The organism is Paraglaciecola arctica (assembly GCF_018861065.1).
GTDB lineage: Bacteria > Pseudomonadota > Gammaproteobacteria > Enterobacterales > Alteromonadaceae > Paraglaciecola > Paraglaciecola arctica_B.
This window is the reverse complement of the sequence record NZ_JAHKQO010000028.1, coordinates 1-84,910: the sequence shown is the minus strand read 5'-3', so window position 1 is coordinate 84,910 and position 84,910 is coordinate 1. Positions and strand designations below refer to the sequence as shown.

Genomic DNA, 84,910 nt, shown 5'->3' with positions numbered 1-84,910 from the left:
ATTTAATGCAACATAAAATCAATATAGATAGGAAATTATATGGTCTCTCTAGATATTCAAAAATCCATTGACGCCTGTGCAGCACATTACGGTGAGCAGGCATCACAAATGAAACAGTACTTACTTGAAGGGCAAAAAAAAGCGCTTGAACTAGAAAACCGTGGACCCATCAAATTCGACAACCACGGAAATTTGCACAGCGATATTTTAGAAACCTATTCTAAATACGGCTTTTACATATTTGAAAATGTCATGGAGCAAGATGAAATAGACGATATCAAAGCTGATCTCGATGAGTTAAAAAGACGTTTTCCTGTGGCCAGTGATGCCAAATTAAATTCTTATAATGAGCCGGGCTTAGGTACAGATTGTAAAGCGCCAAATTTACTCTGGGCTAAACCTCTTGGAGATCCACTAGGTGGCACACCCATTGCCAATGGTAGACATCAGGTTAAACTTTTCGAGCCCAAAGCGGCCGACGATGCGCCTTCAGAGTCTCCTTTTGTATTGTTAGGGTCACTACAATTTTCAGAAGCTTGCTTGAGGGCTTATGGCCACCCGCAATTGTTAAAAATTGCCGAGCAAATTAATGGAGAAGATTTCGCGCCGTTTCATGAATGTTTATTTATAAAAGAGCCAGGGTTAGGTGCTGCTGTTTCTTGGCATCAAGACGGCGATACACATTGGGACGCCGCAAATTTTAATGAAACAATTCATGGATTTAATTTCATGGCACAAGTTTACGGAAGCACAGCCGTAAATGGCGTTTGGGTTATCCCTGGAACACATAAACTGGGCCGCATAGACATAAAGAAATTGGTGGCTGATGCCGGCAGTGAAAGGTTGCCCAATGCGGTACCACTGATTTGCAATCCCGGAGACGTCATAATTTGCAATCGCCAGATTGTCCATGGCTCATTTGCGAATACCGGATTCGAACCCAGAATAACGGTCAACTTCGGCTTCCATCGTCGCTCCTCAGTGCTCAATGTGAAAGGTGCCGGAATACATGCTGAACCGGCAGTATTCGACGAAAAATTTATAGAAAAAAGATCAATGGCAATTGGGTATGCAATAGACGCGCGGCATCAGCGCTATCCAAATGAAACTCCCTATACCTATAAACCACTAGCAAACAAAGATATTGTCTTAAAGTGGAACAATGAATCAATAGAACAAATGAAAGATTACAATCTAATGGATCTCAGCATCTAGCAGGTTAACTAAAGGCACTTGCCCATAACAAAAAATGCTCAAGTGCCTTCACCTACTCCTGCCCGCCTTTATCTGCTTCCACCTGCAACTATCTGTACCTATCTACTTCTATACGCACCTATCTGCTTCTACCTACCTTCCCCTTAGTCATAGGTTTTCTACGAAAACTTTTCTTACCTAACCCTGACAACCCTTTGGGTAACACACCTAAACTTTGAGAAACTAAACTATGCAGCTGTTGTTGCAGCGGGATCATCAATTTATTGTACTGGCTTTTACCTTCACTGATTGCAGATAGCTCGGCTTCCCAACGAGCAGTCATGTCTGGATAGGTTGCGACCTCTGGTAGTGCTTCAATCAAACTACGACCTGTTTGTGTAGCTGTGATTGTTTTACCTGTTCGAGTTAAAAACCCCCGAGAGAAAAGTAACTCAATAATACCTGCTCGCGTCGCCTCGGTCCCTAAACCGTCTGTTTCGCGGAGAACTTTACGCAATTGCAGGTCGTTTACATGGCTGCTGATCCCCGTCATGGCAGCCAATAAACTAGCATCTGTGTACGCTTTGGGTGCTGACGTAAATTTTTCAGAAACCTCTGCATCTAAAGACTTGAGCTCTTGGCCTTCCTCTAACTTAGGTAACAATTGCTGCGTATTACCGTTGTTATCATGGACGGTTGCTTTTACTGACCTTACAAAAATAGACTTCCAACCATCACAAATTAACTCTTTTGCTACCGCTGTAAATAAGCCTGAACCTATCTCGACCTCAACCCGCACCCCATAAAATTCATGGGCAGCTAAAAATTGTGCCAAGTAGTTTCTACAAATTAAAGCATAGATTTTGGCATGATTAGCGGACAAATTATTAGTGACTTTTTGGGTAGGAATGATTGCGTGATGGGCATCCACTTTTTTATCGTTCCACGCTTTAGATTGACGACCAAGATCCACTCGCGCATCACTTAACAGTTTACCTTGCTGGCCTAAATTTTGACTATTTGATAACACCGCAGCATGAACTTGTTTAGCCTGCTTAAAATGGCTCATAGGTAAATATCGGCAATCAGAACGGGGATAAGTGATTAACTTTTGGCGCTCATACAAATCTTGGCAAATATCTAGTACCTGCTTTGCACTCATTCCAAAAGCTTTGCTGGCATCTATTTGTAACGCCGACAAGTTATAGGGCAATGGTGCTGGCTGTTTTTTATGCTCACGTTTTACACTTACAACTTGCGCTGGTTGCCCGCTGATACGACTAGCGACATTTTGGGCTAACGCCTGAGACAAATTACGCCCTTGCTCATCTAAAAATTTTGCGCATTGTTCGCTGGGCTGCCATTTTGCCTTAAAACCTTGGCCTTGTTTGGTTTCTAGATTTGCCCACACTTCATAAAATGCCTTACTCACAAAATCAGCTATGGCCTGATCACGGCGCACCACTAACCCCAACAAAGGAGTTTGTACTCGCCCTACCGATAACACTCCATTGTATCCTGCTTTTTGACCTTGCAATGTATAAGCACGAGTGAGATTTATACCGTATAACCAATCTGCACGAGATCTCGCTAAGGCTGAAGTCGAAAGAGCAATGAAGTCTCGATTATTGCGTAAATTGTTCAGTGAGTTTTTTACTGCTGAGGGATTTAAATCACTAATCAAACAACGTTGCACGGTATTCTTTTTAGTGCCTGTGACACCCAAAAAATTAATCACTTCGTCTACTAACAGTTGACCTTCTCGATCGGGATCCCCAGCATGCACCAATTGCTCGGCTTGTTTTACTAACTTACGTAAAACCGCTAACTGTTTGGCAGTTTGTTTTTTAATTCCCAACTGCCATTGTTGTGGAATAATCGGCAAATGTTCATGAGTCCACTTTTTAAACGCGGGATCATAAGCCTCTGGTTGTTGTTGTTCGAGTAAGTGGCCAATACACCAACTGACGATATCGCCATTGGCGGCTGTGATAAACCCTTCCCCCTTTTTGTGAGGCTTGGGTAAAACTTCGGCAATCGCCCGACCTAAACTGGGTTTTTCGGCAATAAAGAGACGCATAATAAACTGAATGACATGTTTTTTTATACAGTAGTTTATATTAATGTTTGCAGCAAGCAAATTTGCTAATGAAAGCTTTGCGGGAACACAGTGTTCACGAGTCATAAACCATGACTAAGTGATAAGCACCTAGGGAGAACACCCGAATTTCACAATAGTTTTAATGTCCGTGGAAACTAGTAGTTTTGGTCTATTGTTGTCATCTTTTTTATAAATTGTTCGAAATGCTCTTCCTTAGCATATTCAAAATCGTATTGATTATGAAAACCAAAACGCAAATGCACTAAAGCATCTTCAATAAACAGCGTGTAACCATCAAAATCAGTAAAGGCCTTTAACCCACCTAAAACATAACTCTCTTGCTGTTTTTCACCGTGTTGACGCATTTTTTCAAATACCGACAACACAAACTTACTGTCTATGTCATTTTTCATATTTTCCCCTATGATCGCTGGTAACACGTGAGGTTACGCTGCACTCTAATATTTAGGTCTGCCCTACTACTTTGGGTTAATTACGAGACTAATTGAAGATCTGTATAAACATTTTTAACAAGACTTAAGAGAGCATTCAATCTTTCCTAGACGTTTTGTTCTCCTCTGTTGCTTTTTGCTAATAGCGATAGGCAGTCTAAAGCGTTAGCCAAGCTCCTAAATTAAATTCCTACGTCCTGCGAATGCATGAGTTAATGTATTGCCATCGATAAATTCCAATTCACCACCTACAGGCACGCCGTGAGCGATACGGCTAGCTTGGATATCTTTAGTTTTACACATTTGTGCTATGTAATGTGCCGTTGCTTCCCCTTCTACTGTAGGGTTGGTCGCAAGAATGACCTCTTTAATATCGTCATTTTCAAATATTAATGACAACTTATCTAACCCTATATCTGCAGGACCAATACCATCAATAGGAGACAAATGCCCCATCAAAACAAAATATCGGCCTTTAAACTCAGAGGTTTGTTCAATTGCCAACATATCTTGAGGGGACTCAACCACACATAATATTTGATTTTCTAAACGCTTAGGATTGGCACAAATTTCACATAATTTATTTTCGCAGAACGTGCGACACTGTTCACAATGTTTGACGTGTTCCATCGCATTATGCAATACGTGGCTTAACTGCAATGCCCCTTGACGATTACGTTCCAATAGATGAAATGCCATGCGCTGGGCACTTTTAGGTCCAACACCAGGCAAAATTTTAAAGGCATCAATCAATTCTTTAATTAAGGGGCTAAACTGCATTTTTCACCTGTTATAAACTTGGCTTAAGCGTGCGGTAAATTATTCTAGAAAGGCATCTTAAACCCAGGAGGTAAAGGCATTCCCCCTGTCACATCAGCCATTTTTTCTTTAGTGGTTTCTTGAACACGTCTTACACCATCATTGAATGCTGCCGCCACTAAATCTTCAATCATTTCTTTATCGTCTTCCATCAAGCTTTGGTCAATATCAACACGACGTACTGCATGATTACAAGTCATAGTCACTTTAACTAGACCCGCACCAGACTCTCCGGTGACTTCTGTTTTGGCTAGTTCTTCTTGATTTTTTTGCATGCGCTCTTGCATTTGTTGCGCTTGCTTCATCATGTTAGCCATTCCACCTTTCATCATAATCTGTCTCTCTTTTTCTGTGATAACTAACTACTGTTAGTTGCTTATCTAGCTTGAATACTTTGTTCATCAACCTTGGCTGCAAACTGTTGTTGTAACAATTGGATGCCAGGATCATTTTTTACCACTTCGCGAGCGTATTCGTTACGTACTTGATTAACCTTAAGTTGCAAAGCATAAGGAGTATTAATGGGTTGCCCTAGCTTAATTTCAAGTTCAATAGACTCATTAAGTGTTACGCACAGCGCTTGTTTAAGCTGTTGCTGGGCGGTCTCTGAAATTAGATGCGCTTTAGTGTCTAAAAGGGTTAATTTGACAATATTTCCTTGCTTATCAAAAGCAGAGTGCAAAGCCAACTGTTTGGTCAACGCAGTAACTTGCATATCTTCAATTAACTTACTCCACGCATCAACTTGCTGGGCCTTCAGGACTTTTTGTTTATCCGGTAAAAATGCCGATATTTCTATGGTTACATCACCAACATTCTCTTCATCTAGATGTGCGCTAGAGTCAAATACTTCGGCTTTCTCAATGACTTTTTCTGCAGCAAAGGGACTCTCTATTGGATAACCAGAAGTAGTCACTGCTGGGATGTTTTCTACTTCAGTCGCTGGCTCACCTTCTACAGCCCAAGGAGGCTTGCTACTCTCAGCTGGCTCTGCCTTAGTGTTGATTGCAGATACTTCAAGCTCTGTGGTAAGTGGAGAGGTTTGAGCTGCGACTTGTGGCTGAGCTTGAATTTCGTCAACTTGATTGCTGTTTTCTTGCAGGCCATTGACCTGATCATTCTGGTTGCGCGTCATCGCAAGGTTAGATACTGCGGGATTAGATGAGGCTAAGTTAGGTGAAACTAAATTAGGAATAGTCGAACTTTCAGACTTTTTTACCTGTGCAGCCCCTTCCTCCTCTTCACGTTGACTTTGTTTAAGTTTATTACGAAGCGCAATTAGATCAGCGGTCGAAGTGCTAGGTTTAGCATCAACAACCTGTTGGGATTCGTCTACAGGTGCCGGTTGCTGCAGGGTTGAGCTGTCAAAGTCAGGCCCTTGATATTCACCACTAAATGCTTCACTAGGCTGCTCGTCCATAGAAACGGCTTGGTATTGATCATAATCCATTGGTTGATGACCATAATCCTGCGCTTGCTGCATAATATCTTGCTGTTGTGCATCTAAATCATCGCTATCTGCAGTTTGATGGGAAGCTGAGTGATTGTCTGCCGTTTGCTGCTGTTGTAATTGCTCAGGTTCTACGGTTGTTTCTATAGAGCTACCTTGCGATTCTAACTCTGTATCAGCTTGTTGATGATGTTGCGGTTCACCGGAGTCTTTAGCAACAGGTTCATCAGATGCAAACGATTCTTTTACTTTAACGTTTTCGACAATGTCATCAGAGTGAATAGCTTGACTCGCCGGCAGTTGCGCAGCCATTTCAACTTCTGGGGTGCGCGTTGCAACATCTAACGCATCCAACTTTAGGTTATTTGGACAAAACGCCAACATACGTAACAAGGTCATTTCTAAACCGGTTCTAGGATCTGCTGCGTGGGGCAAGTCTTTTTTACCTGTTAGAGCAATTTGATAAAGCAATTGAATTTGTTCAGCCGGTACTGATTTCGCAAGTTGGAAAATAGCTCTGGCCGATATCGTTTCTAATTTGCACGCATCAGGTACAAACTGCGTTAATGCAATTTGATGCAACAGGCTCATCATTTCAGACAAAACCAACCCAAAATCAGGGGCTTGCTCAGACATGCTCTCGACTTGTTGCATCACACCTGGGCTGTCTTTTTTCACCACAGCATGCACTAGTTTGAGCACTAAGTTCTTATCCATTAACCCAAGCATATCTGTCACGATTTGCAAAGACACTACGCCATTGCCTTGCGCTATTGCTTGATCCGTCAAACTTAATGCATCGCGCATACTCCCTTGGGCCGCTCTAGCTAGTTGACTTAGCGCTTCTTTGTCACTGCTAATGCCCTCTTCAGAGAGCACAAAGTCCAATTGCTGACTGATTTGAGTGCGCGACAATGCTTTAAGGTTAAACTGCAAACAACGAGATAAAATCGTAACAGGGAGTTTTTGTGGATCAGTAGTCGCCAGTAAAAATTTTACATGGGGAGGTGGCTCTTCAAGGGTTTTTAACAAAGCATTAAAACTATGCTTTGACAACATATGGACTTCATCAATTAAATAGACTTTGTAACGCCCGCGACTAGGTTTGTATTGGACGTTGTCTAATAATTCGCGGGTGTCTTCAACTTTCGTACGTGACGCCGCATCGATCTCAAGTAAATCAATAAAGTTACCGTTCTCGATTTCTTTACAGGTACTGCACTGTCCACATGGCGTAGAGCTTAAACCTTGCTCACAATTTAAACTTTTTGAAAAAATTCGCGCAATGGTAGTTTTACCTACACCTCGTGTGCCAGTAAATAAATAGGCGTGGTGTAATCTATCGTTATCAAGTGCATTAGAAATAGCGGTGACAACATGTTCTTGCCCAACTAATTCGCCAAAACGATTAGGTCGCCATTTTCTTGCTAAAACTTGATAACCCATATTAATTGATCACTCGCCTTCGAACTCACAAATTGAAAAACTGGTGACACCACAATCGATGAGTTTTTGCTCTCCACCTAGATCCGGCAAAGAAATAACAAAACCGGCGTGTTCTACGACACCACCTAGACTTCTAATTAAATTAGCTGTGGCGATCATGGTGCCACCGGTTGCTAACAAATCGTCTAACATTAATACTTTTTCACCGGGTTTCACTGCATCTTTATGGATTTCTAAACAATCGGTACCGTACTCAAGCTCGTAACTTTCGCTTATCACTTCTCGTGGTAATTTGTTTGGCTTGCGCACTGGAATAAAGCCAATACCCAGTTCAATAGCTAAAGGCGCACCAAACAAAAAGCCACGGGCTTCGGTACCAGCAACTTTATCAAACCCCATTGGCGCGTAATGCTTCAACAAGAGTTCAATGGTCGCTGAATAAGCTTTATGGTCTTCTAACACAGAAGTCACATCTCGAAACATGATCCCTGGTTTTGGGTAATTAGGAACGGTTTTAATAACCGATTTTATATATTCGGCGGACACGAATTTCCCCGTAATTTAATAATAGGATAAGTAGATTAGTTGCGGATATTAGAGGTAAAAAACGAACCAACCCAATATGACATGCATCAGAGGTAACGCTAGTAAGGTACCTACGGCGGCAATCAAATAACCCCAGCTAAACGGGTCATTAGGACTGTTATCATCTTGCATTATTGCACTCCAAACGTGAAGGGGAACACCCCTTAATTAACAACAAAATTGAAGGCGAGATGTTAATCCAAAGTTCGATAAATTGATAGCCCTAAAAAGACAGGTGATTGACGTAGATTAGTTTTCGGGAAGCAAAATCTCTTGCTGAAGTAAGGTTTGTAGGACTTGTTTGACTGATTCTATTATTTGTTGAGTCTCAAGTTGCGGCATAGCCTCAATCATTATTTGGTTAAGATAATCAACAGTTGCCACTTCTTGTTGCGATATAGTGTTTAATAAATGCGCTGAAACAGCATTCACCAAAGTAAAATTGACTTCGTCCGAGCTATCTCTGTACACCACTAGATACACCACTTCGCCGGCCTCTTTTGGACAAAAATCTGGACCAATTTGATGAACTGGATATTGGTAACTCACTAATGTAGCTAATTCAGACATGCTAACGGCAGTAACCTCGGCGTGCCCATCCCATGCTTTCGCTGATTGTACCGATTGACGCACATTAAGATCTAACTCCAACCATTCATAATGAGCCAAATCTCGCATAAATATAGGATCAGACTCGTTGAGTTCATATTCACTACTTAGATATTCTACAAATTCCTTACTAATGTCGATAAAGTAAGGTGAACGGCATTGGTGTTCACTAAAAAATTTTCGCGCCAATTCTTTCCATTGTTGTGGTGAATACAAACTTTCAAGTACTGGAAATCCTGAACTTAAAAACCCCAATATATTATTAAAAAATAGCTCCCGATAAATCGCTAAACGTCGATCTTCAATATCACCTTCATAAGGGGATGCTTCAGGATCTTTAATATGCCGCATAAACGCATGTTGAGTCTCTATGAAAGAATTCACTAGGCAGACAATTTTTTAGTCGGTTTATTGGACATGGTGTGTTGTTGAACTTGTTGTTGAACTGTTCTAATTTTTTCCATTTCTAATAACAACTCGTTAATGGGGGGAATATTAAAATCTCGTTCTAATAAAGTGGGAAATACCCCATGTATTTCATAGGCTTTTTTTAATAACTGCCAAACAGGCTCAATGACGTCACTACCGTGAGTATCAATTTTTAAATCTTCGGCTTCATCATAGTGCCCTGCAATATGTCCATAAACAATTTTACCTGATGGCATGGCACACAAAAACTCTTCAGCATCGTAACCGTGATTAATTGAATTCACATAAATATTGTTTACGTCTAGTAACATTAAGCAACCAGACTCGTTTAAAACCGACAAGGTAAACTCTTGCTCGGTCATCTCTTGCCCTGGTGCGGCATAATAAGACACATTTTCTAACAACAATGGTCGTTCAATAATATCCTGTACTTGTTTAAGACGCTCAACCACATGTTTAACCGCTTCTTCTGTAAAGGGGATCGGCATCAAATCGTACATATGACCTTGACCAGAGCAGTAACTTAAATGTTCGCTGTAGTACAAAATATCATGTTGATCTAAGAAACTCTTAACACTTTTAACAAAGTTCACATCTAGCGGCGCAGGGCTTCCGATAGACAGAGATAAACCGTGGCAAACAAAATTACAACTGGAGGTAAATTGATTAAGGTTTTTCTGAAATTTGCCTCCAAGTGGGATCCAGTTTTCAGGAGCGACTTCCCAAAAATCTACTGAACTAGGGATATGAGGTAATAATTCTTCGAGCATTTCACGACGCAATCCCAATCCAACTCCTGTTAGGTGTTTATTGTTCATTAGATTGATTACCCCGATTGTTTTCTAAAATAAAGGCCGACATTCGCCGACCTTTTTGTTTTGATAATTTATTTGCTAATTGACTAGCAACTTAGGCTTGGCCGCCACACTTGCCTTCACCACATTTACCTTCTGTCATGGTTTTCGCGGCTTTTTTGGCTTTGTCTCCGCCACACTTACCTTCACCACATTTACCTTCTTTCATGGCTTTCGCGGCTTTTTCAGCTTTATCCGCTTTATCACCGCCGCATTTACCTTCACCACATTTGCCTTCTTTCATGGTTTTAGCGGCTTTTTCGGCTTTATCACCGCCACATTTGCCTTCACCACATTTACCTTCTTTCATGGTTTTCGCGGCTTTTTCAGCTTTGTCGCCACCGCATTTGCCTTCACCACATTTACCTTCTTTCATGGTTTTCGCGGCTTTTTCAGCTTTGTCACCGCCGCATTTACCTTCACCACATTTGCCTTCGTCGACGCTCTGCATAAAGCCAGATTCTAAAGACTGAACAGTAAATGGGTTAGTATTGGCTTGCACACTTACAGAAGCAAGAGAGCCGATAACCACTGCTCCAAGCGCTGTAGCGATAGATGTTTTTTTAATTTGTTGCATAATGAGTATCCTTTAAAATAAGTAGTCGATAAAAATTGTTGTTTTAATACTATTGTCTGGTTCCAAAACATCAGACCAAAGAGTGGTATTAATTATTTCAGTTTTTTTTTTAAACCAGATAATTATCGACAAACTACTGCATAACTGCGTTAAACAGCGTCTTCGTTTTCTTCGCCGGTTCGGATGCGTATCACGCGCTCTACATCACATACGAATATTTTTCCATCACCTATTTTTCCAGTTTTAGCGGTATTCATAATAGCTTCTATACACCGGTCTACTTGGTCATTTGCAACGATCAATTCGACTTTCACTTTAGGTAAAAAGTCTACATTATACTCAGCGCCGCGATACAACTCTGTATGCCCTTTTTGGCGCCCAAAACCTTTTACTTCAGTGACTGTCATGCCACTCACACCAATTTCTGACAAAGCTTCGCGAACATCATCCATTTTGAATGGTTTAATTACTGCTTCAATTTTTTTCATCTTAGATCTCAATTAATATGGCTTGTTAATACTCGGTTTCAATCATATATGGTAGGAATTGGAACTCGTTTATGCTGAGTCTTCTCAAATATAGCGAGCAACTTCTCAGCAATATCGAGGGAAACATCCTTGCCTTCTAAAAAATCATCTATTTGGTCATAAGTCATGCCCAGCGCCTGTTCATCTGATTTTTGAGGGGCTAATGATTCCAAATCTGCTGTTGGGGCTTTATGAATAATATGGTCTGGGGCGCCTAAAAACTCGGCAAGTTGTCTAACTTGACGTTTATTGAGGCCAAATAATGGCGCAAGATCGCAGGCGCCGTCGCCATATTTAGTATAAAAACCCGTAATATTCTCAGCGGAGTGGTCGGTACCTAATACTAATCCATCAAGCAGTCCGGCTACTTGGTATTGTGTAACCATGCGAGTTCGGGCTTTCACATTGCCTTTAACAAAATCGCACTTAGTTTCACTTTTAGGAAGCAAACCGTTAGCTTCAAGGGCTACACGAGTTTGTTGGTCAATTGCATCGGCGCCTGGCTGGACATTAATTGCGAGGTTTTGGCTTGGCTCAATAAATTGGATTACCGCTTGGGCATCTGCCTCATCAGCCTGTTCATTGTATGGCAATCTTACTGCCACAAATTGATAGCCTGTCGCTTGTTGTTGATTTAGCTCATTCACTGCAAGCTGCGCTAGGCGCCCTAATGTACAAGAATCTACCCCACCACTAATACCCAAGACTAAAGCTTTACAACCGCTGCTAATCAGTTGAGATTTAATAAAACTTACTCGACGCTCAACTTCATAATTAACATCAATTTCAGGTAATACCCGCATTTGTTCTATCACAGTACTCGTCTGCATTTTTTCCCTCATTAATGTCATACTAACCAAAAACTGCAATTGGGCCGTTAACTCCCATTAAAATTTTTGTTTAACTTTTAACTCAAAAATAGCTACGGCCTAATGTTAGCAACATGTGTATGTTAATCCTAACCTTTGGTAACTATTTCATACCCTAATTTTTCAAAAATAGTTTATCTTAAGTATCTCATTACTGGAGTATTTAAAGTGAAACAACAAAAAGGTGTGACTTTGGTCGAATTAATGGTCACTGTCTCCATTGTTGCCATAATACTTGCATTTGTTACCCCAAGTATTCAAAGCATCTTAATAAAAAACCGAATTGTGGCTGAGATCAATGAAATAAGCTCATTAATCCAGTATGCACGGCACCATGCAATAGACGAACAAGCCCAAGTTGTTGTTTGTCCATCGGACGATTATTCTGTTTGCACTGAAGATTGGAACAAGCCCAAAATTGTATTTATCGACAGTGACGATAACGAAATTCGCGGTGAGGATGAAGAATTATTAGTTTCAGTGAGTGCCACATCTGAAACGAGTTTGATGACCAACACCAACGATACCATTAAATTTTCCGAAACTGGGGAAGCCAATCTAGCCAATGAAATTTTGCTTTGTCACAAAGATAAAGAAGCAAAATATGCTCGTTCACTGTCTATTACCTTGCAAGGTAGAGTTAAAATGAGCACCGACAGCGACAAAGATGGCGTAAACGAAAATGCAGCTGGCACACCGTTGTCTTGTTAAAATTTGACTCTACAGTTAATTGCTTATTTTTACTTTACCGACTTTTGCCACTCAAATCTAGCAAGACGTTTAGCTTCTTTTTCAGACATCACACTCTTGGTTTAACATTATGTTTGGCGTCTTTAGGCTATTTCCGTCTGTTCTATTTGCTCAACCCTAGTACCCGCTTCTAATAAGAGTTACCACCAAAAACAAATTGAGCTTAGATGGCAATCCACGTCTAATTGTCATATTCATGGCTTATTATTGTATGCTTGCAGTTTAGTTATCAAGAATACGAGTTGTTAACCTAAAGACCTGCAAATTCATTCAAAAAGGAAACCTTATGCGTTTATTGCACACTATGTTACGGGTGGCAGATTTACAAGTTTCAATTGATTTCTACACCAAACTCATGGGTATGAAACTGCTTAGGAAAAGTGAAAACAAAGAGTATCAATATACCTTGGCCTTTGTCGGCTATGGTGAAGAAACAGATACAACCGTTCTGGAACTGACCTACAACTGGGGCAAAGGCAGTTATCAAATGGGTGATGCTTTTGGGCATATCGCTATTGCTGTTGATGATATTTACACCTTATGTGAGTTTATTGAGCAACATGGCGGCGATGTTTATCGTAAACCCGGTCCCGTAAAAGGGGGCAAATCTGTCATCGCTTTTGTACGTGATCCAGATGGTTATGCAATCGAATTAATTGAACGAAAATAAAGTGAGTATTATGAAATTATGTATTTTAGGACTGCTGATGATGATTCTTAGCAACCAAGTTGGTGCCGCGAAACCTTTAGTAATAGCACATAGGGGCGCACCAGGCTATTTACCCGAACATACCCTCGAATCCGTTACTTTAGCCTATGCGCAAGGTGCTGATTATATTGAACAAGATTTGGTAGCAACTAAAGACTCAAAATTAATAGTCTTGCATGACATTCATCTTGAAACTGTTACAAACGTTGAACAAATTTTCCCATCGAGAAAACGCAAAGATGGGAGATATTATGCATTAGATTTTACTTTAGCAGAACTAAAGACCCTTAAAGTACACGAGCGTCAAGATGCAGAGGGTAATCAGGTATTTCCGCTACGCTATCGAGGCGATGGGTCGTTTCAGATTGCATCCTTTGAAGACCAAATTGAATTGATTCAACAGCTCAATCGTCAGTTCGACAAAACTGTTGGTTTCTACCCCGAAATAAAATCCCCTGCTTGGCACTTAGAGCAAGGGATAGACATTAGCCAACTGGTAATGAATGTTCTACGAAAACATAAACTCGATGATGGGAGTAAAAACATTTACCTGCAATGTTTTGATTTTTCTGAAACTCAACGATTGCGCAACGAACTAGGAGCAAAGGTAAAACTCATACAGTTGATTGCAGAGAATGATTGGTCAGAGTCTCCTAGCGATTATGATGTGTTAAAAACACCACAAGGGTTAGCAGATATTGCCAAAGTCGCACAAGGAATTGGACCCTGGATACCACAATTGGTCGATCTTAAAACCATGCAATCGACAGGTTATGTTGCCCAAGCACATAGCGCTGGACTTAAGGTGCATCCCTACACTTTTCGTAAAGACGCACTACCAGATGATGTAACTAAACAGCAGGCATTACAAATGTTGTTTAAACAATTGAAAGTAGACGGTGTGTTTACCGATTTCACAGATACTGTAGTTGATTTTCTAGGGGAAAAATAACTCTTAGTGGTGTTAGGCACACCAAAGATAACCAATTAGCCTGATGTTAGAGTAACTATCGCATCAGGTTATCTCACTAATTCAAAACTGCCAATCCCATGATTTTGCCCGTTAATGATAGCTTCAACCTTGTGTGTTCCAGAATATAAAGTACGAGTGGTCATCACTTTTAGTGACACCTTTTTTGAAAACTTGTGAGACTTTTGGGGCGCAAGCTCAACGGCTTTTAACTTAAATACTTTTGGGTTGGCTTTACCATTAGCTTTGATAAAGTGGATCGAAAAATCAACCATCAAAGCAGTAATGAAATCCCCAAGATTGGCGACGTCAAAACTCACTTGAATGGCTTCGCCAATTTGGGCTTTAGCCGGTGATATAGCGACATTCTTAATTTTAACGTCTACTTTTTCATCATACCCTAAAGCCTGCAAAGCACCTTGTTCGCCACGTTTAATGGCGCTACGTAAGCTATGTTTTACTAACCATTCTCTGTCTTTCGAGGCTCCTTTGAGCCACCTTTTGGCGATGTCCGCTAAAAGCGCTGGGTGATCTTTACCTATGTCATTAAGGTTATTTGCTACCGAACGCCTTACATACAATTCGGGATCATTTTTGAGCAACTCTAGTAAACGAATAACCGCAGCAGGATCTTCAATATATTCGGGTAGGCGTGATGCCCAAGGTAATCGAGTACGTGTGCCCTCTGATACCAAGCGCCGCACATGTAAATTGGAGTCAGTAGCCCAAACAGCTAATAGCGCCATACTTTTTTCAGGGTAACGTTGAATAAAGGGTCGAATAGCAAATTCAGCAGTAAACCTTTGAGTCAATTGATACAAGGCCTGCATTGAAATATCAAAATATTCCAAGCCATTGTCGCTGATATAGATGGTATGGGGCATATATAAAAACGACGCAACACTATTGTTTTCATCCAGTTCTACTGGTGAATCCAAAGATGCCAATAAAATCTCTTGTGCTTGTTGAAAATCAGCAGGTAAAAATGCCGTTAACGCGAAAGCAATTTTACGGGCACGTGCCATTAACTCCAGTTGCTCATACCCTTGGCTTACTTGAGCAATAAAACCGACTGAATCAAAGGCTGGATGTACCTCACCAATCATTTTACTAATCTTCTCGGCGACCTCTACGGGGTATTTATCTTTTAGCAGTTCTGCCATTATTACATGTCGCTTTCTCGGGTCAGCGAGTTTAGTTTCGCCAAATAAAGTTGTTCATCACTTGGTTTAAACGCTAAGGACACAGCCTTTTTCATGGCGATTTTGGCTTGGTGTCTTTTACCCAGGCGAACATAGGTTTTTGCTTGACCATAGAAGCTCTCATGCAAATACGGGGCGGCTTGAATAGACTTTTCATAGTAATTAAGCGCTTGAGAAAAATTTTGTTGAGCATACGCTTGGATAGCTAAATCATACCAACGATAAGGGTTATCATCGCGAACATCCTTAAATTTAAGTTTCATCAAAGCCGCTTCTTCTGGTCGATTAGTTTGTTCTAACAGCAAAATATAATTGCTTAGCAAACTAACAGAACGGTTGCCATTTTGAATCTCATATAGATATAAGGATTCTGCAAGCGCAGTGTTGCCAGTTATTTTATGCAAAACAGCTAAGGTATTAAGTGTTTCAGAGTTGTTGGGGGACAACTTCATTGCTGCGTCCAATAGTGAATAGGCCAAGTCAAAATTCTTTTTGACTATCGCCTCAGCGGCTAAATTTTGGTAATACATAGCAGAAAAATCCGCATCAGAAATCAAATCACCAATAAAACTATTTGACGTAGGAAAATAATCAATAATGATTTTTGAGCGAAGAACACTTAGGGTGTATTTATCATTGTTGGCTATTTTAGGCGCATACAAATGGGATTGTACATGTGAGGAAATGGTCATTACACCAGCATTTCTCTGATAAATCGGTGCTGAGTTTACTTTTCTAAACTCAATATCTAAGCCAACAAGAGAAGCATACGCTTTTGTAAGGATAGCCAAAGATAAACAATTACCAGCGCGCTGCCTTGCGGCTAAATCTGCATTAAAGGTTTCACCTTTATAATCAAATCCATCTAAAAAATTATCGATATAATTGTATAAATGCTTATGCCCTGCCACGTCAACATTGTCTTGTGCATAATAATAATCTAAAAAGTGACTCTGACTCTTTTCGCTTAATTCAAATATTTCCTGTTGCGAAGGAACCCTAACTAATTCAAAAGAATCGCTTTGCCATTCAACTTCTTCTGTCGGTGTTACCAATAATGCTTGTTCTGGCTCGATATTTTTTGTGGCAACACAGCCATTGAGTAACAGCAATAAACACAGACACCATGATGTTCTTAACATCTATCTTATCCATTAGTACGCGAATAAATGAAAAGATAACCAATCTAACTCTAAGATACTATCTCAATTAGCAACGTTGCCTTATTTAAGTACGATTTTGATAAAAGGTTACTGATAATCTTGCTTAATTAAATCCGCACAACGTTCGGCAATCATGATAGTAGGAGCGTTGGTATTTCCCCCCACTAAAGTGGGCATCACCGAGGCATCAACCACTCTCAAGCCTTTCATTCCTTTAACTTTAAGTTCGGGATCTACCACTGTCATTGTGTCTTCAATTCGCCCCATTTTACAGGTACCTACGGGGTGATAGATGGTTTCGGCTTTTCTACGTATAAAAGCCAAAATTTCTTCATCTGTTTGTGCTTCTGGACCAGGCCCGATTTCCCAAGAATGGTATTTATCGAAGGCCGCAGCAGCGAGGATTTTTCTGGCCCGCCGAACGCCATCAATCATCACCTTTTGATCATCTGGGTGTTCTAAATAGTGAGGATCTATTAGCGCCAGATCCTTTGGGTTATTAGAACCTAGTCTGATTTCTCCTCGGCTTTTAGGGTAAAGGCCACAAACATGCACACCATATCCATAACCAAAGGCCGTCGTTCTTCCGTGGTTCAACAATATCGCTGGTAAAAAGTGATATTGGATATCAGGAATGTCACCGGCGTGTTGTGTTCTGTCAAAACCACCCGCTTCGGCAACATTACTGGTCATCAAACCTTTGCGATTAAACAAATAATTAAAGGCGGCTTTAACGTAACGTGGAATGAGTGCCAATGATATTGAATAACTCTCGCGACTTTTACAGCGATGCTGAACAATAGCGTCGAGGTGATCTTGCAGATTTTGCCCTACCCCCGGTAAATCGACTATGGTTTCAATCCCCTTTTCAGCCAAATGTTTTTTAGGTCCAATACCAGACAGCATTAAAACTTGTGGTGAGTTTATAGCGCCAGCTGACAGTAACACTTCTTTACTCGCTGTCAGGGCAACCGATTCCCCATTAATTTGCGCCTGCACCCCTGTAGCCACGCCATCACTAACGATAATTTTTTCAACTAGCGCTTTAGTAACAACAGTTAAATTGGAGCGCGATAAGGCTGGAGACAAATAACCTTTAGCCGCAGAGCAGCGCTGGCCGTTTTCTTGAGTCACTTGATAAAAACCCAAACCCTCACGTTTAGTACTATTAAAATCAGTGACCTTATCTAGGCCTGCGTCCTGAGCTGCAGCAACAAAAGAGTCTGAAAGAGGGTTGGTATGTCGTAGGTCACTAACACTTAAGTAACCATCAGCGCCATGTAGTTCGCTTTCCCCATGTTGTTGTTTTTCCGACTTTTTGAAATAGGGTAATACTGTTTGCCAATCCCACCCTTTGGCTCCCATTTCACTCCAAAGGTTATAATCTTCAGGCACGCCGCGAATGTAACACATTGCATTGAGGGAACTAGAGCCACCCATTACCTTGCCCCTTGGCCAAAAAAGCTTGCGGTTATTTAAATGAGTTTGTGGCTCGGTATCGTACTCCCACCCCAAATTTGTCATGCGGGATAAAAATGCCAGACCAAAAGGAATATGAATAAAAGGACTTTTATCCGCACCTCCAGCTTCAATCAAACACACCTTAAATTGGCTATTTTCAGTCAGACGAGCCGCTAAAGTGGCGCCTGCTGAACCAGCACCTATAACAATAAAATCGAATTGTGTTTGAGACATTTTTTGCATGGACCGACTACTTATTTGAAACTGAAAACTATATGAATGTTTGCGGTTAATTATATATTTAAGACAGAATTTTCTGTTGATTTAGCACTAACAAAACTCATCTGATGTCATACCAGTCAGTCTATCAAAAAAGCTATCTTAGTGTTACTTTCCTGTAAGCTGGAAAATCTCTTATCAGAATAACTTTATACAATAAAATTCAATTAGTTATAAAATGCATGTTAAGCATACCATTATCATTAATATTTATGGAGAAGCATTAGTTTGATCTCGAAATCTATCAAATCGTCATTTCGCTTGCTCCTGGCTAAATGTCTTATCCGACTTAAACGACTTAAACACGTGGATTATTCAGTAGAAGAGATAAGTCAGTTAATAGAGCCTCACTTGCCACTTTCCTTCCCAATATCCGTACCCAGAGGTGACGGACGTTTTACCCTTTCAAAAACCAAAGTGACTATGCCTTTTAACGGAAACTACATCCAAGGTGAATTATTGGGTGGCATTGAAGTCACCTATATTGGCAACCCAATCTACCGAGCCCATATTATTTTAGTGGTGCAAGCTAAACCCTACTACGACCTAACAACAAAAAACGTACTTTTAACGGATATTAAAATGACGGATATTCATATGTTAAACGATGAATATGCCATTTTGAAAGACACCTCTAGCCTTATAAACCTTTTCGTACCTAGTCCTGTTTTATCTATGGTCACCGGAACCATGAAAACCGCCTTTAACTTAATGACAGGGACCACGGCCGCAGAGGCTCAAGGCTATTTACAAATGTATTTAAGTGGCAGCAAACAGAAAGTATTGGATTATCACAAACCTCAAATAGAAAACATCATTGTTGAATTAGCCGCCAGCGAAGACATGCAATACACTTTAGACTCTAAGGATTTTGAAGAAGCCTTGTTTATCCAATACGGCAAAAAGGTGGTAGTGGAAGAAGGTAACCTACGCTTTAAATTTTGAGCTTTTACTGGAAAGTGAAAGCCTAATCAACGATTTGCGGCTAATGATTCTCTAGGTATAACCTTCCCCGCCGATATAACAGTTTGAATTGAGTCAAAAGCGTCGATGTTGATAAGAGGATTTTTTCCCAAAATTAACAAATCCGCTCGTTTTGAGACTTGAACGCTGCCTATTGAATTATCTAAATTAAACAATTTAGCATTGGTAATAGTCGCAGCCTCTAAAAACTGTTTTCCGGTCACTCCAGCTTGTTGCCACCTTTTCATTTCAAAACGCCCATTTAAACCTGGGGGATTAGCAAAAGTTAAATCGCTAGGTGTATCACTTCCAAATGACAACGTACCACCATTTTTCGTCAACCATTTTTCGTCATATAGGTAAGAATTGACATGGCTCGTTGTATCGGGGCTTTTCCAATATTAGCCCATTTATCGGATCGTAAAACATGTTTGACGTAATCTACTTTAGCCAGTCGATTACGGAAGCTCTGGCCTTCTGGAGTTTTATACCAATTAATCAACGATCTCGGTAATACTTTTACCAAATCGGCAGAATCTAAATAGGTTGGATCAAACAGGTCTCGCTCACCATACAGCACTTGAATTGTAGGTTGAAGCGCAATGTTTTTAGCTATTGCCGAATCGAGTATATTGCGAATATCTCCATGAATAGCGCTATTGGTTGAGTCGCTCCATGTCCACATACTGTGGGCAAATACGTCGACACCTGCATTAATGCCAAAGCGCTGCGCCTCTTGTGAGTTGGCGTGAAGCAAAAGCGGTAACTGCGCTGCATTGGCTGCAGTTTTTAAGTCACGAATTAGCTTTAAGCTGGGCGTAGGTAAGTTTCCTTTGCCACCAAAGCCACTTTCATAATGCGTCTTGACACAACTTGCGCCTGCGGCTCGCATTTTTTCCACGACAGCTTCGGGCGTATGTTGCAGCGGATCAACCCCTGGTGGCAGGTATTCCCCATCTAACAGAAAATAAGGAGTAACTTGATATCGAATCGGCTTTGGTATGAAGCTCATTGGATAACCGTCGACTACAGGTGCAGCTCCGCAAAAATAAGCTTGAGGCCGAATTTCACGCTGGTTCCAATTGGCAATATTACGTGGGTCAGAGTGTAAATCTATCACAGTGGTAAAACCGTGATAGAGATAACTTCTAGGGATCTGCTTAGTGGCTTCTTCAACAATATTTGGAAAGGCTTGTGAATGTTCATAACTCATTCCAGGCACGCCACTAAGATGAGTGTGGGCATCGATTAGGCCGGGTGTAAGAAACTGACCTGTTCCATTTATGACTTGGTTTGCTTTTACCTGCAAACCTTTGCCAATAGACACAATTTTATCATCTACGATGTACACATCATGATTATCAAAAGGCTCCGAGAGCTCTGGTGAAACAATACTAATATTTCTAATTAAAGTGCCTTTTCGCGTTTCTTTACTTGATGAAGTCTCTTGGTGCTTTCGACAAACTTCAACGCTTTCGTTTAATAACCTTTGGTTTTCACATAGGGCCTTTAACTTATTACGAGCATTATCTGAATTTGGAAAAAGTTGGCTATTTAGCAGCCATACTATTGCAGCTTTGTGGCTTGCAGAGGACCAAAAAAGCTGTTGTGCCAACGAGTCTATTTCGTGCTCCTTCACAACAAATTCTTCAGCATGAGTCAATAAATGCCTAACCTGCTGCTCAAGGGTTCCGTCTAATGCTGCCTTAGTCAGCATAAAAGTGATGGGTATTGGCGGCTTAACAGTATTTGAATTGTTATGCTGGCCCGCCAACACTGCGTATAAATCCAACGTAAGTTGCTGTTTAAGCCAATAATTTATGCCGTTATTACTAAGGATAATAATAGTGAAACGTTTAGTGGGGTTTAGGGTCTCAATTTGTGCGTCGCCTAGTACACTTAACATGCTGCTAAAACCCTGTAATTGACCATTATAAGATAACCAGTCCAAGGAATTATTGTCACTCAGAGCTAACTGATCCTTTTGCCATGCGAAGCTTTGCTTGGTGTTGAGCCAAAAATCCAAAGTGGGTTGTTTGAGTAACTTCCCTGAAAACAAGGCTTGCTCAAATTTAAACAGATCAACAGCCGTTGAATAAATATTCGCGCCAGCAAAAAACACCTGCATGTTCAGTGCTGATTGGACTTCGAATCCAACAGACTTACCGATTCTATATCCAACAGTTGCTATTTTAGAATCCATTGCGGCGTCTTCGACGCCGCTAGAGTGCATATTTGATGGCTGAAAAATACGTTTATGTAAGTTTGTTTGGTATGACATTCCGGTCAGTTTTTCGATTATACAACCAAGTAAAAAATAATTTAGGTTGCCATATTGGTATTGTTCTCCAGGTTCAGACAACAGAGCTAACTCACTGATAGTCTGCAACCACTGTGCTCTACTGAAATTGTTCTGGTATTTGCCTTCGTTCCAACCAGGCAACCGAAAGTGCCCTGGCAAACCCGAAGTATGAGCGAGTAAATGATGAATCGTAATTTTTTGACCTTCAGCCGAAGTATATTCTGGTAAAATCTCATGGACAAAATCAGATAGCTTAAGTTTTTTCTGCTCCATCAATTGCATAATCAGCAATGCCGTAAAGGTTTTACTTAGGGAGCCTATTCTAAAGGGAGTGTTGGGAGTATTAGCAAGGTTCTTATTAACATCAGCAAAACCAACCCCATTTTGATAGAGCACTTGATTGTCTTTCGCAATGAGAACAGAGCCGTTGAATACACCATACTGATGGTAAGACTGGAGCACCGCTTCAACATTTTTAGTGACGCTTTGTGATGCTTCAGCCACATTAACACCGACTGATATAAAGGCTAAATAAAATCCAGCAAGGCCAAACACTGTGTGAAAATCCATATTTTTCTCAATAAAAAATTCTATAGAAACGGCAGAACAATCAAACGACCGCGTATTTCTAAACCAAAGATTCATCTATGCTAAGATGCATCAAACTAAAAAGCCTTAGCGAATTCTAATTTTTTCCTAACAGAATAATAAACATAATAAAATCAAATGCATACCACTAAAAAAGACAACACAAGTCAACTCCAGATTGGCGAATGGACTATCATTCCATTAGAAAACTGTTTACTTAAAAATGATCAAAAAATAGTGGTTATTCCTAAAGTGATGGATTTGCTGCTGTATTTCTCCAAATATGCGAACCAAGTGATAAGTATTCAACAACTATCGGAAGCCCTCTGGCCAGACGAATTTGTAGGTGACAACGCCATTTACAATTTGATCGGGCAACTTCGCAAAGCACTCGGCGATAACACTGCTCAGCCAGTTTATATCGAAACCCTTTCCAAAAAAGGGTATCGACTAATCGCCGATGTCATTCATCCAACGTCTTTCAACACCACTAAGGAGCCGCTAAACGAAAATCATGAAGTGAAGTTAAAAATAAAGATAAAAAAATGGCTTGTAGTAGTTTTATTAATGTTAATCATTACCTATTTACTCAGTGTAACTTTGCCAACGTCAGAGACAAAGACGAAAAAACTGCCTTTGGCACAACAACACTACTCACTCGGTCAGTTTCACCTTAATAGAGGCCAGGCCCATAACATCCAAAAAGCAATCAGCTATTTTCAACTTAGCCTAAGCATTGAACCTGATTATATTGACTCAATGCTAGAGTTAGGGTTTGCGTATTGGCAGTTATCCCAAGTCGAAGGTAATTCTCGTTCTACCTACAGCAATAAAGCCAAAGAATTGGCAAAAAAAATGCAAAAAATGGCACCCACAGACGCAAATATTCTGGCTTTGGCCTATCTAACTAATTCTCAAGAAAAACGCAAACTTGCCCCTCATGAATGGTTAAAGGAATATGACAACGATCAATTAACTCATAGGACGTTTATTGCATTTTCAATGCTCTATTTTGATGAGGGAAAAATAGACGCTGCAATCGAGTTGCAAAACAGAGCCCTCCATTTGTGTGCTAATTGTGCGTATATTTATAATGCGTTATCTACTTCCCAACTTATCAAGGGGCAGTTAGAGAACGCGTTTTCAAACTTTCAGTTATATTTGGAACTTGATGAAGGGCAAGTTAATAATCCGCTAAAAGAGTTTGGTTACAGCAATTTAAAACTCAGTAAACTGAAAGCCACCATTAAATGGATTGAAAAGAATGAAATTGACCATGATGCCCTTGGTCCAAAACAGCGCAACTCACTAGCGCTTTTCTATCTATCAATGCGTCAACCTCAAAAGGCGCAGCAGTTAATGCAGACCGCTTCAAAAGGTCAAGACGATAGTTTTTTTACATTATATACCTTAGCTGCTTTACACGGTGCACAGCAAGATCAGCAACTAAGCCACGCTTTTTTCGAAAAGAGGGCGACACGTTATCCTGACAATAAACGGTTTGTCTTATCAGTCACTTACTCTTGGTGGATAGGGGGTGACCCAGACAAAGCGCTAGATTTACTGAAACGCAGCAACGTGCTAAATGACGACCTTAGTGTCCTCCAAAATAGTGCTGATATTGGCTTGATACAATTATATGGGGCCTTGTTACTGGCCAATGCACAATATGAAGATGGCCATAAGATCTTACAAGCGTTAGCCACACGTTTCGAGCTGGGATTACTTGCTTCATCAGAACAAGCTTACATGGCGTACGCTCAAACTCTTGCCCTATTAGGCAAAAACCATCTTGCCTTACAAGAAATTGAAACGACCCTAGCGAGCGGATGGGTAGAAGACTTCAACAATAATTGGTGGTACCTAGAAAACGATCCCTTTTTCAAAAATTTGTCAGGGATGCCACAATTTGGAGATCTGGTTGAAACCCATAAAAACAAGATCAGTTTATTAGCAGAGTAAGTGCCGTAGCCTTATTGACAGTAAAAACGCACGAGACCTAACCACTGCGATTCCATAAATTTTGATTACCTGCTACACAAAAATAATTATGCGGCTCCCAGTAATCAGGAACAAATGCTTTACTTTCCTCAGGCTTAAAGTCATAGGTTAACTTTTCCATGATTTCAATTAAGCGTTTAGGATCAATTTTCATCAATTTTTTACGAGCAACCGGATAATGCAGGTTGACAGATTTATCCACAACTAGAGTTTTACCAAAAGTTAAAAACATTAAGTTTTTTGTGACGGGTCGACATATAGGTTCATCCAAAACCTTAGGGTTTAACTCGGTCACTATAGCGTATTCGTATAAATCTAATTCATTTCCTCTCATATCTTTGGGAATATAAACAATGCCATAACCTAAGGGGAAATGACCGACTATGTCCACAAACACTTTGGCGATATGTTTGCTCACCACTTTTTTGATAGCCAGTTGTTCTATCAATATAGAGGCGGTGGGATAACTTTTTCGTTGGAAATCACGTTTAGTCGAAAAAATAATAGAAGCATAAATTTGCGGTATTTTTAGAATCTCACTGGTACCTTGTTTAGCGTTGTTGGCATCTAACACTAAACCGAGCTGAAACTTTAACCTTTGCTTTTCGGATTCATCAAACTCTACCTGCTGTTGCGCAGTGCTAGAACTCGCTTGCTGGCAACCTAAACCATTTTGTAAATAATCGATGGTATAGTCGTAATTCAAACGCAACATTTTCTCGCGCTCATGTTTTTCCAATAAACGGAATCGGTCTTTCTCCCCTTCTTCTCCCTCTAAAAGCTCGACTAAATCAGGATGTTGAAGTCCTACATCCTGAAAAATGGCTGCAAGCATAACTGGCAAAATTACCGACTGTGTATAACAAATGTAATCACTGGCTTCAGGTTCATATCGTTTTTTAGGATCATAGTGTTTCATCATGTAGGCATTCTTCACAACGCCATCTATAACCAGTTTGTCTAGCACTCGCAAACTTAAAACAGCCTTGTACGCAGGTTTTAATTTTTGATGCAGTTCCGCTAATTTTTTACCCTTACCCGGTGAAAACAGCACTAAGGTAGATAAAAATTTAGCGCTTTTTAGCTGCGTCTCGTCAAAGTCATTACCTTCACTCAAAGACAGTAGGTTAAGACACATGTCTACCGCATCATTTAGTCTGGCGAGCCTAGCGCTTTTTTGCACCAGCAGTTCGTGGTTGTACTTTCTTTTAAGCAACAACAATTGTTCGTCAAGTTTTGCTGCCTTTTGAGATGATTGCGCTTTTTTTGCTGATATAACTTGTTGCATCTCGGTTTTTATAAGCTGCAGTTTTTGTTTATTTAACGGTTCCTGTTTAAAGTACTGTGCAGCTTGTTGATACAAAGACGGGGTCTCGTCTTCGTTTCCACTGATACCGTTGACAATTCTATCTACCGAAATGGTAAAACTAGAATTAGAATTTTTATCTAGCACAATAATTCAACCTGAAAAATGATAAGGATTGTTGTAAGTAAGGTTTGTTGGAACTTCATATATCACCGAGGTTGAGTCTTTTTATTATGCGTATTTCGTTCAAGTCGAATCATTCTAAACCAAAGACTAACAACGAATAAAGGTAAATAACCTCCCCTGTTATCGATAGACTTTTCATACCTCCTTTGCGTTGATTGTTAAAACATCCTTTTTATCGTGCTCTCTACAATAAGGACACTAACCTGCGACCCTCAATTTCAAAGTTCACTATTTTAAAGCCCGGTATTTTTCCTCGTTTTCTTCTTCAATAAACGGTTGCTCTTCAACAATAGAAACATCTTCATCGACAACCTGTTCTCCCATATTTTCAATACTTTGGGTTGGATCATCTACGCAGTTCTCTAACAATTCAAATGCATCAAGGCAGTATTGTCTCAGAGGCTCTAAACTATCGATCTTATTGTTGCAACAAACCAATCCAACATTGGCCTGCCCGTTATAGGTAACCAATGTTATATTCACTCCACCACCAGGCGTGATAGTGGAAATAGGATAAGCAGCAAGGACTTCATTTTCTTTAAAGTACATTTTTTGTGAAGGCCCGGGCATATTCGACACTAAAGTGTTGGCAATAGGTTTAACCCAATTCGATAAGCCTAACATTTCAAATATGATGGCATAGGTTTGAATCAGTAAGGTGTAATAACTGAACGAAGCTGGGTGAGAGGCTTTAGCAGGTCGAGTTACTTTACGATGATTTTCAATTATTTCTCTAAGTCGAAGATAAGGGTCGGTATGTCCATGTGCGAGTTCAACTGGCACTATGGCAATTTGATTGCCATAGGTCGTTTCTCCCGGTCTACGCAAATTGATCGGCATATTAGTGTACAAGGCTTTATTAAAGGTATGCCCATAATCTCTAAGCTGACGGTGCACAGCAATATCAAATACGCACAACAACACCTCATTGGCTGACGCTCGCAGGCGTTTACTGAGGGCTTTTACTCTCGCAAAATCTATATCTAGCGTCGCTATTGCACGACCTTTTTTAACTTGCCCAGTGAGCACTGTTTTAGTGCCCGAAAAGGGTAAAGGCATATAGTTTGAATTTATTCTTAATAACTTCAACAACAATCTAACTATGATCCACAGCAGATCTTTGGTGGCGATAACCAATCCCCAAACACCACCAAATACTGCTTGAAACCAATGACGTTTGCTGCGTTTCTTGGGAGTTCTGTCTAGTGACCAAACCGGTACAAAACCATCAACAACCGGTTCTGGACTGTACCCTGCCTGAAACCAGCGGATAAGTGTGCTGCCGTCACCACACATATGATGAATTTTAATATAAAGTGCAAATAACTCAGTACTATTGTCTTTAATTAGGTGAAATTGCCACAAGGGTTGCTCTCTGTCTAACCAAGGTTCATGTAAACTGGCGACAAATTTATGTAACTCTGGCTTATCGTTTAAATCTGCAATGGTATGTATCTGAACATGGTATTCCATATCTAATTGTTTAACGGGGACAAACCTCAGTGGATATCCCAAAAATGTACTGACTTTGCAATTAAAAGGGGTACACGCTTGATCATTGGCGCGTAACTCTGCCACGAGATTATCAACATAGTCGGGGGAGGCGTTAACTGGCATTTTTAACAATTGTAAGCTGGCTACATGTTTAGGATTATCCTCAGACTCAGTAACCCAAAAAGTTTTGTCTAAAAAGGTAAGCTTTTTACTCATAAGGTAATCCTTGTATTCTCAAGCTAGGAAAACTATCCATTATTCTTCAATAGAGAACTCACGATTGGCGATAGCCTCTTGCAAATGATGCAACTCCCCCTGTTCAATTTTGATGTAAGGTAACAGGGCAAATAAAATAGCTGACAAACTCTTGTATAGATACTCGTCACCATTAATATCATGACCTTTTAAAGCGTAATAATTCCCAGCCTGACTGAACACCAACCCTATGATTTCGACCATTTGATTACACTGACCAGGTGAAGCGACAATTGACTTTTGTATTACGAACTTAGCTAAGAGCTCTGTCACACAACGCTCTTGAGCAGCCATTAGTTTGATAAACCCTTTGGCTACGCTGGGGTACTTATCGCTTAAGTCATTGGGGTTACGGTATAAAAAACGAAATAAGTGATTTTTTTCAATAATAAGATACAAGTAATAAAAAAAATCTTCGATACTAAGGAAAGTATCGGTTTGATTGCTGGGAGCATCTAAAATAGTGCGCATTTGTTGTTGGTAAAGTTCGAATAGGGCTGCCACTATGACTTCTTTGCCTTTAAAATGATAATACAAATTGCCTGGACTGATATCTAATTCCATTGCAATCTCGACACTACTTACATTGTTTTCACCCTGTTGATTAAAGATATCAAGGGCGGTAACTAATATACGCTGAGCCGTTTTCATTTTATTATCACCAAAATGTGATGGAGCATGTTGTATCATTCCACACTGCAAGCATGAAGTGCAAGTGTTTGAAAATAAAGCTTTTGTCTTTAAAGGCAAAGAATAACTATTTAGGACGAATAATGATAAGAGTACTGTTCAACAAAAAAGGGGGAGTCGGCAAGTCGAGTTTGGCAGTTAACCTAGCAGCAATCTCTGCTAAACAAGGGTACCGGACCTTACTCATTGATTTGGATACCCAATGTAACAGCAGTGCTTATCTGAATGTCACAGATTTATCCAATGACAGCAATATTGCTGATTTATTTGAGCAAACAATCACTTTTCATTTACACAGGCGTCCTGCCAGTGATTTCTGTCATCCAACACAAATTGAAAACCTCGATATTATTGCCGGCTCAGAAAGGTTATCCGAGCTAGAAAGTGAGTTAGACAGTAGACATAAAATTTATAAACTAAAAGAAGCTTTAGATTCACTTCAAGACACCTACCAACATATATTTATTGATACTGCACCTGCACTCAACTTTTACAGCATGTCGGCGCTAATCGCCGCGCAGCGATGTTTAATCCCTATTGATTGCGATGACTTCGCGCGACAAGGATTATATAGCCTGCAGCAAAAAATAGCGGAGATTAAAGAAGATCATAACGACAGTTTGGAAATTGAAGGAATCATAGCGAATCAATATATGGCAAACGCCAACTTACCTAAACAGATAATCAACGAATTAATAGCCGAGGGGTTTCCTGTGATATCAGAATATATTGCTCAGTCAGTTAAAATGCGTGAATCCCATCAGGCAAAAAAACCACTGATCACTCTGGCCCCTAAACATAAACTGACGCTATCGTTGATTGCTATATTTGAACTACTAGATAAACATAAGTGAATGTCAAAAGTGTTTACATAAACACGAGGTATAACTGAATAAAGCCAGCGCCCATGCCTAAAAGTGCACCAGTGACAATTAACTTCCATTCGTCGGCTTCGTAGGCGGGGCGAAGCACTCCTTCGAATTCTTCTGGCGATAAAGCTTGCATGCGTTCACACAAATCATCACCAATTCTTAGAGCTTTATTGGTGTATTCGTAAGCGTATGCTAGATAGGTTTCTGAATCAGCAAAAATACGCTGAGTGGCCAGCGACTTCATTTTAAAATATGAGTCTGAGCCCACCCCTAAGGCAAAATAAGGTTGCGCAATTGCCACATAACGTTCAATCGCGTCATTCACATGTAGCTCAATTAGTTCCAACAATTGCCCTGATCCCGAGCCATGCACCGCAATTTCCATGATATTTTTTGAAGTCATTAATTTCGCCTCAATAATATCTGCATACACTCTAGACACTTCTTTTTGACGTTTTAAAAACATACCTTGTATGGTGAAACCCATAAACTTAATCGGATGTTTGGGTTCAAAAATAACTTTTAGGGCGATCCAGTTTGTAGCATAACCAACAATTAAACCACCCACGGGCAGGACCCACCACGTTGGATAAAACATCCAAACCAACATAGTAGGCAAACCAAATAAAAAACCAAAATAAAAACCGGACTTTTCAATAAAAGGAAATTCTTTTTCGCCTGATTTTAGGAATATTTCATTGATAAGCTCAGGCGCATTGACCAATTGCCCAACCACTAATTCCTTAATATCCACTATTTCTTCAATGTTATATTTAAAATCATCCACCATTTTAGTGACAACATTGGGCATATCAGCCTCGACCCTTGCATACACCAAATTTTTGCCATGCACCGGTAACGATGCCCATAATTGCGGAGCTGATTCTTGCATGACATCATTAACTATGGTTCGAATAGTTTGTTTCAGGCGCCTTTGAATGGCTTTGGTAAGCTCGATTGGATCAATTCGGTCGGCTAATTCTTTCACACTAAGCAATTTACCTAATACTAATTCAACTTCAATTTCCGCCATTTCACGGCGTTTAGCGGGAATTAAACCTTGCCACCCTAAGTACGGCTTCACCCCTATAAATTCGATAGGATAAAACATCATTTTGACCGCTAAAAAATTAGTAGACCAACCCACTATCGCACTAATAAAAGGAATAGATAACAAAGGGAGATGAGCAATGAGATGATCAATTACTTGCATAAAAAACAGTTACGCCTGTGAATTATTAAATTGCGGCTTCCATCAGCCAACTACGAGGCTAACTATTGGAATTAGAATGGTCAATCTAAAAATACCTAAGCACAGGAAATATCCAAATAAAACCCTTTTTAAATACAATTAGTTAGCTCATCAAATCAAGACGTGACCCAGACACAAGCCGCTCACCTTTAATTTTTTGGGTAGCAATTTCTAATTATTTACGCTTATATCTGGTCAGACTAGCAAAACAAGAGACTTGTATGGCAAATCATACCCTTACTGAATTACAAGATATCATGTCACAAGCCAACTCTTATGAAGAGTATCACGAGGCTGCACTCGCTCATGACGAATTATCTGGCGCCCAAGAATGGAAAGCCAAAGACCACAGCAAGGATTACGATTACCGACTTATTCGCAAACGAGTACAACGGATAAAACAAGCCCGTGTTAGCGGAGACGCATCAGGTTTAATGTACATTTTACATGAAGGCTTGCATGGCAATTTAGGCAATATTGCCTCGTCTGCCTTAAATCAACACACCAAAATTGGTACAAAATTGCTAATTGAAGAATTCATCCAAGAAGTCTGCGGTGCGTTAGATTTTATTTATCAAGCGGATGAAAGTGAAATCGACTTCTACGAAAAATTATCATTTTTTGAAGAAACGGCACAAGCATTTGGTCGCAGTTGCTTAATGTTAAGTGGCGGTGCTGGTCTTGGTTTTTTCCATTGTGGTGTTGTCAAATCTTTGGTGGAACACGACTTGTTACCCAAAGTTATTTCGGGTGCCAGCGCAGGTTCTATCATTGCAGCACTGGTGGGTACACGTTCCGAAGAAGAGTTGTTGGAAGTGATTAAACCTGAAGTTATCCAACAAAAATTTAAGAAATGGCGATTATGGCAAGGATTTGGACAAGATAGTTTGCTTGACAGTAGTAACCTAGAAAATGCCCTAATCGAGTTATTTGACTTAACCACCTTTGAAGAAGCCTTCAAAAAAACTGGCAGACATATGACTATCACAGTTTCTCCGGCTGACCTGCATCAACATTCACGACTGCTAAATGCGAAAACCTCACCCAATGCTGTAATTACCCAGGCAGTCAGAGCCTCGACGGCTATTCCTCTGTTATTTTCGCCAGTACAATTAAAAGCAAAAAACAGAGCCGGAGAGATTGTACCTTATATACCTAATAGGCGTTTTGCAGACGGTTCTATTATGGCCGATCTACCCTTCGACCGACTGGCCAGACTATACGGCGTGAATCATAGCATTGTTAGTCAGACCAACCTTATTGCAGTGCCTTTTCTAGCGCGGGACAAACGAGATACCACAGGGCTTGTCGGCTTAACTTGGCGCTATGCTGCCAAAATTGCCAAAGTAAACAGCATCTATGCCTTTGATATACTGGAAAACCTAATTAGCCACCGCGCAGCAAGATTAGGCATACACAAAGTACGCTCTATTGTGGATCAACAATATGTCGGCGACATTAATATTCTGCCTAGCGCTACTATTGCCAATTTAAAACATATAGGTTCAAACCCTAGTTTAAAAAGCATTCAGGAGTTGGTACACCACGGAGAACGCGCCACATGGCCGCAGCTAGACTTAATTAAACGCAACACCTTAATTAGTAAAACCATAAGAGATTACTTAACCAAATTAAAACAAAGAGAAGCAAGATTACTTAGTGACCGTAATGGACTGCGAGTGGTAAATTATTAAACGAAATAAATAGTCGTTATCGAGTTTAATTTAGCATCATGACGCTTTTGCCCCAAAAAATTGAATACGACAGCGAATATTTGTTTATTTGCTAGCTTTTTCGGATTTGACCACAGTTGACTGGACTCATAAGATAACAATTTTGGATACAGTAGTTAAGGGCATAAAATGAAATGGACTGAACCAACCCTTTCATCGTTATCTACCGAGGGTGGTTATCGATTACGTGGTGAAAATATGACGCGGATAGAGGTTTTCTCGGATGCCGCATTTGCATTTGCTGTCACTATGTTAGTCATTTCACTGAGCACAATTCCACAAAACTTTAATGAGCTTTTAACTGCATTGCAAAGGATCCCCTCCTTTGCTGCGAGTTTTGCCGTTATGATGCTTATCTGGATCTCTCATCGCCGCTGGAGTCAGCGCTTTGGGTTGGATGACGGTGCTTCAACCTTTTTGACTCTTGCACTAATTTTTGTTGTGCTTGTATACGTTTATCCACTTAAATTAATAATGGACCTAATGTTTTATGCGTTTTCGCAGCGTTGGTTTCCTGCCGATTTTCAAGTATCCAGTACTGCCGAGGTCGCAGTGCTTCTTGCGATTTTCAGCTTTGGCTTTTTCCTTATAGCTTTAATCCACTTTGGTTTGTATCTGAGAGCCGCGTCAAAATCAGAGGAATTGTGCTTGAACCAATTAGAGCAATTGTTGATACGCAAGGAACTATTGTTGTGGATAATACAAGCCATATTAGCGCTGTTAGTTGCGCTGTTTGCGCTGTTATTTATGTCTTCTTTAGGTTACCTAGCGGGTCTCGCCTATAGCTTAACCCCAATTATTATTCCGTTAGTCACCCTTAAAACTAGAAAAAGGATACGTAGCCATTTATCCGCTCGCAGTCAATAAGGTGTTGATAGATAAAGCTAAAGTCCTCCCCGACTCAATTCTTTCTTTACCTGAATTTACTAATCAATAATCAAGCCGCTAAAATAGCGGCATGGTTAACAAACTTAAGACTAACAAACTTGATCATAAGTGAAGCTTTGGCCTTTTTCGCTAATCTTTGGTCTCAGCGTTGGCTTCTTTAGTCGACGGCTCAACAGGTGTCGCTTTGACTGGCGCTTTAGTAGTCGTCGCTTTAGCAGTGGGTTTGGCTGCAGTTTTAGCTGGCGCTTTGGTAGCCGTTGCTTTGGCAGCGGGTTTGGCTGGCGTTTTGGTAGACTTTGCTTTAGCGGCTGGCTTAGCTGCAGATTTAGTTGCCGTTGCTTTAGTTGCAGGTTTAGTTGCCGATTTACGAGTCGTTGTAGCTTTAGGCGCAGCTTTGGTAGTGGGTTTAGCAGATGCTTTTGGGGTGGCATTTGTTGTTGCTTTTTGCTCGGCAGCTTTTTGTTGAGCGAGTTTCGCCACGACATCAATTAAGTTATCTACTCGCTGGGTTAACATGTCAATTTTTTGATCACGATTTTCACTACCGAAACCCAACTTTGCTTTTAATGCTGAAATTTTGTCTTTTAACATTCTTTTGACCTCTAGATTTGCTTGTATTTGAACTTCAACTGACTCACCTTTTTCAAGCAAATCATTGAATAACAGTGAGCCTTCAACGAATAGTTGATCAATTTTGTCAACCGCCTTTTCACGCCCGCTGTCGTAAGCCCCTACTCCAACTAGCCAGGTTTTCTGTACCATAGCGAATGTTTTTTTGGCTGAATGCAATTTGACTCTCCTATTATCTTAGTTCACATAAATACAACGCGAATTAAAAGTACCCAACGCCATCAATAGGCTTTGGCCCTTTGATATTGTTGGGTATGGCACGGATTACTTAGCAGCTAATTTCGCTACTGCATCAGTAAGAGCATCAATTTTTGCTGATAATTCTTCAACTTTTTGATCGGCACTCACTGTGTCTAAGCCTAATTTTTTGCGTACTTCAGCGACTCGTGTTTCGACTTTGTCTTTTACTTGAAATTTGTCTTTAGCTTCGGTTTCGATTTTAGAGCCTTTTACTACTAGCTCATCAAAAAGTTTGCTCGCTTCAACACTGATTTTTTCGTAACGTCCTTGCGCTTCATCAAAACTCTTGCCGTAGGCGCCTAAACCTGCAAGCCAAATTTTACGTGCGAACTCTTCAGCTTCGTTAACTTTACCTTTGATAGAATCTAATTTAGTCATGGGTATTTCCTCGTTTAAAATAATGGATCGGTATGGATTACGACCAAGATTAAATAAACGAATTAGAAATCGCATACTAATTGTATGATTATTTTGATTTTTATAAGAATATTATAAATACAGAGACGACTGGCAGGGCTGCCAGCCTGAATATTGAAGTACGGGTTAGTCAACTAACCCTTTTGGCATGTCAGCACGTAGCTGTTGCCAAAGCTTGCCACTCTCGATGCCATAATCTCTAATGACTAAAGGTACACGCTCGTAATCACCTTTTTCAGCAAGCTCTAATAATTGTTTATAATAACCACGGGTTAAATCTCTCGAATCTCGATGAGAGAAATAATACCCACCAATTCTTGAGTACAATCCTCTAAACCCATTCATCATTAACACATACACAGGGTTTCCAGAGGCAAACGCAAGATCATGATTAAGCTGATAATCAGACTGCGCAAAAATCTTACCATCGTCAGAAATATCGATGTGATTTTTTAATATTTCAATGGTTTTTTCTTGTTGGTTGCGGATTGCACCACGAATAAATACCGCACTTAAATTAGTTCTCGCTGCTAACAAATGATCTACGAGTTCAGGGATCCCATCTTCATCGAGTCTAGCTAAGGTTTCTAAGATATTGAGACCTGATGTTTCCCAGAAATTGTTTACCTTGGTAGGTTTACCATGTTTGATAGTAAGCCAGCCGTCTCGGGCTAAACGCTGTAAGACTTCTCGTAAAGTGGTGCGAGTGACACCAATAAGTTCAGATAACTCTCTTTCTGCAGGAAGAATTGTGCCGGGAGGGAAGCGTCCACTCCAGATAGATTCCACTATGTATTCTTCAGCGAATCCTGCTGGGCTTTGTGCCTTGTATATCATCAACCACTCACTTCATTGTTATTGTTTTTGGGATTCTTATAAACTGATTGTACCAGATGATTTTTGCCGGTAACAACGAAACTTTGAAATGTTAACAAAGTATTACTAAAAACCAGAAAAATTTTACCTTATTGTGTGCTTACTATGGGATTTTGAGATAATTTGTGGGTACAATCTGATTACGTTGATTCGATAATTATAATATTCAGCAAGGAATTTTGCTTATGCAAATGTCAGTACCTCAAGCAGTAGCCGCGAACTTTTTGGGAAAAGCTCCCACTTGGTATAAGCAGGCTATTATCGCCTTTCTCGTCATTAACCCCATTTTATTCATAATTAATCCTTATGTAGCTGGCTGGGCGTTAGTTATAGAATTTATATTTACTCTTGCCATGGCGTTAAAATGTTATCCACTGCAACCAGGTGGACTCTTACTTATAGAGGCAATGTTTATTGGCATGACCACCCCTGAACATATGAAGCATGAAATGGTAGTCAATATTGAGGTCATCCTATTGCTAGTGTTTATGGTGGCCGGCATCTACTTTATGAAAGGACTGTTACTTTACCTTTTCACGAAATTACTGATAAAACTGAAAAATAAAGTGGTACTTTCAATGGCGTTTGCGGCGTCTTGTGCTGTGTTGTCAGCGTTCTTGGATGCCTTAACAGTAGTAGCAGTAATTATAACAGTCGGTTTAGGCTTCTACTCTATTTATCATAAAGTGGCGTCGGGTAAAGATTTTGGTTCAGATCACGATCATTCCCATGATGACGAAGTGCCTAATCCGAAGCGTAATGATTTAGAGGATTTCAGGGCATTTTTGCGAAACCTTATGATGCATGCTGGAGTAGGTACGGCTTTAGGTGGCGTTATGACAATGGTAGGTGAGCCGCAAAATCTGATTATCGCTGATAAAGCGGGTTGGGATTTTGTAGAGTTCTTTATTCGCATGTCTCCCATCACAATCCCAGTGTTTTTTGCCGGGATATTTACAACCTTTATTGTAGAAAAATTTAAACTATTTAGTTACGGCGCACAGCTGCCAGACGTAGTCAGACAGATATTGACTGACTATGACAAAGATGTCGAAGCGAATTTAACCACCCAAGATAAAGTTAGATTAGTACTACAAGGTCTTATAGCAGTTTGGTTAGTGATAGGTTTAGCTGGGCATTTAGCGGCAGTTGGATTAATTGGTCTTTCAATTATTGTATTGGCGACATCTATGAGTGGTGTAATAGACGAGCACTCTATTGGTAAGGCTTTTGAAGAAGCCCTCCCCTTTACAGCCTTATTATGTGTGTTTTTTGGAATAGTGGCAGTAATCATAGACCAAGGGCTTTTTAGTCCAGTCATTAACTGGGTATTAACCTTTGAAGGTAAAACGCAGTTGGTGATGTTTTATTTAGCCAATGGACTGCTATCAATGGTAAGTGACAATGTATTTGTTGGTTCAGTTTATATCACTGAAGTGACTGCAGCACTTAATAGTGGTGCAATTACTCGTGACCAATTTGATATGTTGGCTGTGGCCATTAATACCGGTACTAACCTTCCTAGTGTTGCCACTCCTAACGGTCAGGCAGCATTTTTGTTCTTGTTAACATCTGCAATTGCTCCGTTATTAAGATTGTCTTACGGAACTATGGTGTACATGGCTCTACCATACACAATAGTCTTGACGCTAGTTGGCTTAGCCGCCACTTACTTTGGATTATATGACTTAACGCAATGGTTGTATGAAATGCACTTTATTGAGCACCACTCTGGGGTGATACCCAGCGTTGCTCCGCATTAATAAGGGCATACCCTTTTGTTTGATAAACTATCTTTATTAGCTGCTGATAAGCGCGCGTGGGGCCTATTATTTGGTTCTGCGCTGTGCTTTGAGGTTGCAGCCTTGTACTTCCAACACGTAATGGATTTACAACCCTGTATTATGTGTATTTACCAGCGTACTGCTGTTTTTGGTATTATGTGTGCCGCAATACCTGCATTGATATTCAACAACCTGATCACACGATTGATTGGATTTTTAGGTTGGGGAATATCCGCGATTTGGGGCTTACTCATAGCCATTGAACATGTTGATATTCAAACTGCAGTGAACCCATTTTTTGCTACTTGCGAGTTTGTACCAAACTTCCCGACTTGGGCGCCTTTGCATGAGTGGCTACCTAATATATTCGGAGCAACAGGTGACTGTGGCACTATCGATTGGTCATTTTTTGATTTAAGTATGCCGCAGTGGATGATAGTGATTTTTAGTATTTACACTGCTGTTTTCGGGGTAATCTTGCTCAGCAGAGTATTGCTACAACGCACTGTGTAAATCAACTTAACCTACTGTTATTCAAGCCAACATATGTGGGCTTGAATATACGTTAAACTTAATTTTCGCATCAGACGTTTTCACAAAACCCAGTAAGCAAATATCACAATCCTTGGCTAAATCTATCGCTAAGCTAGACGGGGCTCCCAAAGCAATAATATAACGAATGTTCACCATGGCAGCTTTTTGTACTAAATCGAAACTAGCTCTAGAACTCAATACCACTCCCAAAACCGATTCAATCTCGTGACGACCTGTTGCCTTTCTATGTAAATTGGCACCTATCAATTTGTCGAAAGCATTATGTCTGCCTACGTCTTCACGCACGTCTACTAATTGTATTTCTTGGTTAAATAACCCGGCGCCATGATTACCTCCGGTTTGCTCGAACAAAACCTGTTTGTCTCTTAACTGTTGTGTCAACAGACCTACAGCGCTAACGGGTAATAATGGTAATGGAATATCAGTAGCTGATGTCTGAGGCAGTTTATCCAGTATATTTTCAATGCTCTGTTGACCACACACACCACAAGCCGAGTTCATCACTTCTGCACGTTGGTAATCAGACAGATCGATATGTGCCTCAGCCGCCAAATTAATTTGCACGCGATTAGTTGCCTGAGATTTCAGTCGACCAGATCCTGTGTGGGTAATCGATTCTATTTTACTGAAATCTTGAATCGCACCACTGGAATACAACCACCCTTTCACCAAATTTATATCGTCACCTGGAGTACGCATAGTCGTAAAAAGCAACTTGGGCGAAGTTTTTGAATGTGAGCCAGACGATGACCGTGAATAACCAGAAAACCAAATTTCTAACGGCTCTTCGACTACCACGAGATCTTCACACTCAAACCTTTGTGTATTAGAAACTCGCTCGCTTGAAGCACCTATATTAACGACCGAATATGGCTTAATAGTTTGCAAAAAATAAACTTTAATAAGGAATATTAACACCTAAGCTACCTTAGCCAAGAGCAAGGGTAAAGACGTGTATTATAAAAAATATTCAGACAAGGGATAGCGGAGACGGAGTAACCGAATATGAAGTTATTCCTCAATCTTATCAACTAAAAATTGTGTATGCCCCTGTGAATAAAACGCCGACCCTTTGTCGGACATATAAAACTCATTTCCTTGAGTCACAACCAATCGAGCATCGGTTAAAAAATCTAGCAGTTGTTCTTCGGGCATATCCTGTTCTTGGTAAACCGCAGCTTGTTCTTTTGCTTGGCCCCATTCCACAAACTGTGACAATTTTGCCGTTTGTTGAACTAGCGCATTAAGTCGGCTGTCTTTATCAAAATATTGCTGCAAGGCTTTGGCATTTTCAGAATCACCCTCTACCAACAATTCGCCATTTTGTATACTCACGACTATTTCAGAGCTGAGATCAAATTTCTCTGCTAACTGAGCAATTTCTCTATCTAATTTTTGTTGGTTAAATTGTTGATAGTTTTCAATAATATTGAGATCAATATCGATTTCACCATTTTCCAATAGCTCTAGGGTTTCTTCAAAATCTCCGCGACTCAAGCCACTTTCGAGAACCTCAAACCCGCCAGCCACGTCAGCTATGTTACCTTGTGCAAGTTTGTCGAGCACATCATCAGCTTGCGTATTGTTGTCACCTATATAATTAAATAAAGACAAAGGGTTATTAGAAATTTCCATGAGCACTACCTGCAAAAAATGTAATGATTAACAGCGACTAACACATTGATTAGCAACTTGTACGCCACAACTGCTGTTAGTTATTTGTAGTAGTTGACTCTCCAGCAGTTAGCGCCTTTTACAAGACACTTTCTCGATGGCATTCCTAATAAGAGGATAATGCTAAGGCAAAAGTTTGCCAGTCATGGGTTATATTGATGTTACTTTGCCTTTGGTCGATAGTAGCTAAATGCTTATTTCGAGATTGGTAGATTTAAATCAGTAGAACTTTTATCATGAGTAATAACAGCATCAAGGAGAAACAGATGAAACCAACCCTTAGTATATTAATCGGCTTAATTTTTACATTTAGCATTTCTGCAAAAGTAGTCAGGTTGTCAGAGCCTGTTACTCAAAACGCCGAAACCGAAACCTTTGGTGTTGCACTAGACAAGTCACTGCCCAAATTGAGTATGCAAGACCTCACAATAGAGTCTTCTTCTCACTTAGCTAAACCTTTTCAAGTAGAAGCCAGAATTGCCAAAGTGTGTCAAAAGAAAGGTTGCTTTTTTATCGCACAACAAGACCAGCATATTTTAAGGGTCTCTTTTCGCGATTATGGTTTTTTTATCCCAACAGACAGTAGCGGTAAAACGGTTACACTGGCTGGCGAATTAGTTCAAAAAGAAATAAGTCCTGAACAAGCCGCGCATTTTAAGGCTGATTTAAACAGTGAATCTGACCTAGTTAAACCCGGAGCCGTTTACGAAATTGTGGCTGATAGCGTAACAATACCGCGCAGTTAATGAAGCAGTGACTTCCCCAAGTTGTCGGATCACTACGAGCGGTCTTTGCATCTCCTGTAAAAACCGCTCAAATTTAGGCTAAGTTAAAATTCTAGTACGTTAATTTCCAAGTTGTTTAGCTTATTCTCAAGACCAGTATGATAAAGCGCTTCAATCGCTTTAGCGCCTTTATATTCGGCAACACTGACTTTATTATTCATATGCACCGCAAAACTTTGCCAAGCTTTGGCATAACGCTCAGCAAAACCTGCGTGTCCCCATTCAGCGGTGCGTTTTTTCACTTGGCTAGGCGCAAAGAAAAACTCGCTGTCTAAATGGCCATCTGGCTTATCCTGCTGCGCGTCTACATCTGTTGAACCAATGAGGATTAATTTATCAAGATTATCAGCAAATTGTTTTTGTAAATTCAACAGAAGACTTTTGTTACCAGCGAAATCCAACACCCAACTCTTGTCAGCTGCGTCAAACTCTGTGATCTCGTCATAACTAAACACTTGGTCATAACAGTCTAAACCTTGGGTAAACTCTTTGTTCCCCGCAGAGGTTAGGCCAACGACCTGATAATCTAACCCGCGCTCGGCTTTATGTTTCATTAACAAATGAGCTGCGCCATAAGCAGTTTTACTAGAGGCACTGGTTAATATGACTTGTTTTACGGGTTGCTCTGCAGCCACTAATCCTTCACCAACAAAATCATCTAACACAAAAGATGTCATAAACAATGGGCGATAATTGAGTTGCCATGCTTCTCGCTCAGCTTGATAGCCAGGATCGCTGGCACAGCGCACATAGTTGTCATATACAGGTGAAATACTCTTACGTTCTTCACTGATATCATAAAAATGTAAATCCGAGGCTTTCCCAGCAGTAATCACTAAATGGCTTGCCATTGGCAAATAACCAAATACTTTCTCGCCCACATTGACATCTGCATGATTTGACTCAAGCACAGTTGCAAAACCCCACATTGGTACAATTCCCCACGTCTCATCAGCTGGAAAAAAGCCCCAATACCCCATTTTGTCGCCAAACACTGAATAGGTCACGTTATTCGCCGAAAACCCCAAAGTATCGATTTTTAGTAATACTTGGTCTGCCGATAAGTGCGTACTATCTATGGTTTTCTCAACGATTTTAGTATGGGACACATTGGATTTTTCAATCCAAATTTCGGTAACCTTATGTACTTCGCTCATTTGTTTTGCCCTAAAGTGAATTTAATTTGATAGATTGAGTATAAGTTTTTGAAACGGCATTTCGGCATCATGATTTTGAATGCTATAAAATAAACCAAGATGATTAGCTCAGAGGCAAAGCAACATGAAAAAAACACCCCCTAAGTTCGATATTGTTATATTTGGAGCCACCAGCTTCGTAGGCCAAATATTGACACGCTACATGTTGGCTCAATTTGCTCTTGATGGTGAAATTAAATGGGCTATTGCTGGACGTTCCCAAAACAAACTAATGGCATTAAAACAGTCTTTGGGTTCAGCCGCAGAATCTCTTGATGTGTTAGTTGCTGATGCGGCTGACGAAGCTAGTCTGAACTTATTATGTAGCTCAACTCGGGTGATTATATCTACGGTTGGACCCTATGCACTTTATGGCGAGCCGCTGCTAAAAACTTGCGTGGCATTAGGAACAGATTATTGTGATTTAACCGGTGAAGTCCAGTGGATAGCCAAAATGTTAGAACGCTATGAAAGCCAAGCAAAAGTAAGCGGCGCGCGAATTGTTAATAGTTGTGGATTTGATTCTTTACCCTCAGATTTGGGGGTGTATTTTTTACAACAACATGCCCAACAAAAATTTGCTGAACGCTGCAGCAGTATCAAAATGCGAGTCAAAAAAATGAAAGGGGCCGCTTCAGGCGGCACAGTTGCCAGCATGACCAATATATTTAAGGAGGTAGCAACCAACCCTTCCTTACGTAAACTGTTGGCTAATCCTTACGCTATTTGTCCCGCTGATCATGGTAATAAAGTGCGTCAAAACAGTATGAATCGCCCGCAATATGACAGCGATTTTAATAGTTGGGTAGCGCCTTTCGTTATGGCCGTGATTAATACTAGAATTGTCCATCGAAGCAATGCGTTGGTAGCGGGCGGGTATAGCCAGCATTTTGAATACAACGAAGCGATGTTAACCGGTAAAGGCATAGTGGGTGGCACAATGGCAACAACTGTCGGCGCGGGACTAGGAGGTTTTGCCATGGCAGCGGTCCTTCCCCCTACTCGATGGGCAATGGAGAAGTTTATATTGCCAAAACCGGGTGAAGGTCCAAGCCAAGACGCTCAAGAAAAAGGATTTTACGATTTACGTTTTTACGGTAAAACCGATAGTGGTCAAGAAATCCGCGTAAAAGTCACAGGTGATCAAGATCCTGGTTATGGTTCAACTGCCAAGATGTTAGCTCAAGCCGCCGCCTGTTTGGCACAAGATATCAGCAAAGACTGTGTACCTGGTGGGTTCTGGACACCCGCCAGTATCTTTGGCGATCGATTGATTAAACGTTTAGAAAACTACTCAGGTTTAACTTTTGAGGTTATCGATTAAGCTGTTGTACAGTTAACATGCATTGAGTCGTTTTACTTTTTCATTCGTTGCTGCACTTTAATTGAATGCCATACAGCGGGAATGATCACTAGAGCCGCTATAACAGCTAAAATCCAGAGGTAATTTTGACTCAATCCGCTCAAATTAATGACTTCAGCAGCCATGTCGTTATTGACATGAGGTGCCTGCGCAATGGCTCCTATAGCGGCCTCTTTGGCTGTTGCAAAACCACTGCTAAATGCACTTTCCCAACCCAGAGCAGAGAGTGAGGCATAGGCTTTATAGGCTATTGCTGACACTCCAAAACCAATCACTCCTATGCCTACTACACCAATTCCTAAAATGCCAAAACCAACGGCTCCAATACTGATCACACCAAAAGAAACGATCCCTACACTGACCGGTGCTATGGCTACTCCACCCCAAGCGAAAAGTAGCCCGTAAGCGATGTTACCACCTGCAATCCACCCAAAAGCCGGTTTATCGCCCATTTCAGGCTTAGTAAATTGAAAGTGGAATAAAGGGATACCAAGTAGCGTGAATTGGCTTTTATACTCACGCTGTTTGGCATTTTTTTGATCGACTTGCCCAAGAAAAGCTTCAGGATAAAGTAAACGCTCTTGAAATCTCAGCCTGCGCATCGCCTTAAACATATAATCGACTAAGGCTAAATAACTGGCTACAAAAGTCAGCGCCAGTAGCTGTGCAGCAATAGTGAAAGCACTAACATCGCTACTTGTGCTTAACGCCAGTTGTTTTAATAGCAGCATGCCAGCTACAAAAACAATGGCAAATAACATAAATAACACCACTATTTTTATTGCTTGTTGCCGTTCTCGTTGTGTACGTGATTGCACAAGTACCGCTTTTAAACCAAAAAATGAACTTATCACTCCTGACCACGCCACCAAAAATGCCAAAACACTGGCTAAATTGAATAATGAACCTGTTTTAACGGCTCCAGCTCCTATGGCCGCGGCTTTGACTGGAGGAGCGATACCACTGATGCTTAACAGCACAGCAGCGGTAAATCCTGCGCCAGGTTTACTCTTCACTAGTGCATCTTCCACATATTTGATCATCGACTTTTGCAACAATTTGCGCCCTCTAGACAAACGTTGTTTGGCTGTATCTTCAGATAAATCTAATTCACGAGCCACATGCTCAACAGAATTGTGCTCTCTGTAAAATAAAATAAGTGGCTCTCTGTAAATATCATCCATTTTATCAAGGGCTTTCCAAAGCAGAGCTTGCTGTTGCTCTCGGATGGCAACGTCTTCCATTTCACTGTCATTAGCGGTTAAGTCGGTGTTGTCTATTTCATCAGCATTGCGTAACGGTTGCTTTTCTTCCTTACGACGGTAATGACTTAACTTAAATCGTAAAATACCACACAACCATGACTTTAGTTTTTCTGGCGCTAGCAAAGAATCGAGTTTCTTCCAGGCTTCAACGAACACTTCTTGAGCTATGTCTTCACTTTGTTTTATATCGCCGACCGACGAATAAGCCAAAGAACACAACAAATTTTGATAACGACTGACAATTTCGCAAAATGCGTCGCGATCGCCTCCCAATGAAGACATCACCAAAAAAGTGTCGTCATTACTCGCCTTAGTTTTTTTCTTATTAAACATATCAATAACTTTTATTTTTTCGCCGCAAACTAACAAGTGCCGTTTTTTTAGTAAAGGTGACAGCTTTTCTCAATTTTTTTTATTTTCAATAACTAAATTCAATTTTTTGTCACCTATTCGTTTCGTTGAGGCACTTAATGATAGACACCGCATTGCTGTGTTCAATTTATAGCAACACGCGAATAACGCGCAACTTTTAAATTTTGGAAGAGATCTTATGAATAACCAATCTAAAACAGTATCAAGAGTACGAAGCTATCTTGCCATGGTTTCTGTCGTTACCCTATCAAGCTTATGTTTCACATCACCATTAAACGCGGAAGTTAGCAACACTCAAACCAGTGCCATAATTGATGACTTTAATGATCCAACCAACAACACGTTAGGCATTCCCCGACAATTTTTTAATGACACTGTAGCTGGCGGAAGTACCACCGCTGAATTGAACGTTGCTGAAGGTGTCATGCATCTGAAAGGGAAAATTGAACCCGCAAGAGGACAGCCTGGATGGGCAAGTTCAGTTTTACTTCTTGACCCAAAAGGCCAACCTATGGATGCCAGTGAATTTTCAGGTATTCGGCTTATGGTTAAAGTCAACGCAGGGAATTTATCAGTGTCCGCCAATAGTGTTGAAGTGACCAATTTTGACTATCACACAGCACAACTGTCTGTCGTCCCTGATGGAAAATTTCATGAAATAAAGGTCCCCTTTAACACTATGAAACGTGCCTGGTCAGAGCAAACTGCACTGAATACTAAAACGATTAACGGCGTCAGCATCGTAGCCTTCGATTTAAGGAAAGCACAGTTTGATTTTGCGGTTGACGAAGTCAGTTTTTATTAACTAAAGCCAGCACAGCAATCAACATTGGTTTGAAAAAACAAATCAATGTTCACTTACCTTTTTTTTAAAATGGAGCATGAATATGCGAGAACACAATAACACTAGGCTCGATTACCTAGATGCGGCCAGAAGTTTCGCATTGATACTGGGCATAGTTTTTCATGCCAGCCTCTCTTTTATGCCTATTTTTATTGGATGGGCAGTGATGGACATTTCCACCAATGAGAGGGTGCCATTATTTATGTTGGTTAGTCATTCCTTCAGAATGGCGTTATTTTTTCTAGTGGCCGGATTTTTTAGTCATATGACGTTCCAAAAATTAGGGTTGGGTGGATTTCTTAAATCACGTTTGTTGAGAGTAGGTGTCCCATTGGTTATCGGTTGGTTCTTATTAAGACCTTTACTGGTATCAGGCTGGATTATGGGAGCCGAAAGTATGCGTGGAGAGGTACACATTGGAAACGCGCTATTGGAAGGCCTAAAACGCTTAGGGCAACTACCCAATGAATTTTTAATAGGCACCCATTTGTGGTTTTTGTATTACTTATTGCTGGTTTGCGTCATGACATTATTACTCCATTACTTAATTGGGTTGCACGCACCCACTAAGGCTAAAATAACACCTCTAATAGACTACGCTATTAATTGGTTGTGCCATTCACGGTTTGCTATTCTAGTGCTTTGTGTTCCTACAGCCGCTTCACTTTGGTTTATGGATCATTGGGGCATAGACACACCTGATAAATCTCTCATACCGGATATTCCGGTTACCTTATTGTATTGCGTATTTTTTCTATTTGGTTGGTTATTACAACGACAATCGTCGCTAATTAATGGATTTGTTAGTTTAGGCTGGAGCAAATTTATACTGTGTATTGTTGCTGTCGCGATTACGATCACATTGTCAGGCTTTGAGACAAGTCGGGGTCATCCTCAGTATATTTGGCTTAAAATATGTTTCGTTGTGAATTATGCCATTATGATGTGGACTCTCGTATCTCTCACTCTTGGATTATGCAAGCGAATATTCACACGGCCAAGTCAGTTTGTGCGTTATATTTCTGACTCTTCCTATTGGCTCTATCTCATTCATTTGCCACTAGTAATATGGTTACAGATAGCCTTCGCAGAACTCCCCAGTTATTGGTTAATTAAACTTTTATGCATATCAGCAATAACCATTTTCGTATCCATATTGATTTACGATGGTTTAGTGCGCTCGACCTTCTTAGGTGCTGTCTTAAATGGAAAACGTAAGCCTCGCATCCTTTTTAAATTCAGTAAGCAACAATATAGGACGACCACACTATGATTATTAACCTATGGTTATTTTTGAGTATTGCCGCGGTGTTGATCACAATTTTAGTGATATCAAGCACCATGATCATTAACAAACGAAAGTTAAAAGAAATAGAACTTGAAGCGTTAAAAGCTAAAAATTCTGATTTAAACACAGTGATAGAAAAAGTAGTGGCTCGGCATGTCAAATACCAAAATGATAGAATTGAAACCCTAGAAGCGATAGTCACTGATAGAAAATACCAACTTAATGAAAATTTACATAACCTTCGGTAATATTTAGTCATGCTTTGGGTAATTAAAATCGGCCTTTGAGGACAAAAAATGGAAAATAACTGTATTGCACAAGCGACCTTCAACCCTAAGGTTCGAAATTATTGGACAGTAATTTGGGTGTTTATTAGTTTCATTACCGTAGCGGGAATTCTTCTAAGCCCCTTAGTTGCGATGATTGCTTGGTTGGTTTCCAAAAAAATACTCAACGCAATGTCAGCTACGTTATTAGAACGAAAATTGGTAGTGAAACGCGGCATCATATTTGTTGTTGAAAAGTCTATCCCGCTTGAGAAAATTACCGATATCGCGCTAAGTCAAGGACCTGTAATGCGCTTCTTTGGTCTTTATCAACTAAGTTTTGAAACTGCAGGGCAATCATCCGAAGGAGCCTTAGTATCGTTAATTGGTATCAACGACGCAAAAGCTTTCAGAGAAACGATATTAAAACAAAAAGATCGTTTAACTGGTAATCAAAGTATTGAAATTGAGAAACCTGAGGCTGCAACTAATGACTTGGCTACGAATGATTTACATGCCCTGACAGAAAGTGTTCAGAATATAGAAAAAATCTTGAAAAAGCTGTTAGACGACAAACACTCTGACAACTAACCCAGTTCCACTAAATAATGATAGTTATCACTACGGCAGCGACTCTGTCTAAATTCTATGGCTTTGTTGTCTAATGAGTGGGTCACTCGTGTGACTTCTAGAAGCGGATCACCTAACGTTATACCTAACATCTGAGCATCTTGCTTAGTCGCCAGTACTGCTTTAATACTGTCGCGGGTGTCTCGAACGGTAAGATTAAATTGAGTTTGATAGAAATGATAAAGGGTATGAGGGACTTCGGGATGTTCTTCCAGTGTGCCGAAGTATTTATGTGGCAAAAATATAGTTTCGGCAATGCAAAATTCGTTATTCAATATTCGCCGTCTACTAAGCACTATCACTTTGGCATTTAGCTCTAATTCTAACGCTTGGGCAACCTGTTTAGTAGCTTTATGAGTTTCTACTGAAAGTAGTTCAGCTTTAGGTAGCTCCGGCGTTTTTCCATCAGCAATTAACGGAAAGAATCGATACAAACTATGATGCCCAGTATGCTCTGAAACAAAAGTCCCAATGCCTTGTCTTCGGGTCAGTATTTTAGCATCGGTTAAACTGTTTAATGCTTTACGCACCGTACCTTGACTGACATTTAGTTCGCTTGCCAATTGAAATTCGTTCGGTAACATTTCCCCAGGCTTCCAACGTTGTTCAACAATCAGTTGAGTGACATGCTCCTCAACTTGTTTGTAAAGGGGCTGAAATGCTAACCCTGGTTGACTGAGTTTGTTATCAAAACGATTTTTATTCATGAATGTAAACTGCAAGTTAATAATGCTCTAGAGTATTATTAACTGCTACTCTGATTCAAGGAATTAAATAGATATTGTACTAAAAAATTTCAACCTAAGTGATTAACAGAATTAGAAATAGCTATGTTCAATCATTGGGTCATGCTCAATCTCATAAAATGAGTACAGCTTGGTCACTTAATATATTTAAAGCGATTGACTGTTCTCATCGATTGACAAAAATTTAACACTACTATAACTTATGTCTTATATAAGATTAAACCTATGTTATTTGTTCATGCGTAGTTTGTTTTCCGCAAGCGGTTCAAATAAGTAGAATATAGCAATGCAAACTACCAGAGGTTACCTGTGTCTGAGCTCTCATCATCACAATCGCCAAAACTCAATCTAGCTGCACCTGATTGGAATGTGGTTACCCAAGTGGCAGTGACAGGTGCCGCTTACTTGGCTGAAGATTCTACAATAATGTTGCCCACTACGGTTGGTACATTACAATTGAGTTTTCATTGGTTTGGGTTACGTCTGCGAGCAACAGGCCGCTCTAGTGCCAATTACGAAATGTTGCAACAAGAGCCAGAAAATCAGGTTAGCGAACTTAATCACTCAGAACATAACACGTCTATTTCATCAGGCGATCACCAACTAATTATTCAACATCATCCTTTTTCCTTTGAACTTTTTTACGAAGGAAAAAGTGTCCAAAGAACCCCAAACGATGGACATTTTGTAAGACAGTTTCGAATCCCTCCTTTAGCGAAAACCGATCAGGGGTGGTTATTTAGTTTAGATTTAGGTGCTGAAGAAGCGGTATATGGTTTAGGTGAAAAATGGTCAAGTTTGAATAAACGCGGGCAGTTTATTCGTTCTTATAATCATGATGCGCTGGGCGTCAATGCTGAAATATCCTACAAAAATACGCCTTTTGCTTGGAGTCCCCAAGGTTGGGGAGTATTTGTACATACCCCTGCCCCTGTCACTCATGCTGTGGGCTATGCGCCTTGGTCACAAAGGTCTTATGGCTTATTAGTTGAAGACGATGCCTTGGATATTTTTATATTGACCGGAAAAAATGGTGCAGAAATCATCCATCAGTACACTGAATTGACCGGTAAAGCACCAATCCCACCAGTTTGGAGTTTGGGGGTGATTTTATCTAAGGCCTATTACAAAGATGTACCAGAACTAATGGCTACGGCCAAAGCCGTGCGCGAGCACAACATGCCTTGTGATGTCATCACCTTAGACGGACGTGCCTGGCAGGATACTGATACCCGTTTTGCATTTGAATGGGATCCCAAAAGATTTGCTGACTTTCCACCGAATCAGGTGATTGATGACCTTAAAGCCATGAATTTTAAGGTGTGTATTTGGGAATATCCTTTAGTCTCGGTACAAAACCCTTTGTTTACAGAAATGGCCAAAAAAGGTTGGTTACTTAAAGATAAACGTAGTGGCGAAGCCTACCGTTACCAATGGGACATGAGTGCCTTTGCTGAAGTGTTAACACCCTTACCTGAATCAGGAATAGTGGACTTCACTCATCCTGATGCGTTCGCTTTTTGGCTTGAATCACATAAACCACTATTTGATCTTGGTGTGGATATGATCAAAGCTGATTTTGGCGAACAGCTAGAAGATGACAATATGTTGGCCCACAACGGCGATTCAGGGCATCGATTACACAATGTATACAGTCTTTTATATAACCGTTGTGTGTATCAAGCAGCAGAAAAATATAGCCATACAGGGCCATTTTTATTCAGTCGCAGCGCATGGACTGGTTCACAACGTTATCCCAGCCAATGGGGGGGCGATCCTCAAGCCGATTGGGGTGGATTGATTGGCAGTATAAGAGGCGCGTTGTCTTGGGGCATGTCAGGTGCACCCTATTTTGCTACTGACGTAGGCGGTTTTTATAAAGATACCCGGGATGCGGAATTGTTTGTTCGTTGGTCACAAACAGCAGTGTTTTCAGCGCATATGCGTTTACACGGTATAGGTCAACGCGAACCTTGGAGTTATGGATCACAAGCTGAAAAAGCCGTAGATCAAGCACTAAAATTACGCTATCAACTTATTCCATACCTACAACAAGCTATGCAACAAGCTAGTCAAACCGGTCTGCCAGTGATGCGCGCCATGGCTTTGGCCTTCCCCGATGACAGGTTAGCCCGAGGTTTTGAAATTCAGTTTATGTTTGGTGATCATTTATTAGTGGTTCCCTGCACACAACCCGGTGGTGAAGTAGAGTTTTATTTACCTCAGGGACAGTGGCTTAGATTCCCTGAACAACAAGTGTTTAGTGGAGGCTACGTTCACAAATTAACATTAGCCCTGGATGAAATGGCTGTATTTGTGCCCCATGGACAGACACTCCCTATTGGTCCAGACATACTGCATACAGAGCAATTAGAACACCCCAAAACCGGTATGCAAATTAGTCATTACTGGCCAAACGAAGATGCAAAATCATAATGATTAAGCTGCAGCAAGTTTTGTTCGCACTCAATACTCCGCTGGGTAAGGTCAATTACTTAATGGCGAATGTGGCCAAGAACTTAGCCGGTGGATTACTTGCTGTCATGTTAGGCATGATTTTGGCGCAGGTGTTTTTTAGATATGTATTAAACGATTCACTGGCGTGGACCGAGGAACTGGCAAAATTTTCTATGGTTTGGGTGGCATGTTTAGTCGCGCCATGGGCCTACCGTGAACATCTAAACGTATCAATTCAAATGTTTGCCGATGCGCTGCCAGCTTTGCTACGCAGATTGACTGAATTATCGATAACTCTATTGATCATCATTATTTGCGGCATATTTTTTAAACAGAGCTTAGAGTTTTGGCAGTCAGGACTGAGTATCAACGCGTCTTCTGTGCCAGTGAAATTAGCCTATTTTTATAGCTGCGCCCCTTTTGCATTTGGCTCGATTTGTTTAGTGGGTGTAGAAAAGCTCGTGGAACAATTATGTTTGCCTTTAAATCATTGTTTCGCTCCACCGCAGGACGCTCTTTAATATGTCATTAAGTTACTTCTGGGTATTCATTTTATTATTAACCGCTGGCGCACCTGTCATTTTTGCGCTGTTAATTGGCCCCGGGGTCAGCCTTATACTCGATGGTAAAGAAGTATTTTTTTCTGCTTTATTAAATCGATTATATTCGGGAATGAACTCCTTTCCTTTGATGGCAGTACCGTTTTTTATATTGGCTGGCGAACTCATGAACCAAGGTGGAATCACCCAATCTATAGTGCGTTTTAGTCAAACTTTAATCGGTCACTATCGTGGCGGTTTAGCTCAAGTGAATATTTTATCTTCGGTGTTATTTGCAGGCTTATCTGGATCTGCCGTCGCAGATACGTCTGCATTAGGTAAAATGCTTATTCCTGCGATGCAACAAAATGGTTACAGCCGACGTTTTGCGGCCGCTGTAACAGCAGCATCCTCAGTTATTGGCCCTATCATTCCTCCCTCTGGCATCATGATTTTATACGCTTTTATAATGAACGTATCTGTAGCAGGTATGTTTTTAGCGGGAATTGTACCCGGTATAATGATATGTGCTGGTTTAATGTTAATGACCAGCCGAATATCCAAAAAACGCAATTACCCAGTAGCTAATGCTAAAGCCACATGGCATGAGCGTGGTAGTGCATTAAAAAGCTCGTTTTTACCTTTGTTAACACCTGTTATTTTATTGGGTGGCATAGTACTAGGTGTATTTACCCCCACCGAAGCGGCGGCCGTTGCTGCCGGATATGCACTGATTATTACTTTGTTTGTAACCAATACCTTAAAACTCAACAAGTTGCCTACTATCTTAGTCAACGCTGCAGTGCAGTCCGGCACCATTCTATTATTGGTAGGGTCGGCCGTCACTTTTGCTTGGATCATCACAGTATCAGGCATGGCCGACACCTTAGCGTCTGAAATAACGGGCATCACAGATAACGTGCTGTTGCTGCTTTTAATCATTAACTTATTTCTATTTGCCATTGGCATGTTTTTGGATGCTGGCCCAGCTATTTTAATCTTAGGTCCTGTTCTTGCGCCTATATTCATTTCATTAGGTATTGATCCCCTACATTTTGCGGTGATCATGTGTGTGAATTTAACGGTAGGTCTCGCCACGCCACCTATGGGACTAGTGTTGTTTGTCGCAGCATCGGTGTCTGGTGAAAAAACCGAAAATATCGCGCTAGAGATGTTGCCTTTTCTAGCAGTGGAAGCGGCAGTGATATTTCTAATCACATACTTCCCAGCGCTAACCATGACTTTACCAACTTTGTTTGGATTTGCTTAAGATGTCGATAAAACGCTTAATTTTATTAGTGGTGTACGGGCTAATTGCTATTAGTTGCACAGTGGGGATTTTTCGCGCTAGCGTTACTCAAGCTGAATTTACAATTAAAGCATCGATTCAAGCCTCCATCCAAGATGAAGACTATGTCGGTTTATTAGCGTTTAAAGAATATGTTGAAAAAGCCAGCGAAGGTCGAGTACAAGTGCAACTGTATGCCTCAGGGCAGTTTTGTGGCAGCGTCCCTGAATGTATAAGTAGCTTACAATCGGGGGTTTTAGAAATGTTTCCCAGCACTGCAGGTGGTACAGGTAACTTTTTCGCTCCAGCTCAAGTATTGGATCTACCCTATGTGTTTACCAGTGACGCCCAGGCTGAATGTGTATTGGATGGTCCTATTATTCATAAAATGCGAGAAACAGTGCTAGATAACGGTCTGAATATTAGGTTAATTGGTGTCTCTAATACTGGAGGTTGGCGCAACTTTGCCACAACTAGTAAACCGATTCACAGTCCAGATGATTTAGCAGGTCAAAAAATTCGAACGACACCAGCTGATATTCAGCAGGAATTAGTCAGGCAGTTAGGAGCTAACCCTACGCCTATATCATGGGCTGAACTTTACACAGCACTGGCAACCGGTGTGGTTGAAGGTAGTAAAAACGGCATTCAAGATATCATTGGAGCTAAGCTTGAAGAACATTTAAAATACATCATCCTTGATGGACACTCCTATATGGCCACCCTATGGTGGTTTTCAGAGCCCGTGTGGAAAACCTTACCGCAAGATATCCAGCAAATAGTTATCGAAGGATTTGCCAAACAAAAAGCCGCGGCCAGCGAGTTGGTCGCAACTCAAGAGAGTCATTCCTACAAACTATTTGAGCAAGCAGGTGGTACTATTTATCGCCCATCTTTAGCAGAGAAACAAATATTTAAAGACACCTCAGTAAATATGCGCCAATGGTTTGTCGATAACTTTGGTAACGAATGGTTAGATCTTTTAGATACCTCTGTCGCGCAATGTAATGCAACTATCAACTAGCTAATTTTAACAAATAAGCGTCATTACCCATCTATAATTAACCTAATCGCAACAAAAAGATTGCAAAAACTTTACTTAAAGGTTAAATTTCTTACATCTTCTGTCTTATATAAGACAGAAGATGGTGGCACAAAATAACAATAATAGATGAGCCCTCGCCTCAAGTGGAGATATGCGTTTCACTGAGGTGTCGTTACATAATTAAAACGAAGCTTGAGAGAACACTATGCAATTTAAACCCAGTAACTTACACACCAGCATAACCAAGGCCCTTGCAGTATCTGCTTGTTTGACTATTGGATTATCAGCCAATGCCCAAGAGGCAGATGATACCCAAGATAAAGGTTTTGAGAAAATCACAGTCACCGCGCAAAAACGTGTTGAAAGTCTAAATGAAGTACCGGTCGCGGTATCTGTACTTAGGGAAGACCAAATAAACTCTGCGTTTTCAGCCAATATCGAAGGTCTACAAGCCTTAGTGCCTTCCGTTAGTTTCAGAAAAGGTAACACTACCCGAAACTCTGCCATAACTGTTCGCGGCATAGGAACCATTTCCTTTAGTGTTGCTGCAGAACCCAGTGTTTCTACTGTTGTTGATGGTGTAGTACTAGGACGTTCCGGACAAGCTTTCGTAGATTTATACGACCTTGACCGCATTGAAGTATTACGAGGTCCTCAAGGGACACTTTTTGGTAAAAATGCCTCTGCGGGTGTAGTTAACATCACCACAAAACGCCCATCTGACGTATTCGAAGGCAGCTTTGAAGCAAGTCTTTTTCAAGATAACGAATATCGTTTGAAAACCAGTGTTTCTGGCCCTCTTAACGACAACGTAAGTGGTAGTTTAACTGTTTTAAAATCGCAATTTGATGGTTATGTCCACAACGTATACAACAATCAAACCGTCAGCGGCTATGATAAAGAAGGTGTACGAGCCATGCTCGACATCGAAGCCACAGACGATACCGATATCTTATTTATTTTCGAAAATGTTAATTCAAACGACAGTTGCTGCGCTGATCTAGAACTCACTCCAAGTGGACGACATGATTCAGAAGCCTCGCCCGATAGTACTGGCAGTGGAGATTTTGATCTTGACCAAAGGCAAATTGACCATGACTTTGAAACTCGTACCATAGATGAGACCACTGCGTTTTCAATACAAGTGGATAAGGAGCTGGGAGATCATCAGCTTACGTCTATCACCGCGTACCGCAGCTGGAACAACACTGAATACCGCGAAGGCGACTTCACCTCTACTACTGGCTCTATTCCTTTCCCAGTTAATTTTGGTAACGTAAATGACGGTGGCGTTGGCTTTCAACTTCATGATATTGGGCCACAAGAATGGGATCAAATATCTCAAGAGTTACGTATAGCATCACCTACTGGCGGAGCATTGGATTATCAAGCGGGCTTCTTTTGGTGGAATCAAAAGTCGGAACGTAACTTTACTCGAGATGCAAGTTGTCAGAATAACGGAGGGCAGTTTCCAGCAGCAATCGGCGCATACTTAACAGATGTTCTTGGTGCGGTTGACCCAACAGACGCTGACATAGAACAATTTATCAGCGACCAAGGATTAAGCTGTAACGCCAATGATATTGTCGGCGCTACCGCTTATATGCAAACCGAATTCGATAACTGGGCCTTGTTTGCCGATGGTAAATACCACATCAATGATGATTTCAGATTGTTATTTGGTATACGTTATACCGACGATGAAGTGAGCTTTTCTCACAATCGTAGCAGCAGCGACCAATACAGACGAACTGGTGTAGGAGTACGTGGGTTCGACACCGATTATCAAGGCTCGACCGATGAATCAAATGTGTCAGGAAAGTTTGGTGCGCAATTTGATATTAACGACGACAGCATGGTTTATGCGACGTATTCACAAGGTTATAAAGGCCCAGCGTTTAACGTTTTCTACAATATGGCTGATAACGATACCTTGCCAATTGATGAAGAAACCTCTGACGCCTATGAACTGGGTTACAAATACGCGAGTCGCAGCATAATTTTTAACGCTGCCATATTCCGTACTGAAATAGACGGTTTCCAAGCTAACAATTCAGAATTATTGGACGGAGTCACTATTACTCGCCTTACTAATGCGGGCTCGGTTACTACTGAAGGTTTTGAGTTTGATTTTATGTGGCAAGCCACCGACCAACTAACCTTAACAGGTGGCTTGTCTAGCGTAACAGCTGAAGTGGATCAGTTTTTATGCCCAGATGGCACAACTACTAGTTGTGATGCAGTATCAGGTACCGACCTCCCCTTTTCTCCCGACCTAAAATACTCAGTAACAGGGGAATATGTTTGGGAACTGGATGATATGGAAATTTACCTAAATGGTTCCTACGTGTACACCGACGAAATCTACGCTGGTGCACCTGGTGCATCTCCCACGGCCGTAGACCTGTTGCCTGATTACGGCATATTGAACGCGAGTTTAGCGTTCTCATTCAGTGACGACGATTACCGTATTTCCTTAATCGGTAAAAACTTAACCGACGAGAGTTATATCACCACTTATAGCGGTGATGGTTTCCGGTATCAAATTCCACGTGATGCAAGTCGCTACTTTGGAGTGCAGTTACGCGCTAGATTTTAATTTATCCTAAGTGTGTGTTGGCGCTTTACCTAGAAATAGGTAAAGCGCTTTTTTATTGGGGGCTGAAACTTAAGGTGTCATCCACTCAATTGGGATATTGTCTTTCACCAATTGGTTAATACTCACATTTAAAATATTGTATTGTTCGCTCACATTTTCAGCGAATTTTGACGGCAAATAACTGCGTGCAATAATCATTGAATCTGGATACTTGTTTTTCAACCACAACGAGGTTCTAAAGTTATCTTCCACCGAATTGGTACACAAAATAATAACTGGTTGGGTATTAGATAAATCGACTTTAGCTCGCAATTGTTGCCACACTTCTGGGTGGGAAATGTTGCCTTCAAAAATTTCTCGTTTGCAAAAATTGTTTAGCTGTCGTTGTTCGTCTACTACCTGAATTCGCCGTTTGGCATCAATACCGATAATGGCGATAGTATCTATTTCACGCTGTGCATAATGTTGTAGTTCTTCTAGGATTGTTTGACCAAATAAACCAAAACCTGCGATAACTACCACGTCTTTGGGCACTGTTTCTACAAAATGCGAAATCAAATGTTGTTGAACTAGTGCCGAAGCAGCCAATTGATAGGCGTTAAAATTAATGCACTGTTTAGCCACTGTCGAATCCGCCATTGAACGCATAAAGCGAATACTGTTGCAGTGAATAATAATTTTTCCTTGTAACGAGGGCTGCATTTGCAACATTTTGTGGGCTGCTTCGTAATTTTGAAAGTTATCTTGCCCAAGCAATAATACTTTTTTGGCTTTATGCAGAAATAGTTTTGACAAATAGTAACTGCGGGTAACATCACCATTTATGACCTTGGCATGATAACGGCGTTTTAGTTCTTCTTCGCGGACCGGAGAAACTTCGTCACAAATAACCAGTACCGGAATCTTAGGTTGCAACAACCTCAGTTGTTTTAAATAGGTAATAGTCAATTCGTCTGAGCCTGATATCACTATGTGGTTACTGATCCTGCGAAAATGCCATTTATACGGTGAAATAGTTTTTACTACCGCTTCTATAATCGTTGATGCGGCTAACATGGGTGAGCCAAAATAGCTCAACCATAACATCAACCTTGCGCCCACAGGACCGCCGACAGGCGTGCCTAAATCAAGCCCCCCCATCACAAATAAACCTAAACTGTAATAGGCTTTAGTTAACATATCAGCTGATTGTATGTCTGGTCGCTCTGAGACTGTCACCCCCATCATCAAAGCAAAAAATGCACACAAAAAAAGGATAATAGCGGCCGACCAACGCCAACTAATGATTAAAGAAAGAAAAGACATATCACTCACCTTTAAGGCCAATCAAATATTCAAAACTAAACGCCTCGACTCCACCAATACCCTTGGTAGTATTTTTTCGAGTGCAGACTTAGTTTATTTACTTCAAAAAGACAGCCACTTTAGCAGCGCCAGCGGCCATAAGGTAGTGAATTGTAACGATTTTACTCTTTGGAGCTGAGGTAACTGTTGTCAAAGATTTCTAAAGCGGAAATTTATCTGAAATACTCGGGATTATGCGTATCGACATTCGACTACTTATGATTGTGTGCGCGCTGTTAGGAAAGGTGCGAGTGTAAATGTCGTTAAAGAGCTAGGTGTTAGATTGACGTGATCAAACATAAGGTAGACTTAACAAAATCAAAGCAGCAATCCACATTGTTTCGCAGACTAGCAGCAAGATCGGCTTGAAGCCCACCTCGAGAAGTTGCTTCAAGTTAGATTTCATACCAATGGCGGCAATAGAAATCACCAAAGCAAATCGAGATAAATCTGTGGCACTTTGAGTCACAACTTCAGGTAAATCGAATAAGCTATTAATTGTCATTAATACAACAAAGGCGATTAAAAATGCAGGAATTCCTGGGGCTTTAGCGTCAGAGGTTTTATCCAAGTTCATTCTCAGAACTAATAAAATACACACCACAACAGGCATTAAAAGTGCGACTCGCACTAACTTAGTTAATGTAGCTAAGTCTCCAGTTTGTTCTGAAACTGAATACCCTGCTCCCACTACCTGAGCGACATCATGAATGGTACCGCCTAAGAAGATACTCGTTTCAGTAGGATCCAAATTAAATAGCCCAGCCACTATTGGGTACATCACCATGGCTATGGTAGACAATGCCGTTACCCCTACAATTGTCAGTAAGGTGTCACGATCTTTATCTTTATTATCAGGAAGTACCGCAGCAATAGCCATTGCTGCAGACGCGCCACATATTCCTACTGCGCCACCAGTCAATACACCAAAACGTTTTTTTAACCCCAACGCTTTAGCTAATAACATGCCTAGTCCAATAGTACTCACAATCGCCACCACCAATAACAAAGCGGTTTTCCAACCTAATGCCACCAAATCACCAAAAGCGATGCGTAATCCTAGTAACCCCACCCCTATGCGCAAAATATGGCACGCAGTAAACTCAATGCCTTCTTTGCATTTTGTGCCTTCATATAAAAAAGACATCGCAATGCCTAACAACAAGGCAAACAACATAGCCGGTGCGCCATAGTGTTCACTTAAGAATAACGCCGCTAGACCAACAATAACGGAAATTAGAATACCAGGTAGCTTAGTTTGTATTTGCAATTTAGTAGCTCATTTAGTCGGTAAAATTGGTCATGAAAAACGATTGTTCACTTAGTCAATAGCTAATGCGACCAACACTTGGCGTTTACGTTCTCCGGAAAAAGGACGTCTACCATGCATGGCCATATAATTATCGACTAAGGCCACGTCTCCATCTTGCCAAGGCAAGTCAAAGGTATACTTTTCAGACAACTTAACGGCTAATTGTAACCCTTCAATTGGGATTGGGGTACCATCACCAAAAGTAATCGCACTAGAGGGGTTTTCACGTACGCCTTTCCATCCCATATAGGCTGCAATCAATTGATTATAAAAAACTTTTTTATCATTTCCAATGTCAATCACAGCAGGTAAAACTGGTGTGGTTGCACGTAAACTGCCGTCTTCTAACCATTCCCAGCTATATCCCAACTCTGCCAATTTGTGCTCCGCTTGTGTCTGGTCTTGTACACTTAAGGTGCTTTTCCAACTGCGGCCTTGTCCTGAGTTTGAGTCATCTTCAGCAGGCATTTGAGTGGTGTATTTGAGCCCCTTGTTTGCAAAGTCTGCGGCTACTTCTGGCATTTGTTTTAGCAAATTTGCAAATAACATGTCAGAACGACACAACGGGGTTTCCCCACCTTGCTCCGCTGCACTTTTACAAAAGAAAAATAATTTACTTGGCGAGATCGGGGTTTGCGCCATTTCATGATGTAAGAATATTTCTACATCTTTGGGTGCTTCATTGGCTGTAAATACCCTTTTAGTAAAGTTGATCCTAACAGCATTCGACAACGATTCTTTGTAGGTAAAATTCGGATATCCAAAGGAATTCGAAAACTCGTCAAAGCTCTCAGCAGAATCCACAGGAAAACCACGAAACAATATCGCACCAGATTCCTTCAATTTGGCTTCGAGTTCAGGCAAGTTCGATTTAATCCAATCTGCGCATTGTTGCTGTGACGTCATACTACCGTCATTGACTACTACGCTTGGGAAAACTGAATCACCACAATCCAATTGATGGGGCACGTCTACAAAGTTTATCGGTTGCATAATCAGGCACTCTCTAATCGTAAATGGGGTGAAAAGTATTAAAGGCAGCTTCGCAGAAGTTGCCGGGATCATTAAATCGCCTATTGCTATTAAGCGCAGAAATCCCAGACATTTCCTGTGGTGTTAATTCAAAATCAAAAATATCTAAGTTTTCTATTAAACGTTCAGGGCGCGAAGTTTTCGGAATAATCGCATTACCCCGTTGAACTCCCCAGCGTAAAACCACTTGGGCAGCGGTTTTACCGAGTCGTTGAGCCGCTTGTTTAACCACGTCCTGCTCTAATACAGACTCAGCAGCGCCGGCCATATCTAGCTCTAAATAGGATAAAGCACCGAGAGGAGAAAAAGCCGTGACTTCAATATCGTATTGTTTAGCTAAGCGCATCAAACGTTCTTGTGTTAAATAAGGGTGAGATTCTACTTGTAACACTGAAGGTTTAACGCGCGCATAAGCCATCAAATCGTGCAGCAAACCCGTGTTGTAGTTACATATACCAATTTGTTTCGCCAAATCTTGCTCGAATATATCTTCCATTCCTTGCCAAGTTTCAAACAGAGGTACCGCTGCTATTTCCATTTTTCCGCTTTTGGTATCTGTTATCCACTCTGGCGGATAACGGTCTTCAAAATCTACGAAGGGCTGCGCGATAGGGAAATGAATCAAATAAAGATCCACATAATCTAACTGCAAATCAGATAGTGTTTTTTCTAATGCAGGTTTTACATGCTCTTTAGCGTGATAGGTATTCCACAACTTAGAGGTAATCCAAAGTTCTTCGCGGCTACAGAGCCCATCGTCAATAGCGCGTTTGATACCTTCACCAACTTGCACTTCATTACCGTAATCACAGGCACTATCTAAATGCCGGTAACCAGCTTTAATTGCGTTATAAACAGCATCTGCACAGATATCCTGAGGGATTTTCCAAAGACCAAATCCAACTTTTGGCATTTCTTTATGATTATTTGGCATCAATTCATTCCAATATTAATAATGACTACATTATTTTATGTCTTATATAAGACATAAGTTAAGGTAATGCTCAAACTTTGTCAAATATGCAGTGAAGATATTATCTGTGTGGATCGATTTATTGATATTTTGAATCAGCAGTAGTTAACAACCGACTTCTATATTAATCTGACAGCAACGGTCATCTATTCAGTCGTGGTATGGTTTGTAGGTGTTTGCTTTGGTTTTCAGAAACAACGTTGAAGTGCAACTGCTTGCATTGTTAGCAGTAATTTTGCTTGAACCAGAAAATCCATAAAGACTCAATTGGTAATATCAATTGAACCCTTGAGCGAATTTCAGCGAATAGTTATTCGCTAATTAATGATGAATTTTGACTTAATTCGCTATTGGCAGTTAGTGACATACTTCTTACAACTTTGGACAAAGAAGTATGTCAATCAAACAACGGCTAGTGGCTTACAAATGACATGAAAGCGCTTAAACTTTAACGACTTAGAGCAAAATTAAAGTACTCGTTTAGCCCCCATCACCACGTATTTTTATCTGTAATCCCTTTAAAAAATTACGCATTATTTGATCGTTACAAGCACGATATTGGCGATTTTCTGGTTTTCTGAAGAAGGCACTCAATTCGTGCTTACTGATTTTAAAACCGCTTAAATTCATTGCTTCTAAAACCGCCTCAGCTTGCATATTGAGGGCAATTTTTAACTTCATGAAAATAATATTGTTTGTCAGTTTGCGTTCTACTGGCGCTTCTACGCCCTCTCGTTTTCCACGATTTAAGTTAATTAAACCATTTAAAAACAAAGAAAACTGTAAATCAGTAATTTCTACAAATGCTGGATCATCGTCTTTACGTAACCAACTATGCAGCTGCTCAACAGTTGCGGGGTAATCAGCTTGAGCAAAAATTTCAATCATTTTGGCGTCGTTGAAATCGAAGATATAACGCACACGGCGCAGGACATCATTATTGATCATATTATTCCTAAAAAACGAAGTTGGATTATCCAACCTTAAACATCTAGCTAGTTTAAAGGTTTTTACAAGGAATGCGTTACTTTATTGGTAGATAAATCTCGGTAACCATTTGGTGTTCAGGCACATCGGGGTAAAAAGTGACACGTTTAATAAAACATGGAAAATCTCTGAGGGTTTCATCGCTGTGTATTATCCACTCACGATACAAATAATGAATACTTTGACCAAGACTGCTTTGTGTTCCGACATGCCTTAAAACTGCGCAGCGGCCACCAGGGATAATCTTTTCTATTACTGAGTAAGTATTTGCTTTAATTGGTGTTTGAATCGAGGCGCATACATCAAACCTATAGTCTTGGGGCGCAACACTTTGAGGATCATCGTAGAGAATATTGTAGGTGTCGCTGGATTTAGGTAAAGGGCCATTTTCTTTGCGCCATTGAATAAACTTTCCTACGGTTTCCATCACTTTGTTAGGTGCGCCGCGGTGCTCTAAAGCTGCAACAGTTGTTTGTGTAAAATCAATAATTTTAACATCGTAGGAATGATTGTTAGCTAACATATTTGTCTCCTGAATATAATTAGTTAATGAATTGAGTTGTGATAATAAAGGGTCAATAACCTGATGCCACAAGGCCCAGTCTGGAGATTGCCTAAAAACAGATGGTGTTACCCCTAAAATTTTTTTGAACTCTCTTGATAGACTAGAAGCATTCTCGTATCCACAGTCAGTGGCGATTTCTAATAAAGACACTTCATGACGAAATGCTAATTGATAAGAAACTTGTTTAAACCTTAATAACTTAATGTATTTACCCACACTCATTCCTAAATGAGCCACAAAAATACGATGAAAATGATACTTAGAGAAAAACGCAATATCACTTAATTCAGACGTCGTGATTGATTCATTGAGATGAGACTCAATGTATTTAACAACCACACTGAGCCGTTGCAGATAGTTAGACAAAAAGATGTTTCTCGATTAATTTTAATAGCAACATTGTGCAGTAGTTGCCCTTAAATTACTTAACCAAAATTGCTCTTTTTAGGGAGTATTGACACAATACTTTATGGTATGCGCCTTAGAAACCAAAGCTGATTTGTTGCCGTTGAGATTTGATTCTGGTCGCTTGCTGCTGCTTTGCATAAGCTCTGAGTTTATTCATACGAGTTAAAATATTATCAGGGTCTTCAGATATTTGCGCCTGACTACATAAATCCATATTGGCATAATGTTCAGCGCACAGGCTACTATGGTTTAATTTATTCGCTCCACAAATAGTGTTGAAATGATTATTCATGCTGCCTCCAATTAACAACTGTATACACATACAGTATAATATTGTTCAGTAATTGTGCAACTGTTTTTATTTACCTCTAAAAAAACGACCTACGACAAAAATGTAGTAATGAAAGTGTTTAGCGTGATATATGCTACAAACCTAAAGAGTCATACTGTATTGCCGTGTCTGGAGTGTTAATGTCAAAAAGAATAAAGTGGTGGGGAGACGTCTCTTTAGCGCTAGATGAAGTTAAAGTCTGGGACTTAGGCAAACGTATGATAGCCATCCAAAGGCTGCACAAAGAGTGGGTTATCTGGAACAAGGAGTCAGATTCTGAAAGCACCTCTCAAATTGCGGTTCATTCACAAAAGTCGGCTGATACGTTCAGCGATGTGCCCTACTCAAGACATTTAGTCAATCAAACGAGTGATTCTATCAACATTTCCCCTATGTTGGCTGACCGTTCCATTGTGGCAAGACCTGCCACTTCGTTAAATATTCTTTCCGGTGAACATATCGAGCTCTATGTTAGCTCTCCATTATGGTTTTTAATGAAACTAAAACTCAAAACTGCTCCAGTAGTAGATATCCCTTTCTTACGTCCTTCCGACTCGTGGTTTGGCCCATCAACTATGGAAGGCGAGTTATGTTATGCGAAATACACTGATGCTAGGGTCAATTTAGCGCAAATTGAAAAACGTGATCACCGAGCGATTACTCCAGTTATCATAAAAAACCAACATACTGAAACCTTAACTATCGAGCGGATTAATCTCCCAGCTCCATTTTTAACTCTATATACTGATGAAAATCAAGATTTTTGGACTCAAGAAGTCGAAATTACCTATCACAGTGACAGCAACAAAACAGGATTGAGGCTTAAAGGTTCTCCACCTAATAAAGGAACAGGAAAGATGATGTTAATATCGCAGGCGCGGCAATTATCTGACAGTCATCATTTGGTTAAATCTATTAAGAACTTGTTAGGTTAATACCCTAATTAAGTGTGGAGTCCGCAATGCAAGAAACAACCTCAACGATCAGCCTAATGGAACAACTGCATATATTTGCTATATCTAAAGCACTACTGATTTTAATCGTTGGCTACTTTATCGCTAAAATAGCCAGTTCTGCGGTTTTACGGATAGAGTTTAAGCATCTTGGCACCCACGGAAAAGTACAGTTAAAGAGAGCCATTTTTTATGGCATTTTTATTCTTATGCTTTTTTCCGCCCTGAGAGAATTAGGGTTCGATTTAAGTGTGGTATTAGGCGCTGCTGGCATTCTAAGTGTGGCTATAGGGTTTGCGTCTCAGACATCAGCATCTAACCTTATTAGTGGAATATTTTTGATGATGGAAAGGCCTTTCTCGATTACCGACATCATCAAAGTAGGAGATACCACCGGAGAGGTCATTTCCATCGATCTGTTATCCGTTAAACTAAGAACCTTTGATAATCTATTTGTGCGTATTCCTAACGAATCAATGATTAAATCCCAAGTGACAACTCTCACTAAATTTCCGATACGACGGGCAGATTTACAAATTGGCATCGCTTATAAAGAAGATATTGAACAAGTAAAACAAATATTGGGCGCTGTCGCGGCAAAAAATGTCTTATGTCTAGATGAACCCGCTCCTTTGTTTATTCTACTCGGTTTCGGTTCTTCATCTGTGAATATTCAATACTCGGTATGGGCCAAACGAGAGAACTTCTTATCGTTAAAAAATTCTATGTATCAAGAAGTTAAAAAGGCTTTTGACGACAACAACATTGAAATTCCTTTCCCTCATATTAGTTTCTATTCGGGTGAAGCAACTCAACCACTGCCCGTTACATTAAATGCTAGCTCCCCTATTTCAGGCAGACCTGTTAACGACACAATTGCAAGTAAAGACCTATGACATTGGAAGCAGAAAAGCGCCGTATTCAAAACCTAAGCTCACTATTGTATGGTGCCAGTCAATCGATTCGGATCCTCTCTCATGTAGAGTGGCAACGCGATGTAAAACGCCAGTTTTTTGCAAACCAATGTAAAGAGCTACCTAAAGTCATGTATTCTGACTTCGATCCAACTAACACGTTGTCTGCGGTTGCTGAGGCTCGGGCGCTAATTGGAAAATCAGATGTAGATAAATGGTTTGAAAGTATTGCCATTAAACTCGAATACAGTGCATTAATGATGGCATCAACCGGCACTAAAAAGTTCTATGAGTATTCGGAAAAACTTTATGGTAAACCCACTAACCCTTTTGTTGATGGTAAATCCACTCCCCTAGGATTAGCCAAAAGTTTTGACAAACAAATTAGTAGTTATGCCAACTACGATGTTGGAGCTCCCGCCCCTGTTTGTTATCTAGCATCGGGGATCGCCGCAGAAATGAAAGAAGCAGTCGTTAAAATGTTTGGGGATGAAGCACCACAAGTTGAAATTGTAGATGAACTGTCAGCCAACGCCTTAGCTAGCCCCAAACTTATTCGGATCAGAAAAACCGCGTGTTTTACGGATTTAGACGCACAACAGCTAATTAATCATGAGGCTCATATTCATGTTGCAACTTCAATTAATGGTTTAAATCAGCCGTTTCTTAAAATTTTAGCGGCGGGACATCCCGGCACAACTAAAACTCAGGAAGGATTGGCCGTATTCGCCGAGTACATTACCAATTCTATTGACTTAGATCGGCTAAGGCGATTGGCTGATCGCATCATTGCCATTCAAATGGCAATTGAGGGCGCTGACTTTTTACAGGTATATCAATACTTTCTTGAACGTATTGGAAACGAATCTCAAGCCTATGAAAATAGCCGTAGAGTATTTAGAGGCGGTGTTTTGAGCGGTGGGGCACCTTTCACTAAAGATGGAGTTTACTTAGAGGGATTAATCCGAGTTCACAATTTTTTAAAAGCAATAGCAGCCAATGGTCGAGCAGATTGTCTTAAACTTTTGTTCTGTGGCAAGTTAGACATTGAGGATATGCCGGTAATATACAAACTTGAAAAAATGGGACTATGTAATGCGCCAAAACATCTGCCTCCTTGGGTGAAAGATGCTCGGTATTTATTGGCTTACTTAACCTGTTCCGGATTTCTCAACCAAATGGATGTGGGCAAAATATACTCACACTATGATGAGTTGTTACATAGCATTCCAAAATCCAGCGGAGCATGAACCGCAACAGACAGACCACTAGGCTAACCGCAATGACAGCCAGTCATCCCAAGTTAAATAGCTATGAAATGTCTATGCTATCCTTCATTATTCAGGTTCAAATCTAAAAAGAGTTACGTTCATGGACACACAATCAGTGTCAACAATGTTAGACCAAACACTGCAAGCTGCGCAGCTTGCCATCGCAGACAGTCGCACATATATTCAATTTTTTGTTATTGTGATTATTTATATTTTGTCCTTTGCTGTTGCCTATAAAATACGACATAGCGTTGGACTGACACATAACGAGCCCTTAGAAAGCGCTCATCCCGTGCGTAAACTTGGGTATAGAATTGGCGGGATCTTATTTCCTCTAATTGCGATTATTTTACTGCAAATATCCTCGAAAGCCGGTGAAAGTCTCACCTTTACACCTTGGTTAATCGAAACCGCATTAGCCATTGCAGTATTACTATTTTTCAACTCTTTAATACGGGCGTTTGTGCAACATCAGTTTGCTGCATCCCTGTTTAGATGGGTAGGCTTACCTATATTAATGCTGCACTTATTGGGCTTGCTAACCGCTGTTACTCGCGCCCTTGAAGAGATTTCTTTGGACGTTGGAAACGTCAGTATTTCTGCTTATGGAGTGGCCAGAGTACTTATTTTTGGCAGTTTTCTATTTTGGTTGGGCCGTGCCTCCAATACCTTTGGCAAAGCGGTGATCAAAAAACAAGCGTCCCTTGATGTGCCGACTAAAGAGGTATTTAGCAAATTATTTGAGGTCAGTCTTTTTTGTATCGTTATGTTGTTGTTGCTCAATATAATGGGAGTCAATCTGACGACTCTGGCAGTATTTGGCGGTGCTGTGGGTGTAGGACTCGGGCTAGGTTTACAATCTATCGCTTCAAACTTTATATCAGGAATTATTATCCTGTTAGATCGTTCTCTCACTGTGGGTGATTTTGTTGAACTGGATGACGGACAAAAAGGGTTTGTTAGAGAATTTAAAATGCGCTATGCAGTATTAGAAACCTACGATGGTAAAGACATTTTAGTACCTAACGAAAAGTTTATCTCTTCTTTGATGGTCAACTGGACTCATAAAGATCCTAAGCAACGATACCGAGTTGATTTTTCCGTACCTTATTCGACCGACGTACGCAGTATGGTTGAATTCATTAAAGTCGCGGTAGCAGAACATGAACAAGTCATTAGTGGTATGGATGTCCCTTTTGAAGAACGTCCTGACTGCGAGATTGACAGTTTTGGCGATTCCGGCATTAACATGTTTGTGGAGTTTTGGATGATAGGGATAGACGATGGTAAAAATCGCGTAGGTGGAGACTTGATGTTAATTATCCTAGAGACCTTACGTGAAAATGGCATAGAAATACCCTTTCCTCAACGAGAAGTTAAAATTATTGATCCAAAGCAGAGCTCACCAAAATAATTGCTACTCATACTTGCTAAGTAGACAACCAAAAAGGCCAAGTTAGAGCGAGCTATCTTGGCCTAGTTTGATTCGAGTTTAAATTGCTGATAATTTGCGCTACATTGCTATCCCTTACCCTGCGTTCTTGTACGATGAGGTTTGGCATTTTTTTCTATAAATTGAAATATCAAATCAGCCACATCTTTTTCAGTGGCGGTCTCAATACCTTCTAAACCCGGTGAAGAGTTAACTTCCATCACCACAGGTCCACGTTCGGCGCGCAGTAGGTCTACACCACAAACATTGAGTCCCATTATATTCGCAGCCGCCACAGCTGTCGCTCTTTCTTCTTTGGTTAACTTCACCAAAACTGCAGAGCCACCACGATGCAAGTTTGAGCGAAATTCACCTTCAGCACCTTGGCGTTTCATAGCGGCGACCACTCTGTCACCCACAACAAAACAACGAATATCTGCACCACCTGCTTCTTTAATGAACTCTTGAATAAGGATGTCTGCGTTTAAGCCCATAAACGCTTCTACTATCGCTTCAGCAGTTTTAGCCGTCTCTGCCAATACCACACCAATACCTTGAGTGCCTTCTAACAATTTAATGACACAAGGCGCACCACCAACATTTTTGATTAAATCTTTAATGTTATCTGGACGATTAGCGAACCCCGTTCTAGGCAAACCAATCCCCTTTCTAGATAGGAGCTGCATTGAGCGAAGTTTGTCACGAGAGCGGCTAATCGCCACAGATTCATTTACACAAAAACTTCCGGTCATTTCAAATTGCCTAACCACAGCTGTGCCATAAAAAGAGATCGAAGCGCCAATACGAGGGATAATTGCGTCGTATTGTGGTAACTCTTTTCCTTTATAACGCACTACTGGTCTACTGCTGGTGATATCCATATAACAATGAAGTGTATCAATGATATCGACTTCATGACCTCTAGCGAGGCCAGCTTCTTTGAGTCTGCGAGTCGAATACAAATTTTTATTACGTGACAAAATCCCAATTTTCATACTGTACCTACAAGGTTGGTTTACTAGCTAAGGTGATCGTACCTATAAATAAACGTCATATCGACTTATTAAGCAATGATTATTGGAAATTTAATAATTCGACAATCCACCAGTAGTTTACGTCAAGGTTTCGCCACTTCGCGGTTGCTCCTAGACTTACAGATATTCATGTACAGTGTAAGTTAAATACGGTTCTTAATAGGTAGTGCTAAGCTTTATATTGTCACAGAAAATAAAGTAAAACTGTCAGATTATCCTAGCAGCGCTAATATCAGCATTTTCCTAGTGTCTGCAGGTTCAATTACCGCATCAATTTCCAGAACGCTAGCGACTTCTTGAGCTTGTCCTTTTTGATATTGCTGTGCCAACAACTTTTCGTAAAGTGCGGTTCTGGCGTTAGGATCTGCTACTTCTGCGAGTTCTTTTTTGAATCCGAGCTTAACTGCCCCTTCTAACCCCATGCCTCCAAACTCACCATTTGGCCAGGCTAATGTGTAACTAGGTTTACTGGTATTGCCGCCCAATAAAGCCTGTGCCCCTAATCCGTAACACTTTCGCAATACTACCGCCACCAAAGGCACGGTAAGTTGGCTACCTGCAACAAACAATTGCGACAGACTACGCACCGCTCCCCTATCTTCATGCTCAGGACCTACCATAAATCCAGGTGTGTCACACAACACTGCCAATGGAATAGAAAACTGCTGGCAAAGCTCCATAAATTGACTGGCTTTTTCGCCGGCATCAACATCTATCGCACCGCCTAACACTTTGCAATTGCTAGCTATCACGCCTATTGGATGGCCTTGTAGATGCATAAACCCTGTTATGACAGCCCCTCCAAACTGAGATTTAATTTCAGTAAAGCTATCGGTGTCTGCAATAGTGTGAATAACATCTTTAACGTCATACACAAAACGTCTGTCTTCGGGTAACACTTGATTTAATAATTGTTGATCAGCATATGAACACTCTTGCTCATCTAGCAACGGCCCTTGAAAATACAGCAGACATTTCTTCGCTATCTCGGCCGCTTGCTGTTCATTTTCCACTAAAATATCAACTACACCATTTTTGCACTGTTTAGCACTGGGCCCGATATCAGTGGGCTTCACAACGCCTAAGCCCCCTCCTTCGATCATTGCGGGTCCCGCCATGCCGATCCATGATGTTTGCGTTGCGATTGTGATATCAGCAGCGCCAAACAACGCCGCATTACCAGCAAAACAGTAACCGTTGGCTACGGCTATACGAGGCACTTTTCCTTGAAGCCCAGCCCAGGTTGCAAAAGATTGACACTGCAGGCCTGAGTTCACTGTAGTGATATCAGTATCACCTGGTCGTCCCCCGCCACCCTCTGTATACATGATAACCGGATACTTTTTCTGTGCAGCGACTTCCAAAATTCGATCTAGTTTCTGATGATGAAAAAATCCCTGTGTTCCTGCTAACACACTGTAATCATTGATAACGATAGCTGTAGGCGTTTTTATGTGTGAAACCAAATCTTGATTAATTTGACCAATACCAGTGATAACACCGTCAGCAGCGGTTGCTGACTTTAAATCCTCGTAGTCACGACGTAAACGTTGCGCAGCCACAGCCATTTGACCATATTCCATAAAACTGTCTATACAACACAGGTTTTGTAAATTTTCCCTGGCGCTTAAGTACCCTTTTTGGTGACGCTTTAGTTGCTGCTCAATTCTATATTCATCGAGAGTCAGCGCCTTTCTTGAGCGCAACGCCTTGAGTAACATTAGGTTGGTATTTTGAGTCTCGGGCTCTTCGTTGGTTTTTGTGCCATTGACACTATCAGCGGCTAATTCAATGACTGGCATACCCACATCACAATCATCACCAATGCTCACAAAAAGGTGCTTCACCCTGCCCGCAACATTCGCGCTCAGGGTGGTTTGCATTTTCATAGCTTCGATAATAACTAAAGGTTGGTCTATGTAGACTTGTTGATTTTGTTTAACTAAAACTGCGACAACATTGCCCTTGTTGGGCGCGACCAAAGTGTGAATAGAAGCCATAAAGACACCGTTACATTATTAAATTATTCCTCATTATCATCGACAAGCAGTTTTAATCCCACTCAATATCGTAAATAGACATAAATAACACAGACTATAACGGCAAAAAAATATACCTTGACAGTATTTAAAAATATCATAACAATCATGACGATAGTTAAAAGTAGTCGCTATATTACCCTTGAGTTAGCATCGGAAGCGGGGGGCTTATTCGATGTGAAACGTTTTTCAAGTGTTGGGGTAAATAAGGCATATAGAATGATCGAAAAATTGAAAAATTCCTTTTTAGACTATTTGATGCTGTCAGATGATGAAAGTACGTTTTCCGGCATAGAAAAATGGCGAATAAGTGCTCTGCGTATCATGATGATTAGCTGTTATTCACTATACGCAGTAGTCGCAGTTCACTGCGTTGTCAAAACACTTGAGGTTGAATACTATGTCACGCTACCGGTATTAGTATGCTTTTACCTAGTGGGCGGTTTACAACTTTGGCTATCAAAATCGCACTATCGTATTAGCGCATATAGTCTCTTATTAAGTATTGTACTCGCGGCAGTGTGTATCAATTTAATGGTGCAAGTCCCAACATTGGCAATGTTAGGACCCGTGTTTATTTTTTCTTTGCCCTTAGTGGCGTTTGTGCTGTTAGGTATTAAAGTTGGCGTTATTTGCATGTTTCTCAACATTATTCCTTTCGTTACTTTGTTAAATGGCTTCCAACTTAACCAATACATGCACGAACATCCCTATCTGGAAGAGGCTAACGCCTATATTTTTAGTATCATTTTTTTGTTTTTTAATGTCTGTATCCCGATGGGCATCGCGCGCGCAAATGTCGCAAATTCTCGTTTAAACAAACGTATTATCGAACAGAATGTCGATTTGCAACTGCAAAATGATTTTTATAAAACGCTATTTGTTGAAACTGATATTGCTAAACTCGTGGTATGTGCAGATGGAGTGGTCTCTGAGATGAATATCGCCGCAGAACAATTGCTACACTGCAATTTTAAACGGCAGGCCCAAGCTATTAATGTAGCAGATTTATTTATAGAAATGCCTGAATCAGAAGGCACTAAAACTGTCAATTTGACAGTCGGCGGCAAAATGAAAATGTTTAAAATAAGTCGCAGTACCGTACTGAAAAATAATTATTACTTTCTCACTATTCAAGACATAACAGCTAAAACAATGCTGCATAAAACCTTAGCTGCACAAAGCTTACTGCATCGAAAGCAAAATTTAGACGAGGCGACTCGTTTACCAAATCGAGAGTGGTTAGAGGGGCATTTAAAAAACCGTTTAGTACAATCAGATTCAGAATTATGCATTGTCGCTATCCGCATCAAAAATGCAGAATTTGTTGCCCAAAAGCATGGATTTAAAACACTTCCGGTAATGATCCGCAATCTAGCAGATCACTGGTTATCTGTTACAAAAGTGCCTTGCCAATTTGGGTCAGTCAATCCAAACAACTTAACTGTTATCAGTGAATTATCTGACAAAGATACGCAAAGTTTGCTTACTTCATTTATCGAGCAGTTACCAAAAAACACATTCATTGAAGACCAAAAAATTCCTCTAGATATTCAGCTTGGTATTTCGCTATCTGACGGTACAGATCATGATCCTGAAAAACTGATAAACAACGCCTTGTACGCCGCAAATTCAAGTAATCTCGATATTAACTTCTACGATAATTCAAGTCTGGAGCGCTTTATTGAACATCAGGAAATTAATATTCTTTTGAGTGAAGCCATCGCCAATGATGAATTACATATCGAATATCAACCCAAAGTAGAAGGGGATGGTAAATTAATTGGCTTAGAAGCCTTATTACGCTGGAGTTCTCCGGTAATTGGTAAAGTATCTCCTAGTGTTTTTATACCAATAGCGGAAAAGTCAGGGCTAGTTACCAGCCTAACTCGTTGGTTAGTGTTAAACGTTTGCAAACAAATAAGCCTGTGGCAACAAGCTGAGCTAAAACTAGTGCCAGTAGCTATCAACGTTTCTGGGGCAGATCTTGACCAAGATGATTTTCATGAACACGTGATCAAACCGTTAAGCGAATACAAAATTAATCCCCAGTTAATTGAACTTGAATTAACAGAATCGGCAAGAAGTATTTCCAATGAAAAAGCCTTAGCAACCATACATCACCTAACCAGTTGGGGATTTGACATCACAATAGACGACTTTGGTATCGGCTACTCCGGTATTGCAAAGCTCATCTCTTACCCAGTTAAAAAAGTGAAAATCGATCGGCAATTTATTAAGAATATTGATAAAGACAAGAGGAAACTTCAGGTAATTGAAGCAATCATTGCTATGTGTAAAGTATTTAATATACAAATACTGGCTGAAGGCACAGAAACCTTCGCTGAAGTTGACACCCTAATCAAATTAGGTTGCCATAATTTTCAAGGTTATGTCTTTGCCAAACCAATGGATGCAGAATCTGTAGGTCAATTGTTACTGATCCAAAATGTTTTGGATTATAATAAGTGTCATCCACTCTATATAATTTGAGCTCGGGCAAAATAGAATAAAGCACTAATCCCCCTCCAACAGGAAACGTTCAGCGCGCTCAACCTTGCGAGGTTTTGCAGAAATCACAATCACGTCACCAACCAGCAAAGGCATACTCATATCAGGCTCTGCCAATTCACAGTTGTTTCTTCTCAGGCCTTTAAAGTTGACCCGCCATTGCTGTAAATTGAGTTGCTGCAATGATTTGCCGACGGCATAGGCATTTTCAGTCAAAATTACCGCATGCATAAACTCCAACTTATCTTGTTTAACATAGTCAAGCTCGGTAGTTTCACCGGGAAAGAAACCGTGCATATTGCCATAATGTCCTTTGCGTTCTTTACGTACTCGTTTAAGTATTCTCGACATAGGTACGCCCGATAATTGCAAAACCTGGGTCACTAACATCAGACTACCTTCTAGAATTTCAGGTACCACCTGTGAAGCTCCTGCTGCTAGTAATTCCTCCATACGATAGTCTTGTCGGGTTCTTACCACTACTGGCAAGTCGGGGTAGAGGCTCTTGACCAAATGAATCACACTCATAGCTTTTTCATGTTGATCAAAAGTGATTAACAACATTTTAGCTCGTTCGATACCAACAGTTCGTAAAATATCTTTTTGTTTCACGTCGCCAAAATAAACTGGCTCCCCCGCACTTTGGCTCTCTTGCACGCGGATAGGATCTGCATCAACCACCATGTATTGAATAGCTTCTATTTTTAATAAACGACTGACTGATTGACCTACTCGACCAAAACCAAAAATAAGCACATGATCAGTCAATTTTTTATCCTGAACTGAAATCTGCTCTAAGCCTTTAACATTAGGAATTGCTTCAGGGCTTATCGCTTTTGCAATTTTGGGGCTTTGATCGACCAACCAAGGAGTAATCGCCATACTCATCACACCAATTGTCAATAATAGAGAACCTTGCTCTGAATTCAAGATAGCGTGGTCTACAGCCAATGCAGCCAACACAAAACCGAACTCGCCCATTTGGCAAAGTTTCAGCCCCGCAGCCCAAGCGTCTTGTTTACCTAATTTGAATATCTCGGCTGAAATACGAATAAGCGTGACTTTAAGCAATACAATAACAACCAAGCCTAACAACGCCCAATGTATTTGCTTTGGTAAATTATGCAGTTCTAAACGCATTCCTATGGTGATAAAAAACAACCCCATCAGAATATCTCTAAAGGGCCTGATATCGGCTTCCAATTGGTATTTGTATTTGCTTTCACCCAACATCATACCTGCCAGAAATGCGCCTAAGGCCATGGATAAACCAAAAGAAAATGCTAATCCAGCGGCCATTAATGCGACTAATATAGTGGTCAACACAAAAAGTTCATCGGTTCTGGTATTGGCCACCTCTCTAAATACCTTAGGTAGTATCCATTTACCGATAGACAACAAAATGCCAACGACGACTAATCCTTTTAGAAACGCCAATAAAATAGCAATACTTAAACTTTGGTCGGAATCGGCAGCCAATAAAGGGACTAGGATAAGTAAGGGCACCACAGCAAGATCTTGCAGTAGTAAAATACTCACAGCAACTTGTGCTCGAGTAGTATTTAAAATCCCCAAATCACTGGTTTGTTTAATCACGATTGCCGTAGACGACAACGCTATAATTCCGCCGATGACAAATGCGGCTTTGCTATCAAAGCCCAATAAAAAAGCGATCCCCATAAAAACTAAGGTGGTCAATACCATTTGAGCCAACCCCACCCCAAAAACCAAATGTCGCATGGCCAACATTTTCGGAAGTGAAAATTCTAAACCTAAAGAAAACAACAAAAAAACAATACCCAATTCGGCAAAATTTTGCATATCTTCAGGGTGTTCAAATAATGCTAGAAGGTCTGGACCCGCCAAAATACCACAAAAAAGGTAACCCAAAATAGGCGGCAAATTGATACGTTTAAATAACCATACAGTTGCCACCGCTACGGCCATTAAAATTACGATATTGCCTAAATTTCCATGCATGGTACGCGGCTCACCTTTGTTTCTTTCTACTAGGCACAGTATTTGCTTTAACCTGCACAAGTGTCAAATTTGTTTAGTAATTCGCCATTTAATTGGCAGGAGAAACTGTTGGAACAACTTACTCATTCATACAGTCCAAACGTCGGTGAGAATTACTTCAACCTTGAAGAGTCAAACCATGGTAATAAGCAAGGGTTGACCCAGAGTCAGTTGAATAATTTCATCCTTAAATTACTAACAACTATCGATTTGCCTAAGCTGAGTGAATTATATTTTCAGCAATTACAAAACACCCTACCGCTGTCTGCATTAAAGATCCAGTTCGAAGATAGCAGAGTTGATTTTGGCCCGAATTTACAGAGCTCACACGTAAAAACCTTAAATTGTATGCAGATGGGTACGGTAGTGGCCACAATGGATTATTCTTTGTCGCAACCTTTGTCGATAAGGGATTGGCAAATTTTACAACAAATGCATGTAAATTTTTGCAACCCTTTTAAAAATGCCTTAGAACATCATAAAATTAAGCAGTTTGCTATGAAGGACTTTTTAACGGCTTTGGGTAATAGAGCCAGTTATGACGAGACTATGATTAGATTAGCAAGTCATGCAGATAGAAGTCATCTACCATTTAGTTTACTAGTATTAGATATGGATAACTTTAAACAAGTTAACGATGCTCATGGGCATCAAGTTGGCGACAAAGTTTTGGTCGCCTGTGCAGACACTATTTTACACAGCCTTAGAGAATCGGATTTTGCCTTTAGATTCGGTGGCGACGAGTTTTGTTGTTTGTTACCAGATGCAGACAAACACACTAGCCACTTAATAGCAGAACGTATTCGCAGTGCAATTGAATCCCAACCGTTACTGCAACAACATCAAATTTCCTGCAGTATAGGCAGTGCAACGTATCTAGCAGACGATTCTCAGATAGGCATTTTTTCGCGAGCAGATGAAGCACTTTATGCTGCGAAACAAGCTGGCAAAAACTGCATTAGGAACGCCTAAATAGCTCAGGCAAAGAATTGAATTGATATGGCAATTGTTTGCCGTATTAACCATCCTAAAAATTAAACCATGGGTTCAACCATGGTTCAATTTTTACTAAACGTCTAAAGCGTATAATAATCTGAGATTATCTGAACAACACTTTTTCTTGATTAAACCAATAGACACAAAATGCGAACAATGCCCCTGCAATAATCACAGTTGAACCAAAAATCGCAAACAATTGGTAGTAATCCATTGTACCTTTAACTAATTCTTTCATAGCAAGAGAAACGTTAGTAATAGGTACCCAAGCCCAAGCTCCCTTTAGTTCGACTCCAGGTAAGAGTGCCAACATGATAGGTACAATGACTAAAATCGTCATAGGTCCCATGTAACTCTGCGCTTCTTTGAAACTTTTGGCATAGATAGAAATACTTAGTAATACCGCAGCAAAAATAGCGACGACTGGCACCAACATTAAAAATATCAGCAGAAAATCTAACATGGCAATCTGCGCCATAAAATCTGCGACAAATTTAATCGCCATACCTTGGCTTAGCACTAAGCCCCAAATCACCATACTGGCGACGGTTATTAAGGCTGTCATAGTGCCAGCAAAAGCAATAGTTAAAAATTTACCCATTACAATTTTGTTGCGATCAATAGGTGAAATCAACAGGGTTTCAAGGGTACCTCGCTCTTTTTCACCTGCTCCTATATCAGTCGCCGGCGCCATGGCACCAGTTAAACAGATAATGAATAACAGGTAGGGCAACATCCCCCCTATTTTTTCACCCCAATTTTCGCGATCATCTGCGGTATTCACTTTTTCTAATACTATGGGTTCTATCAGTGCGCTTTGTTTCGCTTCATTTAAGCCCAAGGTTGCAAACGCACTTTGTTGAAACACTTCAGATTGACTCGCAACTATTTCGTTTACTCGGGTATAAACCAAGTTCAACCCCGCATCGTTAAAGTACAGCTTAATATTGGCTTGACCATTAGCTAACACGTCACTGGAGTAATTCGCTGGAATTTCAAGTACAAAATCAACGGTCTCATTGCGAATAATCTCTGAGTAGTCAGCATTTTCTGCAATTTCGACTCGTTTGAATTTCTCTGGCTGTTGTAACTCTTTGACTATTTCAGGCGCATATTGACCACCAACCAAAGCGTAATTAAGCACTTGAGTTTCCGCTTTATCGATAGCTTGTTTGCTAACAAAACCCACAATCCCAAAAATCAAAGGGAAAATTAACAGAGGCAAGGCAATCATAAAAAACAAAGTTTTACGGTCACGTAATAACTCTTTTATTTCTTTTTTAAATACTAACCACATTACTTATTCTCCCTATTCGCCAGTTGATGTTTGGATAGCAGTCATAAATGACTGATGCAATGAGCCAGCAGCGAGTGCTTTAAAACTAGCGATATCACCGTCAAACATGGTACGACCCTGGTCGATAACTGTGACCTTATCGCATAATTCTTGCACTTCATCCAAATGATGAGTTGAAAAAATGACTGGTGTACCCTGCTCTTTTAATTCTCGAATGAAATCAAGCACCGTTTGAGTCGCCATAATGTCCAACCCTGTAGTCGGCTCATCTAAAATCACCAGCTCGGGAGAATGCACCACAGCCCGTGCAATAGCCGTTTTCTGTTTCATGCCTGTCGAAAAATTTTCCGAACGACGGTCTAAAAAGCCATGCATATCCAAAAGATCAGCCAATTCAGCAACACGACTCACGATTGCGTCCTCACTCATTCCATGTAATTGCCCAAAATAATGGATGTTTTCTCGGCCAGTTAATCTGCCATATAGTCCAGTTGAGCCCGACAAAAAACCAATTTTTTTGCGAGCAATAACTGGATTAGTTAAAACATTATCGCCATCAATCTCTACGCTACCTCCATCTGGTTTTAGAGCAGTGGATAACATTCGCAAAGTAGTGGTTTTGCCGGCACCATTGGGTCCAAGCAACCCTAATACTTCACCTTTTTGGCAGGTAAATGACACATCCTGCACCGAATGAAAATAACGCCCCTTAAGTCGCGGGTCTTTTTTCTCTTGCTCACTGAGCTTTTTAGGATTTTCCACAGCAAACTTTTTTGCTAATTGTTTTATTTCTATCATTCCGTTTCCTAGTAAGTGACGAACTTAGGGGTATAGTCTCTGAATTTTGTGATTTATTACATGCGCCAAACAAAAAAAATATGTAACAATAATCAATTCGCTCAGACTAGCGTTATTAATAATTAAATATTTACGTGCCAAAGATTAAATTAGGGGAGTTAAATGCAGCAAGTCAGTAACCCATTCCAAGCTATGAAGGACATCATCACCAAACCTAATCGAGTATTCGCCACCATTAACGAAGTCGATAATTGGTCGTGGATCCCGTTTTTATTCATTGCTGCGACTGGTGCCATTCCGATCTATCTATATTTCAATTTTGTCGATTTTGCATGGTACAACGAATTAATGGTGCAATCTGTGGCTGGAGATCTAAGTCCAGCTGAGCAAAGTGCGGTGCGCAACGCCATGGCAGATCAAGCTCAATCATTATGGGCTGGGGTATTTGGTTCAGTCTTAGTGGTTATCATCAGTAACGCAATATTGGCACTGTATTTTAACATAATGACTAGATCTGACGAAGAATGTGTACAAGGTTATACAGATTGGTATGGGTTTGCTTGGTGGATCAGTTTACCTTCAGTGGTGTGCAGCCTTATTAGTATCCTTGTGGTGGTATTAGCCCAAGATAATCAGTTGTCTCCTGTCAGTTTAGCTCCTACTTCTCTAGCATTTATTTTTTCTATCGAAACTAGTTCCCAATGGTCTTCGTTGCTGCAAAGCATTCGGTTAGAATCAATTTGGGTGATGTATTTGACCGCAGTTGGCTTAAGTCAATGGACCAAGTTTTCGGCCAACAGAAACTACACCATAGCGGTTGCCCCTTATCTGACGATTTGGATTATTTGGACATTAATCATTATTTTTTAATCGTCCCATAGGTCTGAAATAATCCGTATTATTATAAAAATTCGGATTCTTGTTGGCATCCCATACACCTGGGATGCCTAGCAAAGGTAAAGGGCCCATGGGCTTTTTTTCTGCAAAAATATTAGCGCTTTTTATATAATTCACCATCAAGGTATCCAGCAAATTTAATTGCTCACCATAACCCAACTTCGCAAATTGGCGGTCGACTTCCAAAGCCAGCCATTTTCCTGTAAGACCAATAAAAGGCTGTAACAACATTTCTAAATTGGCGTGTCCAAACATATAACTATTGAGTTCTTTACCCCAAACCGCTCTATTTTCGACAAAAACAGAATGCCACTTATGCGTAGCCAAATCCTCTAGTAACTGTTCTGCAATCGAGTTTTTTTCATAGGTTAAGATCACACCACATTCATCAAAATGAGTTAAGTTATTACGTCTCGTTGTTCTAGGCGACAAACCATGAAATTTAATGTCGGCAACATGTTGTTGATTAATTAACCCTTTAATTTGGGGAAACTGCAACCAAATCAAACCATTAAACAAGTCATGCCAACTATTAGGCCGAGTCGGAATAATATTCTGCTCATGGATAATCTGTTCGTAATATAAGTCTGTTTCTGGGAGTTGATTTTGACAAACAAATTTCGGAATAGGCCTATTACCAAAACCAGACTTTAACTGATTAAGGCCATAGGCGTTGGGCCAGTCAGTCAAACCTGACAGACTAAAAATCCCGTCAAGCTGCTGCATAGGTAGCATAGTGGTTTGTTTGATAAAATCCTGATGCCAAACAGTCATAATTGCCCTTGAGTTAGATCTAATGTAAAAAGGATGGGGATATACCATTTAACTACAAGAGCAACAATATGAAAACTTGCCATAAACTTCTGGCGTTATGCCTTCCTTTTACATTGGCGCTATCAGCCTGCCAAAATAAAACAGTTGAAACAACAGCAGCGGACACTATGCCAGTGGTTGTCGATAACTTTATTGATGTCTATGAATCCATTAACACTGATGATTTAAAAACACATATCAAAATTTTAGCCTCTGACGAATTTGAAGGACGCCTGCCCACCACTATTGGTGAACAAAAAACCCTTGATTATTTAGTCAATGCTTTTAAAAAAATGGGCTATGCACCCGGTAATGGAGATAGTTATTTACAACCCGTTGAACTGATTGAAATGACCGCCGCCCCAGATATGACCATAACAATAGGCGAAAATAAATTTGTCTACAAAGAAGGCATGATGGCATCTACCCAGCGAGAGCAAGCCAAAGTAGAGCTAAAAAACTCGGAGTTAGTATTCGTTGGCTACGGTGTTAACGCACCTGAATACGATTGGAATGATTACCAAGGTCTTGATGTAAAAGGCAAAACCGTAGTGATTTTAGTTAACGACCCTGGATTTGAAAATCCACAAGGTGATAAGTTTCAAGGTAAAACCATGACCTACTATGGTCGCTGGACTTACAAATACGAAGAAGCCAGCCGCCAAGGTGCCGCTGCAGCCATTATTGTGCATGAAACCATCCCCGCTTCTTACGGTTGGAGTGTGGTGGCCAATAGCTGGAGTGGCCCTCAGTATGGCCTTGTAAGCGAAAACGGTAACGCAGATAGGGTATCTGTAGAAGGTTGGCTAACCACAGAGGCCGCACAAAAAGTATTCGCGGATGCTGGACTCAATTTTGCCGAAGAAAAAGCCAAAGCGATTGCGGCACCATACAACAAAAGTATCGGGTTAGAAGCCTCGGTAACCGTTAACAATAGCTTTAAAAAATCCACTAGTTATAACTTCATTGCGACCTTACCCGGCTCTGAAAATCCTGACGAACATGTCATTTATACCGCCCATTGGGATCATCTAGGTAAAGATGAAAGCAAAGATGGTGACCAAATTTATAACGGAGCCCATGACAATGCCACCGGCACTGCCGCGACAATCGTTATGGCGAAAGCCTATTCTGAATTAACTGTCACACCTAAACGTTCGACTACCTTTTTAATTGTCACCGCCGAAGAACAAGGCTTGTTAGGATCGAAGTATTATTCACAACATCCAATCATCCCATTAGCTAAAACCGTCGCTAACATCAATATGGATGCCATGAATGTATTAGGTAAAACCAAAGATGTCGCAGTGGTTGGAATGGGTAAGTCTGAATTGGAAAACTATCTAGAAAAAGCGGTAAAACGCCAAGGTCGCCACTTAGTACAAGAAGGTCGCCCTGAAGCCGGATATTATTATCGTTCTGACCATTTCAGTTTTGCCAAGCAAGGTGTACCCGCTCTTTATGCAGAGGGTGGAGAAGAGCCCATAGACGAAGCGACAGCTGCATATCGTAAGCGTACTAACGTGATTGTGACTGGTTGTTATCATCAGGTTTGTGATAAGTATCGTGAGAACTGGGATTTGTCAGGCATTCAGCAGGATACCCAGATGTTGTTTGAAGTTGGGTACGATCTAGTGTCATCAGATGATTGGCCGAAGTGGAATGCTAGTAGTGAGTTTCAGCGTAAATAACAAATAGAGTCAATGTAGAGTAAAGGTTCTATTTATTACAGAACTGGATTAATGGGGAGCAGTGTCATTCACATGCTCCTCATTTATTTTGGCCGTTAATCGTAGCGGTTAATTTTAATCGCTAACCGTCTTGGGTAATTTGTTTAATTAACGCTGCCTGAGTTTCAGACACTTTATCATTGGATACCTGACAAGTACCGGCCGCTTGATGTCCGCCTCCCCCAAATTGCAAACACAAGTCACCAACTATGGTTTTCGAGCTTCTATCAAGAATCGATTTGCCAATAGCAAAAACGGTGTTTTGTTTCTTCAGTCCCCACATAACGTGAATAGAAATATTACATTGCGGGAAAATAGCGTAAATCATAAAGCGATTGCCTGCATAGATGACTTCTTGATCTCGAAGATCCAGTACCACCAAATTTTCATGAACTGTTGAACAGGCTAATAGCTGCGCTTTAAATTTTTCGGCGTGTTCCATATAAACCGTTACCCTTTCTTGCACATCGGGTAATGTCATGATTTCGTCGATAGTATGATTACCACAATAATCAATTAACTCCATCATTAGCTGATAGTTAGAAATTCGGAAATCTCGAAAACGTCCTAAACCAGTGCGACTATCCATTAAATAGTTAAGCAAAACCCACTGAGTAGGATTGAGAATTTCGTCTTTACTAAATTGAGCAGAATCCGCCTTATCTACCGCTTCCATCATATCCGACCAAGCAGCAGGGAACTTTTCAGTGCCACCGTAGTAATCGAATACAACACGCGCAGCAGAAGGAGCATCAGGATCAATTATGTGATTCTGTTGTTGTTTCTCGCCACTTCTTGTCACTTCACTTAAATGGTGATCAAAGGCAATAAAGCAGCCCGAAACGTAAGGCAAGTTGGTGGTAATATCATTATCGGTAATCTCTACAATACCATCTTGCATATCTTTTGGGTGTACAAATTTTATATCGTCAATAAGATCCAATTTTTTTAAAAGAACCGCACAAACCAGTCCATCAAAATCACTGCGAGTTACTAATCGATATTTTTTATTCGACGTGTGTGTAGACAAAATGGATCTCCTTTAAAGACCAAAACTAAATTAGCAATGAGTATAACAAACTTATCTGCAATGTTACTTCACTGTCAATAACTGAAATAAAAGACTGAATATTAACGCCCACAATTTTTGGTGTGCATGGGCGTCAATCTATCCCCTTCATAAACTGATTTAGGACGTCGTAAACCACTATAGAGGATCTTTTTGATCCAGATTCGACCTTTGTTCTTAGCTAAAATCCGACTCTCATTTACATGATCGGCTGCAACACGACAAACTGCCAGCCTCAATTGGCTCCATCTAAACCTTCTAAAACAAGCATTGTTCTTAGTAATTCCTTTCTAATGTAAGAAAATCACAGTTTATCCTTGCTTTTTTCGCTCAGACTGGCAAATTCAAGTGCGCGGTCGAACCAATAAAAACAAACAATACGATCGCCTTATCAGGCTTGTTTTACTTTGTTAGCCAAGCCCCTATAACCAGCAATCAAGAGAAATATTTTTATGTGTGGTATTTTCGGTATTCTGGGCATCAAAAGTGATGCAGCAGAACTTAGAACGCAAGCGTTAGAGCTTTCCAAATTACTCCGCCATCGCGGACCTGACTGGTCAGGGATTTGGAATAATGATAATGCTATTTTATGTCACGAACGTTTGGCGATAGTCGACGTAGACACAGGCGCTCAACCGCTAATCAGCCGCAATAATAATCAAGTGTTAGCCGTGAATGGCGAAATATACAATCATAAAGTGTTAGAAGCTGCGCTAGAAACACCTTATGATTTCAGAACCAAGTCTGACTGCGAAATCATTCTGCCTTTATATCAACAAAAAGGCATTGAGTTTATCGACGAATTAGAAGGCATGTTTGCATTTATTCTATACGATGCAGAGCAAGACAGTTATCTAATAGCTCGTGACCACATGGGTATTATTCCTTTGTATACTGGCTATGATGAACACGGCAATTTGTATGTCGCTTCCGAAATGAAAGCCCTAGCGCCTGTGTGTAAAACCATTCAAGAGTTTCCTCCTGGTCATTACTTGTGGAGTAAAACTGGTCAGTTAACCAATTATTACAAACGTGATTGGATGGACTATGAGAATGTCAAAAATAACGAAACCAACCTAGACGATTTAAAAGTAGCATTCGAAAAAGCAGTAAAATCTCACCTAATGTCTGACGTGCCATATGGTGTGCTGTTGTCAGGGGGACTCGACTCTTCTTTGGTATCTGCAGTGGCCGCCAAATATGTGGCTAAGCGTATTGAAGACGGCGATAAGACCGACGCTTGGTGGCCTCGCTTGCATTCGTTTGCTGTGGGATTAGAAGGCGCTCCGGATTTGATAGCCGCTCAAAAAGTTGCAGATATGATAGGTACCGTACACCACGAAGTGCACTTTACTGTACAAGAAGGCATCGACGCCTTGCGTGATGTGATTTATCACATAGAAACCTATGACACTACAACAATACGTGCTTCAACACCTATGTATCTCCTTAGCCGCAAAATTAAGGCGATGGGCATAAAAATGGTGTTGTCGGGTGAAGGGGCTGATGAAATATTTGGTGGATATCTGTATTTCCACAAAGCGCCTAACGCGAAAGAGTTTCATGAAGAAACCTTACGTAAACTTAACCGTTTGCATATGTTCGATTGTGCACGAGCCAATAAATCCACGTCTGCTTGGGGTGTTGAAGGCCGCGTACCATTCTTAGACAAAGAGTTTATGGATGTGGCGATGCGTTTAAATCCTCAAGACAAAATGTGCCTTGATGGAAAAATGGAAAAATGGGTATTACGTAAAGCATTCGACAATAACGAATATTTACCTTCGGAAATTTTATGGCGCCAAAAAGAGCAGTTCAGTGATGGTGTAGGCTATTCGTGGATTGATTCACTTAAAGACTATATCGAAACCGAAGTGACTGACGCACAAATGGCGTCAGCTGAATTCCGTTTCCCTGTAAACACTCCTGATACTAAAGAGGGTTATTTTTATCGCACCATTTTTGAAGGTTATTTCCCTCAAGAAAGTGCGGCAAAATGTGTTCCTAGTGGTAAATCTATCGCTTGTAGTACTGTAGAAGCATTAGAGTGGGATGCGAGTTTTAAAGCTAATGCTGACCCTTCAGGCCGTGCAATGAGCACTGTTCATGGAAAAACCTAAGTCTCATGGAAAAAGCTAAGTCATAACCTAGGTTAACGACAATAATTAACACGATAAAAACCAGAGTCAAACACTCTAATGCTGTTCACTTAAGGTGAGCAGCAGATTTTTTTGATGGAACGCCAGTCAGTCTATTTAACATTGGATTCCCGATAAAAGCATTCGGGAATGACAAGGGGGATTACGGTCATTCCGGCAGTCTTTTAGCCGGAATCCACTTTTATTGTTTA

General features: G+C 40.6%; 74 protein-coding genes. 31 read left to right on the top strand and 43 right to left on the bottom strand.

Annotated features, from left to right (window positions below):
- The first annotated feature begins 39 nt into the window (after positions 1–39).
- Complete coding sequence (locus KO534_RS10670; protein WP_215929640.1) at positions 40–1,215, top strand: phytanoyl-CoA dioxygenase family protein; 1,176 nt, start codon at positions 40–42, stop codon at positions 1,213–1,215.
- A gap of 118 nt (positions 1,216–1,333) precedes the next feature.
- On the opposite strand, the gene KO534_RS10665 is transcribed toward KO534_RS10670, so the two are convergent.
- The 12 genes from KO534_RS10665 to nadE form a co-directional block, all read right to left on the bottom strand.
- Positions 1,334–3,274, bottom strand: coding sequence for a DNA topoisomerase III (locus KO534_RS10665; protein ID WP_215929639.1), 1,941 nt, complete (start codon positions 3,272–3,274; stop codon positions 1,334–1,336).
- Between the two features lie 176 nt (positions 3,275–3,450).
- The gene (locus KO534_RS10660) at positions 3,451–3,708 is read right to left on the bottom strand and encodes a DUF3081 domain-containing protein (RefSeq protein WP_215929638.1); all 258 of its coding nucleotides are present in this window, start codon (positions 3,706–3,708) and stop codon (positions 3,451–3,453) included.
- A 216-nt stretch (positions 3,709–3,924) separates the two neighbouring features.
- The gene (gene recR / locus KO534_RS10655; RefSeq protein WP_215929637.1) at positions 3,925–4,527 is read right to left on the bottom strand and encodes a recombination mediator RecR; all 603 of its coding nucleotides are present in this window, start codon (positions 4,525–4,527) and stop codon (positions 3,925–3,927) included.
- Positions 4,528–4,571: 44 nt separating this feature from the next.
- Positions 4,572–4,901 (bottom strand): YbaB/EbfC family nucleoid-associated protein, encoded by a 330-nt coding sequence (locus tag KO534_RS10650; protein WP_215929668.1) that lies wholly within the window; start codon positions 4,899–4,901, stop codon positions 4,572–4,574.
- A gap of 41 nt (positions 4,902–4,942) precedes the next feature.
- On the bottom strand, positions 4,943–7,462 hold the full coding sequence (dnaX, locus tag KO534_RS10645; protein ID WP_215929636.1) for a DNA polymerase III subunit gamma/tau: 2,520 nt from the start codon (positions 7,460–7,462) through the stop codon (positions 4,943–4,945).
- Positions 7,463–7,471: 9 nt separating this feature from the next.
- Positions 7,472–8,008, bottom strand: a complete 537-nt coding sequence (apt, locus tag KO534_RS10640; RefSeq protein WP_215929635.1) for an adenine phosphoribosyltransferase — start codon at positions 8,006–8,008, stop codon at positions 7,472–7,474.
- 48 nt (positions 8,009–8,056) lie between these two features.
- Entirely contained in the window at positions 8,057–8,179 is a 123-nt protein-coding gene (locus KO534_RS23610; protein ID WP_289848896.1) for a hypothetical protein, read from the bottom strand.
- Positions 8,180–8,296: 117 nt separating this feature from the next.
- Positions 8,297–9,040, bottom strand: a complete 744-nt coding sequence (locus KO534_RS10635; protein WP_215929634.1) for an HvfC family RiPP maturation protein — start codon at positions 9,038–9,040, stop codon at positions 8,297–8,299.
- Entirely contained in the window at positions 9,040–9,903 is an 864-nt protein-coding gene (locus KO534_RS10630; protein ID WP_215929633.1) for an HvfB family MNIO-type RiPP peptide maturase, read from the bottom strand. Before KO534_RS10630 ends, KO534_RS10635 begins: the two co-directional genes overlap by 1 nt.
- A gap of 91 nt (positions 9,904–9,994) precedes the next feature.
- On the bottom strand, positions 9,995–10,516 hold the full coding sequence (locus KO534_RS10625; RefSeq protein WP_215929632.1) for an HvfA family oxazolone/thioamide-modified RiPP metallophore: 522 nt from the start codon (positions 10,514–10,516) through the stop codon (positions 9,995–9,997).
- A 149-nt stretch (positions 10,517–10,665) separates the two neighbouring features.
- Positions 10,666–11,004, bottom strand: a complete 339-nt coding sequence (gene glnB / locus KO534_RS10620; RefSeq protein ID WP_215929631.1) for a nitrogen regulatory protein P-II — start codon at positions 11,002–11,004, stop codon at positions 10,666–10,668.
- 38 nt (positions 11,005–11,042) lie between these two features.
- Complete coding sequence (gene nadE / locus KO534_RS10615; RefSeq protein ID WP_215929630.1) at positions 11,043–11,873, bottom strand: ammonia-dependent NAD(+) synthetase; 831 nt, start codon at positions 11,871–11,873, stop codon at positions 11,043–11,045.
- 207 nt (positions 11,874–12,080) lie between these two features.
- Here nadE and KO534_RS10610 point away from each other — a divergent pair, with 207 nt between their 5' ends.
- The 3 genes from KO534_RS10610 to glpQ all read left to right on the top strand — a co-directional run bounded on the left by KO534_RS10610 (position 12,081) and on the right by glpQ (position 14,323).
- Complete coding sequence (locus KO534_RS10610; protein WP_215929629.1) at positions 12,081–12,623, top strand: GspH/FimT family pseudopilin; 543 nt, start codon at positions 12,081–12,083, stop codon at positions 12,621–12,623.
- Between the two features lie 325 nt (positions 12,624–12,948).
- Positions 12,949–13,332, top strand: coding sequence for a lactoylglutathione lyase (gene gloA, locus KO534_RS10605; RefSeq protein ID WP_215929628.1), 384 nt, complete (start codon positions 12,949–12,951; stop codon positions 13,330–13,332).
- 10 nt (positions 13,333–13,342) lie between these two features.
- Entirely contained in the window at positions 13,343–14,323 is a 981-nt protein-coding gene (gene glpQ, locus KO534_RS10600; RefSeq protein ID WP_215929627.1) for a glycerophosphodiester phosphodiesterase, read from the top strand.
- 68 nt (positions 14,324–14,391) lie between these two features.
- Here glpQ and KO534_RS10595 read toward each other — a convergent pair whose 3' ends face one another.
- The 3 genes from KO534_RS10595 to KO534_RS10585 form a co-directional block, all read right to left on the bottom strand.
- Positions 14,392–15,504 (bottom strand): DNA alkylation repair protein, encoded by a 1,113-nt coding sequence (locus tag KO534_RS10595; protein WP_215929626.1) that lies wholly within the window; start codon positions 15,502–15,504, stop codon positions 14,392–14,394.
- Between the two features lie 2 nt (positions 15,505–15,506).
- Positions 15,507–16,685 (bottom strand): tetratricopeptide repeat protein, encoded by a 1,179-nt coding sequence (locus KO534_RS10590; protein ID WP_215929625.1) that lies wholly within the window; start codon positions 16,683–16,685, stop codon positions 15,507–15,509.
- Between the two features lie 108 nt (positions 16,686–16,793).
- Positions 16,794–18,410: a GMC family oxidoreductase gene (locus tag KO534_RS10585; RefSeq protein WP_215929624.1), complete on the bottom strand. Its 1,617-nt coding sequence runs from the start codon at positions 18,408–18,410 to the stop codon at positions 16,794–16,796.
- A gap of 342 nt (positions 18,411–18,752) precedes the next feature.
- Between KO534_RS10585 and KO534_RS10580 the strand changes: the two genes are divergently transcribed.
- Positions 18,753–19,391, top strand: coding sequence for a hypothetical protein (locus tag KO534_RS10580; protein WP_354667924.1), 639 nt, complete (start codon positions 18,753–18,755; stop codon positions 19,389–19,391).
- 26 nt (positions 19,392–19,417) lie between these two features.
- On the opposite strand, the gene KO534_RS10575 is transcribed toward KO534_RS10580, so the two are convergent.
- Together KO534_RS10575 and KO534_RS10570 are read right to left on the bottom strand one after the other, a co-directional pair.
- On the bottom strand, positions 19,418–19,750 hold the full coding sequence (locus KO534_RS10575) for an amidohydrolase family protein (protein WP_215929622.1): 333 nt from the start codon (positions 19,748–19,750) through the stop codon (positions 19,418–19,420).
- Complete coding sequence (locus KO534_RS10570) at positions 19,747–22,281, bottom strand: serine hydrolase (protein ID WP_215929621.1); 2,535 nt, start codon at positions 22,279–22,281, stop codon at positions 19,747–19,749. The genes KO534_RS10575 and KO534_RS10570 overlap by 4 nt, the downstream gene beginning before the upstream one ends.
- A 156-nt stretch (positions 22,282–22,437) precedes the next feature.
- On the opposite strand from KO534_RS10570, the gene KO534_RS10565 reads away from it, so the two are divergent.
- Positions 22,438–24,261 (top strand): winged helix-turn-helix domain-containing protein, encoded by a 1,824-nt coding sequence (locus KO534_RS10565; protein ID WP_215929620.1) that lies wholly within the window; start codon positions 22,438–22,440, stop codon positions 24,259–24,261.
- A 37-nt stretch (positions 24,262–24,298) separates the two neighbouring features.
- Here KO534_RS10565 and KO534_RS10560 read toward each other — a convergent pair whose 3' ends face one another.
- From KO534_RS10560 to KO534_RS10550, 3 genes are all read right to left on the bottom strand, one after another.
- Positions 24,299–25,753 carry a hypothetical protein gene (locus KO534_RS10560; protein ID WP_215929619.1) on the bottom strand — a complete coding sequence of 485 codons (1,455 nt, stop codon included), beginning with the start codon at positions 25,751–25,753 and terminating at the stop codon, positions 24,299–24,301.
- 267 nt (positions 25,754–26,020) lie between these two features.
- The gene (locus KO534_RS10555; RefSeq protein ID WP_215929618.1) at positions 26,021–27,502 is read right to left on the bottom strand and encodes a wax ester/triacylglycerol synthase domain-containing protein; all 1,482 of its coding nucleotides are present in this window, start codon (positions 27,500–27,502) and stop codon (positions 26,021–26,023) included.
- A 39-nt stretch (positions 27,503–27,541) separates the two neighbouring features.
- Entirely contained in the window at positions 27,542–28,231 is a 690-nt protein-coding gene (locus KO534_RS10550; RefSeq protein ID WP_252732076.1) for a TetR/AcrR family transcriptional regulator, read from the bottom strand.
- 83 nt (positions 28,232–28,314) lie between these two features.
- On the opposite strand from KO534_RS10550, the gene KO534_RS10545 reads away from it, so the two are divergent.
- Positions 28,315–29,085, top strand: coding sequence for a ParA family protein (locus KO534_RS10545; RefSeq protein WP_215929617.1), 771 nt, complete (start codon positions 28,315–28,317; stop codon positions 29,083–29,085).
- A 13-nt stretch (positions 29,086–29,098) separates the two neighbouring features.
- On the opposite strand, the gene KO534_RS10540 is transcribed toward KO534_RS10545, so the two are convergent.
- Positions 29,099–30,316, bottom strand: a complete 1,218-nt coding sequence (locus KO534_RS10540) for a DUF445 domain-containing protein (protein ID WP_215929616.1) — start codon at positions 30,314–30,316, stop codon at positions 29,099–29,101.
- A gap of 260 nt (positions 30,317–30,576) precedes the next feature.
- Here KO534_RS10540 and KO534_RS10535 point away from each other — a divergent pair, with 260 nt between their 5' ends.
- The gene (locus KO534_RS10535; protein WP_215929615.1) at positions 30,577–32,049 is read left to right on the top strand and encodes a DUF3336 domain-containing protein; all 1,473 of its coding nucleotides are present in this window, start codon (positions 30,577–30,579) and stop codon (positions 32,047–32,049) included.
- 168 nt (positions 32,050–32,217) lie between these two features.
- A complete protein-coding gene (locus tag KO534_RS10530; RefSeq protein ID WP_215929614.1) occupies positions 32,218–32,955 on the top strand; it encodes a TMEM175 family protein in 738 nt (245 codons plus the stop codon).
- Positions 32,956–33,105: 150 nt separating this feature from the next.
- Here the strand turns inward: KO534_RS10530 and KO534_RS10525 are convergent, their stop codons facing one another.
- From KO534_RS10525 to fadR, 3 genes are all read right to left on the bottom strand, one after another.
- A complete protein-coding gene (locus tag KO534_RS10525; protein ID WP_215929613.1) occupies positions 33,106–33,765 on the bottom strand; it encodes a hypothetical protein in 660 nt (219 codons plus the stop codon).
- A gap of 105 nt (positions 33,766–33,870) precedes the next feature.
- Positions 33,871–34,224, bottom strand: coding sequence for a phasin family protein (locus tag KO534_RS10520; RefSeq protein WP_215929612.1), 354 nt, complete (start codon positions 34,222–34,224; stop codon positions 33,871–33,873).
- 165 nt (positions 34,225–34,389) lie between these two features.
- Positions 34,390–35,100, bottom strand: a complete 711-nt coding sequence (fadR, locus tag KO534_RS10515; protein ID WP_215929666.1) for a fatty acid metabolism transcriptional regulator FadR — start codon at positions 35,098–35,100, stop codon at positions 34,390–34,392.
- 224 nt (positions 35,101–35,324) lie between these two features.
- Here fadR and nhaB point away from each other — a divergent pair, with 224 nt between their 5' ends.
- Positions 35,325–36,902 carry a sodium/proton antiporter NhaB gene (nhaB, locus tag KO534_RS10510; RefSeq protein WP_215929611.1) on the top strand — a complete coding sequence of 526 codons (1,578 nt, stop codon included), beginning with the start codon at positions 35,325–35,327 and terminating at the stop codon, positions 36,900–36,902.
- Between the two features lie 15 nt (positions 36,903–36,917).
- Complete coding sequence (gene dsbB / locus KO534_RS10505) at positions 36,918–37,436, top strand: disulfide bond formation protein DsbB (RefSeq protein WP_215929610.1); 519 nt, start codon at positions 36,918–36,920, stop codon at positions 37,434–37,436.
- A gap of 21 nt (positions 37,437–37,457) precedes the next feature.
- Here the strand turns inward: dsbB and KO534_RS10500 are convergent, their stop codons facing one another.
- Both KO534_RS10500 and KO534_RS10495 read right to left on the bottom strand, forming a co-directional pair.
- On the bottom strand, positions 37,458–38,366 hold the full coding sequence (locus KO534_RS10500; RefSeq protein ID WP_252732075.1) for a formate dehydrogenase accessory sulfurtransferase FdhD: 909 nt from the start codon (positions 38,364–38,366) through the stop codon (positions 37,458–37,460).
- 123 nt (positions 38,367–38,489) lie between these two features.
- Positions 38,490–39,113, bottom strand: coding sequence for a hypothetical protein (locus KO534_RS10495; protein ID WP_215929609.1), 624 nt, complete (start codon positions 39,111–39,113; stop codon positions 38,490–38,492).
- 305 nt (positions 39,114–39,418) lie between these two features.
- Here KO534_RS10495 and KO534_RS10490 point away from each other — a divergent pair, with 305 nt between their 5' ends.
- Positions 39,419–39,898 carry a DUF4920 domain-containing protein gene (locus KO534_RS10490; protein ID WP_215929608.1) on the top strand — a complete coding sequence of 160 codons (480 nt, stop codon included), beginning with the start codon at positions 39,419–39,421 and terminating at the stop codon, positions 39,896–39,898.
- An 83-nt stretch (positions 39,899–39,981) separates the two neighbouring features.
- Here the strand turns inward: KO534_RS10490 and KO534_RS10485 are convergent, their stop codons facing one another.
- Positions 39,982–41,094, bottom strand: a complete 1,113-nt coding sequence (locus tag KO534_RS10485) for a DUF2855 family protein (protein WP_215929607.1) — start codon at positions 41,092–41,094, stop codon at positions 39,982–39,984.
- A 124-nt stretch (positions 41,095–41,218) separates the two neighbouring features.
- Here KO534_RS10485 and KO534_RS10480 point away from each other — a divergent pair, with 124 nt between their 5' ends.
- Complete coding sequence (locus KO534_RS10480; RefSeq protein ID WP_215929606.1) at positions 41,219–42,457, top strand: saccharopine dehydrogenase family protein; 1,239 nt, start codon at positions 41,219–41,221, stop codon at positions 42,455–42,457.
- Between the two features lie 32 nt (positions 42,458–42,489).
- On the opposite strand, the gene KO534_RS10475 is transcribed toward KO534_RS10480, so the two are convergent.
- Complete coding sequence (locus tag KO534_RS10475) at positions 42,490–44,094, bottom strand: RNA polymerase sigma factor (RefSeq protein ID WP_215929605.1); 1,605 nt, start codon at positions 44,092–44,094, stop codon at positions 42,490–42,492.
- Positions 44,095–44,311: 217 nt separating this feature from the next.
- On the opposite strand from KO534_RS10475, the gene KO534_RS10470 reads away from it, so the two are divergent.
- From KO534_RS10470 to KO534_RS10455, 4 genes are all read left to right on the top strand, one after another.
- A complete protein-coding gene (locus KO534_RS10470; RefSeq protein ID WP_215929604.1) occupies positions 44,312–44,938 on the top strand; it encodes a CIA30 family protein in 627 nt (208 codons plus the stop codon).
- Between the two features lie 82 nt (positions 44,939–45,020).
- The gene (locus KO534_RS10465; RefSeq protein WP_215929603.1) at positions 45,021–46,250 is read left to right on the top strand and encodes an acyltransferase family protein; all 1,230 of its coding nucleotides are present in this window, start codon (positions 45,021–45,023) and stop codon (positions 46,248–46,250) included.
- Positions 46,247–46,513, top strand: a complete 267-nt coding sequence (locus tag KO534_RS10460; RefSeq protein ID WP_215929602.1) for a hypothetical protein — start codon at positions 46,247–46,249, stop codon at positions 46,511–46,513. The genes KO534_RS10465 and KO534_RS10460 overlap by 4 nt, the downstream gene beginning before the upstream one ends.
- A 48-nt stretch (positions 46,514–46,561) precedes the next feature.
- On the top strand, positions 46,562–47,122 hold the full coding sequence (locus tag KO534_RS10455) for a PH domain-containing protein (protein ID WP_215929601.1): 561 nt from the start codon (positions 46,562–46,564) through the stop codon (positions 47,120–47,122).
- Here KO534_RS10455 and KO534_RS10450 read toward each other — a convergent pair.
- Entirely contained in the window at positions 47,119–47,868 is a 750-nt protein-coding gene (locus KO534_RS10450; protein WP_215929600.1) for a GntR family transcriptional regulator, read from the bottom strand. The two genes, KO534_RS10455 and KO534_RS10450, sit on opposite strands and share 4 nt — an antisense overlap.
- A gap of 348 nt (positions 47,869–48,216) precedes the next feature.
- Between KO534_RS10450 and KO534_RS10445 the strand changes: the two genes are divergently transcribed.
- The 5 genes from KO534_RS10445 (at position 48,217) to KO534_RS10425 (ending at position 55,835) form a co-directional block, all read left to right on the top strand.
- Positions 48,217–50,343, top strand: a complete 2,127-nt coding sequence (locus KO534_RS10445; RefSeq protein ID WP_215929599.1) for a glycoside hydrolase family 31 protein — start codon at positions 48,217–48,219, stop codon at positions 50,341–50,343.
- The gene (locus KO534_RS10440; protein ID WP_215929598.1) at positions 50,343–50,885 is read left to right on the top strand and encodes a TRAP transporter small permease; all 543 of its coding nucleotides are present in this window, start codon (positions 50,343–50,345) and stop codon (positions 50,883–50,885) included. Before KO534_RS10445 ends, KO534_RS10440 begins: the two co-directional genes overlap by 1 nt.
- 1 nt (position 50,886) lies before the next feature.
- Positions 50,887–52,173, top strand: a complete 1,287-nt coding sequence (locus tag KO534_RS10435; RefSeq protein WP_215929597.1) for a TRAP transporter large permease — start codon at positions 50,887–50,889, stop codon at positions 52,171–52,173.
- Between the two features lies 1 nt (position 52,174).
- A complete protein-coding gene (locus tag KO534_RS10430; RefSeq protein ID WP_215929596.1) occupies positions 52,175–53,215 on the top strand; it encodes a TRAP transporter substrate-binding protein in 1,041 nt (346 codons plus the stop codon).
- Between the two features lie 226 nt (positions 53,216–53,441).
- Positions 53,442–55,835 carry a TonB-dependent receptor gene (locus tag KO534_RS10425; protein WP_215929595.1) on the top strand — a complete coding sequence of 798 codons (2,394 nt, stop codon included), beginning with the start codon at positions 53,442–53,444 and terminating at the stop codon, positions 55,833–55,835.
- Between the two features lie 69 nt (positions 55,836–55,904).
- Here the strand turns inward: KO534_RS10425 and KO534_RS10420 are convergent, their stop codons facing one another.
- The 7 genes from KO534_RS10420 to KO534_RS10390 form a co-directional block, all read right to left on the bottom strand.
- Complete coding sequence (locus KO534_RS10420) at positions 55,905–57,140, bottom strand: NAD-binding protein (RefSeq protein WP_215929594.1); 1,236 nt, start codon at positions 57,138–57,140, stop codon at positions 55,905–55,907.
- Positions 57,141–57,471: 331 nt separating this feature from the next.
- Complete coding sequence (locus KO534_RS10415) at positions 57,472–58,449, bottom strand: YeiH family protein (protein WP_215929593.1); 978 nt, start codon at positions 58,447–58,449, stop codon at positions 57,472–57,474.
- A 51-nt stretch (positions 58,450–58,500) separates the two neighbouring features.
- Positions 58,501–59,484 carry a TauD/TfdA family dioxygenase gene (locus KO534_RS10410; protein WP_215929592.1) on the bottom strand — a complete coding sequence of 328 codons (984 nt, stop codon included), beginning with the start codon at positions 59,482–59,484 and terminating at the stop codon, positions 58,501–58,503.
- 13 nt (positions 59,485–59,497) lie between these two features.
- Positions 59,498–60,457, bottom strand: coding sequence for an aldo/keto reductase (locus tag KO534_RS10405; protein WP_215929591.1), 960 nt, complete (start codon positions 60,455–60,457; stop codon positions 59,498–59,500).
- A gap of 519 nt (positions 60,458–60,976) precedes the next feature.
- The gene (locus KO534_RS10400; protein WP_215929590.1) at positions 60,977–61,444 is read right to left on the bottom strand and encodes a DUF1456 family protein; all 468 of its coding nucleotides are present in this window, start codon (positions 61,442–61,444) and stop codon (positions 60,977–60,979) included.
- Between the two features lie 76 nt (positions 61,445–61,520).
- Positions 61,521–62,414, bottom strand: a complete 894-nt coding sequence (locus KO534_RS10395; protein WP_215929589.1) for an AraC family transcriptional regulator — start codon at positions 62,412–62,414, stop codon at positions 61,521–61,523.
- A 115-nt stretch (positions 62,415–62,529) separates the two neighbouring features.
- Positions 62,530–62,748, bottom strand: coding sequence for a hypothetical protein (locus KO534_RS10390; RefSeq protein ID WP_215929588.1), 219 nt, complete (start codon positions 62,746–62,748; stop codon positions 62,530–62,532).
- Between the two features lie 179 nt (positions 62,749–62,927).
- Between KO534_RS10390 and KO534_RS10385 the strand changes: the two genes are divergently transcribed.
- The 4 genes from KO534_RS10385 to KO534_RS10370 all read left to right on the top strand — a co-directional run bounded on the left by KO534_RS10385 (position 62,928) and on the right by KO534_RS10370 (position 67,339).
- Positions 62,928–63,722: a hypothetical protein gene (locus tag KO534_RS10385; protein WP_215929587.1), complete on the top strand. Its 795-nt coding sequence runs from the start codon at positions 62,928–62,930 to the stop codon at positions 63,720–63,722.
- A 26-nt stretch (positions 63,723–63,748) separates the two neighbouring features.
- Entirely contained in the window at positions 63,749–64,636 is an 888-nt protein-coding gene (locus KO534_RS10380; protein WP_215929586.1) for a mechanosensitive ion channel family protein, read from the top strand.
- Positions 64,633–65,904 (top strand): flavohemoglobin expression-modulating QEGLA motif protein, encoded by a 1,272-nt coding sequence (locus KO534_RS10375; protein WP_215929585.1) that lies wholly within the window; start codon positions 64,633–64,635, stop codon positions 65,902–65,904. The genes KO534_RS10380 and KO534_RS10375 overlap by 4 nt, the downstream gene beginning before the upstream one ends.
- A gap of 121 nt (positions 65,905–66,025) precedes the next feature.
- Positions 66,026–67,339: a mechanosensitive ion channel family protein gene (locus KO534_RS10370; protein WP_215929584.1), complete on the top strand. Its 1,314-nt coding sequence runs from the start codon at positions 66,026–66,028 to the stop codon at positions 67,337–67,339.
- A 107-nt stretch (positions 67,340–67,446) separates the two neighbouring features.
- Here KO534_RS10370 and rimK read toward each other — a convergent pair whose 3' ends face one another.
- Together rimK and KO534_RS10360 are read right to left on the bottom strand one after the other, a co-directional pair.
- Positions 67,447–68,352, bottom strand: a complete 906-nt coding sequence (gene rimK / locus KO534_RS10365; protein ID WP_215929583.1) for a 30S ribosomal protein S6--L-glutamate ligase — start codon at positions 68,350–68,352, stop codon at positions 67,447–67,449.
- Between the two features lie 251 nt (positions 68,353–68,603).
- Entirely contained in the window at positions 68,604–70,391 is a 1,788-nt protein-coding gene (locus KO534_RS10360) for a carboxyl transferase domain-containing protein (RefSeq protein WP_215929582.1), read from the bottom strand.
- A gap of 147 nt (positions 70,392–70,538) precedes the next feature.
- On the opposite strand from KO534_RS10360, the gene KO534_RS10355 reads away from it, so the two are divergent.
- A complete protein-coding gene (locus KO534_RS10355) occupies positions 70,539–72,923 on the top strand; it encodes a GGDEF domain-containing phosphodiesterase (RefSeq protein ID WP_215929581.1) in 2,385 nt (794 codons plus the stop codon).
- A gap of 24 nt (positions 72,924–72,947) precedes the next feature.
- Here the strand turns inward: KO534_RS10355 and KO534_RS10350 are convergent, their stop codons facing one another.
- Positions 72,948–74,921, bottom strand: a complete 1,974-nt coding sequence (locus KO534_RS10350) for a cation:proton antiporter domain-containing protein (RefSeq protein WP_215929580.1) — start codon at positions 74,919–74,921, stop codon at positions 72,948–72,950.
- Positions 74,922–75,029: 108 nt separating this feature from the next.
- Here KO534_RS10350 and KO534_RS10345 point away from each other — a divergent pair, with 108 nt between their 5' ends.
- Entirely contained in the window at positions 75,030–75,932 is a 903-nt protein-coding gene (locus KO534_RS10345) for a GGDEF domain-containing protein (protein ID WP_215929579.1), read from the top strand.
- A 127-nt stretch (positions 75,933–76,059) separates the two neighbouring features.
- Here KO534_RS10345 and KO534_RS10340 read toward each other — a convergent pair whose 3' ends face one another.
- The gene (locus tag KO534_RS10340) at positions 76,060–77,253 is read right to left on the bottom strand and encodes an ABC transporter permease (protein WP_215929578.1); all 1,194 of its coding nucleotides are present in this window, start codon (positions 77,251–77,253) and stop codon (positions 76,060–76,062) included.
- Between the two features lie 12 nt (positions 77,254–77,265).
- Entirely contained in the window at positions 77,266–78,051 is a 786-nt protein-coding gene (locus KO534_RS10335; RefSeq protein WP_215929577.1) for an ATP-binding cassette domain-containing protein, read from the bottom strand.
- Between the two features lie 162 nt (positions 78,052–78,213).
- On the opposite strand from KO534_RS10335, the gene KO534_RS10330 reads away from it, so the two are divergent.
- Positions 78,214–78,921, top strand: coding sequence for a Yip1 family protein (locus KO534_RS10330; RefSeq protein WP_215929576.1), 708 nt, complete (start codon positions 78,214–78,216; stop codon positions 78,919–78,921).
- On the opposite strand, the gene KO534_RS10325 is transcribed toward KO534_RS10330, so the two are convergent.
- Entirely contained in the window at positions 78,904–79,722 is an 819-nt protein-coding gene (locus KO534_RS10325; RefSeq protein WP_215929575.1) for a DUF3025 domain-containing protein, read from the bottom strand. The two genes, KO534_RS10330 and KO534_RS10325, sit on opposite strands and share 18 nt — an antisense overlap.
- A 68-nt stretch (positions 79,723–79,790) precedes the next feature.
- Between KO534_RS10325 and KO534_RS10320 the strand changes: the two genes are divergently transcribed.
- Positions 79,791–81,452, top strand: coding sequence for a M28 family metallopeptidase (locus tag KO534_RS10320; protein ID WP_215929574.1), 1,662 nt, complete (start codon positions 79,791–79,793; stop codon positions 81,450–81,452).
- A gap of 121 nt (positions 81,453–81,573) precedes the next feature.
- Here KO534_RS10320 and KO534_RS10315 read toward each other — a convergent pair whose 3' ends face one another.
- Positions 81,574–82,521: an exopolyphosphatase gene (locus KO534_RS10315; protein ID WP_215929573.1), complete on the bottom strand. Its 948-nt coding sequence runs from the start codon at positions 82,519–82,521 to the stop codon at positions 81,574–81,576.
- Between the two features lie 491 nt (positions 82,522–83,012).
- On the opposite strand from KO534_RS10315, the gene asnB reads away from it, so the two are divergent.
- Positions 83,013–84,680, top strand: coding sequence for an asparagine synthase B (gene asnB, locus KO534_RS10310; RefSeq protein WP_215929572.1), 1,668 nt, complete (start codon positions 83,013–83,015; stop codon positions 84,678–84,680).
- Positions 84,681–84,910: the final 230 nt, after the last annotated feature.

Coding starts and splice junctions, on each gene's coding strand:
- glnB (WP_215929631.1), bottom strand. CDS start 11,004: ATGAAAAAAATTGAAGCAGTAATTAAACCATTCAAAATGGATGATGTT.
- KO534_RS10360 (WP_215929582.1), bottom strand. CDS start 70,391: ATGGCTTCTATTCACACTTTGGTCGCGCCCAACAAGGGCAATGTTGTC.
- KO534_RS10370 (WP_215929584.1), top strand. CDS start 66,026: ATGGACACACAATCAGTGTCAACAATGTTAGACCAAACACTGCAAGCT.
- fadR (WP_215929666.1), bottom strand. CDS start 35,100: ATGATATACAAGGCACAAAGCCCAGCAGGATTCGCTGAAGAATACATA.
- KO534_RS10660 (WP_215929638.1), bottom strand. CDS start 3,708: ATGAAAAATGACATAGACAGTAAGTTTGTGTTGTCGGTATTTGAAAAA.
- KO534_RS10420 (WP_215929594.1), bottom strand. CDS start 57,140: ATGTCTTTTCTTTCTTTAATCATTAGTTGGCGTTGGTCGGCCGCTATT.
- KO534_RS10435 (WP_215929597.1), top strand. CDS start 50,887: ATGTCATTAAGTTACTTCTGGGTATTCATTTTATTATTAACCGCTGGC.
- KO534_RS10335 (WP_215929577.1), bottom strand. CDS start 78,051: ATGATAGAAATAAAACAATTAGCAAAAAAGTTTGCTGTGGAAAATCCT.
- KO534_RS10410 (WP_215929592.1), bottom strand. CDS start 59,484: ATGCAACCGATAAACTTTGTAGACGTGCCCCATCAATTGGATTGTGGT.
- KO534_RS10535 (WP_215929615.1), top strand. CDS start 30,577: ATGGCAAATCATACCCTTACTGAATTACAAGATATCATGTCACAAGCC.
- KO534_RS10630 (WP_215929633.1), bottom strand. CDS start 9,903: ATGAACAATAAACACCTAACAGGAGTTGGATTGGGATTGCGTCGTGAA.
- gloA (WP_215929628.1), top strand. CDS start 12,949: ATGCGTTTATTGCACACTATGTTACGGGTGGCAGATTTACAAGTTTCA.
- KO534_RS10390 (WP_215929588.1), bottom strand. CDS start 62,748: ATGAATAATCATTTCAACACTATTTGTGGAGCGAATAAATTAAACCAT.
- KO534_RS10530 (WP_215929614.1), top strand. CDS start 32,218: ATGAAATGGACTGAACCAACCCTTTCATCGTTATCTACCGAGGGTGGT.
- KO534_RS10585 (WP_215929624.1), bottom strand. CDS start 18,410: ATGCAAAAAATGTCTCAAACACAATTCGATTTTATTGTTATAGGTGCT.
- KO534_RS10450 (WP_215929600.1), bottom strand. CDS start 47,868: ATGAATAAAAATCGTTTTGATAACAAACTCAGTCAACCAGGGTTAGCA.
- KO534_RS10550 (WP_252732076.1), bottom strand. CDS start 28,231: ATGATACAACATGCTCCATCACATTTTGGTGATAATAAAATGAAAACG.
- KO534_RS10350 (WP_215929580.1), bottom strand. CDS start 74,921: ATGCATGGAAATTTAGGCAATATCGTAATTTTAATGGCCGTAGCGGTG.
- KO534_RS10320 (WP_215929574.1), top strand. CDS start 79,791: ATGAAAACTTGCCATAAACTTCTGGCGTTATGCCTTCCTTTTACATTG.
- KO534_RS10480 (WP_215929606.1), top strand. CDS start 41,219: ATGAAAAAAACACCCCCTAAGTTCGATATTGTTATATTTGGAGCCACC.
- KO534_RS10470 (WP_215929604.1), top strand. CDS start 44,312: ATGAATAACCAATCTAAAACAGTATCAAGAGTACGAAGCTATCTTGCC.
- KO534_RS10330 (WP_215929576.1), top strand. CDS start 78,214: ATGCAGCAAGTCAGTAACCCATTCCAAGCTATGAAGGACATCATCACC.
- KO534_RS10440 (WP_215929598.1), top strand. CDS start 50,343: ATGATTAAGCTGCAGCAAGTTTTGTTCGCACTCAATACTCCGCTGGGT.
- KO534_RS10545 (WP_215929617.1), top strand. CDS start 28,315: ATGATAAGAGTACTGTTCAACAAAAAAGGGGGAGTCGGCAAGTCGAGT.
- KO534_RS10455 (WP_215929601.1), top strand. CDS start 46,562: ATGGAAAATAACTGTATTGCACAAGCGACCTTCAACCCTAAGGTTCGA.
- KO534_RS10665 (WP_215929639.1), bottom strand. CDS start 3,274: ATGCGTCTCTTTATTGCCGAAAAACCCAGTTTAGGTCGGGCGATTGCC.
- KO534_RS10375 (WP_215929585.1), top strand. CDS start 64,633: ATGACATTGGAAGCAGAAAAGCGCCGTATTCAAAACCTAAGCTCACTA.
- glpQ (WP_215929627.1), top strand. CDS start 13,343: ATGAAATTATGTATTTTAGGACTGCTGATGATGATTCTTAGCAACCAA.
- KO534_RS10355 (WP_215929581.1), top strand. CDS start 70,539: ATGACGATAGTTAAAAGTAGTCGCTATATTACCCTTGAGTTAGCATCG.
- nadE (WP_215929630.1), bottom strand. CDS start 11,873: ATGCAGACGAGTACTGTGATAGAACAAATGCGGGTATTACCTGAAATT.
- KO534_RS10625 (WP_215929632.1), bottom strand. CDS start 10,516: ATGCAACAAATTAAAAAAACATCTATCGCTACAGCGCTTGGAGCAGTG.
- KO534_RS10490 (WP_215929608.1), top strand. CDS start 39,419: ATGAAACCAACCCTTAGTATATTAATCGGCTTAATTTTTACATTTAGC.
- nhaB (WP_215929611.1), top strand. CDS start 35,325: ATGCAAATGTCAGTACCTCAAGCAGTAGCCGCGAACTTTTTGGGAAAA.
- KO534_RS10380 (WP_215929586.1), top strand. CDS start 63,749: ATGCAAGAAACAACCTCAACGATCAGCCTAATGGAACAACTGCATATA.
- KO534_RS10670 (WP_215929640.1), top strand. CDS start 40: ATGGTCTCTCTAGATATTCAAAAATCCATTGACGCCTGTGCAGCACAT.
- KO534_RS10340 (WP_215929578.1), bottom strand. CDS start 77,253: ATGTGGTTAGTATTTAAAAAAGAAATAAAAGAGTTATTACGTGACCGT.
- KO534_RS23610 (WP_289848896.1), bottom strand. CDS start 8,179: ATGCAAGATGATAACAGTCCTAATGACCCGTTTAGCTGGGGTTATTTG.
- KO534_RS10460 (WP_215929602.1), top strand. CDS start 46,247: ATGATTATTAACCTATGGTTATTTTTGAGTATTGCCGCGGTGTTGATC.
- KO534_RS10475 (WP_215929605.1), bottom strand. CDS start 44,094: ATGTTTAATAAGAAAAAAACTAAGGCGAGTAATGACGACACTTTTTTG.
- KO534_RS10485 (WP_215929607.1), bottom strand. CDS start 41,094: ATGAGCGAAGTACATAAGGTTACCGAAATTTGGATTGAAAAATCCAAT.
- KO534_RS10570 (WP_215929621.1), bottom strand. CDS start 22,281: ATGGATTTTCACACAGTGTTTGGCCTTGCTGGATTTTATTTAGCCTTT.
- KO534_RS10405 (WP_215929591.1), bottom strand. CDS start 60,457: ATGCCAAATAATCATAAAGAAATGCCAAAAGTTGGATTTGGTCTTTGG.
- KO534_RS10595 (WP_215929626.1), bottom strand. CDS start 15,504: ATGGCAGAACTGCTAAAAGATAAATACCCCGTAGAGGTCGCCGAGAAG.
- KO534_RS10400 (WP_215929590.1), bottom strand. CDS start 61,444: ATGATCAATAATGATGTCCTGCGCCGTGTGCGTTATATCTTCGATTTC.
- KO534_RS10425 (WP_215929595.1), top strand. CDS start 53,442: ATGCAATTTAAACCCAGTAACTTACACACCAGCATAACCAAGGCCCTT.
- KO534_RS10555 (WP_215929618.1), bottom strand. CDS start 27,502: ATGAGTAAAAAGCTTACCTTTTTAGACAAAACTTTTTGGGTTACTGAG.
- KO534_RS10495 (WP_215929609.1), bottom strand. CDS start 39,113: ATGGAAATTTCTAATAACCCTTTGTCTTTATTTAATTATATAGGTGAC.
- KO534_RS10385 (WP_215929587.1), top strand. CDS start 62,928: ATGTCAAAAAGAATAAAGTGGTGGGGAGACGTCTCTTTAGCGCTAGAT.
- KO534_RS10540 (WP_215929616.1), bottom strand. CDS start 30,316: ATGCAAGTAATTGATCATCTCATTGCTCATCTCCCTTTGTTATCTATT.
- KO534_RS10565 (WP_215929620.1), top strand. CDS start 22,438: ATGCATACCACTAAAAAAGACAACACAAGTCAACTCCAGATTGGCGAA.
- KO534_RS10465 (WP_215929603.1), top strand. CDS start 45,021: ATGCGAGAACACAATAACACTAGGCTCGATTACCTAGATGCGGCCAGA.
- KO534_RS10590 (WP_215929625.1), bottom strand. CDS start 16,685: ATGTTAAGAACATCATGGTGTCTGTGTTTATTGCTGTTACTCAATGGC.
- recR (WP_215929637.1), bottom strand. CDS start 4,527: ATGCAGTTTAGCCCCTTAATTAAAGAATTGATTGATGCCTTTAAAATT.
- KO534_RS10520 (WP_215929612.1), bottom strand. CDS start 34,224: ATGACTAAATTAGATTCTATCAAAGGTAAAGTTAACGAAGCTGAAGAG.
- KO534_RS10430 (WP_215929596.1), top strand. CDS start 52,175: ATGTCGATAAAACGCTTAATTTTATTAGTGGTGTACGGGCTAATTGCT.
- KO534_RS10325 (WP_215929575.1), bottom strand. CDS start 79,722: ATGACTGTTTGGCATCAGGATTTTATCAAACAAACCACTATGCTACCT.
- dnaX (WP_215929636.1), bottom strand. CDS start 7,462: ATGGGTTATCAAGTTTTAGCAAGAAAATGGCGACCTAATCGTTTTGGC.
- rimK (WP_215929583.1), bottom strand. CDS start 68,352: ATGAAAATTGGGATTTTGTCACGTAATAAAAATTTGTATTCGACTCGC.
- asnB (WP_215929572.1), top strand. CDS start 83,013: ATGTGTGGTATTTTCGGTATTCTGGGCATCAAAAGTGATGCAGCAGAA.